General features: G+C 58.8%; 102 protein-coding genes and 1 pseudogene (2 of these 103 cut by a window edge). 69 read left to right on the forward strand and 34 right to left on the reverse strand.

The annotated features are described in order from the left end of the window. Window positions 1-904, forward strand: the 3' portion of a protein-coding gene (locus HDE72_RS14900; RefSeq protein WP_183742241.1) for an amino acid permease. It extends 563 nt beyond the left edge of the window; only the last 904 of its 1,467 coding nucleotides appear in the window; its start codon lies off the left edge, out of view; it ends in the stop codon at window positions 902-904. 62 nt (window positions 905-966) lie between these two features. Next, window positions 967-2,904, forward strand: a complete 1,938-nt coding sequence (locus HDE72_RS14905; protein ID WP_183742243.1) for a S9 family peptidase — start codon at window positions 967-969, stop codon at window positions 2,902-2,904. A 10-nt stretch (window positions 2,905-2,914) separates the two neighbouring features. On the opposite strand, the gene HDE72_RS14910 is transcribed toward HDE72_RS14905, so the two are convergent. Together HDE72_RS14910 and HDE72_RS14915 are read right to left on the reverse strand one after the other, a co-directional pair. Further along, entirely contained in the window at window positions 2,915-5,065 is a 2,151-nt protein-coding gene (locus HDE72_RS14910) for an FUSC family protein (protein WP_183742245.1), read from the reverse strand. An 84-nt stretch (window positions 5,066-5,149) separates the two neighbouring features. Beyond that, window positions 5,150-6,838, reverse strand: coding sequence for a M14 family zinc carboxypeptidase (locus HDE72_RS14915; RefSeq protein WP_183742247.1), 1,689 nt, complete (start codon window positions 6,836-6,838; stop codon window positions 5,150-5,152). A gap of 152 nt (window positions 6,839-6,990) precedes the next feature. Here HDE72_RS14915 and HDE72_RS14920 point away from each other — a divergent pair, with 152 nt between their 5' ends. Beyond that, window positions 6,991-7,536, forward strand: a complete 546-nt coding sequence (locus tag HDE72_RS14920) for a hypothetical protein (protein ID WP_183742249.1) — start codon at window positions 6,991-6,993, stop codon at window positions 7,534-7,536. Window positions 7,537-7,616: 80 nt separating this feature from the next. On the opposite strand, the gene HDE72_RS14925 is transcribed toward HDE72_RS14920, so the two are convergent. The 6 genes from HDE72_RS14925 to purB form a co-directional block, all read right to left on the reverse strand. Further along, the gene (locus HDE72_RS14925) at window positions 7,617-9,770 is read right to left on the reverse strand and encodes a S46 family peptidase (protein ID WP_183742251.1); all 2,154 of its coding nucleotides are present in this window, start codon (window positions 9,768-9,770) and stop codon (window positions 7,617-7,619) included. 298 nt (window positions 9,771-10,068) lie between these two features. Further along, window positions 10,069-10,338: a GlsB/YeaQ/YmgE family stress response membrane protein gene (locus HDE72_RS14930; protein ID WP_183681476.1), complete on the reverse strand. Its 270-nt coding sequence runs from the start codon at window positions 10,336-10,338 to the stop codon at window positions 10,069-10,071. Between the two features lie 152 nt (window positions 10,339-10,490). Next, window positions 10,491-11,063, reverse strand: coding sequence for a YceI family protein (locus HDE72_RS14935; protein ID WP_183742253.1), 573 nt, complete (start codon window positions 11,061-11,063; stop codon window positions 10,491-10,493). Window positions 11,064-11,109: 46 nt separating this feature from the next. After that, entirely contained in the window at window positions 11,110-11,664 is a 555-nt protein-coding gene (locus HDE72_RS14940; protein ID WP_183742255.1) for a YceI family protein, read from the reverse strand. A 53-nt stretch (window positions 11,665-11,717) separates the two neighbouring features. Then, on the reverse strand, window positions 11,718-12,242 hold the full coding sequence (locus HDE72_RS14945; RefSeq protein ID WP_183742257.1) for a cytochrome b: 525 nt from the start codon (window positions 12,240-12,242) through the stop codon (window positions 11,718-11,720). Between the two features lie 178 nt (window positions 12,243-12,420). After that, window positions 12,421-13,800, reverse strand: coding sequence for an adenylosuccinate lyase (gene purB, locus HDE72_RS14950; protein WP_183742259.1), 1,380 nt, complete (start codon window positions 13,798-13,800; stop codon window positions 12,421-12,423). A 220-nt stretch (window positions 13,801-14,020) separates the two neighbouring features. Between purB and HDE72_RS14955 the strand changes: the two genes are divergently transcribed. From HDE72_RS14955 to HDE72_RS14975, 5 genes are all read left to right on the forward strand, one after another. Further along, window positions 14,021-14,635 carry a glutathione S-transferase N-terminal domain-containing protein gene (locus HDE72_RS14955; RefSeq protein ID WP_183742261.1) on the forward strand — a complete coding sequence of 205 codons (615 nt, stop codon included), beginning with the start codon at window positions 14,021-14,023 and terminating at the stop codon, window positions 14,633-14,635. A 21-nt stretch (window positions 14,636-14,656) separates the two neighbouring features. Beyond that, window positions 14,657-15,691, forward strand: a complete 1,035-nt coding sequence (locus HDE72_RS14960; RefSeq protein ID WP_183742263.1) for a LacI family DNA-binding transcriptional regulator — start codon at window positions 14,657-14,659, stop codon at window positions 15,689-15,691. A 294-nt stretch (window positions 15,692-15,985) separates the two neighbouring features. Continuing rightward, window positions 15,986-18,313, forward strand: a complete 2,328-nt coding sequence (locus HDE72_RS14965; protein WP_183742265.1) for a TonB-dependent receptor domain-containing protein — start codon at window positions 15,986-15,988, stop codon at window positions 18,311-18,313. Between the two features lie 38 nt (window positions 18,314-18,351). Then, window positions 18,352-20,229: an alpha-amylase family protein gene (locus HDE72_RS14970; RefSeq protein ID WP_260176706.1), complete on the forward strand. Its 1,878-nt coding sequence runs from the start codon at window positions 18,352-18,354 to the stop codon at window positions 20,227-20,229. A 15-nt stretch (window positions 20,230-20,244) separates the two neighbouring features. Further along, window positions 20,245-21,582 (forward strand): MFS transporter, encoded by a 1,338-nt coding sequence (locus HDE72_RS14975; protein ID WP_183742267.1) that lies wholly within the window; start codon window positions 20,245-20,247, stop codon window positions 21,580-21,582. A 51-nt stretch (window positions 21,583-21,633) separates the two neighbouring features. Here the strand turns inward: HDE72_RS14975 and bfr are convergent, their stop codons facing one another. After that, window positions 21,634-22,110: a bacterioferritin gene (gene bfr, locus HDE72_RS14980; RefSeq protein ID WP_183681453.1), complete on the reverse strand. Its 477-nt coding sequence runs from the start codon at window positions 22,108-22,110 to the stop codon at window positions 21,634-21,636. A 407-nt stretch (window positions 22,111-22,517) separates the two neighbouring features. Here bfr and HDE72_RS14985 point away from each other — a divergent pair, with 407 nt between their 5' ends. Continuing rightward, window positions 22,518-23,198, forward strand: a complete 681-nt coding sequence (locus HDE72_RS14985) for a Fe2+-dependent dioxygenase (RefSeq protein ID WP_183742268.1) — start codon at window positions 22,518-22,520, stop codon at window positions 23,196-23,198. A gap of 187 nt (window positions 23,199-23,385) precedes the next feature. Here the strand turns inward: HDE72_RS14985 and HDE72_RS14990 are convergent, their stop codons facing one another. Together HDE72_RS14990 and HDE72_RS14995 are read right to left on the reverse strand one after the other, a co-directional pair. Next, window positions 23,386-24,096, reverse strand: coding sequence for an energy transducer TonB (locus tag HDE72_RS14990; RefSeq protein ID WP_260176707.1), 711 nt, complete (start codon window positions 24,094-24,096; stop codon window positions 23,386-23,388). An 11-nt stretch (window positions 24,097-24,107) separates the two neighbouring features. Further along, a complete protein-coding gene (locus HDE72_RS14995) occupies window positions 24,108-24,323 on the reverse strand; it encodes a (2Fe-2S)-binding protein (protein ID WP_183742270.1) in 216 nt (71 codons plus the stop codon). Between the two features lie 401 nt (window positions 24,324-24,724). Between HDE72_RS14995 and HDE72_RS15000 the strand changes: the two genes are divergently transcribed. From HDE72_RS15000 to HDE72_RS15015, 4 genes are all read left to right on the forward strand, one after another. After that, window positions 24,725-25,009 (forward strand): FeoA family protein, encoded by a 285-nt coding sequence (locus HDE72_RS15000; protein ID WP_183681445.1) that lies wholly within the window; start codon window positions 24,725-24,727, stop codon window positions 25,007-25,009. Between the two features lie 2 nt (window positions 25,010-25,011). Continuing rightward, window positions 25,012-26,913, forward strand: coding sequence for a ferrous iron transporter B (feoB, locus tag HDE72_RS15005; protein ID WP_183742272.1), 1,902 nt, complete (start codon window positions 25,012-25,014; stop codon window positions 26,911-26,913). Between the two features lie 9 nt (window positions 26,914-26,922). After that, window positions 26,923-27,198 carry a hypothetical protein gene (locus HDE72_RS15010; RefSeq protein WP_183742274.1) on the forward strand — a complete coding sequence of 92 codons (276 nt, stop codon included), beginning with the start codon at window positions 26,923-26,925 and terminating at the stop codon, window positions 27,196-27,198. 72 nt (window positions 27,199-27,270) lie between these two features. Further along, a complete protein-coding gene (locus HDE72_RS15015; protein ID WP_183742276.1) occupies window positions 27,271-27,432 on the forward strand; it encodes a hypothetical protein in 162 nt (53 codons plus the stop codon). Between the two features lie 66 nt (window positions 27,433-27,498). On the opposite strand, the gene nagZ is transcribed toward HDE72_RS15015, so the two are convergent. From nagZ to HDE72_RS15055, 8 genes are all read right to left on the reverse strand, one after another. Next, window positions 27,499-29,040, reverse strand: a complete 1,542-nt coding sequence (gene nagZ / locus HDE72_RS15020) for a beta-N-acetylhexosaminidase (protein WP_183742278.1) — start codon at window positions 29,038-29,040, stop codon at window positions 27,499-27,501. 52 nt (window positions 29,041-29,092) lie between these two features. Then, entirely contained in the window at window positions 29,093-30,055 is a 963-nt protein-coding gene (locus tag HDE72_RS15025; RefSeq protein ID WP_183742280.1) for a phytanoyl-CoA dioxygenase family protein, read from the reverse strand. Beyond that, window positions 30,052-30,657 (reverse strand): GNAT family N-acetyltransferase, encoded by a 606-nt coding sequence (locus HDE72_RS27980; protein ID WP_183742282.1) that lies wholly within the window; start codon window positions 30,655-30,657, stop codon window positions 30,052-30,054. The genes HDE72_RS15025 and HDE72_RS27980 overlap by 4 nt, the downstream gene beginning before the upstream one ends. After that, complete coding sequence (locus HDE72_RS15035; RefSeq protein ID WP_183742284.1) at window positions 30,654-32,093, reverse strand: glycosyltransferase; 1,440 nt, start codon at window positions 32,091-32,093, stop codon at window positions 30,654-30,656. The genes HDE72_RS27980 and HDE72_RS15035 overlap by 4 nt, the downstream gene beginning before the upstream one ends. A gap of 33 nt (window positions 32,094-32,126) precedes the next feature. After that, window positions 32,127-33,344, reverse strand: coding sequence for an MFS transporter (locus HDE72_RS15040; protein ID WP_183742286.1), 1,218 nt, complete (start codon window positions 33,342-33,344; stop codon window positions 32,127-32,129). Window positions 33,345-33,614: 270 nt separating this feature from the next. Next, window positions 33,615-35,225 carry an FMN-binding glutamate synthase family protein gene (locus tag HDE72_RS15045; RefSeq protein ID WP_183742288.1) on the reverse strand — a complete coding sequence of 537 codons (1,611 nt, stop codon included), beginning with the start codon at window positions 35,223-35,225 and terminating at the stop codon, window positions 33,615-33,617. Window positions 35,226-35,319: 94 nt separating this feature from the next. After that, window positions 35,320-36,315, reverse strand: a complete 996-nt coding sequence (locus HDE72_RS15050) for a M48 family metallopeptidase (RefSeq protein WP_183742290.1) — start codon at window positions 36,313-36,315, stop codon at window positions 35,320-35,322. A gap of 5 nt (window positions 36,316-36,320) precedes the next feature. Next, window positions 36,321-37,370: a YjgN family protein gene (locus HDE72_RS15055; protein ID WP_311735242.1), complete on the reverse strand. Its 1,050-nt coding sequence runs from the start codon at window positions 37,368-37,370 to the stop codon at window positions 36,321-36,323. A 162-nt stretch (window positions 37,371-37,532) separates the two neighbouring features. Here HDE72_RS15055 and HDE72_RS15060 point away from each other — a divergent pair, with 162 nt between their 5' ends. From HDE72_RS15060 to HDE72_RS15070, 3 genes are all read left to right on the forward strand, one after another. Beyond that, window positions 37,533-38,204, forward strand: a complete 672-nt coding sequence (locus HDE72_RS15060; protein ID WP_183742294.1) for a glutathione S-transferase — start codon at window positions 37,533-37,535, stop codon at window positions 38,202-38,204. Between the two features lie 62 nt (window positions 38,205-38,266). After that, window positions 38,267-39,040 (forward strand): 5'-3' exonuclease, encoded by a 774-nt coding sequence (locus tag HDE72_RS15065; protein ID WP_183742296.1) that lies wholly within the window; start codon window positions 38,267-38,269, stop codon window positions 39,038-39,040. Between the two features lie 44 nt (window positions 39,041-39,084). Then, entirely contained in the window at window positions 39,085-39,519 is a 435-nt protein-coding gene (locus HDE72_RS15070; RefSeq protein ID WP_183742443.1) for a response regulator, read from the forward strand. On the opposite strand, the gene mnmA is transcribed toward HDE72_RS15070, so the two are convergent. Together mnmA and HDE72_RS15080 are read right to left on the reverse strand one after the other, a co-directional pair. Further along, on the reverse strand, window positions 39,502-40,617 hold the full coding sequence (mnmA, locus tag HDE72_RS15075) for a tRNA 2-thiouridine(34) synthase MnmA (RefSeq protein ID WP_183742298.1): 1,116 nt from the start codon (window positions 40,615-40,617) through the stop codon (window positions 39,502-39,504). The two genes, HDE72_RS15070 and mnmA, sit on opposite strands and share 18 nt — an antisense overlap. A 43-nt stretch (window positions 40,618-40,660) precedes the next feature. Beyond that, window positions 40,661-41,140: an NUDIX hydrolase gene (locus tag HDE72_RS15080; RefSeq protein ID WP_183742300.1), complete on the reverse strand. Its 480-nt coding sequence runs from the start codon at window positions 41,138-41,140 to the stop codon at window positions 40,661-40,663. Between the two features lie 410 nt (window positions 41,141-41,550). Here HDE72_RS15080 and HDE72_RS15085 point away from each other — a divergent pair, with 410 nt between their 5' ends. From HDE72_RS15085 to HDE72_RS15095, 3 genes are read left to right on the forward strand one after another with little or no spacing between them, the layout of a single operon-like run. Then, window positions 41,551-42,663 carry a Re/Si-specific NAD(P)(+) transhydrogenase subunit alpha gene (locus HDE72_RS15085; protein ID WP_183742302.1) on the forward strand — a complete coding sequence of 371 codons (1,113 nt, stop codon included), beginning with the start codon at window positions 41,551-41,553 and terminating at the stop codon, window positions 42,661-42,663. A 35-nt stretch (window positions 42,664-42,698) separates the two neighbouring features. Next, window positions 42,699-43,013, forward strand: a complete 315-nt coding sequence (locus tag HDE72_RS15090) for an NAD(P) transhydrogenase subunit alpha part 2 (RefSeq protein ID WP_183681392.1) — start codon at window positions 42,699-42,701, stop codon at window positions 43,011-43,013. Between the two features lie 8 nt (window positions 43,014-43,021). Beyond that, the gene (locus HDE72_RS15095) at window positions 43,022-44,476 is read left to right on the forward strand and encodes an NAD(P)(+) transhydrogenase (Re/Si-specific) subunit beta (RefSeq protein ID WP_183742445.1); all 1,455 of its coding nucleotides are present in this window, start codon (window positions 43,022-43,024) and stop codon (window positions 44,474-44,476) included. Between the two features lie 53 nt (window positions 44,477-44,529). Here HDE72_RS15095 and HDE72_RS15100 read toward each other — a convergent pair whose 3' ends face one another. Genes HDE72_RS15100 through HDE72_RS15115 form a run of 4 tightly spaced genes read right to left on the reverse strand, consistent with a single transcriptional unit; the run spans window position 44,530 to window position 48,855 of the window. Continuing rightward, window positions 44,530-45,678: an FAD-dependent monooxygenase gene (locus HDE72_RS15100; RefSeq protein WP_183742304.1), complete on the reverse strand. Its 1,149-nt coding sequence runs from the start codon at window positions 45,676-45,678 to the stop codon at window positions 44,530-44,532. A gap of 1 nt (window position 45,679) precedes the next feature. Then, window positions 45,680-47,008, reverse strand: a complete 1,329-nt coding sequence (locus tag HDE72_RS15105; RefSeq protein WP_183742447.1) for an aminopeptidase P N-terminal domain-containing protein — start codon at window positions 47,006-47,008, stop codon at window positions 45,680-45,682. Then, window positions 47,008-47,727, reverse strand: a complete 720-nt coding sequence (gene murU, locus HDE72_RS15110; protein WP_183742306.1) for an N-acetylmuramate alpha-1-phosphate uridylyltransferase MurU — start codon at window positions 47,725-47,727, stop codon at window positions 47,008-47,010. Before murU ends, HDE72_RS15105 begins: the two co-directional genes overlap by 1 nt. A gap of 60 nt (window positions 47,728-47,787) precedes the next feature. After that, on the reverse strand, window positions 47,788-48,855 hold the full coding sequence (locus tag HDE72_RS15115) for an aminoglycoside phosphotransferase family protein (RefSeq protein ID WP_183742308.1): 1,068 nt from the start codon (window positions 48,853-48,855) through the stop codon (window positions 47,788-47,790). Between the two features lie 99 nt (window positions 48,856-48,954). On the opposite strand from HDE72_RS15115, the gene HDE72_RS15120 reads away from it, so the two are divergent. The 4 genes from HDE72_RS15120 to rsmA all read left to right on the forward strand — a co-directional run bounded on the left by HDE72_RS15120 (window position 48,955) and on the right by rsmA (window position 54,716). After that, a complete protein-coding gene (locus tag HDE72_RS15120; RefSeq protein WP_183742310.1) occupies window positions 48,955-51,228 on the forward strand; it encodes an LPS-assembly protein LptD in 2,274 nt (757 codons plus the stop codon). 103 nt (window positions 51,229-51,331) lie between these two features. Next, a complete protein-coding gene (locus tag HDE72_RS15125) occupies window positions 51,332-52,780 on the forward strand; it encodes a peptidylprolyl isomerase (protein ID WP_260176709.1) in 1,449 nt (482 codons plus the stop codon). 19 nt (window positions 52,781-52,799) lie between these two features. Next, on the forward strand, window positions 52,800-53,885 hold the full coding sequence (gene pdxA / locus HDE72_RS15130) for a 4-hydroxythreonine-4-phosphate dehydrogenase PdxA (RefSeq protein ID WP_311735243.1): 1,086 nt from the start codon (window positions 52,800-52,802) through the stop codon (window positions 53,883-53,885). Between the two features lie 51 nt (window positions 53,886-53,936). Next, window positions 53,937-54,716 (forward strand): 16S rRNA (adenine(1518)-N(6)/adenine(1519)-N(6))-dimethyltransferase RsmA, encoded by a 780-nt coding sequence (gene rsmA / locus HDE72_RS15135; protein ID WP_183742314.1) that lies wholly within the window; start codon window positions 53,937-53,939, stop codon window positions 54,714-54,716. A 104-nt stretch (window positions 54,717-54,820) separates the two neighbouring features. Here rsmA and HDE72_RS15140 read toward each other — a convergent pair whose 3' ends face one another. Further along, entirely contained in the window at window positions 54,821-55,738 is a 918-nt protein-coding gene (locus HDE72_RS15140; protein ID WP_183742316.1) for a LysR family transcriptional regulator, read from the reverse strand. Between the two features lie 233 nt (window positions 55,739-55,971). Between HDE72_RS15140 and HDE72_RS15145 the strand changes: the two genes are divergently transcribed. From HDE72_RS15145 to HDE72_RS15175, 7 genes are read left to right on the forward strand one after another with little or no spacing between them, the layout of a single operon-like run. Next, window positions 55,972-57,102, forward strand: a complete 1,131-nt coding sequence (locus HDE72_RS15145; protein ID WP_260176710.1) for a porin — start codon at window positions 55,972-55,974, stop codon at window positions 57,100-57,102. A gap of 57 nt (window positions 57,103-57,159) precedes the next feature. Continuing rightward, complete coding sequence (locus HDE72_RS15150) at window positions 57,160-58,182, forward strand: ABC transporter substrate-binding protein (protein ID WP_260176711.1); 1,023 nt, start codon at window positions 57,160-57,162, stop codon at window positions 58,180-58,182. 21 nt (window positions 58,183-58,203) lie between these two features. Next, window positions 58,204-59,043, forward strand: a complete 840-nt coding sequence (locus tag HDE72_RS15155; protein WP_183742318.1) for an ABC transporter permease — start codon at window positions 58,204-58,206, stop codon at window positions 59,041-59,043. Beyond that, window positions 59,040-59,819, forward strand: a complete 780-nt coding sequence (locus tag HDE72_RS15160; protein ID WP_183742320.1) for an ABC transporter permease — start codon at window positions 59,040-59,042, stop codon at window positions 59,817-59,819. The genes HDE72_RS15155 and HDE72_RS15160 overlap by 4 nt, the downstream gene beginning before the upstream one ends. Window positions 59,820-59,826: 7 nt before the next feature. Further along, window positions 59,827-60,858, forward strand: coding sequence for an ABC transporter ATP-binding protein (locus tag HDE72_RS15165; RefSeq protein WP_183742322.1), 1,032 nt, complete (start codon window positions 59,827-59,829; stop codon window positions 60,856-60,858). A gap of 28 nt (window positions 60,859-60,886) precedes the next feature. Then, window positions 60,887-61,831 carry a nucleoside hydrolase gene (locus tag HDE72_RS15170; protein ID WP_260176712.1) on the forward strand — a complete coding sequence of 315 codons (945 nt, stop codon included), beginning with the start codon at window positions 60,887-60,889 and terminating at the stop codon, window positions 61,829-61,831. A gap of 39 nt (window positions 61,832-61,870) precedes the next feature. Then, window positions 61,871-62,941 (forward strand): adenosine deaminase family protein, encoded by a 1,071-nt coding sequence (locus tag HDE72_RS15175; RefSeq protein WP_183742324.1) that lies wholly within the window; start codon window positions 61,871-61,873, stop codon window positions 62,939-62,941. Between the two features lies 1 nt (window position 62,942). On the opposite strand, the gene HDE72_RS15180 is transcribed toward HDE72_RS15175, so the two are convergent. Further along, window positions 62,943-64,325: a short-chain fatty acyl-CoA regulator family protein gene (locus tag HDE72_RS15180; protein WP_183742326.1), complete on the reverse strand. Its 1,383-nt coding sequence runs from the start codon at window positions 64,323-64,325 to the stop codon at window positions 62,943-62,945. 158 nt (window positions 64,326-64,483) lie between these two features. Between HDE72_RS15180 and HDE72_RS15185 the strand changes: the two genes are divergently transcribed. The 5 genes from HDE72_RS15185 to mmsB are packed head-to-tail and all read left to right on the forward strand — an operon-like array spanning window position 64,484 to window position 69,996. Next, window positions 64,484-65,992: a CoA-acylating methylmalonate-semialdehyde dehydrogenase gene (locus HDE72_RS15185; protein ID WP_183742328.1), complete on the forward strand. Its 1,509-nt coding sequence runs from the start codon at window positions 64,484-64,486 to the stop codon at window positions 65,990-65,992. Between the two features lie 9 nt (window positions 65,993-66,001). Further along, window positions 66,002-67,162: an acyl-CoA dehydrogenase family protein gene (locus tag HDE72_RS15190; protein WP_183742330.1), complete on the forward strand. Its 1,161-nt coding sequence runs from the start codon at window positions 66,002-66,004 to the stop codon at window positions 67,160-67,162. After that, on the forward strand, window positions 67,159-67,944 hold the full coding sequence (locus HDE72_RS15195; protein ID WP_183742332.1) for an enoyl-CoA hydratase: 786 nt from the start codon (window positions 67,159-67,161) through the stop codon (window positions 67,942-67,944). Before HDE72_RS15190 ends, HDE72_RS15195 begins: the two co-directional genes overlap by 4 nt. 4 nt (window positions 67,945-67,948) lie before the next feature. Beyond that, entirely contained in the window at window positions 67,949-69,076 is a 1,128-nt protein-coding gene (locus HDE72_RS15200; RefSeq protein WP_183742334.1) for an enoyl-CoA hydratase/isomerase family protein, read from the forward strand. A 20-nt stretch (window positions 69,077-69,096) separates the two neighbouring features. Beyond that, a complete protein-coding gene (gene mmsB / locus HDE72_RS15205) occupies window positions 69,097-69,996 on the forward strand; it encodes a 3-hydroxyisobutyrate dehydrogenase (RefSeq protein WP_183742336.1) in 900 nt (299 codons plus the stop codon). Window positions 69,997-70,180: 184 nt separating this feature from the next. On the opposite strand, the gene HDE72_RS15210 is transcribed toward mmsB, so the two are convergent. After that, entirely contained in the window at window positions 70,181-70,798 is a 618-nt protein-coding gene (locus HDE72_RS15210) for a hypothetical protein (RefSeq protein ID WP_183742338.1), read from the reverse strand. A gap of 37 nt (window positions 70,799-70,835) precedes the next feature. Then, on the reverse strand, window positions 70,836-71,414 hold the full coding sequence (locus HDE72_RS15215) for a hypothetical protein (protein WP_183742340.1): 579 nt from the start codon (window positions 71,412-71,414) through the stop codon (window positions 70,836-70,838). Window positions 71,415-71,671: 257 nt separating this feature from the next. Here HDE72_RS15215 and HDE72_RS15220 point away from each other — a divergent pair, with 257 nt between their 5' ends. Both HDE72_RS15220 and hrcA read left to right on the forward strand, forming a co-directional pair. Continuing rightward, window positions 71,672-72,397, forward strand: a complete 726-nt coding sequence (locus tag HDE72_RS15220) for an HAD family hydrolase (RefSeq protein WP_183742342.1) — start codon at window positions 71,672-71,674, stop codon at window positions 72,395-72,397. Between the two features lie 92 nt (window positions 72,398-72,489). Further along, entirely contained in the window at window positions 72,490-73,500 is a 1,011-nt protein-coding gene (gene hrcA, locus HDE72_RS15225) for a heat-inducible transcriptional repressor HrcA (protein WP_183742344.1), read from the forward strand. Between the two features lie 51 nt (window positions 73,501-73,551). Here the strand turns inward: hrcA and fur are convergent, their stop codons facing one another. Next, on the reverse strand, window positions 73,552-73,983 hold the full coding sequence (gene fur, locus HDE72_RS15230) for a ferric iron uptake transcriptional regulator (protein ID WP_183742346.1): 432 nt from the start codon (window positions 73,981-73,983) through the stop codon (window positions 73,552-73,554). A gap of 216 nt (window positions 73,984-74,199) precedes the next feature. Between fur and HDE72_RS15235 the strand changes: the two genes are divergently transcribed. From HDE72_RS15235 to HDE72_RS15255, 5 genes are read left to right on the forward strand one after another with little or no spacing between them, the layout of a single operon-like run. Continuing rightward, window positions 74,200-74,820, forward strand: coding sequence for an outer membrane protein assembly factor BamE domain-containing protein (locus HDE72_RS15235; RefSeq protein ID WP_260176714.1), 621 nt, complete (start codon window positions 74,200-74,202; stop codon window positions 74,818-74,820). A gap of 20 nt (window positions 74,821-74,840) precedes the next feature. Beyond that, complete coding sequence (dapB, locus tag HDE72_RS15240) at window positions 74,841-75,650, forward strand: 4-hydroxy-tetrahydrodipicolinate reductase (RefSeq protein ID WP_183742350.1); 810 nt, start codon at window positions 74,841-74,843, stop codon at window positions 75,648-75,650. Window positions 75,651-75,661: 11 nt separating this feature from the next. Continuing rightward, entirely contained in the window at window positions 75,662-76,330 is a 669-nt protein-coding gene (locus HDE72_RS15245; protein ID WP_183742352.1) for a MotA/TolQ/ExbB proton channel family protein, read from the forward strand. Then, a complete protein-coding gene (locus tag HDE72_RS15250) occupies window positions 76,327-76,770 on the forward strand; it encodes an ExbD/TolR family protein (protein WP_311735245.1) in 444 nt (147 codons plus the stop codon). The genes HDE72_RS15245 and HDE72_RS15250 overlap by 4 nt, the downstream gene beginning before the upstream one ends. Before the next feature lies 1 nt (window position 76,771). Then, entirely contained in the window at window positions 76,772-77,098 is a 327-nt protein-coding gene (locus HDE72_RS15255; protein ID WP_183742354.1) for a barstar family protein, read from the forward strand. A 36-nt stretch (window positions 77,099-77,134) separates the two neighbouring features. Here the strand turns inward: HDE72_RS15255 and HDE72_RS15260 are convergent, their stop codons facing one another. Beyond that, a complete protein-coding gene (locus HDE72_RS15260) occupies window positions 77,135-78,382 on the reverse strand; it encodes a CaiB/BaiF CoA transferase family protein (protein WP_183742356.1) in 1,248 nt (415 codons plus the stop codon). Further along, window positions 78,382-79,560 (reverse strand): acyl-CoA dehydrogenase, encoded by a 1,179-nt coding sequence (locus HDE72_RS15265; protein WP_183742358.1) that lies wholly within the window; start codon window positions 79,558-79,560, stop codon window positions 78,382-78,384. The genes HDE72_RS15260 and HDE72_RS15265 overlap by 1 nt, the downstream gene beginning before the upstream one ends. 160 nt (window positions 79,561-79,720) lie before the next feature. On the opposite strand from HDE72_RS15265, the gene HDE72_RS15270 reads away from it, so the two are divergent. Continuing rightward, window positions 79,721-80,617: a LysR substrate-binding domain-containing protein gene (locus HDE72_RS15270; protein ID WP_183742360.1), complete on the forward strand. Its 897-nt coding sequence runs from the start codon at window positions 79,721-79,723 to the stop codon at window positions 80,615-80,617. On the opposite strand, the gene HDE72_RS15275 is transcribed toward HDE72_RS15270, so the two are convergent. Both HDE72_RS15275 and HDE72_RS15280 read right to left on the reverse strand, forming a co-directional pair. Then, entirely contained in the window at window positions 80,614-80,979 is a 366-nt protein-coding gene (locus tag HDE72_RS15275; protein WP_183742363.1) for a VOC family protein, read from the reverse strand. The genes HDE72_RS15270 and HDE72_RS15275 overlap by 4 nt on opposite strands. A gap of 75 nt (window positions 80,980-81,054) precedes the next feature. After that, window positions 81,055-81,819, reverse strand: a complete 765-nt coding sequence (locus HDE72_RS15280; protein WP_221291280.1) for an AraC family transcriptional regulator — start codon at window positions 81,817-81,819, stop codon at window positions 81,055-81,057. A gap of 196 nt (window positions 81,820-82,015) precedes the next feature. On the opposite strand from HDE72_RS15280, the gene leuS reads away from it, so the two are divergent. The 26 genes and pseudogenes from leuS to HDE72_RS15410 form a co-directional block, all read left to right on the forward strand. Continuing rightward, on the forward strand, window positions 82,016-84,655 hold the full coding sequence (leuS, locus tag HDE72_RS15285) for a leucine--tRNA ligase (protein ID WP_183742365.1): 2,640 nt from the start codon (window positions 82,016-82,018) through the stop codon (window positions 84,653-84,655). 5 nt (window positions 84,656-84,660) lie between these two features. Then, window positions 84,661-85,302 carry an LPS-assembly lipoprotein LptE gene (locus tag HDE72_RS15290; RefSeq protein ID WP_183742367.1) on the forward strand — a complete coding sequence of 214 codons (642 nt, stop codon included), beginning with the start codon at window positions 84,661-84,663 and terminating at the stop codon, window positions 85,300-85,302. 16 nt (window positions 85,303-85,318) lie between these two features. Further along, the gene (gene holA, locus HDE72_RS15295) at window positions 85,319-86,335 is read left to right on the forward strand and encodes a DNA polymerase III subunit delta (RefSeq protein WP_183742369.1); all 1,017 of its coding nucleotides are present in this window, start codon (window positions 85,319-85,321) and stop codon (window positions 86,333-86,335) included. Window positions 86,336-86,351: 16 nt separating this feature from the next. Further along, window positions 86,352-87,617 (forward strand): glutamate-5-semialdehyde dehydrogenase, encoded by a 1,266-nt coding sequence (locus HDE72_RS15300; protein WP_183742370.1) that lies wholly within the window; start codon window positions 86,352-86,354, stop codon window positions 87,615-87,617. A gap of 75 nt (window positions 87,618-87,692) precedes the next feature. Next, a complete protein-coding gene (locus HDE72_RS15305; RefSeq protein WP_183742372.1) occupies window positions 87,693-88,130 on the forward strand; it encodes a CopD family protein in 438 nt (145 codons plus the stop codon). A 10-nt stretch (window positions 88,131-88,140) separates the two neighbouring features. Continuing rightward, the gene (locus HDE72_RS15310; RefSeq protein ID WP_183742374.1) at window positions 88,141-88,761 is read left to right on the forward strand and encodes a 2-hydroxychromene-2-carboxylate isomerase; all 621 of its coding nucleotides are present in this window, start codon (window positions 88,141-88,143) and stop codon (window positions 88,759-88,761) included. 95 nt (window positions 88,762-88,856) lie between these two features. Beyond that, window positions 88,857-90,059: a THUMP domain-containing class I SAM-dependent RNA methyltransferase gene (locus tag HDE72_RS15315; RefSeq protein ID WP_409254971.1), complete on the forward strand. Its 1,203-nt coding sequence runs from the start codon at window positions 88,857-88,859 to the stop codon at window positions 90,057-90,059. A 187-nt stretch (window positions 90,060-90,246) separates the two neighbouring features. Further along, the gene (locus tag HDE72_RS15320; RefSeq protein ID WP_221291281.1) at window positions 90,247-91,527 is read left to right on the forward strand and encodes a multidrug effflux MFS transporter; all 1,281 of its coding nucleotides are present in this window, start codon (window positions 90,247-90,249) and stop codon (window positions 91,525-91,527) included. A gap of 204 nt (window positions 91,528-91,731) precedes the next feature. After that, entirely contained in the window at window positions 91,732-93,885 is a 2,154-nt protein-coding gene (locus tag HDE72_RS15325) for an HDOD domain-containing protein (protein WP_183742376.1), read from the forward strand. 5 nt (window positions 93,886-93,890) lie between these two features. After that, a complete protein-coding gene (locus HDE72_RS15330) occupies window positions 93,891-96,095 on the forward strand; it encodes an EAL domain-containing response regulator (RefSeq protein ID WP_183742378.1) in 2,205 nt (734 codons plus the stop codon). 3 nt (window positions 96,096-96,098) lie between these two features. Continuing rightward, on the forward strand, window positions 96,099-97,658 hold the full coding sequence (locus HDE72_RS15335; protein WP_183742380.1) for an SEL1-like repeat protein: 1,560 nt from the start codon (window positions 96,099-96,101) through the stop codon (window positions 97,656-97,658). A gap of 229 nt (window positions 97,659-97,887) precedes the next feature. Then, on the forward strand, window positions 97,888-98,592 hold the full coding sequence (locus HDE72_RS15340) for a DUF4197 domain-containing protein (RefSeq protein ID WP_260176716.1): 705 nt from the start codon (window positions 97,888-97,890) through the stop codon (window positions 98,590-98,592). A gap of 375 nt (window positions 98,593-98,967) precedes the next feature. Next, on the forward strand, window positions 98,968-101,925 hold the full coding sequence (locus tag HDE72_RS15345; protein WP_183742382.1) for a YjbH domain-containing protein: 2,958 nt from the start codon (window positions 98,968-98,970) through the stop codon (window positions 101,923-101,925). Window positions 101,926-101,980: 55 nt separating this feature from the next. Beyond that, complete coding sequence (locus HDE72_RS15350) at window positions 101,981-103,897, forward strand: polysaccharide biosynthesis/export family protein (RefSeq protein ID WP_183742384.1); 1,917 nt, start codon at window positions 101,981-101,983, stop codon at window positions 103,895-103,897. 99 nt (window positions 103,898-103,996) lie between these two features. Continuing rightward, window positions 103,997-105,217 (forward strand): GumC family protein, encoded by a 1,221-nt coding sequence (locus HDE72_RS15355; protein WP_183742386.1) that lies wholly within the window; start codon window positions 103,997-103,999, stop codon window positions 105,215-105,217. 66 nt (window positions 105,218-105,283) lie between these two features. Further along, window positions 105,284-106,060 (forward strand): glucose-1-phosphate cytidylyltransferase, encoded by a 777-nt coding sequence (gene rfbF, locus HDE72_RS15360; protein ID WP_183742388.1) that lies wholly within the window; start codon window positions 105,284-105,286, stop codon window positions 106,058-106,060. 46 nt (window positions 106,061-106,106) lie between these two features. Continuing rightward, entirely contained in the window at window positions 106,107-107,351 is a 1,245-nt protein-coding gene (locus HDE72_RS15365) for an oligosaccharide flippase family protein (protein WP_183742391.1), read from the forward strand. Between the two features lie 4 nt (window positions 107,352-107,355). After that, the gene (rfbG, locus tag HDE72_RS15370) at window positions 107,356-108,456 is read left to right on the forward strand and encodes a CDP-glucose 4,6-dehydratase (RefSeq protein ID WP_183742393.1); all 1,101 of its coding nucleotides are present in this window, start codon (window positions 107,356-107,358) and stop codon (window positions 108,454-108,456) included. Beyond that, window positions 108,444-108,875, forward strand: a complete 432-nt coding sequence (locus HDE72_RS15375) for a dTDP-4-dehydrorhamnose 3,5-epimerase (RefSeq protein WP_183742395.1) — start codon at window positions 108,444-108,446, stop codon at window positions 108,873-108,875. The genes rfbG and HDE72_RS15375 overlap by 13 nt, the downstream gene beginning before the upstream one ends. Continuing rightward, the gene (locus tag HDE72_RS15380) at window positions 108,875-109,753 is read left to right on the forward strand and encodes an SDR family oxidoreductase (protein WP_183742397.1); all 879 of its coding nucleotides are present in this window, start codon (window positions 108,875-108,877) and stop codon (window positions 109,751-109,753) included. Before HDE72_RS15375 ends, HDE72_RS15380 begins: the two co-directional genes overlap by 1 nt. Further along, window positions 109,750-111,018: a protoporphyrinogen/coproporphyrinogen oxidase gene (locus HDE72_RS15385; RefSeq protein WP_221291283.1), complete on the forward strand. Its 1,269-nt coding sequence runs from the start codon at window positions 109,750-109,752 to the stop codon at window positions 111,016-111,018. Before HDE72_RS15380 ends, HDE72_RS15385 begins: the two co-directional genes overlap by 4 nt. Beyond that, window positions 111,015-111,977 carry a glycosyltransferase family 2 protein gene (locus tag HDE72_RS15390; protein ID WP_183742399.1) on the forward strand — a complete coding sequence of 321 codons (963 nt, stop codon included), beginning with the start codon at window positions 111,015-111,017 and terminating at the stop codon, window positions 111,975-111,977. Before HDE72_RS15385 ends, HDE72_RS15390 begins: the two co-directional genes overlap by 4 nt. Before the next feature lie 49 nt (window positions 111,978-112,026). Then, window positions 112,027-112,689, forward strand: coding sequence for a DapH/DapD/GlmU-related protein (locus HDE72_RS27985; RefSeq protein ID WP_183742401.1), 663 nt, complete (start codon window positions 112,027-112,029; stop codon window positions 112,687-112,689). A 71-nt stretch (window positions 112,690-112,760) separates the two neighbouring features. Beyond that, the gene (locus HDE72_RS15400) at window positions 112,761-113,996 is read left to right on the forward strand and encodes a glycosyltransferase family protein (RefSeq protein ID WP_183742403.1); all 1,236 of its coding nucleotides are present in this window, start codon (window positions 112,761-112,763) and stop codon (window positions 113,994-113,996) included. 34 nt (window positions 113,997-114,030) lie between these two features. Further along, window positions 114,031-115,020: a glycosyltransferase family 4 protein gene (locus HDE72_RS15405; RefSeq protein ID WP_183742405.1), complete on the forward strand. Its 990-nt coding sequence runs from the start codon at window positions 114,031-114,033 to the stop codon at window positions 115,018-115,020. Window positions 115,021-115,103: 83 nt separating this feature from the next. Then, window positions 115,104-115,343: pseudogene (locus HDE72_RS15410) on the forward strand (glycosyltransferase family 4 protein) (its annotated part continues 855 nt past the right edge of the window); the annotation flags it as partial.

The raw sequence follows: 115,343 nt of genomic DNA on the forward strand, positions 1-115,343 counted from the left end.
GCGCGGCGCCAAGGAATCGGCCCTGATGAATGCCATCATGGTCTTGATCAAGCTGGCCATCCTGATCTTTTTCATCGTGGTCGCGTTTTCCGGTTTTAACGCCGACAACTTCTTCCCATTTTTCAATGCCGACAATAGCAAGGGCTTTGCCGGCATGACGGGTGTGACGGCAGCGGCCGGCACCGTATTCTTCTCGTTTATCGGCTTGGATACGGTGGCCACGGCCGGTGATGAAGTGAAAAATCCCCGGCGCAATGTGCCACGCGGCATCCTTGGCGCCTTGCTGATCGTCACCGTGTTTTATCTGCTGGTGGCCGTGGCGGCGCTGGGCGCGCAACAGGCCAAACTGTTTGACGGCCAGGAAGCGGGCCTGGCAGTGATCTTGCAAAACGTCACCGGCAAGGCCTGGCCTGCGCTGGTATTGTCGGCCGGCGCCGTGATTTCCGTCTTCAGCGTGACGCTGGTGACGATATATGGCCAGACGCGCATCCTGTTTGCCATCAGCCGCGATGGCCTGATTCCGAAATCGTTCCAGAAAATCCATCCACGCACCCTGGTGCCGGTCAGCAATACCATCATGGTGTGCCTGGTGGTGGCCGTGGTGGCCGGCACGGTCGATGCTACTTATTTGTGGGATATGGTCAGCATCGGCACCTTGACTGCCTTCATGGTGGTGTCGATTGCCGTGCCGGTGCTGCGCCGCAAGCAGGGCAGCAACCGCATCGAAGGCTTCAGCGTGCCCTTCGGCCCGTATGTGATACCTGGCCTCAGTGTGATGGCCTGCCTGTACATCATGCGCGACTTGCCGCACACCACGTTTGTTGTCTTCGGCTACTGGATGGCCGTCACGATTGCCATCTACTTTCTTTACAGCATACGACACTCGCACCTGGGCAAGCAGTAAGCTATATTTTCAAAACCGCCGCGCCTGCCGGCGGTTTTTTTATTGATGATAGGAGTTAGAGGATGAAAATAAGAACTTTGGCTGTACTGGGTAGCGTGTTGCTGGGTACAGCCGCCCAGGCTGCACCTGCGCAGAGTCCGGTTTTGCGCGATTACCGCGCCGTGGCCTTGTCCGGTAATGGACAGCGCATCGCCGCCATTGAGGCAAACTCTCGTGGCGGCCAGCTGCAGCGCCCGCACGGCACCATCGTCGTGCGCGACGCGGCCAGCGGCGCCATCGTGCAGCAATTCGATCCTTGCGCCGCATGTTCCTACGATAAACCGAGCTGGTCGCCAGAAGGCAAGCGCCTGGCTTTTATCGGCTACGACAGCAAGGCAGGCAAGGCAAGCTTGTACCTGGCCAGCCTGGAGCAGGCCCAGCCCAAAGCATTGCTGAGCGTGCAAGGCGTGGCCAGCACGGCCCGCTGGTCGCCCGACGGCAAGCAACTGGCCTTGCTGGCCACCGTGGGGGCACGCAAGCTGGCCGGCGCGGTGGAAGCGGGCGCGCGCCAGGTGGGAGAAGTGGGCAGTGAAGACGATGCGCAGCGTATTGGCGTGGTGCCGGCCAGCGGTGGCGAGCTGCGCCTGCTGTCACCTGCCGACACCTATGTCTATGAATACAACTGGACGCCCGATGGCCATGGCTTCGTGGCGACTAGCGCGCAAGGCAATGGCGACAGCAACTGGTGGGTTGCCAAGCTCAGCCATATCGATGCAGCTACGGGTGCCTTGCGCGTGATCGCCGCGCCCGCCATGCAAATGAATCTGCCATCGGTGTCGCCGGACGGCAAGACGGTGGCCTTTATCGGCGGCCTGATGAGCGACTTTGGCTCGGTCGGCGGCGATATCTACACGGTGCCGCTGGCTGGTGGCACGCCGCGCAACCTAACGCCCGACTATCGCGGCACCTTCAATGGCGTCGTGTGGCGCGGCCAGGGTTTGCTGGCCACCGCCCTGATCGACTCGCAACTGGCGCTGGTGCCGCTCGATGCAGAAAAAGGCCCGGCTGAACCGCTCTTGCTGGGCCCTATCAGCAGTGGCGCCGCTGACGGCCGATTGTCGTTCAGCGCCGATGGCAAGCTGGCCGCTGCCGCGCAGGAAGATTTTCTGCATGCATCCTATCTGGTGGCTGGCCCGTGGCAGCAACTGAAAAAGATTACGCACGACAATGAACAGTTTGCGCCGCAAGTGAGCGTGCAGAATGTGGGCTGGAACAATGAAGGCTACAAGGTGCAGGGCTGGCTGCTGGGACCGGTGAAGGTCGAAGCGGGCAAGCAATATCCGATGATCGTCAATGTGCATGGCGGCCCCGGTGCTGCAGCCTCGCCACGTTATGTGGACGCCAGTTCGCAGATCCGCGAGTTCACTGATCAAGGCTATTTTGTCTTCCTGCCCAATCCACGCGGCAGCTTCGGTCAGGGCCAGGCATTTACGCGCGCCAATATGGCGGACTTTGGTGGGGGCGACTGGCGCGATATCCTGGCCGGTATTGACGCAGCGCAAAAAGTAGCGCCCATCGATGGCCAGCGCCTGGGACTCATCGGCCATTCCTATGGCGGCTTCATGACCATGTGGGGCGTCACGCATAGCGACCGCTTCAAGGCGGCGGTGGCAGGCGCGGGCGTGGCGAACTGGATCAGCTATTACGGCCAGAATGGCATCAACCAATGGATGATTCCTTTCTTTGGCGCTTCCGCCTATGACAATCCGGAAGTCTACCGCCGCGCTTCACCGATCGAATCGATCAAGGCGGCCAGGACGCCGACCCTGATCTATGTCGGCGAGCGCGACGTGGAAACCCCGGCCGCCCAGTCGCTGGAATTCTGGCATGGCTTGCGCGCCATGGGCGTGCCATCGTCGCTGTTCATCTACGATGGCGAAGGCCACGCTTTCCGCAAGCCCGAGCACCAGCGCGACTTGCGCCAGCGCACTCTCGCCTGGTTTGAGCGCTATCTGAAATAAACGTGCTGCTTTAGCGCGGCGAAGTAATATGCACGATCGCCGCGCTATGGATCACGATCTTGTCCGCATCTGCCTGCAACAAGCGGATGCGGCGCTGTACCAGAGGCCAGCCGGACCAGGCCCCATCGGCGTGGATCGGCGCCGGCTGGGTAGCCAGCGGCGTGCTGATGGCTGCCGTGTTGTCCAGCTGTTCCAGCGCGCGCGACAGGGTCAAACATACTTGCGTATGGCTGTGCGTCAAAAGCGCATTGACTTGCGTGCCGGGCAATTCATGCTCGTGGCGTCCCAGGATGGAGCGCAGCGCCGCCACGTGGGCCACCAGCAAGTAGTTTTGCACGATGAACAGGTTGATGTCTTCCACCGCCCGCTGCTTGCTGGCCGGTTCATCGAGCATGCGCACCAGCGCCGAGCTGAGCGCGGCCAGGCTATCCATCAGGCGCTTGCGCTCGATGCGGTAGGCAATATCATCGAACGTTCTTCCCTGCAATAACTCGAAACTGGCCTGCATATAAGACAGGTTGACGTTCAGCACCTGGCGCACCAGTCTTGGCAGGCTTTGATATTCCCAGCTGGCCAGCACGAAGCTGAAGATGGTCGCCACCACCGCGCCGATGAAGGTGTCGATCAGGCGTTCCGTCACCAGATGCGGGTTGGTCGGCGCCACCAGGTGCAGCTGCAATAAGATCATCAGGCTGACGGCAATCGCCGTATAGCGGTAGCGCAGGTAAATAAAGGTGGGCATGGCCACCACGGCCAGGAACAAGATCGCCATCAGCACCATGTCGCTGTGGACAAAGCGGATCACCAGGGCCGTGAGCACGCAGCCGATGATGGTGCCGATGATGCGGTCGGCCCGGCGCTGGCGTGTCATGCTGAAGGTGGGCCGCAAGATGATGACGATGGTCAACACGATCCAGTAGCTGTGGGCCGCGTACGGCAGCCAGTGGGCAATCGCCAGGCCCGCGCAAATGGCCATCGAGACGCGCAGCGCAAAGCGGAATACGGGTGACTCCATGCGCATGCTGGCAAACAAGGTGGTCAGTTCGTATTTTGGTTGCGACAAAAACGGCGCCATGTCGGCGCCGCGCCAGAAGGGCACGTGCTCGGACACTTTCTGGCTCGCCACATGCAAATCCGCAATCATTTTCAAGAGTGCGCGTATCTTGTTGCGCTGGGCGCGCAAGGTTGCCAGTGCTTCCTGCGCGCTCTCCCCCTTGGCTTGCAAGCGGGCAATTTCTGCTTCGATCTCGGCCCATTCCTGCTCATACTGGATTTGCGCATACGAGGCGCGCTTGCGCGTGACGGCGTAAGCCACCGATTCGATATCGCGCGCCGCCTTGTAGGCCAGGTCGTGCAGCGACTTCAACACATCGGAGTCGGCCAGGTGCTGGCGCAGCAGCGCGTAATCGGTGTGGGTGGACAAGATCAATTCGTACAAGTCCAGCATGCATACATGCACTTGCACCACGATGGCGTCCTTGCTGTTCTTGTGGCTGCGCAAGATCAAATCGCGCGACGCCTGCTGGCGGTCGGCCAATATGCTCTGGTGGCGCACCAGCTTGTTGAACTGTTCGGTCAGGTTGAAGCGCGTATCGTAGAAATCAGCCTTGATATCGATATACGTGGCCAGTTCGAACAGGGCTTCGGCCAGCACTTGCTGCTTGATGCGGTGGCGCAAGAACCAGGCCACAGCCATGGCGTAGGCCAGGTAAGCCAGGCCGCCGAGCATGAACAGGCCCGCATGGTGGAAGGCTTGCTGCCACGTCATTTGATGTTCCATCGACATGGTCATGATGAACAGGGCCGCCAGTTGCAAGGGCATCGATTTCTTGCCATACACCACCATCATGCTGGCGAAGAAACTGACGATCACCAGCACCGCCATCAGCAGCCACGGCACTTGCGCACACAGGCTGATCAGCAGGGTGACGGCGCTGCACAGCAGTACCGAGGACAGCATCTCATTGAATTTGTGGCGTAATGGACTGGGCATGTCCATCAGGGTGGTGCACAGGGCGCCGATGCAGACCGTCATGGCGGTATTGCTGTCGCTGATGGCCAAAGTCAGCAAGGTCAGGCCGATCAGGCCGAAGGCCACCCGCAAGCCCAGATAAAAATAGTGGCTGTAAATAAAGGTGCGTAGATTGAGTGCGTAGTGCATGGGTACCTTGTGGGCAGACCAAAAAGAAGCGCCGCACCGGGGTCTCCGGTGCAGCGCCGTGTTACCGCTCATCTGGCCCTGGTTTTACACTAGGGCAATGACCGGATAACGCCGCCATTCAGGCTCGGCGAAGCGCTGGCAATGCTCAAAGATGAAATCAAGCACGGCTTCCTGATTGCTCAGCAAGGCCGGGTTGGCCGCTTTCCACTCGGCGAATTTGGCTGCCAGCGCAGGTTCATCGCGCAGCAGTTCGGACGCCATGTCTTCAAACACATAATCGGAAAACGCTTCTTTTTTCTCCAGCACGCTGTTGAAGAAACCCCAGCGGAAGAAGCTGTCGTGCGCTTGCGGTTCCAGCGTTTCCACGGCGTAGCGGGCATTGTCCTGGTCCAGCGGGATCAGGTAGTCGCCAGCCTGCAAGATGAATTGCCCCGTGCGCGCTTCGACTTCCACCTGCTCGTGGAACATATGGCCTTCGTAGGCCGTGGCCCGCGTGCCGACGGAAGCGATATGGTAGTAGCGCGCCGTTACCGTCTGTTCTTCGATGATGCGGTGCATTTCGACGCCGTTCCAGCGCAGGCGTTCGATCACTTCGCGCCAGGCTTGCGGCACCACATACGATGTCGGCGCCGGCACCACCACATCGGTATCGAAGCGGTTGTAATAGGCGATATCGCGTTCCCACGGCTGCGAGCGGTCGTACGACAGGCGCTGGTAGTCGCCCAGTACGCTAGGCGTGTATTTGGCGGCATACCCCTTGAAGCGGAAGGTCGATGGTTGTTCCTCGTTCATCTTCCAGCTGACGGGCCAGGCCGCTTGCGTGCGGCCAGCCGCCTTGGCTTGCGCGCGCAATTGCTTTATCTGTTCGCCGTGCTGCACGGTAAACGCCATGGTGATGTCGAGCAAGGCGCGCATCGAGGCGTAGCGGTCGGCAAATGGTTTGAGCATATGCGTTTCCGGCATGAAACCGATGACGTTATGCAGGGCCGCAAAACCGGTCGAGAAGCGCGGTACTTCGAGGAATTCGGCGATGCCGTGGTCCGGGCTATCCTTGACGGGATTGACATACGGGCAAGTCGGCCAGCCAGCCTGTTCCATGTGCGCAAAGATATGCGGCAGCATGGTGTCTTGCAGGAAGGGGCCCAGGCCATTGCCGAGTTTATCCGTCTGCGTGTGGATCAGGGTCATGGTGTAGGGGTAGTCGGCGCCGTTCGACGTATGCGTGTCGACCATCACGTCCGGGTCCCAGTTCGTCAGCAGGCGATTGAATACTTGCGCGTTCAGGCTGTCGCACTTGATGAAATCGCGGTTCAAGTCCAGGTGGCGGCTATTGCCACGGAAACCGAATTGCTCCGGGCCTTCCTGGTTCACGCGCGAAGTATTGGCACGGTTCAGGCTGCCGTCGACGTTGTAGATCGGCACGAACAGCAAGACCGTCTTGCCCAGTGCGGCCAGGCGCGCCGGTTCCACGCACAGGTCGCGCACGATGGCCATGCAGGCATCGATGCCTTCCGGCTCGCCCGGGTGGATGCCGTTATTGTTGAAAAAGACGCTGCGGCCTTCGCGCTTGATTTGCTCGCGGTCGAAAACGCCGTCTGCGCTGACCACGCCAGCGTGGATGGGTACGCCCGAGTCGGACAAGCCGATCTGTTCGAAATGCAGCACTTGCGGGTAGCGTGCGGCGAGTTCTTTATAGAAAGTAATGCATTCCAGCCAGGTCGTGGTCTGGTTATGGTTACCGAGTTCGTATGTTGTGCGCAAATCTGATGGCATGGCGGTGTGATTCCGGAAGGCGTGAAAAGCGCGCTGGGTCAGCACGCCGGTAAGATGGTAATTGTAGCACCGGCCCCCGGCCTTGATGTGTGCTAGCGCTCTGTGCCCTGACTTGTGCTATGTATGGACAATATTGACTCTGGGGAGACATCATGTGGAGCAAAGCGGCAATGGTCATGTGCGCTGGCATGCTGGCAGCGGTAGCCAGCGCCGCGCCCGAGGGCGGCAGCGTGGTGGCGGTGGCGGACGGGGCTTTGATACGCTACCGGGGCTGGCTGCTGGCGCTCGACGGCGCGCAAGCCGCTACGGCCGCCGATGTGCGACTGCTGTCGGCCAGCGGCGCGCAGGCAGCCAGGCTCGTGACCGGTAAACTTCAGCGCGACTTGCCCGTGTGGACTGTCTTCGAGGCGGCCAAGGATGGCACGCGCTTGCGTATCACCGCGCTGCCGGGACTGGGCGCCAGCGGGCCGGCGGCTTTGCTGCTCGATTTTGGCGCCGGCGATTACCGCATTGTGATACCTGCCAGCAGCCTGGCGCGTCATGAACATGGCCTGCTGGCGCAACATTATCCTGGTGCCGACCTGGCCTTGCTGTTGCAAGACAGCAAGCGCGTGATGCTGCCGCTGGGTACTGCTGATACACAGGTGTTTGGCCAGGAGCAGGCGGCGCCCTATCTGTTCAGCAAAACAAAACGATAGGCAAAAAAAACCACTCCCGGGGGGAGTGGCTCAGCTTACAAGCACCCGTTGCCGGGCTTGTTGTTATTGTTGTCAGGCAATTACTCTACGCCCATTTCTTTCAGCAGGTTATCTGCATGATCGACGTGTTTCATGTTCCACAGGATGTAGCGCAGGTCGACCTGGATCGAACGCGTGTTGGCCTTGTTGTAATCCCAGTCGGAAATGATCGAGTCCAGCGTGCCGTCGAATGCCAGGCCGATGAATTCGCCTTTCGAGTTCAGGGCTGCCGAACCGGAATTGCCGCCGGTGATGTCCAGGGTTGCCAAGTAGTCGACTGGTACGGTTTTCAGTTTAGGATCGACGTATTTACCGAAGTCCTTCGCCTTGATCGCTGCCAGTTGTTTCGCTGGTGCATTGAACTCGCCTTCGCCAGTCGCTTTTGCCACGACGCCATTGACGGTGGTAAAGGCCGTCCAGGCCGTGCCATCCACGCCATGGTCGCGGCCGGCGACGCGGCCGAAGGTCACGCGCAAGGTGCTGTTGGCGTCAGGGTAGACCGCCTGGCCTTTGCTCTTCATGTAAGCGATTTTTGCTTTCATGTAGTTGGCATAGGTTTGCTGGATCTTGCCGGCCAGTTCTTCATCTTCCGCTTCGTTTTTCAGCGAATCTGGGTACAGGGCAACAGCAGCCTGGATGAAGGTGTCGTGGCTGGCCTGGAATTCAGCTGGTGTGCGTTTCAACCATGCTGCGCGCTCTTCCTTGTCGGCCAGTTTGCTGCCGGCATACAGTTTGTCCAGCGCAGCGGCCAGGTCGGCTTGCGACATGCCATCCTTGATGCCGATGGCGGCGTCGAAGCTGGCGCGGCGTTGTGCTGCTGGCTCGGCGGCGTACTTGGTCAGGCTGTTCAGTACCAGCGCCTTGTCGACTTTTTCATCGTAGGTGCGCTCAACCGAAGTGATGCTTGAGGTCAGGCGTGGCAGGTCGCGCGTCTGGTAGCCGGACTTGCGCTCGGTATCAGGCTTGGTGCTTTCATTGGCCAGACGGTACAGGCTGCGTGCCGTGCTCAGCAGGCGTGGCTGCGAGTAGCTCAGGAAGAAATCGCGCTTGGTGTCGGCATCGCGCTCGGCGATCAGCTTTTCCACTTGCTCGATATCGTTCGCGTATTCAGCCTTGCGTGCCGGATTGGCGTTGACCCAGGCTTTCAGCTCTTCATGTTCCTTGGTCTTGCGTGCCAGGAAGTCGCTGCCCGCGTAGGAATCGATCATGCCCTGGCGGTTTTTGTAGTAATTGTTCACGCCAGCAACTTGACCCGCGTATTTCAGGGCAACATCTTTGTTGTCCTTGGTTTCGCGCGCGATGATGGCCAGTGTTTCGCCCGATGCTTTCACGAAAGCCGGGTAGTTCCAGTCAAAGGTGTAAGCTACTTCCGATGGCAGGCGGTGACGGTTGGTGCGGCCTGGGTAGCCCAGCGCCATCACGAAGTCGCCTTCTTTCAAGCCATCTTTGGCCAGTTTCAACACGTGTTTCGGGTGATATGGAACGTTGTCCTTGCTGTAGTCGGCCGCTTTGCCGTCGCGGCTGACATAGGCGCGGTAGAAACCGTAGTCGCCCGTGTGGCGTGGCCACATCCAGTTATCGGTGTCGCCGCCGAATTTGCCCACGCCCGCTGGAGGCGCGTGCACCAGGCGCACGTCGCGGATTTCCAGTTGCTTGATCAGGTAGAACTCCAGGCCGCCGTAATAGGCCGACACGGTGCAGCGGAAACCGGCATCTTTTTCGCATTCTGCGACCAGGGATTTCTGGTTTTTCTCGATAGCGTCGATGCGTGCCTTGCCTTGCAGCTTGGCCACGTCGGCGGTGATGATCTTGTCGCTGACATTGGTCACGGCCGTGGTCACGAAGATGCGGCTGCCTGGGGCGGCCGGCAATTCTTCAGCATACGTTTTTGCCAGGAAACCATTGGCCAGGTAATCGTGTTCCTTGGTCGAATTGACGGCCACGCTGTTGTAGACGCAATGGTGGTTGGTGGCAACCAGGCCTTCAGGCGACACAAACGATGCCGAGCAGCCACCCAGGCTGACGATCGCGCCCATCGGGAACTCGGTCAGCTTGGTCAGGGTAGCCGGGTCCAGTTTCAGGCCGGCCGCTTTCAATTCCTTGGCTACTTGTGGCAGCTGTTGTGGCATCCACATGCCTTCATCGGCGTGTGCGAAGTTGCTCAGGATAGCGAGCGCAATCAGGGATTTTTTCATTCGAGTTCTGTTCTTTTACGTGTAGGGAAGTCGGAATCAGCGTGTTGCCCGGTGATAAAAGTCAGCGGGCGACATAGAGTATCCCCACCGAATCGTGACTAGTCAATCACATTTTCCGTATGGCATGGGAAATATTGGTATCAAATACATAATAACTATGCCTTTTTACTGGGCAGTAAGCCCGCGCAAAGCCGCATTTTTGCTTGTGATGGCTGTGGTATTGTCCAGACAACTTTCTTGCGTGCAATAAAAAAGCCGGGACTGCTTGCAGCCCGGCCTTGATGGGGAAGTTGGTGGCTTAACGAAGTTTGCCGCGGCGTAAAAGATTCACGATGCCCAGCAAGATGACGGCGCCCAGGAAAGACACCAGCAGCGAGGACAGGCTGAAATTGTCGCTATTGATGGTGCCGGTGCCAAACAATGGCGCCAATAGCCAGCCGCCCAAGAAGGCGCCGACGATGCCGACCACGATGTTGAGGAAGATGCCTTGTTGCGCATCGGTTTTCATGACCATGCTGGCCAGCCAGCCGATCACGCCGCCGATGACGATCCAGATAATGAAGTTCATATACTCCTCCGAGGGGTGGTGAAGATGATGACAATGCCGATGCTAGTCTGGTAGTGATTTGATATTGGTGCCGCACGATAGGAAAATTGGGCAAAAAAAGCCCGCCTGGCTGCGAACAGCGAGGCGGGCCTTGATCTGGAGGCGCGTAAAACTTAGTCTGCCTTGATGGCTTCCACCTGGATCGCCAGTTTGACTTCTGGCGAGAACGCCGGCAAACCGAAGTTCATGCCGAAGTCGCTGCGCTTGAACTGGGCTGTCGCATTGGCGCCGCACACTTCGCGCTTGTAGCGTGGGTTGACTGCGCATTTGAAGCGGTCGACCGTCAGGGTCACAGGCTTGGTGACGCCCAGCAAGGTCAGTTCGCCATCGACTTCGACCAGTTGATCGCCGTTAAATTTGAACGATTTGCTCTTGTAGCTGATTTCCGGGAATTTCTCCACGTTGAACAGTTCTGGCTTTTTCGCCTGCGCATTCATCGCTTCGAGGCCGAAATCGATGGAGCTGGCATCGATCACCAAGTCCACGCTGCCAGTCTTGGCGGCGCGGTCCAGGGTGATCGTACCTTTGCTCTTGTTGAGCTTGCCGCGCCAGAAAGACATGCCGCCGTGATCAGCTTCGAAGCTGGGGAAGGTGTGCGTTGGGTCGATGTTATACGTATCGGCGGCCATGGCCGAACCCGCGCTGGCGGCTGCCAGCATGGCGATCATCAAGTGCGAAAGTTTCATGGATATCCTAGGATTGAACAGTTTTTGGGTTGTTTTGAATCAAGTCTTACTGTGTTACCACATGGAACTTAATTGTGACCTCGTCTGCGACCATGCTGGTGTCTTTCCATTCGCCTTCACCGATGTTGTAGGTCAGGCGCTTGATCGGCAGCACGCCGTCAAAGGTGTATTTGCCGCCATCGGCTTTCACGCTCAGCGGGAACGTCACGTCGGTGGCTTTGCCCTTGATATTGAGCTTGCCCGTCACCGTCAGTTTGCCGGCGCCGGCAGCCTTGATGCTGCTCGATACAAAGGTGGCTTTCGGGAACTGGGCCGCGTTGAACCATTCCTTTTTAGCTACTTCCTTGTTGTATTCCGGATCGCCGATATCGATGCTGGCCGCGTCGATTTCTACCGTGGCCTTCGAGGCGTCCGGCGTGGCCGGGTTGTAATCGATGGAGGCAGTGAATTTCTTGAACTTCGCTTCTACCGGTACATTCATTTGCTTGAAGGTGGCCGATACGCTGCTCTTGGCAGTGTCGGCTTTCAGGACAGTGGCGGCGGTGGCGGCGAGGGACAGGCCCATCAGGGAGGCCAGTGCGACTTTGTGGGTGAGTTTCATCGTGAGTTTCCTGGGTAGTCAGTAAGCAAGGTAGGGGCTGGAAATGCTGAGGGTTACGGCAGCATGCGCTTGAGCACGCCGTCGCGGTCGATGAACTGGTGCTTGAGCGCTGCCAGTACGTGAGCGGCCACGGCAGCGGCCATCGTCATGTTAAGAACATAATGAATTTCTTTTAAAAGTGGCTTAAGTTCCGGGTTCGGGCCCATGAAGACGGGCAGCTGGAACAGACCCAGATACACCACGGGCACGCCGGCCGACAGCGTGTACAGGTAGCCAGAAACCGGCACGGCAAAGATCAGGATGTAGAGCAGTATGTGCATGCCATCGGCAGCTTTCTTTTGCCATGTAGCCATGCTGGCCGGATGCGGTGGCGGCACGTTAGCCTTGCGCCACAGCAAGCGGATGGCGGCAATCGCCAATACCGTTACGCCCAGCCATTTATGCCAGGAAAAGTATTTCAGTTTCGCCGGCGTCAAGCCAGGAATGTCGGTCATGACCAGGCCCAGCGTGAAGGCGCTGATGATGAGCAGGGCGGTCAGCCAGTGCAGGATGATGGCGGTGGTGGTGTAGCGTTGCATCGGTGGCTCTCTTGAAATAGTACGTGTTAGGACTAATTCGGCCTAATATACCAAAGAAAAGCAAATTGCGCTGCGTGCTGGAGATTCTACAAGAAAGACAGATAATAAACCGCCGGGCAACAATTTTTGTTGCCCGGCGGTATAAAACTACGTGGATATGAGGCGAGGAGGGTAGGGCTTAGATCGCCTTGGCCAGCTGGGCGGCGATACCAATATAGTTCGCTGGCGTCATCGTCAGCAGTACCTCTTTGGCGTCTTGCGGAATGGCCAGGCCGTTGACGAATTGCTGCAGCGCTTCTTTCGAAATACCCTTGCCGCGCGTCAGCTCTTTAAGCTGTTCGTAAGGATTTTCGATGCCGTAGCGGCGCATGACCGTCTGTACCGGCTCGGCCAGCACTTCCCAGGTCGCATCCAGGTCTTGTGCCAGGCGCGCGTGATTCACTTCCAGCTTGTTCAGGCCGCGCAGGCAGCTGTCGTAAGCCAGCAGGGTGTAACCGAGGCCCACGCCGATATTGCGCAGCACGGTCGAATCGGTCAGGTCGCGCTGCATGCGCGACACTGGCAGTTTTTCCGACAGGTGCTTCAGCACGGCGTTGGCCAGGCCCAGGTTGCCTTCCGAGTTTTCAAAGTCGATCGGGTTGACCTTGTGCGGCATGGTCGACGAGCCGATTTCGCCTGCTTTCAGTTTTTGCTTGAAGTAGCCCAGCGAGACATAGGTCCAGATATCGCGGTTCAAGTCCAGCAGGATGGTGTTGACGCGGGCAAACGCATCAAACAGCTCGGCCATGTAGTCGTGCGGTTCAATCTGGATCGTGTACGGATTGAATACCAGGCCCAGGCGCTGTTCGATGACGGCTTGCGAAAACGCTGGCCAGTCGAAATGCGGGTAGGCGGACAGATGCGCATTGTAGTTACCAACCGCGCCATTCATCTTGCCCAGGATTTCCACTTGGGCGATGCGTTTCACGGCGCGCTGCAGGCGGGCCACGACGTTGGCAAATTCCTTGCCCAGGGTAGTCGGGCTGGCCGTCTGGCCGTGGGTGCGCGACAGCATCGGCACGTCGGCGTTGTCATGGGCGATTTGCGTCAGCTTGGCGATCAGGCCTTGCAGGGCTGGCAGCATCACGCCATCGCGCGCGGCTTTGAGCATCATGCCGTGCGAAGTATTGTTGATATCTTCCGAGGTGCAGGCGAAATGGATGAATTCCGAGGCGGCCACCAGTTCCGGCACGTCCGCGACTTGTTCCTTGAGCCAGTACTCGACCGCCTTGACGTCATGGTTGGTGACCGCTTCGATGGCCTTGATGCGGGCCGCGTCAGCTTCCGAGAAGTCAGCCGCCATTTTGTCGAGCAGGGCGTTCGCTTCTGCCGAGAAGGGCTTGATTTCAGCGAAGCCGGCCAGTGACAGCGCTTGCAGCCAGGAGATTTCCACTTTCACGCGGTGGTGCATGAAGCCGGCTTCGGACAGGATCGGGCGCAGCAAATCGGTCTTGCTGGCGTAGCGGCCGTCGAGCGGAGACAGGGCCGACAGCGTGGAGTACGGAGTAGTAGAAGTCATGAGAGCGGACGCAAGTTAAAGAAACGGTTGGTCTGTGGTGCGCAGGGGAACGGATACAGCGATGCTGCGATTGGCGCCACGATAAAGCGAGATTTTACCACTGCTGGCAGGCTGCCAGCCTGCCGCCTGTGGCTTTTGCCCCCATCCGTGCCTGCCCCGGGCCAAAATGCCCGCGCCCCCGATGCTATACTGATAGTTGCTCCTTCATCATAAAGTCTCCATGAAACTGATCGGTTCCCTCGCCAGCCCCTATGTCCGCAAAGTCCGCATCGTGCTGGCAGAGAAAAAGCTCGACTATGTCTTTGAGCTGGAAAACGTCTGGGTGCCCGAAACGCGCATCGCCCTGGCCAATCCCTTGGGCAAAGTGCCCTGCCTGGTGATGGAAGATGGCAGTGCGCTCATCGATTCACGCGTCATCGTCGAATACCTCGACACGCTCACGCCGGTATGCAAGCTGCTGCCGGCCGGTGGCAATGGCCGCGAACGGGCCGAGATCAAGACCTGGGAAGCGCTGGCCGACGGCATCATGGACGCCGGCGTGCTGGTGCGCCTGGAGCGCACCTTGCGTGCGCCCGAACAGCAAAGCGCGGACTGGATAGCACGCCAGTTGAGCAAGGTCACCCTGGGCCTGGCGGCCATGGAGCAGCGCCTGGGCGCACACGCTTATTGCGCCGGCAAGAACTACACCCTGGGCGACGTGGCCGTGGGCTGCGCGCTGGGCTGGATCAGCTTCCGCTTTCCCGAGATCGACTGGCGCGCTGAACATCCGGGCCTGGCGCTGCTGTTCGACAAACTGTCCGAGCGCCCGTCGTTCAAGGACACGCTGCCGCAGTAAGCGCCAGCACACACGCACCCCATGCAAAAAAGCACCGATACCAAGGCGCAGCAGCGCCTGCAAATGGCCGATATCGCTCGCCTGGCCGGCGTGTCGACGTCGACCGTCTCGCGCGCCTTGAGCGGCAGCCCGCTGGTCAATCAAGAAACCCGCACGCGCGTGATGGAGCTGGCGCGTTCGCTCAATTACTCGATCAATATTGGAGCGCAAAACCTGCGCCTCAAGCAAAACCGCACGGTCGGCGTGGTGGTGCCGTATGACGCGGCCACGCGCCAGCATCTGTCCGATCCGTTTTTTCTCGGCATGCTGGGCAGCCTGGCCGATGCGCTGACCGAGCAGGGTTTCGACATGCTGGTGTCGCGCGTGGATGCGGAAACATTGGACGCGGCAGCCCTGTCTTTCGACAGCGGCCGCGTGATCGGCATCATCCTGATCGGCCAGTGGCGCCACCATGACCAGTTGAACCAGCTGGCGGCGCGCCAGGTACCGATTGTTGTCTGGGGCGCGCAGCTGCCGCAGCAGCTGTATTGCACGGTTGGCGGCGACAACGTGGCCGGTGGCCGTCTGGCCACCGAACATCTGCTGGACCAGGGCCGCCGCCGCATCGCTTTTTTTGGCGACATCAACCTGCCCGAAGTGGCGCAGCGCCATCAGGGGTATCTGGAAGCGCTGGCCGCGCGCGGTGTCGAGCGCGATGAGCACTTGTATGTGGCCGGTTCCTTTTTGCCGCAGGGTGGCGCGCTGGCAGTGCAGCAATTGGTCAAACGTGGCTTGAGCTTTGACGCCATCTTTGCCTGCAGCGATTTGCTGGCCATGAGCGCGATCAGCGCCTTGCGCCAGCATGGCTTGCCGGTGCCGGAACAGGTGGCCGTGGTCGGCTACGACGATATTGAACTGGCCGCCTATTTCCACCCGCCCTTGAGCACCGTGCGCCAGCCGATGCGCGCCGCCGGACGGGCGCTGGTGTCCTCCTTGCTGGCGCTGGTCGATGGTGCGCCGCTGGCGTCGCAGCAGTTGCCGACCGAACTCGTGGTGCGCGCATCGAGCACAAGATAGTCGCTGCAACCGATTGCAATAAATCTTAAATTCCCATCTATTTTCATGTTGCGCCGCAGCATGAAAGCCTTGCCATTTCCAGCAATATCCTGCATTTCTCCTAGATAAAGTTCCGTGCTTTTGCGTAAAAACAACGCAATTCGCATGTTGCGGCGCCTCGATGCAATCGATTGCAATAAATTCCCATTCGTTCAATAATGGCGTAACTGTTCAGCGTGTGCGCCCGGTGCGTAACGGACTGGACTGATAACAGAGGCCGCCACGATGCGGCCGCGCACAACAACGGAGACAAAGATGGACACACGTATTGCCAAACTTGGCTGCATGGCCGCGGCCGTCGCAGTCGCGATGCTGCAAATGGGCGCCGCACTGGCGCAGCAAACCACCGACACCTCATCAGCCGTCACACCCGCCGCCCCGGCCGCACCCGCCGATGGCCTGAACCTGGAGCGTGTGGTCGTCACCGGCACGGCCGTGGGCGCGTCGAAAATGAAGTCCAGTAATTCGGTCAGCACCATGGAACTCGACACTATCCTCAACAACGCCCCCACCAGCGCGGCGGAAGTCTTGCGCGCGGTGCCAGGCTTGCGCGCCGAGTCGTCGGGCGGCGAGGGCAATGCCAACATCACCGTGCGCGGCTTGCCGATTTCGGCTGGCGGTTCGCGCTACGTGCAAATGCAGGAAGACGGCTTACCGGTGCTGCAATTTGGCGACTTCAATTTCGCCACGCCAGACAGCTTCGTCAAGATCGATGGCACGCTCGATCACCTGGAAGTGGTGCGCGGCGGCGCTGCCTCGACCCTGGCCACCAACTCGCCGGGCGGCATCATCAACTTCATCAGCAAGAATGGCCAGGATAAAGGCGGCAGCATCGGCATCAGCCGTGGCGTGGGCTACGATGAAACACGCGTCGACTTCGATTACGGCGGCCAGATTTCCGACCGCACCCGCTACTTTATCGGCGGCTCCTACCGCACCGGCGAAGGCATACGCCACACGGGCGTGAACAGCGAAGACGGCGGCCAGGTTCGCGGCAATATCACGCATGAATTCGACAACGGTTTTGTGCGTGTCTCGTTCAAGCACCTGGACGACAAATCGCCGACCGCGCTGCCGGTACCGGTGCAGGTGACGAATGGCCAGATTTCCACCATCCCCGGCATCGATCCGCGCACGGCCAGCTTTTATTCGCCTTACTGGGTACCCGATGTGGTGCTGAACAAGGACAACGGCCATAGCGCCACCAATGTCAATGATGGCCTGCGCGTGCGCAGCGACTCCATCGGCCTGGAATCGTCGTTCAATCTGGGTAATGGCTGGAAGCTCAGCGAAAACTTCCGCACCTCGCAAAACTCGGGCCGCTTCACGGGCGTCTTCGCCGGTGATAACGGCCAGGTCGGCAACTACGTTTTCGCCAGCGGACCAACCGCAGGCCAGGCCTACAATGGCCGCGCGTTTTCCGCCGTGGTATTCAACACCTCGATCGACAAGGCCGGCAATACTCTGAGCGACACCAAGCTGGCCAAGACGTTTGACGTCAGCGGCGGCAAACTGACCACCACCGCCGGCCTGTATCTGTCGGACCAGAAGCTGGGCCTGACCTGGAACTTCAACCAGTATCTGATGCAGGCGACGGGCGACAAGCCGGCACTGCTGCAAACGGCCAGCGCCACGCCGGGCCTGATCGGTCCAGCGTTCGGCGCCTGCTGCTCGCGCGCCATCGATGTCGACTACAAGACCACCTCGCCATATCTGAACCTGGGCTGGGAAAGCGGCCCGCTGAACTTTGACGCCAGCGTGCGCCAGGACCGCCAGCGCGCCAGCGGCACGGCCAATATGGCCACCGCCAATGCGAGCGGCGCGCTGCAGTATCAGCCCGGCACGGTGGAGAAAGTCGACTATGCGCTCAACCACACTTCGTATTCGGTGGGCGGCAATTACCAGCTGCAGAAAAACCTGGCTGTATTTGCCCGCGTCAGCGAAGGCGTGGCCTTCAATGCCGACCGTATCCTGTTCGGCACGCCGCTCGATGGCACGGCGCCCGTCAACATCAACACCGTCAAGCAGATCGAAGGCGGCGTGAAATGGCGCCAGGGTCCGATCAGCGCTTTCGTGACCGTGTTCCAGGCGAAAACCAGGGAAAGCAATTACGAAGCGACCACCCAGATCACCACCGCCAACGATTACGACGCCAAGGGCGTGGAACTGGAAACGGCCTACAGCGCCGGCGCCTTCCACATCACGGGCGGCCTGACCTACACCCATGCGCGCATCACGGGCACCGCCCCTGGCGATGAATCGGTGATCGGCAACAGCCCACGCCGCCAGGCGCCGGTGGTCTACCAGTTGGCGCCGACCTATGAAATGGGCAACGCCACCTTTGGCGCCACCTATATCGGCACGGGTAAATCGTGGGGTGACGATGCGCATACCATCATCCTGCCTGCTTACCAGGTGCTGAACGCCTTCATCAATTACCAGATCACGCCGCAAACCCAGGTCTCGCTGAGCGCCAACAACCTGCTCGACAAGATCGGCTACACGGAAGTGGAAAGCGATGGCCATGCGGCGCGTTCGATCACGGGCCGTTCCGCCAAGGTCAGCCTCAAATACACGTTTTAAACGCTGTTTCAAACCCTGTTTTACACTGGATCGTACTTATGATGTCTGACCTGACGCCGCTTGAGCGTTTGCTGGAGCCCCTGCCCACCGCGTTGCGCGCCGAGGCGGCGCGCCGCTACGCGCGGCACGAAACCGTGCTGTTCGAGCGCCTGGCGCGGCTGTATGGTGGCCGCCGCGATTTCCTGCCCTGGTTTTGCGACCTGATGGAAAGCCTGGGCCGGCTGCATGCGGCCCGTCCGGCGGTGTTGCTGCAGCTCGATGCCGAACGGCTGCTCCAGCCAGACTGGTTTGCCAGCCAGTCCATGCTGGGCTACAGCACGTATGTGCAGCGCTTCGGCGGCAACCTGAATGGCGTGGCGGAGCGCATCCCGCACTTGCGCGAACTGGGCGTGACGTACCTGCATCTGCTGCCATTCCTGCGGCCGCGTGCCGGCGAAAGCGATGGCGGCTTTGCGGTGGCCAGTTTCGATGAAGTCGATCCTGAACTGGGCAGCAATGCGGACCTGGAGGCATTGACGGCGCAGTTGCGCGAGTCCGGCATCAGCCTGTGTTCAGACCTGATTTTGAACCACGTGGCTGATGACCATGCCTGGGCGCTGGGTGCAAAGCAGGGCGATCCGCTGCTGCGCGAATTCTTCCACACCTACCCGGACCGCGACATGCCGGACCGCTATGAAGCAACCCTGGGCCAGATATTCCCGCAGGCGGCGCCCGGCAATTTCACTTTCGATGGCTCGCTGCAGCGCTGGGTCTGGACCACGTTCTACCCATATCAATGGGATCTGAACTACGCCAACCCCGCCGTATTTACGGCCATGATATGCGCCATGCTGGGCCTGGCCAACCGGGGCGTGGAAGTATTTCGCCTCGATTCCACCGCCTTTTTGTGGAAGCGCGAGGGTACGGACTGCATGAACCAGCCGGAAGCGCATTGGCTGCTGCAAGCCATGCGCGCCATCGTCGATATCGTTGCGCCGGGCGTGTTGATGAAGGCCGAAGCCATCGTGGCCACGCCGAAACTGCCTGCGTATTTTGGCAGCGAGGGTAACGGTGGCGCGCCTGAATGCCATATCGCCTACCACAGCAGCCTGATGGCGGCCGGCTGGGGCGCGCTGGCCGAACAGAATACGGACTTGCTGCGCGCAGTGGTGCGTGCCACGCCAGCGCTGCCGCCCTCGGCATGCTGGCTCAGTTATGTGCGCTGCCACGACGACATCGGCTGGAACGTGCTCTTGAATGAAGCGGGAGAAAATGGCCCGGCGCGCCCGGCGCGCCTGGCGCGCATCGCCAGCTTTTTCGCGGGCGCCAATGGCAGTTATGCGCGCGGCGATGCCTTCCAGAGCAGCAGCTTGGATAAGGCGCATGGCAGCAATGGCATGGCCGCCTCGCTGACGGGGCTGGAAAGCGCAGCCGATACGCAGCAGACCGAATTCGCCCTGCGCCGTTTGCTGCTGCTGCATGGCCTGGCGCTCAGTTTTGGCGCCTTGCCGATGCTGTACATGGGCGATGAGCTGGGCATGACGAATGACTATTCCTATATCAAGCGGCCCGACCGCGCCATGGATAGCCGCTGGCTGCAGCGCCCGCCGTTTGACGACAGCCTGCTGGCTTTGCGCCACGACAGCGGCAGCGTCACGGGACGATTATTTTCAGGTCTGCGCCAACTGATCGCCTTGCGCAGCCGGCACGATGCGCTGGCTGCCGGTGCACCGCGCACCTTGCTGCCTTCCAGTGATGGCGCCGTGCTGGCATTGATGCGCGGGCCAGACTTCCTGAACCTGAGTAATTTCAGCGGCGACAGCGTGGCGTGCGACTTGCCTGAGGGCCGCTGGCGCGATGGCGTCAGTGGCGTGGAAGTCAGCGGTAAGGTGAGCTTGCCACCATGGGCTATGCTGTGGCTTGAGCGTACCGTTTAATCTATCGGGAACCATATGAGCGCCAAGGGATATACGACGACGCTGCACAAACCGCATCTGTCGTTCTGGCAGATCGTCAATATGAACATCGGATTCTTCGGCATCCAGTTCAGTTTTGGGCTGCAGCAAAGCAGCATGAGCCCGATCTATAACTACCTGGGCGCCGATGCGGCCAGCCTGCCCTATCTGTGGCTGGCCGGTCCCATGACGGGCTTGCTGGTGCAGCCGATTATCGGCGCCATGAGCGACCGTACCGTCACGCGCTGGGGCCGGCGCACGCCGTATTTCCTGATCGGCGCCATTCTGTGCAGCCTCGGCCTGCTTGCCATGCCCTTCAGCCCGACCCTGTGGATGGCGGCCAGCCTGCTGTGGATACTCGACGCGGCCAACAATGTGACGATGGAGCCGTACCGCGCTTTCGTCAGCGACAAGCTCGATAAAAAACAGCACTCGATCGGCTTTCTGACCCAGAGCGCCTTTACGGGACTGGGGCAGACGCTGGCCTATCTGACGCCATCGTTGCTGGTGGTGTTCGGCATGAACAAGGATGCCGTCAACAGCAGCCACATACCGCATATCGTGATCGTCGCCTTCATGATAGGCGCCTTCTTTTCGATCGCCTCGGTGTTGTGGACTTTGAAGACCACGCCGGAACACCCGTTGACGCCGGACGAACTGCAAGAGATACGCGCGCGGCCGCCGGGCTGGCGCCATATGCTGGGCGATATCGTGCTGGCCGTGCGTGAAATGCCACCGACCATGAAGCAGCTGGCAGTGGTGAAACTGTTCCAGTGGTATGCGCTGTTTTGCTATTGGCAGTACATCACGCTGTCGCTGTCGACCACCATGTTCCACACCACCGATCCCGCTTCGCAGGGCTTTCGCGACGCGGGTTTGCTGACAGGGCAGGTGGGGGCGTTTTATAACTTCATCGCCTTTATCGCGGCCTTTGCGCTGGTGCCGTTCACGCGCCGTTTCGGTCCGAAAATCATGCACAGCATCTGCCTGACGGCGGCCGGCATCGGCATGCTGTGTTTGCCGCTGATCCATAGCGAAGCGATGCTGCTGATACCGATGGTGGGTATCGGCCTGGCGTGGGCCAGCATCATGGGCAATCCCTACATCATGCTGGCCGGCAGCATACCGCCCGAGCGCACGGGCGTCTACATGGGCATCTTCAATATGTTCATCGTGATCCCGATGATCATCCAGATTTTTACGCTGCCGCTGTATTACCACAGCTGGCTGGGTGGCAATCCGGAAAACGTGATCCGCCTGGCGGGCGCCTTGCTGCTGTGCGCAGCGGTGGCCGTGTTGTTCGTCAAACTCAAGGCGACAAACAGGCGGGCGTAAAAAAACCGGCATAAAGCCGGTTTTTTCTGTACGTCTGACAAGCTGCGGGGATTATTCCTCGACAGCCATCTGGCTTTGCAGGTAGTTCTGGATGCCGACTTTGGCTATCAGGTCGATCTGCGTTTCCAGCCAGTCGATATGCTCTTCCGTATCTTCCAGGATCATCAGGAACAGGTCGCGCGAAACGTAGTCGCCGGCTTTTTCGCAGGTGGCGATGCCTTCCTTGACGGTGACGTGCGCGGCGCGTTCCAGTTTCAGATCGCATTCCAGGATTTCCGGCGTGTTTTCGCCGATTAGCAGCTTGTGCAGCGCTTGCAGGTTAGGCAGGCCGTCGAGCATCAGGATGCGGTCGATCAGCTTGTCGGCGTGTTTCATTTCGCCGATCGATTCTTCGTATTCTTTCTTGCCCAGTTTTTCCAGGCCCCAGTGCTTGTACATGCGTGCATGCAGGAAGTACTGGTTGATGGCGGACAGTTCGTTGGTGAGCTGTGCGTTGAGCAAGCGGATGACTTCTTTATCGCCCTTCATGGGAATTCCTTTGTTCTGTGCTGCGTTTGATGATGAAACCGGGCGCTGTGGCTGCCGCTGCTGGGTGGCGCATGGGCTGCCTGGCGGCGCATCGTGCACCGGTCTCGCTATGCCCGCATGATAACGCAAAATCTTGCGCGTTTTTGATCTGAAACGACGATTTTCCGTATTTTTAACGTAAATAACGTGCGAATAAAACCCATTCTCAAGTACTTCGCCGCATTTCACGAATTTAAATTTGTTAAAGAAAATGAAGGAAATTCTCATTTGCGTTTGCGCTAACTTTTTGGCAAGTATGAATGCGTAGCGTTCTCCGGTTTCTACTCTTTTCCTTGCCCTTTTCTCTGTTTGCTCCAGCCCTCGCGATGCGATAATCACAGGGGAATTTTTCTACAAAGGATAGCAAGATGATGCTGCATATTCCTGGCGTGCTCACGCCAGAGCAGGTGACGCAATTTCGCCAGCGCCTGGCGCAGACGGACTGGGTCGATGGCCGCGCCAGCGTGGGTGCGCAAGGTGCGCAGGTCAAGCGCAACCGCCAGTTGGCCGAAGGCTCGCCGCTGGCGCTGGAACTGGGCGATATCGTCAGCCGGGCCTTGCTGGCCCATCCTCTGTTCTTTGCCGCCGTGCTGCCGTTGCGCATACTGCCGCCGTTCTTCAACAGCTACGCGGGCGGCGAACATTATGGCTTGCATATCGATGGCGCCATCCGCACGCCGAAAGGCGGCATGCAGTCGATGCGCGCCGATGTCTCGTCTACCCTGTTCCTCAGCGAACCGGACGAATACGAGGGCGGCGAGCTGGTGGTGGTCGATTCCTATGGCACGCATGAAGTCAAGCTGCCGGCCGGCGACTTGATCGTCTACCCGTCGAGCAGCGTGCACAAGGTGCTGCCCGTCACCAGCGGTGAGCGTATCTGTTCTTTCCTGTGGACCCAAAGCATGGTGCGCGATGACTGGAAACGGTCGATGCTGTTTGAGCTGGACCAGAATATCCAGCAGGTGCGAGGCGCACATGGCGATTCGGAGGCGACGGTGGGACTGACCGGCCACTATCATAATCTCTTACGCATGTGGGCGGAATTGTAATAGCTTGGTGCAGCATCTGCTGCGAAAAAAAAAGTCTGCCTGGCCCGGGGATGTAGGCTGGCAGACTTGAAACAAGCAAATCGCTTGACGAAAACAGGGCGTAAAAAAGCAAGCAGGGCACGGAGGTGCAATGCTTGCGGGCTGGCTGGGCGATTGGGCCACCAGAACTGGTGGCGGCGCTTGCGGGCTAGCTGATCTGGAAGGTCAGGGGCAGCAGCACGTACACGGGCACGGCCTTGCCGTTTTCTATCATGGGCTTGAACAGCGCGCGTTGCGCAGCCTGGCGGCCCGCTTCATCGAGGTTGTTGTAGCCGGTCGATTTATGGATCAGTATTTGCTCGGGCAAGCCTTTTTCATTGATCAGCACGCGCAACACCACGGTGCCGCTCTCGCCCAGGCGGCGCGACAGATTCGGGTAGATCGGCTGTGGCGGCTTGATGTATTCCACGCTGCTGACGGTGCGCGGCGTGGATGGCGCAGGCGGCGAAGGCGCCGGTGTCGATGGCGCGGCCGGTGCAGTGGTGGCAACTGGCGCCGCTTCGGAGCGTGTCGGCTGCGGCAGCGTGATCGTCGGCTCGGTTGGCGCCACGGCGATCAGTGGCAGCGGCGGGATGACGGCCTGTGGCACCGGAGCGCTCAGCTCCACGGTTTTCGGTACGGCAGGTGCGGGCGGTGTCGGCGGCGCCGGTGGTGCAACGATGCTGACGGTGGTAATGGTGGGCATGGCTGCGCTCACCACGCGGCTCAGCAAACCGCTTTGAATCGCATAGAAGCCGGCGATATGCAGGGCGAGGATAGCCATCAGGGGCACCAGCTTGCTGCGCTTCTTGTCGAAGGTGGCAAATTGTTGCACAGCCTGCACCGTTACGGGTGGTGGCATCATCGTCATGGCGTTCATCGCTTTCTTGTTTAAGTGGTCAGGACGGCGCGCGAAATTACGGTTTCGCGCAGCACGGCAGTCGCATCCAGATGGTCTTTGAGCACTTCCCGCGCACAGGTATGGCATTTGCCACAGCAGGTGGCCACGCCCAAGTTACGCCGTAATTCGGCCATGGTGGACAGGCCAAGATCGACGGCTTGACGGATTTCACGATCAGATATGTTGTTGCAGACACATACAATCATTGATGCACCTTCTGGCTAGATTTGACTTAATTGCATTACGGGAAGAACTTAATGCTTTAAGGAACTGTTGCTATGGTTTTAATGAGAATCATTATCATTACGTTTCATTGTCTCGCAAAGAACAGAACTTTGCAAGCGATTTGATGCATTGCACGCTCAAAAACAGGGCCGGGGGATGGCATGGAATCGAGGGGGCGCGCCGCATGTTTGCAGGCTTGCAAGAGGTTTCTCCTATGAAATGGCGATCCTGCCCGTAAATAAAAACAATTCGCATTCATGTTTATAATGCTGGTATTGTTTTGCACGGTCGGTGCCTGCATACTTTGCGCTGGCCCGGTTGTCGGTATTCCACAACACCACAACAGGCGATGGAATACCCCTCTATATGAACGGAATGGCCCATGACTCAAGTCCCACCCCTGATGACGCTCGATGCACTGGCAGTCGGCCAGAGCGGCACCGTGTTGCATATCACGCCCGTCGCGGCAGACCAGATGGAGGGCGGGGTCGACCTGGCCCGGCGCTTGATGGAGCTGGGATTCGTTCCCGGCGAACATATCCGCATGCTCAAGCGCGGTATTCCCGGTGGCGATCCGCTCGCCATCAAGGTCGGTAATGCCACCTTCGCACTGCGCCGCTTCGAGGCCGCGCTGATTACGATTCAACCGTTGCTTCAACCGGAATAAATATGGGTGCCGTAGAAACTAGCATAGGATCAGGTGTACAGAAATCGCCGCAGCATCCACAAATCGCCCTGCTGGGCAATCCGAACTGCGGCAAGACTGCCCTGTTCAACCGTTTGACGGGCGCGCGCCAGAAAGTGGCGAACTACGCCGGCGTGACCATCGAACGCAAGGAAGGCCATTTCACCTCGCCCGCCGGCAAGCCGGTGCGCATACTCGACTTGCCAGGCGCTTACAGCCTGTCCGCCACCACTCCCGATGAAGCAATCACGCGCGACGTGGTCGGTGGTATGCGCAAGGGCGACCCCCGTCCCGACGCCATCATCTGCGTGGTCGACGCCACCAATTTGCGCCTGAACCTGCGCCTGGTACTGGAAGTACAGCGCCTGGGCCTGCCAATGCTGCTGTCGCTGAACATGACCGACGTGGCGCGCAAGCGCGGCATGGTTATTGACGCGGCCCGCCTGTCCGAGGAACTGGGCATGCCGGTAGTGGAAACGGTCGCGGTGCAGCACGATGGCGAAAAGACCCTGCTCGACGCGATCGACGCCATGCTGCCGCTGCCGCAGGTGGACGCCAAGCCGCTCTCGGCCATCGACACCGTTACGGTCGAAGAAACCCAGCGCGAAGTGCGCCGCATCCTGTCCATCGTCAGCAATGACGTGCGCGACAGCGGCAACCTGACGGAAAAAATCGACAACGTGGTGCTGCACCCGGTGCTCGGCCCCATCATCCTGGCGATATTGATGTTTCTGATCTTCCAGGCCGTATTCGCCTGGGCCGCCACGCCGATGGACATGATTACCGACGGCATGGCCCGCCTGGGCGCGCTGCTGACGGCGAACATGCCTGACGGTCATTTGAAGAGCTTGCTGGTGGAAGGCGTGATCGGCGGCGCCGGCAGCGTGCTGGTATTCCTGCCGCAGATTTTGATCCTGTTCTTCTTTATTCTCAGCCTCGAAGATTGCGGCTACCTGCCACGTGCGGCCTTTTTGCTGGACCGCATGATGGGCGGCGTGGGCTTGTCGGGCCGCGCCTTCATTCCGCTGCTGTCGAGCTTTGCCTGCGCGATTCCCGGCGTGATGGCGGCGCGCACCATCCAGAATCCGCGCGACCGCCTGGTCACCATCATGATCGCGCCCCTGATGACCTGTTCCGCGCGCCTGCCCGTGTATGCGCTGATCATCGCCGCCTTTATTCCCGAACGCGAAGTGTGGGGTTTCCTGAGCCTGCAAGGTCTGGTGCTGTTTACGCTGTACTTCGCCGGCATCGTGTCGGCCATGGCCGTGGCCTGGATCATGAAGCGCGGTATGGGCAGCAGCGGCAAGCAAGCGCTGTTGCTGGAGCTGCCCAGCTATCACTGGCCGCATCTGCGCAACCTGGCGGTCAGCCTGTGGGAACGCGCCAAGATTTTCCTGACGCGCGTCGGTACCATCATCCTGACGTTGATGATCATCCTGTGGTTCCTCAGCACCTTCCCTGGCGCGCCGGAGCACGCCACCCATCCGCCTATCTACTACAGCATGGCCGGCATCCTGGGCCGCGGCCTGGAAGTGATCTTCGCGCCTATCGGCTTCAACTGGCAAATCTGCATTGCGTTGGTGCCGGGCATGGCCGCGCGCGAAGTGGCGGTCGGCGCCCTGGGCACCGTGTATGCGCTGTCGCAAACGGGCGACTCGCTGGCCACCGCACTGAGCCCCTTGATTTCCCAATCGTGGCCACTGTCTACCGCCTTGTCGCTGCTGGCCTGGTATGTATTTGCGCCGCAGTGCCTGTCGACCTTGTCGGTGGTCAAGCGCGAAACGGGCGGCTGGCGCTATCCGCTGATCATGGCCGGCTATATGTTTGCGCTGGCCTACGGCGCGTCCTTCATTACCTACCGCGTCGCCCTCATGTTTGGAGCCTAGGAGCTAATTATGTGGCAAACCATTATTGTCGCCCTGATCGTCGCAGCCGCCTTGCTGCATTTTTCGACCAAGTATTTGCCGGCCGGCGTGCGCCGCGCCATCGTGCGTGGCCTGGTGCGCTGCGGCCTTGATGAGGCGAAGATGTCGAAGCTGTTCAAGGTCGCGCCAGGCTGTGGCAGCGGTTGCGGTTCCTGCGGTTCCTGCGATACGCCGGCGCCGCCGGCGAACACGCCGCCAGCCGATGGCGGCACCAAGCGCGTCATCATGATGCACGTGCAGCGTTAAATTGCCTTCAAGGGTAGCCACGGACGAGTCCGTGGGTTATTCTCGGTCTTTCAGTCCTGACAAGGAGTGGCAATGGCGATACTGTTGACGTTCATGTTTTTGTTTGCGATTGCTACCTGGCTGCTGGCCAAATGGCGCGGCCGGCACGGCGGCGTGTGGTTCGGCATCGGCCTGTTCCTGGGGCCGTTCGCCTTGCTGGCGGTGGCGGCCTTGCCGCCAGTACCGCAGCGCTAAATCCTGATCTGGCACGTAAAAAACCCGCAAGCTGCGGGTTTTTTTACGTCTGCAGGCAGGACGGGTTTATGCCTTGCCAGCCAGCTTCTCGACCACTGGCGCCAGCGCGGCCGGACGGCAGCCGAACGAGGCCAGACGGCCTTGCGCATCTGGCGCCAGGTCCAGGTCGTAAGGCAGGCGGCCTGCCACCAGCCACAGTGTGTCTTGCGGCAGGGCTGCCACCAGACGGCGCTGGCCGTCGACGAACATGGCGTTATACGTCTGCAGCACGATTTGCTGCGCACCTTGCGCGAAGGCGATGGCGGCGTCGACTTCATCGTCCAGCGCTTCGGCCGACAGCGCATATTCGCGCACGTCCAGTCCCGCTTCCAGCAGCGCCGGCAGCATGGAGCTGCGCGCTTCCTTGTTGCGGCCCAGCGCCACTTCGTCGATTTCGCTGCGCGAACGCACTTCCACCGTGATCAGGGTAACGGGCTTGCTGGCGTCGAGTGCGCGGAATTGGCCTGCCACGCGCAGCGCGGCTTTTTGCAGCTGGTGCGACAGGGCCATGGCTTCTGGCTGCATCAGCGCAGGCGGCGCCACCGGGCGTTCGCGCCAGCCGTGCACGGCCTGCACGCGTTTGAGTTCAGCCACGCGCGCCAGTGCTTCATCGATGCGGGCGATCTCGATCTCGCCCTTTTCCACCGCTTGCAGCACGGCCTCGATGGCGGCGTGCTGCTGTTCTTCACGGTGCGAGATGAGCACGATGTCGGCGCCTGCCTGCAAGGTGGCAATCGCGCCCTTGGGGATGCCGATGCCTTCCGAGATGGCGGCCATTTCCAGGCAGTCCGAGATCACCACGCCCTGGTAGCCCATTTCACCGCGCAGCAAGTCGGTCAGCACGGCTTTCGACAGGGTGGCCGGCACGCTGGTGTCGGCTTCGAAGGCGGGGAAAACCACGTGCGCCGTCATGATGGCATCGACCCCGCCGGCAATCGCCGCCCGGAATGGCGCCAGTTCCACCGCGTGCAAACGCGCTTTATCGTGCGGCACCAATGCCATCGCGTAGTGCGTATCGACGGCCGTGTCGCCGTGGCCAGGGAAGTGTTTGGCGGTGACGGCTATGCCGCTGGCGCGCTGGCCACGCATGGCGGCCGTGCCGTATTCGATGACGGTGTCGGCGTCTTCACCGTAGGCGCGTACGCCGATCACGGGATTGAGGCGGTTGTTGTTCACGTCGAGCACGGGCGCGAGCAGCATGTTGATGCCGATCTGGCGCATCTCGTCGCCGCTGACACGGTTCATGCGTTCACAGTCTGCGACCGAACCGGCAGCCTGGAAGGCCATCGCGGCCGGAATCGGCGTGACGCCCTGCTCGATGCGCATCACCATGCCGCCTTCCTGGTCGATGGAAATGAGCAGCGGCGTGTCGGACACTTCCGCATTGATTTCCTGCAGTTCGCGGCACAGCGCGGATACTTGCGCCGGCGTGTGCACATTGCGGCGGAACAGGATCACGCCGCCCACTTTTTTCTGCCGTATCAAGGCCTTGATATGGTCGTTCGCCTGCAAGGCATCGAAGCCCACCATGAATAACTGTCCTACTTTTTCCCGCAACCCCTGCTCCATTACTGCTCCTCCGTCTGTGTTTTATGCTGCCGATGATGAATGTGATGCTATGTCAGTCTTGCCAGTCGCGCAGGCCCAGCAATTGCTCGCCCAGCGCACTCAATTGCGCCATATGATACTTTTTTTGCTCCCACTGGCGGGGATCGCCGTGCAGGCTGTAGCCTTCGGGCGCCAGCCGCTCGCGCCACGCGCGGATGCGCCAGTCGCGCAGGGCCGTGTTGTCGGGCTGCGCGGGCATCATGGAAATGTATTGTGCCAGCCTGACCTTGTCCTTCGATGTATTTTGCCGTATGCCGTGGCATAGCTTGCTATTGAAGATCAGCAAATCGCCTTTCTGCAGCGGCACGCGGACTTTTTCCAGCTTTGCCACGTCGGGCCGGTACCAGTCCCAGTTTGCCGGCTGCTCGCGCCGCCATGTCTCGTAGTTGCGGAACAGTTCAGGGATGCAGATGAAACCGCCCACTTCCTCATCCGTCTGGTCGCTGATGGACAGCACGCCCTGCACATTTTGCGGGTCCGTATCGGGATCGTAATCCCAGTGCATGAAGCTCTTGAATTCAAAGCCCGGTTCCGGCGGCAGGTTGAAATTCATGCGGTCGATCGAGACCCACAGCTTGTGCGTGCCCCACACGTCGGCAAAGGCATCGTGGATGCGCTGCGTCTGGCGCGTGTCCCACAGATACTGGTGGTGGTACAGCTCTATCATGCCGGCGTTGAAACTGAGCTCATTTTTTTTCAACAGCGATTTGGCAGGCGGATACCAGGTCGATGGATCGGCCGGATCGAGCTCCTCGAATTCCCACATCAATTGCTCCAGGCGCGCGACCTTGTCCAGTTCCGCCGCCTGCCTGATGACCACATAACCATTGTGGCGCCAGAAGGCCCAGTCGGCTTCGGACAGCACGCGCAGGGGGGCACCATCTGCACGCGTATTCAGGCGAAACGCCTGTTTGGCCACCGTCGACAGGTTGCGCGTGGCGATGCTGTTCTTGTCGATGCTGTCGATAGTTTTCATGTCACGCTCCTCGGTGATGTCAGGTCATAGGCGAGAAAATGCAGGCGGTCGAAAAATACGGCATAGGCGTCGTCGTAGCGGCCCAATGCCACGAAACCCTGTTTCAGATAGATGGCCAGGGCGTCGCCCTGCTCCCACACGGCCAGCACGATGCGCCGGCTGTTTTTTTCCTGCGCCAGCGCGCGCAGGCGGGTCAACAGGGCATGGAACAGGCCCTGGCCCCGATACCCTTCCTCGATGGCCAGGCTGGCCACGAACAGGTCGTCGGGGCGGGCATGGGCGTCGATAAAGGCTTCGTACCCGGCGTCCATGGCGCGCATCTCATCGCGGTAATGCGAGACGGCCGGCAGCGCGGCGTAGTCGGCGATGGTGGCTGCGTTATAAAAGCCCGTGAAGCGCTCCTGTCCATCGATCATGGCTTCGATATGGCCCAGGTAGGGATCGATGTTCTGGCGCTGCTGCAGGGCCACCAGCGGCAGTCCCAGCTTGTTGGCGTACGAGCAGTACTCCAGGTAGCTGGTGGCAAATAGCAGGGCCGCCATGCGCGTGCGTTGCGCCGCGCTGGTGGCGCTGCCGGGGATAAAGTGGATTGGCGTTGTCACTGTTGCCTCGTTAGCTCTGTGGGCGCTTGGCCGCGTGTCTTGCGCCAGAAATTGCCACGTTCGATATGCTCGGCATTCTTGCTGATCAGGTAAGCGCCAAACAGGGCGTTCACGCGGTCCAGCTTTTCATCGTCGGACAGGAAGGAATAGTAGTGGCAGCTGGCCGGTTCCGCGCGCAGCTGCGGCGCATAAGCCATGCGCGGCACTTCCTCGCTGCGGCAGATCTGCACCAGCCGTTCCAGTTCCATCGCATCGTCGAGCTGCCAGCCGCGCGCTTCCAGCGCAGCGATGCAGGTTTCATAGCTGCGCCGCTCGTCCGGGTCCAGCGGCACGGGTGCATTGGTGAAAGCGTCGACCACCAGGCGCATGCCATGCACGCCGCTGATCATGGTTTCGGTGTGCGGCTCGTGCAGCACGGAATGGGCCTGGGCGATGGCGTCGTAGCTAATCAGACTCTCTCCCAGGCTTTCCTTCCAGACGCCGTAGGTGGCGTCATGCAGGGCCGTGGCGTAGCGGCGCGCCGGCTGCGGCTGCAGGCGCTTGTCGGGCACGTCCGATGGCATGGCCAGCAGCTTGCTGCACATCTGGCGCACGATGGCCCGCACGGAGGGGTCTTTCTTCTTGGCCACCAGCACGCCGTTTTCATCGTTGATCAGATTCATCCAGCTGACCACGCAGCGCCGCAGCTTGCCAGTGCGCACATCGCGCCGGAAATGCGTGTAGTCAGGCACCTCCGGCTTGGCCAAAAAGATGGTGGCCGACTTGTAGGGCATGGTATCGACGTCGATATAAATGCCGCCATATTCCTGCAGTATCAGCAGGCGGAAAAAGTCGGCCAGGTTGACGAAATAGCGCTGCGCATGCAAGCGGCGCAGCAAGGGCAGCTGCGCCGGCGCCAGGCGCGCGGCCAGCTTTTCCAGGTTGCAGACGCGGTGCACATGGCGGCCCGCTGCATAGTGGCCCAGTTGATAATCAACGCCAGTTCCCGCACCGTCGTCCGGCGTAAAAGCCGGGTCGTCACGCAGTTGCGCGCCATCCCAGACCCACAGCTTGAAGCCGTAATGGAAATCCTCGGCGGGCATCACGTCATCGATGGCGGCTTGCCATTGATTGACGGCTTGCGCAGCCACCGGCGGCAGGCTGCCGCCCATCCAGATGCGGTGGATGATGCGTTCGCCGTCCTCCATCTGCCGCGTGGGGATGCCCAGCAACGAAGACGTGCGCCGGGCGTCGAACAAATGAAAGTGCTGGCGCACCTGTTGCTGCAATTGGGCCAGGTGGACGCGGTAGCGCTCCTGCAGGGTGCGCAGCCAGGCATGGCCATTGTTCTGGCTGACGTACTGCAGGCCGCAATACAGTTCCCACTTTTTGCAGGCGAGGAAATCGGACTTCAGGTTCTTCATCAATACTTCGTACTCGAGATCGAAATGCGCCATGCATGCTCCTCTCTGTCGGCGTCAGTAAAAAAGTCAGGCTCCGGAAGCGGCATGGGCCAGGCGCGTCTGCTGCGCCTCGTGCCGGCGCACGAACAGCAGCAGGCCTAAATAAATGCACACGGCCAGCGGCACGTTGAACAGCGCGTAGGTGGAGATCGAATAGCCGTAGCGGTCGCACACCAGGTTGTACAGTTCCAGGCCGGCCGCGATATACACGCAATACAAGAGGCTCATGGCCGACGAGGTCAGGCTCATCGAGACACCGGTGGCCATCAGCGACAGGCGTATCAGCGAACCGTTGAACAGGCCGAAACCGGCGGAAAAGATGAACATGCAGGCGATAAACAAATGGCCGGAGTCGCGCAGCAAGCCGGCCCCCAGCAAGCCGATGATGGCCAGCGCGCCGCCCTGGCGTATCAGCCTCTCCAGCTGCAGCTTTTTGCCCAGGCGCTGGATCGCCACGCTGCTGACGATAAAGCCCGTGAAGATCACGCACTGGTAGACGATATAGGTGGTGTGGGACGCTTGCATATGCTCCATGACCAGCACGGGCGACAGGCCTATCCAGGCTGTCAGCGGCGTGATCGAGATGGCGGCAATGAAGATGCCGAACATGAACGTACGGTTGCGCACGATGGTCAGATAGCTGTCGCGCACCTTGGCCAGCTCGAATTTTCCTGGCGAGATCAGGCCCGTGGGCATGAACTTGTACAGGCCTATCCAGGCGATGGTCCCCAGCAGCAGCGAGACGCCGAAAATGGCTTGCCACGGCAGCACGTGGATGATGCCGCTGCCGATCACGGGGCCGATCAGCGGCGCAAACACGGTGGTGTTCGACAAAATGGCGGTCAGCTTGACAGCGTCGCTGTCGTCGAACAGTTCATGGATCATGGCGTAGCCGATGAAGATGAAGCAGGAACCCATGCCCTGGAAAAAACGCGCGATCAGGAACTGGTTGATATTGCTGACAAAAGGAATCGCCAGGGTGGCCAGCAGGAAGAGGGCATTACCGACCAGCATGACCTTGCGCTTGCCGACCTTGTCGGCGATGGGACCGAGGAAGATCTGCAGCATGCTGCCGCCCAGGATGTACAGGCTCAACGAAAAACTGATGTTGCGGTTGGAAGCGTTGAACTCTTTGACCACTTGCAGCATGGCCGGCATGATCATGTCGTTCGACAGATAGACGGTGAGCTCGTACAAGATGAAAAACATCGCGAAGTACAGCAAATGCTTTCTTTTTTCGAACATTTTTTTACCTGCAAGAGTAGTCCCAGCGATCGTCTCCCCTGCCGCACTACCCTGGAAGTGGTATTAAGGTGGCAGGTTATACCCTATATTTGGTATTTGATTGGATTCTATAATAACTCAAGTGGTTATTAGGTGGTATTAATTTTAAGCACGCGAAAACAGGCCGCCGTATGGGCAAAGCCAGCATCAGGCCAGAGGGGAAATAGGGAACGAGGGCGGGAAAATACAAGCTGGGCAGCGTGGCTGCCCAGCAACAGCAGAGAGAAATACTTAGGCTAATTGCTGGAACGACTCTGCCTGTGCTTTTGGCCAGTACAGGCCAAACACGGGCGGCAGTTGTGGCAGCTGGCTGGGATCGAGCAATTGGCCTGCTTCGAGGAAGGGCAGCAGGGCCGAAACCAGGCGTACCTGGTTGGGCGAGATGCGCCGCACCAGGTGGTGCGGGCGCAGGTCTTGCGGATGCTGCAGGCCGGCGGCGGCGATCAGTTCGGCCAGCGCCTTCATGGTGTTTTGATGGAAGTGGGCGACGCGCGTGATCTTGTCGTTCACTACCAGCGCGCGCTGGCGCTGCGGGTCTTGCGTGGCCACGCCCGTGGGGCAGCGGTCCGTGTGGCAGCTTTGCGACTGGATGCAGCCCAGCGCAAACATGAAGCCGCGCGCCGAATTGCACCAGTCGGCGCCCAGCGCCAGCAGGCGGGCGATGTCGAAGGCGGTAATGATCTTGCCCGAGCAGCCGATCTTGATCTTGTCGCGCAAGTTGGCGCCCACCAGCGTGTTATGCACCAGCACCAGCGCTTCCTGCAGCGGCGTGCCCACATGGTCGGTAAATTCCACAGGCGCGGCGCCCGTGCCGCCTTCGCTGCCGTCGACGACGATGAAGTCGGGCGTGATGCCGGTAGCCAGCATGGCTTTGACGATGCCGAAAAATTCCCACGGGTGGCCGATCGCCAGTTTGAAACCGGTCGGTTTGCCGCCCGACAGATTGCGCAGGCGCTCGATAAAATGCAGCATGGCCAAAGGCGTGGAAAACGCGCTGTGGGCCGCCGGCGAGACGCAATCCTCGCCCACCATCACGCCGCGTGTGGTGGCGATTTCGATGGTCACCTTCGGCCCTGGCAGCACGCCGCCATGACCGGGCTTGGCCCCCTGCGACATTTTGAGTTCGATCATTTTGACCTGGTCCGAGCTGGCGTTGGCGATGAAGCGCTCTTCGGAAAACGTGCCGTCCTGGTTGCGGCAGCCGAAGTAGCCGGAACCGATTTCCCAGACCAGGTCGCCGCCGTTTTCGCGGTGGTAGGGGCTGATGCTGCCTTCGCCCGTATCGTGCATGAAACCGCCGCTGCGCGCGCCGCCGTTCAGCGCCAGGATGGCATTGGCCGACAGGGCGCCAAAGCTCATCGCCGAGATATTGAAGACGCTGGCCGAATACGGTTTCGCGCGCGGGCAGTCCGGGTGGTTGCCGATCTCGATGCGGAAATTATGTTCCGTCACCTTGGCCGGGGCGATGGAATGGTTGATCCATTCATAGCCGGCCTCGTACACATTGAGCTGGGTGCCGAAAGGCTGCTTGTCGGTCTGCTCCTTGGCGCGCTGGTAGACGATGCTGCGCTGGCTGCGCGAAAACGGCGTCGCTTCCGTGTCGCTCTCAAGGAAGTACTGGCGGATTTCGGGGCGTATGCTCTCGAACAGGAAGCGGAAATGGGCGAGGATGGGATAGTTGCGGCGCAGCGCGCGGCGGGTTTGCAGCATGTCGCTGATGCCCAGCAGGGTCAGCGCACCGGCCAGTACCGGCAGCCAGTAATGATCGTAGAAAAACAGGGAAAGAACAAAGATGGCGGCCGTCGCAAAAAAGGTCAGGTAGCGAAATGATACAAGCTGCATGGGCACTCCGGTAAGGTCAGACTGATAATGCCGAGTGTACCGGTGATTTGCAATGTTTGCCGCCACAGCTGGTAAACAACCGTGGCGGACTTGCTTATTGCGCCGCGCGTATGCGTGCGATGCGTTCGGCACTGGCCGGATGGCTGGACAGATAGGGCGGCGCATCACCGAGCTTGCCCAGCGCGACAAACACTTGCGCCAGGTGTTCCAGTGCGATGCCGTTCTGGCGCAGCATGGCGATCGCGTAGTCATCGGCTTCGCGCTCGACGTCGCGCGAATACTTCAGGTCCAGCAGCAGCGGCGGCAGGGCTGCCACCACGGTCGACACGTCGCCGAACAATAGCGCTGCGCCGGCGCCGACGGCCGAGGTCTGGATGATGCGCCGCGTCAGATGACGTTTTTGCAAATGTCCCAGTTCATGCGCCAGCACGCCCATGACAGCGTCGTCATCGGGCATCAGTTCCACCATTTCATCGGTCAGCACGATGTCGCCGGAAGGCAGGGCAAACGCGTTCGGGCCGATTCTGCTTTTGCGGAAAACGATGCGGTGCTGCGGCATGTCGTCGCCTGGCACGGTCAGGCGGGCAAACCTGGCCCGCAAGGCTTGCTGGCGAGCCGCATCAAGTTCGCTGGGGGCGAATACGTGGCGGTCCAGCATGTCCAGCACGCCCTGGCCCAGTTGCCGTTCCACCGATTGGGGAACCGCGTACGCTGCCCCCTTGGCCACCAGCGGCAGCACATACAGATAGCTGAGCCACAGGGCCACGATGGTGGCGAATGTGGCCAGCAGGGCGCCGCGCCAGCTTTGCTGCAGCCGCACCACCCAGCCATCGCGGTGGCCGGTGTCGTGCAGCAGCTGGTTGAAAGCTGCCTGGTCGGCGATTTCCAGGTAGGCGCCATCGGGAAAGCTGACCTTGCGCACAGCGTGGCTGCTGCGCTCGGACACACGCAGCCCGTCCAGCGGACAACTGCGTTCGATGTCGCCCGCCAGCACCGCCACGCCATCGCGCACGCTCAGCGTTACCTGGTACAGGCGCGAGGTCTGGCCGTCGAAATAACGTGCCGGCACGGCCCCCGCGTCGTGCTCCATGGACGTCACAGCGACAGGTCGAAGTCCAGCAGGTCGACCATGCCTTCGCCAGTGGCGCTGACTTGCTCACCGGTGGCGGCGACAAAGTCGTCCAGGCTGCCGTGTGCCAGCAGGGAAGTCGCCTCCAGGCGGTATTTCAGCCAGCGCACGTGGGCGAAGGGCGTAAACAAGCCCAGGGTGATGACGATGCCCACCAGGTTGGTCAGCATGATGAAGGTGCTGCGGCCCCAGGTCAGGCGCGACTGGAACTGGTGCTGCTGCAGGCGCGTGTGGTTCCAGATCAGGTTCTGGATCATGGTCAGGAACAGCGGCAGCACGATAAAGGCCCATGCGTACAGGGCGGCGATGGCGCCAAAGATGCTGCCCGCCTTGCCTGCAGCACCTGCATTGCTGGCGAAAGCGGCAAACACGCTGGCAAACACAAAGCCGATCAGCACAATGAAGCCGGCCAGCAGCAGTGCAAAGAACAGCAGATAGGTTTTGTAGAAGCTGCCGACGCTGGCGTCAAAGCTGAAGTGGCTGGTGCCGAAACGGCTTTGCGTGTGCTGGAAGCGTTTTACGCGCTGGTGCAGGAAAGGCGTCAGCAAGCCGGCCGTGAAGGTATTCAGGATGGGCAGCCACAGGAAGTATTTATAGGCCTCCCTGGCCGTGCCGCCAAAGCCGAAGCGGATGCCGCGGTAGCTGGTGTTGTACAGCTTGAATTGCAGGCTTTTCCAGACCAGCCAGGGCAGCACGGCCATCATCAGCAGCAGCATGACGAAGCCGATCAAGGGGGAAATCTGGAAGGCGATGTTGTAGCCGGCGATCAGCACCAGCGCGGTGATGCGGCCCTTGAGGATGGCGACGGCATTGCCGTGGTACTCGAAGCTGCCACCGGCCAGGTGGGTGCTGGAATAGAAATAACGGTTGCGGCGCACCTTGGCCCAGGCGGAATAAATCCCCAGCGTGACGATGCTTAATAACAGGTTGACGATCCAGATACGGAAGTATTCGCTGCCGGTAGCGCTGAAGGTGATGGCTTCGCGCCTGGTATTGTTGTTGACATCGACATCCACGAGAGTTTCCTTACTTGTTGGAAACAAACAAGATAATCCAAACTTGAAAAGTTATCAATTGTAAACTCTCTTTTTGTCTCGATGGCCATGGCGCACTATGCCGCGCCACGCTCCGGCCGTCCCGGCTATACTGGCTTTCCACTTTTGCCTGAGGCCTGCGCCATGATCGTCGTCCACCATTTGAACAATTCGCGCTCGCAGCGCGTGCTGTGGCTGCTGGAAGAGCTGGGCCTGGAATACGAGATCAAGCGCTATCAGCGCGATCCCAAGACCATGCTGGCGCCCGCCTCGCTCAAAGCCGTGCACCCGCTGGGCAAGTCGCCGGTCATCACCGATGGTGTCAATACCATCGCCGAATCGGGCGCCATCATCGAATATCTGCTGGAGCGCTATGGCAAGGGTAGGCTGGTGCCGCCCGCCGGCACGCCAGAAAAGCTGCGCTGGACGTACTGGCTGCATTTCGCGGAAGGCTCGGCCATGCCGCCACTGCTGCTGAAACTGGTGTTCGACAAGGTGGAATCGTCGCCCATGCCCTTCTTCATCAAGCCGATCGCGCGCGGCATCGCGCAAAAGGTCAAGAGCAGCTTCATCCTGCCCAATATCAGCAGCCAACTGGCGTATATGGAAGCGGAACTGGATGCCAGCACCTGGTTTGCGGGAAATGAATTTAGCGCCGCCGATATCCAGATGAGCTTTCCGCTGGAAGCGGCCGCCTCGCGCGCGGGACTCGATGCGCGGCTGCCAAAACTGACGGCGTTTTTACAGCGCATCCATGCACGGCCTGCCTACCAGCGTGCGCTGGAAAGAGGCGGGCCTTATGACTTTGCCAAATAGCCTGGGCCTTATCGTGGGGCCATACGGTAAAATGCACGATTCAATCAGCATCACACTACCGCATGGCCCGACTCCTCGCTATCGACGGCTTGAATATCGTACGCCGCGTCTACGAAGCCAGTCCTGAACCCGATTCCGACCTGAAGGCGGAGATCGCGCTGCGCCATGCGCTGTCGTCGTTCCGTACCCTCATCAACGATCACGAACCGACGCATATCCTGCCCGCCTTCGATTTTGGCGGCCCTACCTGGCGCCACGCGCTGTATGCGGGCTACCGCGAAGGGCGCCAGCCCATGCCGCAAGTGCTGCGCGACGCCTTGCCCGGCTTTTATGACACCCTGAGCAGCTTCGGCCTGCATGTGGTCAGCATCCCTGAAGTCGAGGCCGACGACGTGATCGGCACGGCCGTCATGCGCTGGCTGCACCAAGGACGCGGCGCAGCCGTGATCGCCACCACCGACAAGGATTTGCACGGCTTGATCGCGCATGGCGCGCTGGTATGGGACCACTTCAAGGGTGTCTGGCACGACCATGCCTGGGTAGAGAAAAAATTCGGCGTACCGCCTGAGCTGCTGCCCGACTTGCTGGCGCTGATGGGCGACGTCACCGACAGCATCCCCGGCGTGGCCAAGATCGGCTTGAAAACAGGCGCCAAACTGTTGCGCGCCTACGGCAATATCGACGCCGTAATGGCTGGCGCAGGCATTTTGCCGGGCGCACTCGGTGAAAGCCTGCGGAATGAGCGCGAAATACTGTATCTTTCAAGAAAGTTAGTGGCGCTGAAAACGGACGTCACTTTAGGCGTGACCTGGAACAAGCTGGCCTGGGAAAAGTAGCGCTGCGCGGTAAGCCGTAATAGCAAACAAGGAAAGTAATCATGATGTTAAAGGCAGTCCTGATCGACAGCAGCGCCGTGGCGCGCGGCCTGCTCAATACGGTGCTGATCGATGGCGGCTACGATGTGTGCGGCCAGACGCATACCAGCGCGCTGGGGCTGGCGCTGCTGGTCAAGCATCGCCCGCACTTCGTCTGTATCGCGCGCGAACAGGTGGAAGATGGCAGCAATGTGGTGCAGGCCATCCGCGAGCAGTATCCGAAGACGCTCATTTTCATGGTGTCGGGCGGCATTGACGCCGCCTCGCTGCAGGCTGCCCACGCGATGGGCGTGTCTGGCTTTATCGTCAAGCCCTTCATGGCCGATACGGTCCTGAAAACCGTGCGCAATACCGTCATTGCGATGGTGCGCAAGCAGCAGGCGCTGGCCGCCGCACAGGCGGCAGCACAGCCATCACAGGAATCAGGCCAGGCCGGTTGAGCTGGCGATAATCCCGCCGCCCAGGCAGACGTCGCCGTCATACAGCACGGCCGACTGGCCAGGTGTGACGGCCCATTGCGCCTGGTCGAAGGCCAGGCTGAAGTGTTCCAGTCCCTCCGGCTGCAGCTGGCAAGCCACGTCGGCCTGGCGGTAGCGCGTCTTGGCGGACAGGATGCCCGCCTGCGGCGCGCCGCCTGCGATCCAGCTGGCCTGGTCGGCGCTGAGTGCGGGTGACAGCAGCCACGGATGGTCATGGCCCTGCACCACGTACAGGGTGTTGTTGACGATATCCTTGCGCGCCACATACCAGGCGTCGCTGCTGCCGTCGGCGTTCTGGTAGGACTTCACGCCGCCGATGCCGATGCCCTTGCGCTGGCCCAGGGTATAAAAACTCAGCCCCACGTGTTCGCCCACGGTCTTGCCGTCCGATGTTTTCATCGGGCCCGGCTTGTACGACAGGTAGCGGTTCAAAAATTCACGGAAAGGGCGCTCGCCGATGAAGCAGATGCCGGTCGAATCCTTTTTCTGCGCGTTCGGCAGGCCCAGTTTCTCGGCGATCTTGCGCACTTCCGTTTTCGGGATTTCACCAAGCGGGAACAAGGTCTTGGACAATTGCGCCTGGTTCAAACGGTGCAGGAAGTAGCTTTGATCCTTGCTGGCGTCGACGGCTTTCAGCAGTTCGTAGCGGCCCGCGTCCGTCGGCGACTGGCGCACGCGCGCATAGTGGCCAGTGGCGATCAGGTCGGCGCCCAGGGTCATGGCGTGGTCGAGAAAAGCCTTGAACTTGATTTCGGCGTTGCACAGCACATCGGGGTTCGGCGTGCGGCCAGCCTGGTATTCGCGCAGGAAGTCGGCGAACACGCGGTCCTTGTATTCGGCGGCAAAGTTGACCGCTTCGATATCGACGCCGAGCACGTCGGCCACGCTGGCCGCGTCGATCCAGTCCTGGCGCGTCGAGCAGTATTCGCTGTCGTCGTCGTCTTCCCAGTTTTTCATGAACAGGCCGATGACTTCATAGCCTTGTTCCTTCAGCATCCATGCCGCGACCGAGGAATCGACCCCGCCTGACATACCGATCACGACTTTCTTCTTGCTCATCTTGCTTTCCAGTGTACTTTAAATAATATTTCTATGCGCGGGTCTACGCACTATTGAAAACCGACGCATGCGTGTGCAGCAGCGCCAGCGGCGCGCGCCGGCCCGCCAGGTATTCATCCACGCACTGCAGCACCAGCGGGCTGCGATGGCGTTCCTGGCATGCGGCCAGTTCGTCGCGCGTCATCCACAGGGTACGGATGATGCCTTCGTCCAGCGGCCGGTCGTGCTGCGTGCCGGCCGTGCCGCAAAAGGTGAAGCGCAAATAAGTCACATCCTCGCCCGTGCGCAGCGAGCGGTAGCGCGACATATACATGCCAACCAGCGCCGTGGGGTGGAAATCGTAGGCCGCTTCTTCCAGCGTTTCGCGTATCACCGCCTGCTCGAGCGACTCGAACGGATCGAGGTGGCCGGCCGGTTGATTCAGCTTGATGCCTTCGCTGGTCTCTTCTTCGATCAGTAAAAACAGGCCATCTCGCTCGACGATAGCGGCGACGGTGACAGAGGGTTTCCAGATTCTCGGCATGATTCCATCCTTGAAAGAGCCGACATTTTATCTTGTTCTGCGCGCGCGGTTTGAACCCGGCCTTCAGTTGCGCGGACATATTGATAAATGACAACGTTTTAGCAAATAGCGGCGGGAGGCACTGACGGGCAGGCCGGTGCTTGCACTAGCATGTAGCAGCTGGCGGCAAGGCGCCCGCTGCGCCCGTCAATATAGGCGCTCCGCGTGGTCAAAACAAGCGTGCACGCACAGTAGGTTGTGGTGAAATTGACACAAATTTTCTTTGGCCGAAGCAGCCGGGTAGCTGCCAGAACAGATGAAGTGTTGATGGGAGAAATTAGTGCTAGATGTCTAGAAGTTGCTGGTTGATAAACGTTTTATGTACAGCTTTCCATGTTAGATTCTACTTACTTGTCACTAGCGGAGGCGTCATGAGGATAGGAATACCGGCTGAAACACGGCCAGGGGAGACGCGGGTGGCGGCAACGCCCGAGACAGTCAAGAAGTTGGCAGCCAAGCATCAGATCATCGTGCAAACGGGAGCGGGCTTGCATGCCTCGATCCCCGATGAAGCCTACCTCGCCGCCGGTGCGCAGATAGGCACTGCGGCCGACGCCTATGGCAGCGCCATCGTGCTCAAGGTGCGCGCACCCGACGCCGGGGAACGCGCGCTGATGGCCAGTGGCACGGTGTTGATCGGCATGCTGAACCCATTTGATGCCGACAATATCGCCGCCATGGCCACGGCCGGCCTGTCGGCCTTTGCGCTGGAAGCCGTGCCGCGCATCACGCGCGCCCAATCGATGGACGTGCTGTCCTCGCAAGCCAATATCGCCGGCTACAAGGCGGTGCTGGTGGCGGCCAATACCTACCAGCGCTTCATGCCGATGCTGATGACGGCGGCCGGCACCGTCAAGGCGGCGCGCGTGCTGATCATGGGCGTGGGCGTGGCCGGTTTGCAGGCGATTGCCACGGCCAAGCGCCTGGGCGCCGTGATCGAAGCATCCGACGTGCGCCCGCCCGTCAAGGAACAAGTGGAATCCTTGGGCGCCAAATTTCTCGACGTGCCCTTCCTCACCGACGAAGAAAAGGAAATCGCCAAGGGGAGCGGTGGTTATGCGCGCGCCATGCCGGCCGACTGGATGCGGCGCCAGGCCGAACTGGTGCACGAACGGGCCAAACTGGCCGACATCATCATCACCACCGCGCTGATCCCGGGCCGCGCCGCGCCGGTGCTCATTTCCGAAGAAACGGTGAAAGCCATGAAGCCGGGTTCCGTCATCGTCGACCTGGCCGTGGAGCAGGGCGGTAACTGCCCGCTGTCCGAACTGGGCAAGACGGTGCTGAAACATGGCGTCTACATCGTCGGCGAAGCTAACCTGGCGACCCTGGTAGCGGCCGATGCTTCGGCCCTGTACGCGCGCAATGTGCTCGATTTCCTCAAGCTGATCATCGACAAGGACGATCAACTGCTGATCGACCGCGAGGATGACATCATCAAGGCCAGCCTGGTGTGTGCTGATAACACGATTTTACGCAACTAAGTTACGAAAATAATGAGTACAGGGAGAAGCGCATCATGGAAATCAGTCACACCATCACCAATTTGATCATCTTCGTGCTGGCCATTTATGTGGGCTACCACGTCGTCTGGACCGTTACGCCAGCGCTGCATACGCCGCTGATGGCTGTCACCAACGCCATTTCCGCCATCATCATTGTCGGCGCCATGCTGGCGGCCGGCCTGACGGAAGGCTTGCTGGCGCAGGTGGCCGGCACCGTGGCCGTGGCGCTGGCCGCCGTCAATGTGTTTGGCGGCTTTTTGGTCACGCAGCGCATGCTGGAAATGTTCCGTAAAAAAGAGCCGAAGGCCAAGCAAGGAGACAAGGCATGAGCGATCCCATGAGCTTCATCAGCATGAATCTGGTGACGATGATGTATCTGATCGCTTCCGTGTGCTTCATCCAGGCCTTGAAAGGTTTGTCGTCGCCATCGACGGCGCGCCGTGGCAATGCCTTCGGCATGACGGGCATGGCGATTGCCGCCGTCACTACCGTGGCCCTGATCCTGAAACTGAAAGAACAGCAAACGGGCGGCCTGGGCTTGCCGCTGGTCGTGCTCGGCATCGTGGTGGGCGGCGTGATCGGCACCTATCTTGCGAAGACAGTTGAAATGACCAAGATGCCGGAACTGGTGGCGGCCATGCATTCGCTGATTGGCTTAGCCGCTGTCTGCATCGCCGTGGCAGCCGTGTCCGAACCGTGGGCCTTCAATATTGCCAAACATGGCGAGGCGCTGCCGCTGGGTAACCGCTTCGAACTGTTCATCGGCACTTTTGTGGGCGCCATCACGTTCTCTGGTTCCGTGATCGCCTTCGGCAAGCTGTCGGGCAAATACAAGTTCCGCCTGTTCCAGGGCGCGCCTGTCAGCTTCAAGGGCCAGCACATGCTCAATCTGGTGCTGGCGCTGGTGATGGTCGCGCTGGGCCTGGTGTTCTGCTTCGCCGATGGTGCGCAGCCTGCGTGGACGCCATTCATCATCATGGCCCTGATCGCCTTTGCGCTGGGCGTGCTGATCATCATCCCGATCGGCGGCGCCGACATGCCGGTGGTGGTGTCGATGCTGAACAGTTATTCGGGCTGGGCGGCGGCCGGCATCGGCTTTTCGCTGAATAACTCGATGCTGATCATCGCCGGCTCGCTGGTGGGTTCTTCCGGTGCGATCCTGTCCTACATCATGTGCAAGGCCATGAACCGCTCGTTCTTCAATGTGATTCTGGGCGGCTTCGGCGGCGATGCGCCGCAAGCGGGCAGTGGCGCGGCGCAGGAACAGCGCCCTGTGAAAGCCGGTTCTGCCGATGATGCCGCCTTCATCATGGGCAATGCGGAAACCGTCATCATCGTGCCCGGCTACGGCCTGGCCGTGGCGCGCGCCCAGCATTCGCTCAAGGAACTGGTGGAAAAACTCACCCACAAGGGCGTCACCGTCAAGTATGCGATCCACCCGGTGGCGGGCCGCATGCCGGGCCATATGAACGTGCTGCTGGCCGAAGCCGAAGTGCCATACGACCAGGTGTTCGAGATGGAAGACATCAACGGCGAATTCGGCCAGACCGACGTGGTGCTGGTGCTGGGCGCGAACGACGTCGTCAACCCGGCCGCCAAAGACCCGAAATCGCCGATTGCCGGCATGCCGATTTTGGAAGCCTACAAAGCCAAGAGCATCATCGTCAACAAGCGCTCGATGGCGTCCGGTTATGCGGGTCTGGACAATGAGCTGTTCTACCAGCCGAACACCATGATGGTGTTTGGCGACGCGAAGAAGGTGATCGAAGATATGCTCAAGGCCGTCGAGTAAACGGTTCTTTTTCACCGGTCGGCCCGCCATTGCGCGGGCCATTTTTTATACCTTCAGCGCCGGCCGTACATCATCAATTCCGCCAGCGTCTTGCGTGCCGGGCTGACGATATCGAGCAGTCCCAGCGACAAGCCCAGCAGCCCTTGCGCGGGTGCTGCGCCCGTGAAGATGCGGGCCATGGTATCGGTGATGCGCACGGTCGTGCCGCGGTCGGCCTGGCGCAAGCCGGCGTAGCGTGACAAGCCTGCCGGGCTGCTGTCCTGCACCAGCACGCGCGCCAGCACGGCGGCGTCGCGCAGGCCCAGGTTCAGGCCCTGGCCAGCGACCGGGTGCAGGGTTTGCGCCGCATTGCCGATGGCGGCCGTGCGCGCCGTGCCGCCTGCCTGCGCGTTCAGACCCAGCCGATACGCCAGGCGCGGCGTTGCGTGCATAAAGCGTCCCATGCGGCTGCCGAAGGCGGTGTCCAGGCGGGCCAGAAAGGCCGCGTCGTCGAGGGCCAGCAATTGTTCGGCGCGCGCCGGTGGCACGCACCAGACCAGCGCATAGCCATCGTCTTGCGGCAGCAGGGCCAGCGGGCCTTCATCGGTGAAGCGTTCGTAGGCGCGATGGGCGATGGGGCTGCTGACGCGCACGTGGGCGATGATGGCGCTCTGGCCGTAGTCGCGGGTGAGGCGGCGCTCTTGCTGCTGGCCAAACAGGCCGCCCTCGGCCTGCACCAGCAGCTTCGTACGCAAGCTTGACGCGGCGCCATCCTGGTCGATAGCGATGCTGACGCCATCCGCATCTTCTGCATTCCCTGTCACCAGCGCCGGGCGTACGCTGGCGATGCCCAGCCTTTCGCACACGTCGGCCAGCACGCTGACCACGGCGCCATAACGCGCCACGTAGCCGAGTGCTTCCACCGTGTGTTCGCTGCGGTCCAGCAGGCTGCGGCCGAAATGGCCGCGGCGCGAAACGTGGATCTGGTGGATCGGCGTCGCTTCGACGGGCCAGGCGCCTGCCGCTTCCAGGATCTGGCGGCTGCCATGCGACAGCGCGATGGTGCGCGGGTCGCGTCTGGCTTGCGCTATGGATTTGGCGTCGAGCAGGGCGATGCCGCCGGCATGTGATCCGCCTTGCACCAGCAGCGCGGCCAGCGCCATGCCGACCGGGCCGGCGCCGCAGATAGCGAGATCGTAATCGTAAGAGGGCGGTGTATGCATGCTACGGCTTTGTGTGTGACATCAGTTGTTCGATTTCAGCGACGCTTTTGGGCGCCGTGCTGAAAATTTCATGGCCTTGCGGCGTGACCAGCACATCATCCTCGATGCGGATGCCGGTATGCCAGAACCGCTCGGGCACGCCGGGGCCGGGGCGCACATAGATGCCCGGTTCCACCGTCAGCACCATGCCTGGCGCCAAAGCGCGCCACGGCTTGCCGGCTGCACCGGTATCGCGGTAGGCGCCCACGTCATGCACGTCCATGCCCAGCCAGTGGCTGGTGCCGTGCATATAGAACGGCAGATAGCTTTTATCGGCGATGACGTCCTGCACGCTGCCATGCTGTTGCCGATCCAGCAGGTGCAGGTCCAGCATGCCCTGCGCCAGCACCTGCACGGCGGCTTCGTGGATGGCGCTTTGCGCACTGCCGGGGCGTATCACATCGAACGCCGCCTGCTGCGCCGCCAGCACCAGTTCATACAAGGCCTTTTGCGGCCCGCTGAAACGGCCGTTGACGGGATAAGTACGCGTGATGTCGGAGGCGTAGCCATCGAGTTCGCAGCCGGCGTCGATCAGCAGCAGGTCGCCATCGTTCAATACGGCGTTGTTGGCGCTGTAGTGCAGGATGCAGGCGTTGGCGCCACCGGCCACGATGGACGAATAGGCGGGGAACTGCGCGCCGTTGCGGCGAAATTCGTACAGCAGTTCCGCCTCGATCGCATATTCATGCAGGCCGGGGCGCGTGGCCCGCATGGCGCGCGCGTGGGCTGCGCTTGAAATATCTGCGGCGCGCCGCATCAGGACTTGTTCTTCGGCGTCCTTGAACAAACGCATGGCGTCGAGCATGCCGCTGATGTCATGTGCGCTGTTTGGTGCCGTGATGCCGCTGCGGGCTTTTTGCCGCACCTGCTGTAGCCACAGTTTGACTTGGGTATCCAGGCTGCCGCCCAGCGCGTAATACAGGGCTGGCGCATCGGCCAGCAGGTGCGCCATTTCCACGTCCAGTTCCTCGATGGGGAAGGCGGCATCGAAGCCAAAAGTGAGACGTGCCGCTTCTGGCCCATGGCGGAAGCCATCCCAGATTTCACGTTCGGTATTCTTGGCGCGGCAAAACAGGATGGCCCGCGCGGGCGCCGTGGCGCTGGCGGCGACCAGCGCCAGCGCGCTGTGCGGTTCCGTATAACCGCTGAGGTAATAGAAATAGCTGTCGTGGCGATACGGGTAATCGCAATCGCTGTTGCGCGCTACTTCGGGCGCCGTGGCGATGATGGCCACGCTGCCCGGCAGCATTTGCGCCATCAGCGCCGCGCGCCGTGCCGCGTAGTTGGCCATCATGCTGCGCTGGCCTTGCCAGTGATGCCGTTGAGCGCGTCCAGCTGTTTCGGCGTGCCCACATTGGTCCATTCGCCTGGATAGATTTCGCCGCCTATGCGGCCCAGGTCTGCATATTTGCGCAGCAGATCGCCGAGTCCCGCGTGGCTGCCTGGCGTAATGCCGTCGAACATTTCGGGACGGTAGACACCGATGTTGCCGAACGTCCATTTTGGCGTGTCCGTATTGTTGATTGAATACAAGGTCAAACCGAAGTCGCCCTTGCGATGATGCTCGGGATTGGGTACCAGGTAAGTCCAGGCGATGTCGCGCTGGTCGGCCGGGTAGGGCGTGCCCAGCACATCCTTGTCGGCCAGCACGTCGAGCACTTGCCTGAAGTCGAAATAGGGGCAATAGATATCGCCGGAAATGGCCAGGAATGGCTCTTCGCCCAGCAAGTGGCGCGCCTGGGCGATGCCGCCGGCCGTTTCCAGCGGCGTGGTCTCGGGCGAATACGCGATGCGCGCGCCAAACTGGCTGCCGTCGCCCAGCGTTGCTTCGATCAGATGGCCCAGGTGCGAGTGATTGATGACGATCTCGGTGATGCCGGCACGCACCAGGTTCAGCACATGCCAGACGATCAATGGACGCCCGCGCACTTTCAGCAGCGGTTTTGGGCAGGTATCGGTGAGCGGACGCATCCGTTCACCACGGCCTGCGGCGAAGATCATGGCTTTCATGGTGGTACTCGTTTCTGATTCGTTCGGTGAATGAGGCGCGGCTTGTGCCGCGCGGTCTGTTTAGAAGGTATAACCGACTTGCGGCGTTTTGTTCTCTAATGCATCGAGCAGGCGCACCAGCGGCTTGAGTTCCGTGTAGCGGTTGGCCGTCTTGCGCACGTAGTCGAGCACGGTCGGCAGGTCGGCCATATAGATATCCTTGCCATCGCGGTAGTTCAGGCGCGCGAACAGGCCCAGGATTTTCAGATGGCGCTGCAGGGCCGTGAATTCGAAATCGCGGTAGAAGGCGTCGATATCGGGATTCACCGGCAGGCCCAGCTGTTTGGCGCGCTGCCAGTAGCGTATCACCCAGTCGAGCACCAGCTCTTCATCCCACTGGATATAGGCGTCGCGCAGCAGCGAGGCGATATCGTAGGTGATCGGGCCAAACACGGCGTCCTGGAAATCGAGGATGCCGGGATTCGGGATGGAACCGTCGTTAATATGCATCAAATTGCGCGAATGATAATCGCGATGCATGAAAACTTGCTGCTGCGACAAGATATTCCCCGTGATGGCTTCAAACACCTTGTTCAGCTGGGTTTCCTGCACGTCCGTCAGGGTGGCGCCCAGGTGTTTGCCGATAAACCATTCGGGGAACAGATTCATTTCGCGCAAGATAAAGGCGCGGTCGAATTCAGGCAGCAGGCCCGGTTCGCTGGCTTGCTGGATTTTCATCAGGGATTCCAGCGCTTCGGCGTACAGCACGGCGGCATTGTCGTGGTTCAGTGCATCCAGATAGGTGGTCGTTCCCAGGTCGGAGAGCAGCAGGAAACCGTTGTCCAGATCTTGCGCGATGATCTCGGGCACGGAGACGCCGGCCTTTTTCAGCAGGCCGGCCACCTTCACGAAGGTGGGCACGTTTTCGCGCTCGGGCGGCGCATCCATGGCAATCAGTGTATTTCCTGGCAAGTTCGTGGCGCCGGGCAAGACGTCCAGACGGAAGTAGCGGCGGAAGCTGGCATCGCTGGAAGCGGGGCGGGCGGAATCGGGCGAGACGAGGTTAAGCGAGGTCAACCAGGCTTTCAACAGGGTCAGGCGAGCGTCGGTCTGGGCCGGCGCGGCAGGGGAATTGGAAGAGAATGACATTAAGCGGCCTGTGGAATCGGGTTGATGATGCAGATTCCCATATAATAAGGGATTCAAATCAAAAAATCGCCTGTCAATGGTGCTTACCCCGTCCAATTCATGAGCTGGTTTTCGGCCTCCCCCCCCTCGCAGCGCTGGGCTTTCGCCATCAGCGCGCTCGTCGCTGCTACGGCGGTGCCTGCTTACGCCCAGAAAGCCCAGCGCCCGGCGGTTCAACGCCCGGTGCATGTGGAAGACCCGAATGCGCCCACCGTCATGACGGCGGAAAGCATGGATGGCCGCCCGGAACGGGAGATCAATCTTGACAGCGATGTCGTGATTGAGCGGGGAAACACCACAAAATTGACCTCGGATACAGCTTGTTACAAACAAGTTGAAGATCAGTTCGATGCGGCAGGCAATGTCAAGCTCAAGCGTTTCGGCGACTCTTACACAGGCGATGTGCTGAAGCTGAACATGGAAACGGGCAAGGGTTTTCTGCTCAATCCGACTTACCGCTTTGAAGTGGGCCATGGCCAGGGCAAGGCTGAGCGCGTCGACTTTATCAATCCCGATGAAGCCAATATCATCAATGGTACTTACAGTACCTGCGAAGGACCGAATCCGGACTGGTATCTGCAGTCGAGCACCCTGAACCTGGACACGGGCCGCGATGTGGGCACGGGTAGCCAGACCATCATTTATTTCAAGGGTGTACCCATCCTCGGCACGCCGGGCATTTCGTTTTCGCTGTCGGGCGCGCGCCGTTCGGGCTGGCTGGCGCCTACGCCAGGTTTTGCCTCGAAGAATGGTTTTGAACTGACGGTACCGTATTACCTGAATATCGCGCCGAACCGCGACTTGACCCTGTATCCGAAGTACATACAGCGGCGCGGCATCCAGCTGGGCGCCGATGCGCGCTACATGGGCGAGACCGATGACGGTTTAAAGTATCACGGCGAAACCTATGTCGAGTACTTGCATAACGACAAGCAGACCAAGACCGACCGCTACATGATCCGTTCCACGCATGAGCAGGATCTGGCGACCGGCTGGACGTATGGCTGGACCTTCCGCGATGCGTCGGATAATAATTACCCCAACGATTTCTCGAAAAACGTGGCCTCCGCCACCGAGCGCCAGTTGCTGCGCGAGTTGCGCACCGATTACCGCACCGAGGACTGGAGCCTGACGGTGCGCGCGCAGAATTACCAGGTCTTGCAAGACCCTGCCGCTGCCACTGACCCCACCGCGTCTGTCGCACGCCCGTATGATCGCTTGCCATCGATCAACTTCCACGCTGGTAAATATGATGTATGGGGTGGTTTCGACTGGTCGTTTGACAGTGAAGTGACGCGTTTTGCGCACCCGACGCTGGTGCAGGGTACGCGCGTGGTTGCCGTGCCGCAAGTGAGTTTCCCCATCGTTCGCCCTGGTTATTTCATCACGCCCAAGCTGATGTTCAATGCCAGCGCATATCAGATTGACAATAATCCCAATTCGACGGTGCAGTACGCGCAGACTTCGCTGACGCGCACGGTGCCGACGGTGTCGGTCGATAGCGGCCTGGTGTTTGAACGCGACACCAATCTGTTTGGCACCAAGGGTGGCACGCAGACGCTGGAGCCACGTTTGTTCTACGTCTACACGCCGTACCGCGACCAATCGCAAATTCCGACTTTCGATACGGCCAATGGCACTTTCGACCTGACGCAGATATTTTCCGAAAACCGCTTCGTCGGCAGCGACCGTATCGGTGACGCCAACCAGGTGACGGCGGCGCTCGTTTCACGCTTTTTGCAGCCCGATGGCGCCGAGCGCCTGCGTCTGACATTTGGCCAGCGTTTCTACTTTGCCGACCAGCGCGTGCAGCTCACTTCGACCACGCCAGTCAACCAGACGCGTTCGGATATCTTGCTGGCGGCAACCGGCCGCGTGTCGGAGACTTGGACCGTCGACAGCCTGGTGCAGTACAATCCGTCCGAGCACCAGTTGACCAGCTCAACGTACTCCTTGCAATATCAGCCGGCCCCGAAAAAGGTGTTGAATATTGCCAATCGTTATCAGAGCGGCCCTGGCGGTTTCCGTAATACGGATGTGTCGACCCAATGGCCGCTGACGAATCGTTTGTATGCCGTGGGCCGCATCAGTTACTCGCTGCTGAACCGCCGCATGCTGGAAAGTCTGATTGCCCTCGAATACAAGGGTGATTGCTGGGTGTTCCGCATGGGGGCGCAGCGTTTCGTGACCTCGTCCAATAATTCATCGACACCTATTTTCTTCCAGCTGGAATTGACGGGCTTGTCGAATGGCCTGGGGCTGGGTGCGAATGGCCTGGAAACATTTACCAAAACCATACCTGGCTATCAGCCATTGAACCCGCCTATCCGTTAAGATGGGCATTGTGGCCGCCGCCAGTGCCCCTGGCGCTGGCGCAAGCCGGTTTTTTTATTCACCTGAACTCATGAGCGCTCTACACATTATGCGTAATGCCAGTATGCACCAACTCAAAATTGCAGCGGTTTTGTTGTGCGCCGTTTCCGGCGCGACGACCAGTAGTGTCTGGGCGCAAGAGGCTGCAACTCCTGCCACACCGGCTGCGCCTGCTGCTCCCGTAGCGGCGGCTGCCACCACGCCTGCTGCGCCGGCACCAGCGGCGCCAGCGGCTGCAGCACCCGTCAAGGGTTTCACGCCGCCGGCATCAAGCACCGGTAAAACCATCGATTCCATCGCTGTCGTCGTCAATGACGAAGTGATCACGCGCAATGAAGTGGCCGCGCGCATCAAGAGCGTGGAACAGCGCATGAAGGCGCAGAACGTGCCGCTGCCCGACCCTGCCGACCTGCGCCGTCAATTGCTGGAACGCATGATTGTTGAGCGCGCGCAAATGCAGCTGGCCAAGGAAATGGGTGTGCGCGTGGATGACATCACGCTGGACCGCGCCATCGGTCGTATTGCTGAACAGCAAAAAATGACGGTGCAGGACTTGCGTAACCAGATGGAAAAAGAAGGCACGCCATTCGCCACGTTCCGCGAAGAAATCCGTGATGAAATCATCATGCAGCGTTTGCGCGAACATGAAGTCGATGCCAAGATCCAGATTTCCGACGCCGAAGTGGACAATTTCCTGGCTGGTGAAAAAGCCGCTGCCAGCGAACAGATCGAGCTGAACCTGTCGCAGATTCTGGTACGCATCCCTGAAAACTCCAGCCCGGAACAGATCGCCGCACGCCGCTCGCGCGCCGAAGAAGTCAGCCGTCAATTGCGCACGGGTGCCGATTTCGCCAAGATGGCCGCCACCTATTCCGACGCCAGCGATGCCTTGAGCGGCGGCGAGGTCGGCTGGCGCAATAGCGACCGTCTGCCGCCTTTGTTCACGGAACAGTTGTTGAAATTGAAGCCAGGCCAGATCACGCCCATCATCAAGAGCAACACCGGTTTCCATATCCTGAAACTGGTGGACCGCCGCACCGCGGCCGAAGCGCAAGCCGTGGATGCCGTGCAGCAGACGCATGCGCGCCACATCTTGCTGAAAGTCACGCCAACCATGTCGGCCGCCGATGCCAAGCGCAAGCTGGCGGACTTCAAGGAACGCATCGAGAACAAAACGGCCACGTTTGAAGACCTGGCCCGCCAGTTCTCGAACGATAGCTCGGCCAGCAAGGGCGGCGACGTGGGCTGGTTGTCGCCAGGCGACACCACGCCGGAATTTGAAGCAGCGATGAATACCCTGAAACCAGGCCAGATCAGTGATCCGGTGGAATCGAGCTTTGGTTATCACTTGATCGAAGTGCTGGAACGCAAGAGCGACGACGTCTCGAAAGAGAAAGAACGCAATGCCGCCCGTAATGCCTTGCGCGAGCGCAAGCTGGAAGAAGCAACGGAAGACTGGGCCCGCGAAGTGCGCGACCGCGCCTACGTTGAAATTCGTCCTGACGACCAGTAACCGATAGAAAGAACCGCGCGTGAGTGCCCAGCATCCATCATCTCCTGTGGCGCCCAGCGCGGCAGGTCGTTCAGCCGTGCGTCCGGCGATTGCCATTACCTGTGGCGAGCCGGCCGGCGTCGGCCCTGAAATTTCAATCCGCGCCGCCTGGGCCATGCGCCATGAAGTCAACTGCATCTTGCTGGGCGACGCGGCCTTCCTGGCGCTGACGGCCAGCCTGATCGATCCGGAAATACGCCTGGCGGCGCTGTCGCTGCAAGCCGTGCGCAACAGCGGCTTGCCGCATTTTGGTCCCGGCCGCCTGGCCGTGATCGATATTCCTACCGTCAATAATGTCATTCCTGGCGTGCTCGACAAGGACAATGGCCGTTCCGTGCTGGCCACCCTGGATGCCGCCGTCGAAGGCATACAGGCGGGCTGGTTTGGCGCCATGGTCACCGCGCCCTTGCAAAAAAGCACCATCAATGACGCCGGCGTGGCTTTTTCGGGCCACACGGAATACCTGGCTGAAAAAACAGGCACCAAGCAAGTGGTGATGATGCTGGCCGGTGAACCGGGACATGGTCAGCCGGTCTTGCGCGTGGCGCTGGCGACCACGCACCTGCCCCTGAAAGATGTAGCGGCCGCCATGACGGCGGACAGCCTGGCCGTTACCCTGGACATCATCCACGCTGATTTACAGCAAAAATTCGGCATCGCCGCGCCGCGCATCCTGGTCACCGGCCTGAACCCGCATGCGGGCGAGGGCGGTTATCTGGGACGCGAGGAAATCGAGGTGATTGCTCCGGCAATTGCCGCGGCGCAGGCGCGCGGCATCGATGCGCGCGGGCCGTATCCGGCCGACACCTTGTTCCAGCAGAAATATCTGGCGGACGCCGATTGCGTGCTGGCCATGTACCATGACCAGGGCTTGCCGGTATTGAAATACGCCACCTTCGGGCGCGGCATCAATATCACCCTGGGCTTGCCGCTGATACGCACTTCGGTCGATCACGGCACGGCGCTGGACCTGGCCGCGCAAGGGCTGGGCCTGGCCGATTGCCACAGCATGCAGCAAGCCTTGACGACGGCGCTGCAAATGTTGCAAGCAAGTTCACGTACCTGATCCTTCCGCTTTGTTACACCCCGCCTTAGCGCATTTATAGAAAAACAGCATATGAAACACGTAGCCCGCAAACGCTTTGGCCAGAACTTCCTGCATGACCGCTTCGTCCTCGACGACATCACGGCCGCCATCGCGCCGCAAGCAGACGATGCCATGGTCGAGATCGGTCCTGGCCTGGGCGCCATGACGGAACAGTTGCTGCGCCACTTGAAGCAGATGCATGTGGTCGAGCTGGACCGCGATCTGATCGTGCGCCTGGAGAAAACCTTCAATCCGGCCAAGCTGACCATCCATTCGGGCGATGCGCTGAAATTCGACTTTGCAAAGATACCCGTGCCGGCCGGCCAGAAGCTGCGCATCGTGGGCAACTTGCCATATAACATCTCCAGCCCCCTGCTATTCCACCTGGCGGACTTTGCGCCGCTGGTGCTGGACCAGCATTTCATGCTGCAAAAGGAAGTGGTCGAGCGCATGGTCGCCGAGCCGGGCAGCAAGGCCTATGGCCGCTTGTCCGTGATGCTGCAATGGCGCTACAACATGTCGCTGCTGTTCATCGTGCCGCCGACCGCTTTTGACCCGCCGCCGAAAGTGGAATCGGCCATCGTGCGCATGATCCCGGTGGCCAAGCGCCTGCCATGCGACCAGGAAACCTTGGAAGCGGTCGTCATGAAAGCCTTCTCGCAGCGCCGCAAGGTGATCCGCAATTGCCTGGCAGGCATGTTCACGGAAGAGCAGATCATCGCCGCCGGCATCGATCCTACTTTACGTCCGGAAACCGTGGGCCTGGAGCAATATGTGGCGCTGGCCAATCTGCTCAAAGCGCCTGCCTGATTAAGAGCGTCCAGAGAAATGTTCAGGGCTAGGCGCATTGCCGAAGACAGTACGAATGTACGGCGAGGCGATGCAACAACGCAATGGACGTTTTAGTGGGCGCGCTAAAACCAGTGGTCGACTTGCTGCAAATCCTGGCGTAGTGCTAAAAAGCAATCATCGACATGGTGGTTGCGGCTGATTTCATTGCGCCGCATCAGGGCGATCTTGCGCTTGCAGGTGGGTTGGCGCAGCGGCGCCACGTGCAAGTCTTCGTCGTTGAGGAAGGTGGTGTACAGGCTGGGCATGATGCCGACGGCGATGCCGGCGCGCACCACGCCGTACAGCGATTCGCTGTGCACCATCTGATACAGGGTGGTGGGGTTCAAACCGTGCTGGTGCAGGGCGCTGGAAGCGAATTCCCAGATACTGCCCTTGGTAAACACCACGATTTCCTGGCCCGCCAGCTGTTCCCAGCGGATTTCCTTGTGCGAGGCGAGCGCATGCCGGCCTGCGGTCACCAGCACCAGTTCATCCTCGAACAGGCCCACCGTTTCCAGTGACGCCGAACCAGGTACTTCGATACCCACGCAAAAATCCAGCTGGCCCGAGTGCAGCGCATGCAGCAAGCCATCGTTGGGCATGTCCGACAGGACGATTTCCACTTCATCGCCATGCTGTTCGTTGTAGCGCGCCACCACTACCGCCGTCATCGCCATGGCCGAGGGAATCGCGCCGATGCGGATGCGGTGCCGTCCGCTGCCGATGGCGCGCTGGATATCGGCAAAGGTATTGCTGGCCGTATTGAGCAAATGCGTGGTGTAGTCCAGCGCCAGCTTGCCTTCGCGCGTCAATTCCAGCTGATGCGTTGTGCGATTAAACAACTTCTTGCCCAGCTGATTTTCCAACAGTTTGATCGACGCGCTCAGCGCCGGCTGGGTCACGCACAATTCTTGTGCAGCCTTGCTGAAGCTGTTTACACGGGCCAGCGTGGAGAAAGCTTGTAAATGTCGTAATGAAATTTTCTTGCTTAGTTCATGCATGGCGTTGCTTATTAAAAAAAGTAATGGATTTATAAAAATAAACAAATTTTCTTATCCCGCAATTTACCATATTCTGGACTGGTCCTTACTTATCATGAAAGCAACAATTTTCTGACCAGTGCTTGAAATGCTGCGCCGTCACCGTCGGCAGCGGTGGTTTCAAGGGATGCAATCATTAAAAAATCAAAAAAACTTAAAAAAATTCAGCGGATAAACTCTCAAGGGCGGCGGCGATGAACAAATGGATGACTGGAACGATGGTGGTGGGTGGCTTGCTGGCGGCGCAGGGTGCTGCGCAGGCGCAGGAGCAAGGCAGTAGCAGTGTACAAATGTATGGTTTGCTGTCGGCCGGTATCGGCTACACCTCGGACGAAGGCGGTCATGCCTTGACGCATGCCATCAGTGGCAGCAACCAGAATCCCCGCATCGGTTTCCGTGGCCAGGAAGACCTGGGTGACGGTTTGAAGGCTTTATTTGTGCTGGAAAACGGTTTCAACGTGATGACGGGGACGTCAGCGCAGAGCGGCCGCCTGTTTGGCCGCCAGTCATATGTGGGCTTGTCGAGCAGCGACAAGGGTACGTTGACCCTGGGCCGCCAGTATGAAGCCGTCAAGGATTACCTGGGCCCGGTGGTGATCGCCAGTAACGGCGTGCATATCGGCGACAATGACAATGGCTATAACAATCTGCGCGTGCAGAACGCCATCAAGTATGTCAGCCCGACCATCCGCAATCTGTCGTTCACGGGCCTGTATGGCTACAGCGAGAATGCAGAAAATTCCAGCCAGAACCGCGCCTACAGTGTGGGTACCGGCTACAAAGTCGATGACTTCAGCTGGGCCTTGGCCTACACCAAATTTGACTACCCGAATAATCCCGCTGCACCGGATGGCGCACTGGGCAACGATTACGCCAGCCCTTTGCTGATTTTCAACAAGAGCGCACTGAAGGGCGCGGCCGGCGTACGCAGCCAGGCCATCGCCGGCACGGGAGGCTTTTATAATGTGGGCAGGACCAAGTTTGGCTTGCTGTACACCAATGTGCGCTACCACTACCTGGACCAGAGCAGCCTGACCTTGCAAAACGTGGACTTGAACATGAACCACAAGCTGACGGAAGCGCTGAACCTGGGCGCCTCGTATTTCTTTACTACCGGTAAATACGACGTGATCAACAAGTCGCCGAAATGGCATCAGGTCAACTTCCAGGCGGACTACTTCCTCTCCAAGCGCACGGACGTGGCGGTCACCTGGAGCTACCAGAAGGCCGCCGGCGACGCGACCTTTGCGCGTGTGTTCGGTTTTGGCGCATCGCAAGGCAAGACGCAGAGCGTGTTGATTGTCGGCATGCGACATTATTTCTGATATCGATTCATCTTTACAGGCGCTGTCTTCTAGCGCCGCCCCCTGAAAGGACGCACCTTGAAAAAGCAACTTTTGCTGGCCTTGAGCCTAGGCCTGCTGGCGAACGCCGCCTACGCGGAAAAACGCGAGCTGGTCATTTCGGCCTATCCGATTGCCCAGCCCTTGTTCATGAAATATGTGTACGAGCCGTTCAAGGCCAAGTGCGGTTGCGAGATCAAGGTGGAAACGGGTAACAACGCCGACCGCATCGCCAAGCTGGTCGCCCACCGCAACAATCCGGTGATCGACCTGGTGCTGCTGTCCGATTCCGGCATGCTGGAAGCGGCGCAAAAAGGTTTGATACAGCCGATGGATTACGCAAAGCTGAGCAACTACGGCCAGCTCTACGATGTGGCGAAAAACCCGATCGGCGGCAATTTCGCCGTCGGTTACACCCTGTATTCGGTGGGCCTGGTGTACCGCAGCGACAAGATCGCCCCGCTGACCTCATGGAAAGACCTGTGGCGCCCTGAACTGAAGGGCCGCGTGGCCTTCCCTGACGTCAGCACCACCCAGGGCCCGTTGATGCTGCGCATGGCCGACGCGGCCTGGGGCGGCAAGACCGACGACTACGCCACCGGCTTTGCCAAGATCGCCGGCATGAAGGGCAATGTCGTCACGTTCTCGAAAAACAGCGCGCAACTGGCGGCGCTGTTCGCCCAGGAAGAAATCTGGGCCGCACCGGTCGCCCGCTTCACCTGGTCGCAAATGCTCAAGACGGGCCTGCCCCTGAAATGGGCGATTCCTGCCGAAGGCCAGGCCGCTGGCATGAACGTGATGGGCATCGTCGCCAAATCGAAAAATGCCGACCTGGCGTACCAGCTGATGGATTTCTGGCTGTCCAAGGAAGTGCAGACGCAGCTGGCGACCAACCTGGTCGACTCGCCCGTCAACAAGGAAGTGCGTCTGTCGGTCGCGGCCGCGCAATTCAATACCTATGGTCCTGATCAAATCAGCTCGCTCAAGTTCGTCAAGCCTGACGTCATCCTGAAGCAGCGTTCGAACTGGATGGAGAAGTGGAACAAGGCCATGAGCAAATAGTGGTGAGGAAGAGAGAACCGCATGTTTGCTGATCCTAAAAAACGCCTGGGCCTGCTGCTGGTCCTGCCGGCGCTGATCTTTATCGTCGTCTGCTTCCTGCTGCCCGTGCTGGCGCTGCTGGTCGACGCCTTCCGTGTCGGCGACGGCATGCAATGGGGCTTAGACCGCTTTATCGCCTTCTTTTCGGAAGAGTTCAACCGCACCATCTTCTGGCGCACCCTGCGCATCGCCGCGCTGGTGACACTGGCGTCCGTGATCCTGGGCTATCCGGCCGCGCAGGCGATCGCCAAGGTCTCGCCACGCTGGCGCGGCATGGTGGTCGGCATGATGATTTTGCCTTTGATGGTCTCGCCGATTGCCCGTACCTATGCCTGGATCGTGCTGCTGGGCCGTAACGGCGCCGTCAACGCGGCGCTGGTCAGCATGGGTTTTACCGATGAACCGCTGCGGCTGCTGTTCAGCGAATTTGCCGTGTTTGTCGGCTTGCTGCAACTGCTGCTGCCGCTGATGCTGATGTCGCTGTCCGGCGCGCTGGAAAACCTGCCGCGCGACGTGGAGCCGGCTGCCGCCACCCTGGGCGCCAATCCCTGGCAAGTATTTTGCAAGGTCACCCTGCCGCTGACGCAGGAAGGCCTGGTCGTCGGCGGCACCCTGGTATTTACGGGCTGCGTTACCGCCTATGTCACGCCGGCCCTGCTGGGCGGCACCAAGGTGCTGATGCTGGAAACCCTGCTGTATCAAAAGGTCAGCGTGGAGAGCGATTTTGGCGCTGCCAACGTGATCGCCGTCATCCTGGTTTGCATGACCCTGCTGGTGAATGCGGTCCTCAAACGTATCTCGTCTAGCCGGAGTTCTGTATGAAGCAAAGTCTGTTATCGCGTTTGATGCTGTGGCTGGTATTTTTGTTCCTGCTGGGGCCATTCGCCATCGTGGTGCTGGCCGGTTTTTCCGGCGGCGAAACCATGGTGTTTCCGCCGCCATCGTATTCGCTGCGCTGGATCTTTGAAGTCTGGGCCGCGCCGGAATTTCGCCGCGCCTTCCAGACCAGCCTGGAAATCGGCCTGATCGCCACCGTGGTCGCGCTGGCGCTGGGCATCCCGGTCGCGTATGCGTTTTCGCGCATGCCGCCGCCGGGCATAGGCGTGATCCGCCAGGTGCTGACCTCGCCACTGATCATCCCCGCTATTCTGGTCGGCCTGGGCCTGTTGAATCACCTGGTGCTGACGATTAATGCGCCTGTCTACCTGGGCCTGTTGATCGGCCATATCGCGCTGCTGATTCCCTATGCGGTACGGGTGGTGTACGCCAGCCTGGTCAACCTGCGGGTCGATATCGAAGATGCAGCCATCACCCTGGGCGCGTCGCGCCTGCGCACCTTCGCCATGATCGTGCTGCCCAATATACGCAACGCCGTGATCGCCGCCTTCTTCCTGGCCTTTGTCACCTCGTTCAACCAGGTGCCCGTCTCGCTGTTCCTGACGGGCCCCGGCATCAGCACCTTGCCGATCGAGATGCTGGGCCATATGGAAAACAGCTTCGATCCGTCGATCGCCGCCATCTCCACCTTGCTGGTCCTGTTCACCATGGCTTTCGTGCTGGTGACCGAGAAGGTGCTGGGCATTTCAAAATACATGTAAGGACACCATGAGTTATCTGGAACTGCACAAGCTGAACCTCGGCTACGCAAAGAACACCACCTCGGTGAAAGACCTGGACCTGCACGTGGAGCAGGGCGAACTGATCTCGCTGCTGGGCCCCAGCGGCTGCGGCAAGACCACCACCATGCGCGCCGTTGCCGGCCTGATGCCGCTGCAGTCGGGCAGCATCATTTTGAATGGCCGCGACATCGGCAAGCTGCCGCCAAATAAACGCAATATCGGTATGGTGTTCCAGTCGTACGCGCTGTTCCCGCACCTGAATGTGTACGACAACGTGGCTTTCGGTTTGCGCCTGCGCAAGGTGCCGGCCGCCGAACTGAAGACCCGTGTCGAAGCGGTGATCGCCGCCGTGGGCCTGGCCGGTTTCGAGACCCGTTTGCCGGCGCAGATGTCCGGTGGCCAGCAGCAGCGCGTGGCGCTGGCGCGCGCCATCGTGGTCGAACCTGCCTTGCTGCTGCTCGATGAACCATTGTCTAACCTGGACGCCAAGCTGCGCGTGCAGATGCGCGCCGAGCTGCGCCGCATCCAGCGCGAACTGGGCATCACCATGCTGTACGTGACGCATGACCAGGAAGAAGCGCTGGCTTTGTCCGACCGTATCGTGGTCATGAATGGCGGCCGCATCGAGCAGTTGGATGTGCCGGAAGCCGTGTTCAATACGCCATCGTCGCGTTTCGTGGCCAACTTTATGGGCGTGGAAAACCTGTTCGATTACCGTGACGGCGCACTATGCCACGGCGATACGCGCCTGCCGTATGCCACGCCGGTGCCAGCTGGCACCACGGTGCTGGGCTGGCGCCCGGACAAGGTGCGCGTGTGCGCCGCCGACGATGCGGCTGGCCAGTATCCGGGCACGGTGCTGGCGCGCGGCTTCCTGGGCGATACGGTGGAATACCTGCTCGACACGCCGCTGGGCAACGTCAAGGGCATCAGCACTGCCGCCTCCGCCGCCTGGCGCGAAGGCACGGCGGTCAGCTTTGCGCTGCCTGCCGATAGCGCCCTGAGCCTGCAGGCCTGATTTTTCTTTTGATGCGACTGGACACTCCATGGACAAGACCCTGAAAAAGATTTGGCTCGATACCGATCCCGGTTTTGACGACTGGCTGACGATGCTGCTATTGGGTAGCAATCCCGATATCGAATGGCTGGGCGTGAGCGTGGCGACCGGTAATGCGCCAGTCGCCATCACCTATGACAACGCCTTGCGCATCAAGGCCAATGACGGTTTGACGGTACCGATCTACCGCGGTTGCGAGCAGCCGCTGGTGGGCGAGATCGAAACGGCGCAGCGCATCCTGGGCGACACCGGCATGCCGACCACCGGCACGCCCTTGCCGCCCGGCGCGGCCAGCGATGCGCCCGGCCACGCCGTCGATGCGCTGATAGAGGCGGTACGCGCTAATGCGGGCCAGATCACGATACTGGCGATCGCACCGATGACCAATCTGGCCACGGCGCTGAGCAAGGCGCCTGATATCGCCGGCAAGATCGTGGAAATCATTTTGATGGGCGGCTCGACCGACCAGGGCAACCATACGGCGGCCGCCGAATTCAATATTTATTCCGACCCGGAAGCGGCCGCGCAAGTCTTCCAGGCCGGTATTCCGCTGCGCATGTTCGGTTTGAATTTGTGCCGCCAGCTGCTGGTGACGAAAGTGGAAGTGGAGCGCCTGCGCACCATCGCCACGCCGCGTGCCTTGACGCTGGCCGGCTACCTGGAAGCCTATGTGCGCATCCGCAGTGCCGACGGTTCCGTGCCCATGCCCATGTACGACCCGGTGGTAGCCCTGTACCTGGAAGCGCCGCAGCTGTTCCAGTTCCAGCCGGCCCACGTGGCCGTCGAATTGCAGGGCGAGCTGACACGCGGCATGACGGTGTGTGAATTCCGCGTGCCGCGCCGCGCGCCCATCAATACGCAGGTGGCGATGCTGGCCGATGGGCCGCAAGCCATCGAGCGATTGATGCGCCGCCTGACGGCGATCTTGCTGTGATCCTGCTGTACGCCCTTTACTCTTAACGAATCGAGTTTCATGAGCACCGACATTTTGCCTGCCACTTCCTTGACTATCGAAGAGTTTGTCCACGCCATGCCCAAGGTGGAGCTGCATTGCCACCTGTTCGGCACGGTGCGCCAGGCCACCTTCCGCGCGCTGGCCGCGAAGAGCGGCAACGTCGTCACGCCTGAAGAAATCGACGCTTTTTATACCCGTGGCGACAAACCGGTTGGCGTGCTGCGCGTGCTGCGGGCGCTCGATGCACACCTGATCATCTCGCCAACCGACCTGTATTGCCTGGCCTATGAATACCTGGAAGACGCGCACAGCCACAATGTGCGTTATGCCGAGTTTTTCTGGAACCCCACCGGCACCGTGCGCGTATCGGGCATACGCTACGAATCGGCGCAAGACGCCATCGTGGCGGCCATCCGGGATGCGCAGCGCGATTTCGGCGTGGTTGGCCGTTTGATCCCCAGCATCGACCGTGAAGCCAGTCCGGCCGAAGCGGTGCAGATGGTGGAGTGGATGAAGGCCTACCGCGCGCCCGAAGTGATCGGCATCGGCATCGATTACCGTGAAAACGACCGCCCGCCAGAATTGTTTGCCGATGCTTACCGCCTCGCGCGCGAAGCCGGTTTCAAATGCACGGCGCATGCGGGTGAATTCGGCATGCCGTGGATGAATGTGGAAACAGCGGTCGACCTGTTGCAGGTGGACCGTATGGACCATGGCTACACCATCGTCGACAATCCGGCACTGGCGCAGCGCTGCGTGGAAAAGGACCTGATATTTACGGTCGTGCCGACCAATTCCTATTATCTGCGCACCCTGGCGCCGGAACGCTGGGCGCTCGATCACCCGATCCGTGCCATGGCCAAGCTGGGTCTGCGCTTGCATCCGAATTCGGACGATCCGACCCTGCACCACGTGACGCCAACGGGCGCCTGGCTGATGATGCGCGAATTCGGTTTTGGCCTGGACGACATGCGCGGCTTCATGCTCAACGGCCTGGACGCAGCCTGGATCGACGACAGCACGCGGCGCGACTGGCGCGCTGACTTCACGCGTGAATTCGACGCACTGCGCGCGCGGGTCGCCAGGTAATTCAGGCTGATATGGGCGGCGGCAGCAGCAGCGATGGAAACGCCCGCTGCGGGCAAGCCTGCCGCTCGCACACCTTGCAGCCCGTGCCGATCGGTGTGGCGCCAGCCGGGTCGTGCAGATCGAGTCCCTTCGAATAAATCAGCCGGTGCGCCTGTGAGATATCGCAGCCCAGCGCCACGGCGAAGGTTTTTCCCGGCGCCCGGAAACCCGGCGAGGCCGTGCTGACCTGGCGCGCAATCCACAAATGGGTGCAGCCGTCGGGCATGCTGGCCACCTGCGTCAGCACCTGGCCCGGATGGCTGAAGGCGTCATAGACGATCCACAGCGGGCAGGTGCCGCCCACTCTTGAAAAGTGAAAATCGGTGGCCGACTGGCGTTTCGAGACATTGCCTGCGCGGTCCACGCGCACGAAAAAGAAGGGCAAGCCCGCTGCTTCGGGGCGCTGCATGGTGCTCAGGCGATGGCAGACCGCTTCAAAACCCACGCCAAACTGGTGCGCCAGGCGTTCGATATCGTAGGCGCGGCTTTCGGCCGCCTGCAAAAAGCGCTGGTAGGGCATCAAGAGGGCGCCCGCGAAATAATTCGACAGGGCCAGCCGCGCGCTGGTTTGTGCGCCAGCGCCGGAAAAGCCGGCCGCCAGCACCAGCGCGTCGATCAATGCGCTGTGTTCCAGCAGGCTGATTTGCGCCGCCATCTGGAAGGCGCGCTGGCCGCCCGTCAGGCTGTCGGGCAGCCACAATATATGTTGTTGGGCGTCGTAGCGGTGCTTGCGCACCATGCCGGCGTCGCCATCGGACCATTGCACGCGAATGCCGTGGCGTTCCAGCAAACGCGCTTGCAGCGCATCGTGGGTGCGCTGGCCGCCAGGCAGCTCTTCGGCCACGGCTTCGGCTGCCCGGTCCAGCTCATCGATGTAGTTTTGCCGCCGGTTCAGGTATTCGCGCACCTCTTCGTCCGTCGATGGCGTGGCCGAACTGGCGCCGCGGCTGCCATCGTCCAGGCGTGCGGCCAGGGTATCTGCCCGTTCGGCCATGACCCGGTAGCGCCGCTGTAGCAGCAAGATCGAGCGCGCCAGCTCGGGCATGTTTTCCACCAGCATTTTGAGTTCCGCCATCGAGGTGGGCGGCGCGTCGGGCAATTCGCCGAAAACGTCGCGCACGTCGGCCACCAGGCTGGCGCTGTCGTGTTCCGAGAAGATTTGTGGATCGACCCCCAGCACGCTGCCGATGCGCAGCAAGATGGGCACCGTCAGCGGTCGCTGGTTGCGTTCCATCTGGTTCAGATAGCTGGGTGAAATGCCCAGGGCCTTGGCCAGCGCCACCTGCGTCATGCGCCGTTCTTCGCGCAGCCGCTGCAGGCGCACGCCCATGAAAACCTTTGCCATTACTGTCCCTCTTCCTCGGCTTGTGGAATCTGCAAATTTACAATATTTGCAGATTAACAGATTCAGCTTTGCATTATCTCGCATTTTCACGCCTTGTTCGCACGGGGTAATGTGCGAATAATGCAAACAGACCTATCCTTAAAACCAGGAGACACAGAGTGACCACGCAAAACACTATCCCGACCGTTCCCTTATTGATCAATGGCGAGTGGGTGGAATCAAAAACCACCGTCTGGCGCGATGTCGTCAACCCGGCCACCCAGGAGGTATTGGCCAAGGTACCGTTCGCCACGCCCGATGAAGTCAACGCGGCCATCGCCTCGGCGCAGCGCGCCTTTAAAACCTGGCGCAAGACGCCGATCGGCGCGCGCGCCCGCATCTTTTTGAAGCTGCAGCAACTGATACGTGAAAACATGGCCGACCTGGCCGCGACCCTGACCATGGAACAGGGCAAGACCCTGCTCGACGCGGAAGGCGACGTGTTCCGCGGCCTGGAAGTGGTCGAGCACGCGGCCAATATCGGCACCCTGCAAATGGGCGAATATGCGCAAAACGTGGCTGGCGGCGTCGATACGTATAGCGTGCTGCAGCCGCTGGGCGTGTGCGCCGGCATCACGCCCTTCAATTTCCCGGCCATGATACCGCTGTGGATGTTCCCGATGGCAATTGCCTGTGGCAATACTTTCGTGCTGAAACCCTCCGAGCAAGATCCGCTGGTGACGGAAAAACTGGTGCGCCTGGCCTTGCAGGCGGGGATTCCGGCCGGCGTGCTGAACGTGATACACGGTGGCGAAGACGTGGTCAACGCCCTGTGCGACCATCCGGACATCAAGGCGATCTCGTTTGTCGGTTCCAGCAAGGTGGGCACGCATGTCTACCAGCGCGCCAGCCTGAACGGCAAGCGCGCGCAATGCATGATGGGCGCCAAGAACCACGCGGTGGTCTTGCCAGACGCCAACAAAGAACAGACCCTGAACCAGCTGCTGGGCGCCGGCTTTGGCGCGGCGGGCCAGCGCTGCATGGCCGCTTCCGTGGCTGTGCTGGTGGGCGAGGCGCGCGACTGGCTGCCGGAGCTGGCGACCAAGGCGCAAACCCTGACGGTGGGCGCGGGCAAGGATAATCCTGACCTGGGCCCGGTGATTTCCTGTGCCGCCAAAGAGCGCGTATTCGGCCTGATCGCCAAGGGCGTGGAGCAGGGCGCAACCTTGACTCTCGATGGCCGCGACGTGCAAGTGGCGGGTTATCCGAACGGCAACTTCGTCGGCCCGACCATTCTGTCTGGCGTAAAACCCGGCATGGCCGTGTATGACCAGGAAATCTTTGGCCCCGTATTGATCGTGGTCGAAGTCGATACCCTCGACGAAGCAATCGCCCTGGTCAATGCCAATCCGAACGGCAATGGCACAGCCTTGTTTACGCAAAGCGGCGCGGCGGCGCGCTATTTCCAGGAAGAAATCGACGTGGGCCAGGTCGGCATCAACGTACCTATCCCTGTGCCGGTGCCCCTGTTCAGCTTTACCGGTTCGCGCGGCTCGAAACTGGGCGACCTGGGCCCGTTCGGCAAGCAAGTGGTGTTGTTCTACACGCAGACGCAAACGGTCACGCAGCGCTGGTTTACGGATGCGGCTTCGGTGGGCAAGGTCAATACCACCATCAGCCTCAAGTAAGGAGGGGGTATGGACTTTGAACTGAGCGACGAGCAGCGCGAGTTCCAGCAGGCGGCGCGCGCGTTTGCCGAAGGCGAGCTGGCGCCGCATGCGGCGCACTGGGATGCGGAGTCGATTTTCCCGGTCGAAACCATCGCCAAGGCCGGCGAAATGGGTTTTTGCGGCCTGTACACGCCGCAGCGCTGGGGCGGGCTGGGGCTGTCGCGCCAGGATGCGGCCATCGTCTTTGAAGAGCTGGCCGGTGGTTGCACTTCGACCACGGCCTACATCACCATCCACAATATGGCCACCTGGATGCTGTCGCGCTGGGGCCAGGAAGCCCTGTGCGACGAGTGGGTGCCGGCCCTGGCGGCGGGCCAGAAACTGGCCAGCTATTGTTTGACGGAACCGCAATCAGGGTCCGACGCAGCCTCCCTGCGTACCAAGGCTGTCAAGGATGGTGATTTTTACGTGCTGGACGGCACGAAAGCCTTTATTTCCGGCGCAGGCCAGACCGATATGCTGATCGTCATGGCGCGCACCGGCGGTGAAGGTGCGGCCGGTATTTCCGCGTTTGCCGTGCCGGCCAATTTGCCCGGCATCGTGTATGGCAAGAAAGAAGAGAAAATGGGCTGGAATAGCCAGCCCACGCGCATCATCAGTTTTGACCAGGTGAGAGTGCCGGTCGCCAACTTGCTGGGCGCGGAGGGCGAAGGGTTTGCGATTGCCATGAAGGGCATCGATGGCGGGCGCATCAATATCGCCGTGTGTTCGGTGGGCACGGCGCAAGCCGCCCTGACGCGCGCGCAAGCCTATATGAAGGAGCGCACGCAGTTTGGCCGTGAGCTGGCCCAGTTCCAGGCCCTGCAATTCAAGCTGGCCGACATGCTGACGGACCTGGTGGCGGCGCGCCAGATGGTGCGCCTGGCGGCCTGGAAGCTGGACCAGGAAAGCCCGGACGCCACCGCGTATTGCGCCATGGCCAAGCGTTTCGCTACCGATGTCGGTTTCAATGTGGCCAACGATGCGCTGCAATTGCACGGGGGCTACGGCTATATCCGCGAGTATCCGCTGGAGCGCCATGTGCGCGACACGCGTGTACATCAGATCCTGGAAGGGACCAATGAAATCATGCGCCTGATCGTCGCGCGAGCGATCTTGAAAGACGGCGCCACGGAGACCTTACGATGACTAAAACTTATAGCAATCTGCTGCTGGAGCGGCGCGAACACACGGCCCTCGTCACGCTGGCCAATCCGCCGGCCCATACCTGGACCCTGGACAGCCTGCGTGCCTTGAAGGAACTGGTCACCGACCTGAACGCTGACCCGGACGTGTATGCACTGGTGATCACGGGCGGTGGCGCCAAGTTCTTTTCGGCCGGCGCCGACCTGAAAGTCTTCGCTGACGGCGACAAAACCATGGCTTTCGACATGGCGGCCGCGTTTGGCGAGGCATTCGAGACATTGAGCGCGTTTCGTGGCGTCAGCATCGCGGCCATCAATGGCTACGCCATGGGCGGCGGGCTGGAATGCGCGCTCGCCTGCGATATCCGTATTGCCGAAGAGCATGCGCAAATGGCCTTGCCGGAAGCCTCGGTCGGTTTGCTGCCCTGTGCGGGTGGCACGCAACACCTGGCCTGGCTGGTCGGTGAAGGCTGGGCCAAGCGCATGATCTTGTGCGGCGAGCGGGTCGACGCGGCCAAGGCGCTGTCGATTGGCCTGGTGGAAGAAGTGGTGGCCACCGGCCAGGGTTTAACGGCCGCGCTGGCGCTGGCGGCCAAGGTGGCGCGCCAGAGTCCTGGCAGCGTGACGGCGTGCAAGTCCTTGATCCAGGGCGCGCGCAGCAAGCCACTGGTGCAATCCTTGCCCGACGAGCGCAGCCTGTTCCTGGGCCTGTTTGAGACGCAAGACCAGAAAGAAGGCGTGTTGGCCTTCCTGGAAAAACGCCAGGCGGAGTGGAAGAATGGATAAATCCATGGTTGATACCCTACTCGATACCGTCAACGTCGAAGAACGCGCTTGTCCGGGCGGCATGAAGCTGGGCGTCATCACGCTCGATGCGCCGAAATCGCTGCACGCCCTGAGCCTGGACATGATACGCGCCATCGACGGTGCGCTGCTGCGCTGGGCCGGTGACGAGGCCATCGCCTGCGTGGTGCTGCAATCGTCCACCGACAAGGCCTTTTGCGCAGGCGGCGATGTGCGCAGCCTGCGCGCGGCCGTGGTGGAACAGCCCGGTGTCGTGCCGAACCCGCTGGCGCTGGCTTTCTTTGAGGAAGAATACCGGCTCGACCACCGCATCCATACCTATGCAAAACCGCTGCTGGTCTGGGGCGGCGGCATCGTCATGGGCGGCGGCCTGGGCTTGCTGGCAGGCGCCAGCCACCGCGTGGTGACGGAAAGCACGCGCATCGCCATGCCGGAAATTACCATCGGCCTGTTCCCCGACGTGGGCGGCAGCTGGTTCCTGGGCCGCATGCCGGGCCGCAGCGGCTTGTTCCTGGGCTTGACGGGCGCTCCCATGAACGCGGCCGACGCCTTGTTTGCAGGGCTCGGTGATTATTTCCTGCAACAGGAAGAGCGGGCCATGGTGCTCGAGGCGCTAACCCTGGCCCAGTGGCAAGCCACGCCGCAAGCGAATCACCAGCAGCTGGACCGTTTGCTGCGGGGCTTCTCGGCGCCAGCCTCCTTGCTGCCTGTGTCCGAAGTGCGCACCAACTTCGACGCCATTGCCGCGCTGACGCAAGCGCCGACCTTGCCCGAAGTGGTGGCGGCGATTGCCGCCTACGATGGCGATGTGGCCTGGCTGCAAAAGGCTGCCCATTCGCTGGCCAAGGGCGCGCCCACCTCGGCTGCGCTGGTGTGGGCCATGCGCGAGCGCACCCGTCATTTGAGCCTGGCGCAAGTGTTCCAGCTGGAACTGATCGTGGCCGTGCAATGCTGCGCCCACCCTGATTTCGCGGAAGGCGTGCGCGCCTTGCTGATCGACAAGGACAACGCGCCTCACTGGTTGCCTGCCAGCCTGGAAGCTATCAGCGCAACGTATCTGGACGACTATTTTGCCGCGCCGTGGACACAGCATCCGCTGGCCGACCTACATTAAAAGAATCGAGGAGACTTAATATGCAACATATCGCTTTTATCGGCTTGGGCAATATGGGCGCGCCGATGGCCCGCAACCTGGTGGCCGCCGGCTTCCATGTTTCCGTGTTCGACCTGGCGCCGGCCGCCGTGAGCTCGCTGGTCGAGGCGGGCGCCACCGCTGCTGCATCGGCCAGTGCGGCCGTGCAGACGGCCGACGCTGTCATCACCATGTTGCCAGCCAACAAGCACGTGCAAGAGCTGTATCTGGCCGAAGGCGGCGTGCTCGATAGCGCCAGGCCTGGTACTTTATTGATCGATTGCAGCACCATCGCTGCCGATGTGGCGCGCCAGGTGTCGGAAGCGGCTGCCAAGCGGGGTTTTGCCATGCTCGATGCGCCCGTGTCGGGTGGCACGGCGGGTGCGGCGGCCGGCACCCTGACGTTTATCGTCGGCGGACCGGAAGCAGCCTTGCAGCAGGCGCGGCCTTTGCTGGAAAAAATGGGCAAGAATATTTTCCACGCGGGCGAGGCCGGTGCAGGCCAGGTCGCGAAGATTTGCAACAACATGCTGCTGGGAATTTTGATGGCGGGCACGGCCGAAGCCTTGAACCTGGGCGTGGCGCATGGCCTGGACCCGAAAGTGTTGTCTGACATCATGGCCAAGAGTTCGGGCCGCAACTGGACCCTGGAAGTGTACAACCCCTGGCCTGGCGTGATGGATGGTACGCCCGCCTCGCGCAATTACAGCGGCGGCTTTGGCACGGCCTTGATGCTGAAAGACCTGGGACTGGCCCAGCAGTCGGCCCTGTCCGTCAGCGCCCCGACGCCGCTGGGCGGCCTGGTGCGCCAGCTGTATCAGATGCATGCCCAGTCCGGCCACGCGCAGCAAGATTTTTCCAGCATCGTGCAAATGCTCAAGTCTGATCTGAACAAGTCCTGATTATTTCAGGCAAAAAAAAGCCCGCTGGTGAAAGCGGGCTAAATCCAATTCTTGGAAGAGTTGGAGGAGACAGATGCATTATGTTGCATTGCCACATATAACTCCAATTTATCTTCCAAATATCAGTTATCTATATTGGTGATGTGGCGGGCAGCGACCATGCGCTGCCCGCCTGAGCGGCCTCTTATGCCGGGTTGCAGGCAATCTTGACGGAAGTGACTGCTGCCGCACCCATGATGCCCACGCCGGTCGACAAGCCGGTGCCTGGATCCGGCAATACGGAGCAGGACAGGCCGGGTGGGCTGGTGGTGACGCTGACGCCGAACGATGTACCATCGGGCACTGCGGTTGGCATGGTAAAGACCAGCGGATCGGCGCCTGGATTTTTCAAGATGGTCAGAGGGGTGCTATTGCTGCCGTTGGACAGTACCAGGCCATCGACGGTCAGGCCGGTAATCGTACCACCCACCGTGTAGACATTTTGCTGGCAGCTGACATTGGCCTGGATGCTGACGTAGTGGCCAGCCGTGTCCGAACCGCCAGAGACGCTGCAATTCATGTGCGCAGGCGGGGTTTGCACCAGGATGTTATAGGTTGCGCCGTAATCGATCTTGTTGGCAAAGGTGAAGGTGGTGGCGCCGGCAGGCACGCTGAGCGTATCGCTGCCGTTGGACAGCACCAGACCGCTATTGCTCAAGCCGGTAACCGTACCGCTGACGTCGTAGGTGGCTTTGCCACCGCAAGCGGCGAGGCCCACGGTAATGAGCAGCGCAATGTAAGGGCGCAGGCTGAATGACTTCATGTATTTCTCCAATTAAATAAGGATGCCAGTGCCAGGCTTAGTTCGGCGCGCAGCCAACGACGAGACTGGTGTTATTGCTTGAGCCCATGGTGCCCACTGGGTTGCTGATGGTGCAAGTCAGTCCCGGCGGATTGGTCAGCACGTTCACATTGTATGGGGCGCCATCGCCGACGGTGCTGCCAAAGACAAAGGTGGTGCTGCCGGCCAGCGGGCTGCTCTTGCCGGAGCCGTTGACCAGTACCAGGCCATCGGTGGTCAGGCCGGTGATGCTGCCGCCCAGGGTGTATTGGTTGGTGAGGCAACTGATGCTGGCCAGGCCTACGCTATAGGCCGATGCCTTGCCGCTGCCATCGATGACCGTGCAAACGGCGCCCGTAGGCTGCTGTTTGATGGTGATGTTATAGCTGTCATCGGTATTGAGCAGGGTCGTAAAGGTGAAGGAGGTGGCGCCCGATGTAATCGGCAGTGCTTCGCTGCCATTCTGGAGAATCAGTCCATCTTTTGCCAAGCCGCTGACAGCGCCGGTCAGATACAGATTGCCGCCGCCGCCGCCGCAGGCTGCCAGTGTGACGGCGCAAGCCGCCGCCAGCATCGAGCGCAGGTACAAGTTTTTCATACATTCTCCAAAACGAATTAAGTAGGGTAGCGCAACACGGACGCTGGCGCCGCATTGGAATGGCGCCTATTTTAGTCTATCTGGCAAGCTGATTGATCTCGCCTTGTATCTCCCTGTAACAATTTTTCGCGTCAAATCGTGTGTGGGCGCCGATTTCATCCCCATTTGTCGAGGACGCAGGCATGCCTTCGGCCCCGATCAATGCGACAATTACCATCAGCTGCGCAGTTGCGCGCGGCACTTTTGTGAATGATCCGATGTCTGTTACTAATAAGAAACCTATTGTGCCGCCCAAAGCCATCCTGTTCGACCTCGATGATACGCTGTGGCCCATCGCTCCCGTGATCGCGGCGGCGGAAGTGTTGCTGCATGATTGGTTGACTACCCACGCGCCCAGGGTGGCGCAGCAATTTTCCATCGAAAGCATGCGCCAGCAGCGGCTGGTTCTGCTGGAGGCACAACCGCATCTGCATGGTAATCTGATCGAGGTGCGGCGCGCTGGCTTGCGCTCGGCCTTCGCGGCGGCCGGTGAAGACCCGGCGCTGATCGATGCAGCGCTGCGGCATTTCATGGCTGCGCGCAACCAGGTCACGCCCTATGACGATGTGTTGCCTGGCCTGGCCTGGCTGCAACAGCGCTTGCTGGTCGGTTCCATCTCGAATGGCAATGCCGATCTTGACATTATCGGCCTGGCGCAGCATTTCAAGATATCGATCGCTGCCGCCGACTTTGGCGTGGCCAAGCCCGACGCGACGATCTTCCTGGCGGGCTGCGAAGCGCTGGGCGTGGCGCCGCACGAGGCGGTGTATGTGGGCGACGATCTGTATTTCGACGTGACCGGTGCGCAAAATGCAGGCATGCGCGCGGTCTGGATGAATCGCCGCGGCAGCGACGCCCACCTGGCTGCAGGCGTGCAGCCCGACGCGATTTGCGCCAACTTTGATGAATTGCTGCTCTGGCTACAGGGGCAACTGGAAGATTGATGACCGCAAGGCGGGCGAACGTGCATAATAGCTACTTCAGGGCCCGCCAGGCTGCCCTTGCGTACCAGAACATTGTTTAGATAAACAACACCATGCAACTCGATAATCGTGCCCAAACACTGCTGAAAGCCCTGGTCGAGCGATATATCGCCGACGGCCTGCCGGTCGGTTCGCGTGCCTTGTCGAAGATTTCTGGCCTGGACCTGTCGCCAGCAACCATCCGCAACATCATGGCGGATCTGGAAGAGCTCGGTTATGTGTCCAGCCCGCATACCTCGGCCGGCCGCATCCCCACGCCGCGCGGCTATCGCATCTTTGTCGACACCTTGCTGACCGTCAAGCACCTCGACGAGCATCTGGTGGAATCGCGTCTGCAGCTGCAGACGCCGCAAAAAACCATCGCCAATGCAGCCCAGATGCTGTCGTCGCTGTCGCAATTTGCCGGCGTGGTGCTCAGTCCTCGGCGTGAATCGGTGTTTCAGCAGATAGAATTCCTGCGCCTGTCCGAAAAACGCATCCTGCTCGTCATCGTCGGGCCGGGTGGCGATGTGCAAAACCGCTTGCTGTTGACGGAGGCTGACTATACGCCGGCGCAACTGGTGCAGTCAGCCAACTATATCAACCAGAATTATGGCGGCCTGTCCTTCGACATGGTGCGCGTGCGCCTGCAAAGCGAGTTGCGCCAGTTGCGTGACGACATGGGCTGCCTGATGCAGGCGGCCGTCGAGGCGGGCAGTGAAGTGATGGCCGACCATAGCGATGACATGGTGATCTCGGGCGAGCGCAATTTGCTCAGCGTGAGCGATCTGTCATCGAATATGCATTCGCTGCGCCAGATGTTTGATATGTTCGAGCAAAAGACGGGTTTGATGCAGTTGCTTGACGTATCGAGCAAGGCGACAGGCGTGCAGATTTTCATCGGTGGCGAATCGAATCTGGTGCCGATGGATGAAATGAGCGTGGTAACGGCGCCGTATGAAGTCAACGGCAAGATCGTGGGCACCTTGGGCGTGATCGGTCCGACGCGCATGGCGTATGAGCGGGTGATACCGATTGTCGATATCACGGCCAAGCTGTTATCGAACGCATTGAGCCATCACTGATCTGTATCAGCACTGCGCCAGCCGCCCCCTTGCAGGAACGGCCGGCATGCGTCAGGCTGCTTTATGCGGGCAAGCCGTCTTGATGCAGTTGCCGTAAATGGCCAAAGCGTGTTCGGCGATTTTGAAACCGCGCTCTTCGGCGACTTTTTGCTGGCGGATTTCGATGTCTTCGTCGAAGAATTCTTCGACGCGGCCACAGTCCAGGCAGACCAGGTGGTCGTGGTGGGAACCTTCGTTGAGCTCGAAAATTGCCTTGCCTGTTTCAAAATGGTTGCGGTTAAGCAAGCCAGCCTGTTCGAACTGCGTCAGGACACGGTAGACAGTTGCCAAGCCGACATCCATATTGTCGGCCAGCAGAATTTTGTAGACGTCTTCTGCTGTCAGGTGGCGTACCGGGCTACTCTGGAAGATATCGAGTATCTTCAGCCTTGGCAGGGTCGCTTTCAGGCCGCTTGCCTTGAGATCACTAGGATTGTTACTCATGTTTGTTGCTCGTATGTGGGTCAGGTGCTTTATCATATAGCGTTTTAGCGGGGAGTGCCAAAATATGCATTTTTTGGCGGGCCGGTCACTCCTGGCGTTTTGTTCATCAAATTGAGGTCATTTATGCGCGTAACACCGGCTGTATTGCCATCTCCCTGGCACCGTATTTCATTTCGAGCACCAGTCGTGGCAGGCATGGTCTGTGTTGCATTGACAATGTCTGGCTGTGCCAGCCGTGGCATTCTGGGCGAAAAGCCTGCTGTGACCCTCAAGGAAGGCAAGGAAGTCGTGCCCGACAGTGGCGCGCAAACAACCACCGTGACACCGTTGCAGAAATTCATGTGGTTTTTCTCGCCTTATCGCCCAATGATTCAACAGGGCAACTTTGTTTCTGAAGAAATGCTGGCGCAACTGAAGGTGGGCATGACGCGCGACCAGGTCCGCTTCATCCTCGGCACCTCCCTGTTGACCGATATTTTCCATGCGGACCGCTGGGATTATCCTTTCCGCCTGGCCAGAGGCAATGGCGAAACCACCAGCAGCCGCGTGGTCGTGTACTTTGACAAGGATGGCAAGGTAGCGCGCTTTGAAGGCGGCAATTTGCCGACCGAGAAAGAATATATTGACCGCATCGCTGGCCCGTCGCCATTCGCCAAGATCGCCAAGGTCGATGCGCCTGCCGCCGCCGTGCCATCGCCGGTGGCGCCTAGCGCCGTGCCGGTGCCGGCCGATGCTGCCCCAGCTATTCCAGTGAGCAAGCCTGAAGCCGTGCCTGCCCCAGCGCCGGTGCCGGAAGCCGCCCCTGCGCCTGCACCGGTTGCTGAACCCACCAAATAAGTAGCCGCAAGAGAAACAACATGACTCAACTGAAAATTGCAATCGCCGGCGCCAGTGGCCGCATGGGCCATATCCTGATCGAAGCGGTCGGCAATGCGCCCGACGCCGTGCTGGCTGGCGCCCTCGATATCGCCGCCTCGCCTGCCATCGGCCAGGATGCCGCCGCCTTTTTGGGCAAACCCGCTGGCGTGCTGATCGAATCGGAGCTGGCCAAGGGCCTGGCGAATGCCGACTACCTGATCGATTTCACGCGTCCGGAAGGCACTTTGCAGCATCTGGCTTATTGCGCCGAACACGGCGTCAAGATGATCATCGGCACCACCGGTTTCGATGCGGCAGGCAAGGCAGCGATAGCCGCCGCCGCCGAGAAAACCGCCATCATGTTCGCGCCGAACATGAGCGTGGGCGTGAACGTCACCCTGAAGCTGCTGGAACTGGCCGCAAAAAGCTTGTCTGAAGGCTACGATATTGAAATCGTCGAAGCCCATCACCGCCACAAGGTCGATGCGCCGTCGGGCACCGCCCTGCAAATGGGCGAAGTGGTGGCTGGCGCGCTGGGACGCGACCTGAAGCAATGCGCCGTCTACGGCCGCGAAGGCGTGACCGGCGAGCGCGATCCATCGACCATCGGCTTTGCCACCATCCGTGGCGGCGATATCGTGGGCGACCATACCGTGTTGTTTGCCGGCATAGGCGAGCGCATCGAGATCAGCCATAAATCGAGCAGCCGCGTTACCTACGCCCATGGCGCCCTGCGCGCCGCGCGCTTCCTGGCTGACAAGCCGACTGGCTTGTTCGACATGCAAGATGTGCTGGCGCTGAAAAGCTAGGATTAACGATCATGGCGCCAGGCACAGTGAATCACTTGAGCCTGGCGCAATACTGGAACCAGGGCGACGCTGCCAGTCACGCTGTTGCTTACGTGCTGCTGGCCATGTCCCTGCTGAGCTGGTATCTGATGCTGAGCAAGGGTGTGGCTGCCTGGCATGTACGGCGCGGCGCCCGCCGTCTGCCTGATTTTTGGGCAGCTCCCAGCTTTGACGATGGCCTGGCCGTGCTGGCGCTGGGCGATACCGAGCGAATTTATCTACCCTTGGCACAAGTCCAGGCCGGGCAAGGCAGAGCATCGCTGGACGCCACGCTGCCGCTTGCCGATCAATTGACGCGCTTGTTGCGCGATGCGATACAGCATGCCACCGTGCGCCTGGAATGGGGGTTGACCACCCTGGCGTCGATAGGCGCGACGGCGCCGTTTGTCGGTTTGCTGGGAACGGTCTGGGGCATTTACCATGCACTGGCTGCCGTGTCGCAAGGCGGTGCTGTGCGGGTCGAACAATTGGCGGGGCCGGTCGGTGTAGCCTTGATCATGACGGCGGCCGGCTTGCTGGTGGCGATTCCCGCTGTGCTCGCCTACAACGGCTTGAACCGGATCAACCGCCTGACCCTGGCCGAACTCGATGCTTTTGCGCATGATCTGCATGCGTATGCGCTCGTGCACCGGGAAACATGATGGCTTTCGGCGCCTTCCAGCAAGGTAGACACCAGAATGCCGCGATGGCGGACATCAATGTCACGCCCATGGTCGACGTGATGCTGGTCTTGCTGGTGATTTTTATCCTGGCCGCGCCCGTGTTTACGCAAGCGCTGCCGCTGGAATTGCCGCAAGTCAAGGTCAATGCTGCAGCGGCGCCTGGCGAAACAGTCACCGTGGCGCTCGATGCAGACGGGCGATTGTTCTGGAATAATCAGGCTGTGACTCCAACGATGCTGGAGGTCCGCCTGGCGCAGGCGGCGCAGCAAGCCACTCCGCCGCAGCTGCAATTGCGCATCGATAAGCATACCCCTTATGAGGCGGTGGCCCAGTTGATGGCCGCCGCCCAATCCCACGGGCTGCGACGGCTAGGATTTATCACCGATCCGGCGCCGCCCTATTTGATAGAAAAGAATTGATATGCCTACAGCTGTACTGAATGGAAAAGACATCACCGACGAAGCCAGCTTTCACGCGCAATGCGTGCAGGTCCTGGGTTTCCCCGAGTTCTATGGCAACAATATCGACGCCTGGGTCGATTGCCTCAGCTATCTGCGCGACGACGAAAACATGACGAAGTTTCGTCTGAAACCCAATGAAGTGCTGGAAATCGTGCTGCAGGATGCGGAAGCCATGAAGACGCAGCTGCCTGATTTGCTGGAAGAAATCACCTTTTGCGTGGCCGGCATCAATGAGCGCTATGAAGACTACGGCGAAAAGCCGGCGCTGAAACTGGTGCTGAAATAAAAAACGCGGAACAGTTTTACTGTTCCGCGTTTTGTCTTAAACGATCTTGCGTCCCCGCAAGCCGTCAATTTCATGAATATCCAGCCCCAGCCATTGTTGCAGTACCTCGTCCGTATGCTGGCCCAGCAGCGGTGGCGGCCGCTGGTATTGCACTGGTGACGCGGACAGGCGCACCGGGTTGGCCACCAGCGCCACCGTGCCCGCCGTCGGATGCGGCATTTCCACTTTCAAGCCGCGCGCGATCACTTGCGGGTCGGCAAACACCTGGTCGATGCGGTTGACGGGGCCGCAAGGCACGGCCGCCGCTTCAAACGCAGCGATCCATTCCGCCGTGGTGCGCATCACCGTGGTCTGGCGCAACAGCGGTATCAATATTGCCCGGTGCGCCACGCGCTGCGGATTGGTGGCGAAACGTTCGTCCAGCGCCCATTCCGGGTGGCCGGCGATGGCGCAAAAGCGCGAAAACTGGCCATCGTTGCCGATTGCCAAAATCATGTCGCCGTCGGCTGTCGGAAAATCCTGGTAAGGCACGATATTCGGGTGCGCATTGCCCATGCGTTGCGGCACCTTGCCGCCGCACAGGAAGTTGGCGGCCTGATTGCCCAGGGCCGCCACTTGCACGTCGAGCAAGGCCAGGTCGATATGCTGGCCCAGGCCCGAGCGTTCGCGTTCGGCCAGCGCTGCCTGCACGGCCACCGTGGCGTACAGACCCGTCATGATGTCGGTTTGCGCCACGCCGACTTTTTGCGGACCTGCGCCCGGCTCACCATCGGGCACGCCCGTGATGCTCATCAAGCCGCCCATGCCCTGGATCAAAAAGTCATAGCCGGCGCGCGCCGCGTACGGTCCATCCTGGCCGAAACCGGTGATCGAGCAATACACCAGGCGCGGGTTCAGCTCCAGCAAACTGGCTGCGTCCAGGCCATATTGCTTCAAGCCGCCCAGCTTGAAATTTTCCAGCAGCACATCGGCTTCTTGCGCCAGTTTGCGCACCAGCGCCTGGCCTTCGGGCGCAGCCAGGTCGATGCACAGCGAGCGCTTGTTGCGGTTGGCGCACTGGAAATAGGCGGCCTCGGCGGTGTCGCGGCCGTCTTCATCCTTCAGGTAGGGCGGACCCCAGGTGCGCGTATCGTCGCCGCGGCCCGGTTGCTCGACTTTCACGACATCGGCGCCCAGGTCGGCCAGCAATTGTCCGGCCCACGGTCCGGCCAGCACGCGCGACAGGTCCAGCACGCGCAAGCCGGTCAAGGGCGCGGGCCGCAGGGTGGAAGCGAGGCTGGTCATCAGTTGAAGGCGGCGATGCCGGTGATGGCGCGGCCGATGATCAGCGCGTGCACGTCGTGCGTGCCTTCATAGGTGTTGACCACTTCCAGGTTGACCAGGTGGCGGATCACGCCGAATTCGTCGGAGATGCCATTGCCGCCCATCATGTCGCGCGCCATGCGGGCAATATCGAGCGCCTTGCCGCAGCTATTGCGTTTCATGATGGAAGTGATTTCCACGGCGGCCGAGCCTTCATCCTTCATGCGGCCCAGGCGCAAGCAGCCTTGCAAGCCCATGGTGATTTCGGTCAGCATGTCGGCCAGTTTCTTTTGAATTAATTGATTGGCGGCCAGCGGGCGGCCGAATTGCTGGCGGTCCATGGTGTACTGGCGTGCCTTGACGTAGCAGTCTTCTGCCGCACCCAGTGCGCCCCAGGCGATGCCGTAGCGGGCGCTGTTCAGGCAAGTAAACGGGCCTTTCAAGCCGCGCACGTCGGGGAAGGCGTTTTCTTCAGGGCAAAATACTTCATCCATCACGATTTCGCCGGTAATGCTGGTACGCAAGCCGACCTTGCCGTGGATTTCAGGTGCGCTCAAGCCTTTCCAGCCTTTTTCCAGCACGAAGCCGCGGATCGCGCCTTCATCATCCTTGGCCCAGACCACGAACACGTCGGCGATCGGGCTGTTGGTGATCCACATCTTGGCGCCCGACAGGCTGTAGCCGCCCGGCACCTTGCGCGCACGCGTGACCATGCTGCCCGGATCGGAGCCGTGGTTGGGTTCCGTCAAGCCGAAACAGCCGATGAATTCGCCGGTCGCCAGCTTCGGCAGGTATTTCTGCTTTGTTTCTTCATTGCCGAAGGCATTGATGGGCACCATCACCAGGGACGATTGCACGCTCATCATCGAGCGGTAGCCCGAATCGACGCGTTCGACTTCGCGCGCGGCCAGGCCGTAGCAGACATAGTTCAGGCCGGCGCCGCCGTATTGTTCGGGTATCGTGGTGCCCAGCAAGCCCAGCGCGCCCATTTCGCGGAAGATGGCGGCGTCGGTGCGGCCGTGGCGGAACGATTCAAGCACGCGCGGGGCCAGGCTGCCCTGGCAATAGTCACGCGCAGCATCGTGCACGGCGCGCTCGTCGCTCGTCAGTTGTTCGTCCAGCAGCAGGGGGGAATTCCAGTCGAATACAGCTTTGCTCATCACAGGCCTCGCAGGTGAGCGCCGAGGAAGGCCGGCGCAAGATTGAATGTGGCTCATGGTAGATTTTCATCGTGCCCGAGGCAAACGATTTTTTTGCACCCAGACATGCGTGTGACGCATATCTTGCGGCATACTGGCGTTTTCTTTTGCCATCACCGCCATGTCGCGCAAAATTCCCATGCTGCAAGCCTTGCATTGTTTCGAGGCCGCCGCCCGCCACCAGAGCTATACCCATGCGGCGCGCGAACTGTCGCTGACGCAAAGCGCCGTCTCGCGCCAGATTTCATCGCTGGAAAGTTTTTTGGGCGTGCAATTGTTCCAGCGCACGCGCCACGGCGTGCTGCTCACGCCGGCGGGCGCCAGCTATGCGCGTCAGATCGCCGCCCGCCTCGACGGACTGGAGCGCGATACCCTGGACACCATGGCGCGCCAGGGCGGCGGTGGCGCCTTGCAGCTGGCGTCGGTGCCGACCTTTGCCACCCGCTGGCTGATGCCGCGCCTGCCCGGCCTGGCCGCGCAGCAGCCCGACATCATCGTGCATATCGATGCCTATACGAAACCGTTCATGTTTGCCGATACGGAATACGATGCGGCCCTGTATGCGGGCACGCCCGAGCAACTGGCGCGCTGGCCCGGCACGCGCGCCACCTTGCTGATGCATGAAGATATCGTGCCGGTGGCCAGCCCTCGCTTGCTGGCGCAGCGCAGCAGCTGGCAGCCGCAGGACTTGCTGGAACTGACCTTGTTGCAGCAAAGCACGCGGCCCGGCGCCTGGCGCCAGTGGTTTGACGCGATGCAAGTCGATGGCGCGCTGGCCCGCTACGGCGCCCGTTATGAATTGTTTTCCATGCTGTCGATGGCCGCCGCGCAAGGCCAGGGTGTGGCCTTGCTGCCACGCATGCTGGTGGAAACGGAGCTGGCGCGCGGCGAGTTGCTGATCGTCTGCGACCGTCCGCTGCGCGGCAAGCGCGCCTATTATTTGATCACGCCGGAAGCGGCACATGAAAAGCTGGCCTTGCAGCAATTTCGCCTGTGGCTGCAAGGCGAGGCTGCTTAAATGACTTTGGACGTATCGAAATGCGGGTTGTCGATCAGGCCGATCTGGTTGCCGAACGGGTCGAGCAACTCTACCGTGCGGATGCCGTCGCCCACATCCGTGAGCGGGTGGTGCAGGGTAGCGCCCAGGCCCACCAGTCGTTCGACTTCGACCTCGATGCCTTCCACGCCCCAGTAAGTCACGCTGCCCTGGGTGCCAGGTGTGCCGCCCGGCAGCAGGCCCAGCTCGAAACCGGCGATGGCAAAGCCCACGTAAAACGGCTGGTCGAAATACGGCTGTTTGTTAAAGGCCTGGCTGTACCAGGCTTTGCCCTGCTCCAGATCGGGGACGGGATAGGTGACGGTGCGCAAGCCCTTGATCATGTTCTGCTCCTGTGTGTGTGAATGACGCCATCATGCCACCGGTGCGTGGGGGATGATTGTAAAAATGGAAGGTAGTCAAAGTTGCTTGCCGGCCAGCCAGGTTTCGGGCGAGCTGTGCGCGAAGTCCTGGAAGTCGTGGATCAAGTGCGACTGGTCGAAATAACCATGTTCCAGGGCAAGCTGCGCCCAGTCCGGCGCCCCTTGTACGCGCTGCAAGGCAGCGTTGGCCGCCCGAAAGCGGCAGATGCGGGCAAACAGCTTGGGGCTGATGCCGACCTTGTGCCGGAATTGCAGGGCCAGATGCTGGCGTGACACATTCAATTGTTCCGCCAGGCTATCGACGCGCAGCCTGCCCTGGGTGCGCTCGATCAGTGCAATGGCGTGGCCCGTCAGGCCCGGTGCAGACGGCGGCGCTCCCGTGCGCAGGCGCAGCAGCAGGTGGTCTTGCAAAATAGCAATTCGTTGCTCATTTTCCAGGGGATCGCTCCACAGCGCGTCGGCCAAGCGCGCCGCCAGGTCGCGGCCCCACAGCGTCTGGATATCGGTGCGGCCATCGTTCAGCTCGCACAGTGGCAATCGAAAGAAGCTTGCCGCCGCGCCCGGCTTGAAGCGGGCCGCCACCGTCTGCACCAGGCCCTGGCTGACCACGCTGATCGGCGCCGTCATCATGCCGACGGCAAAGCTGGAGTCCTGCTGGTCCTGGCACAGGATGTCGATACAATTATCGGGCAAGACCTGGTGCGTGAGGACGCTATTGCCCGCCTGCACGCGGCAGGTCCAGACGCAGGCCAGCCATGGCCGCAAGGCGGGAAGCGGGGCATATTCCTGGTAGACGATCATGGCCGGGCTTGGTGCAAAGAATAAGATTGCTGCATATTACACACTGCAGGCCAGGGGTGGCACATGGTGTTTATTGACGCCTGCAAAAATATGCCAGGCCGGGCAGGCGCCGCGCCGCGCTATCGGGCGGCGACAACCAGTATAATGCTCGGTTCATATTCACTATTGGCTGGGCCACGCTGGTCCCACATACATCATGCAAGATAAATATAGTCCCGCCGACGTCGAACAAGCCGCTCAATCGCACTGGAAGGCGATCGATGCCTATAAAGCCGTCGAACACGATCCGCGTTTTCCAAAAGGCAAGTACTTTGCCTGCTCGATGCTGCCTTACCCTTCGGGCAAGCTGCACATGGGTCACGTGCGCAACTATACGATCAATGATGTGATGTACCGCTACCTGCGCATGAATGGCTACAACGTGCTCATGCCGATGGGCTGGGATGCGTTCGGCATGCCGGCGGAAAACGCGGCCATGGCCAATAATGTGCCGCCTGCACAATGGACGTATTCGAATATCGCCCACATGAAGCAGCAGATGGAATCGATGGGCCTGGCCATCGACTGGTCGCGCGAAATGACCGCCTGCAAGCCGGAATACTACAAGTGGAACCAGTGGATGTTCCTCAAGATGCTGGAAAAAGGCATCATCTACAAAAAAACCGGCACCGTGAACTGGGACCCTATCGACCAGACCGTGCTGGCCAACGAGCAAGTGGTCGACGGCAAGGGCTGGCGTTCGGGCGCGCTGATCGAAAAGCGCGAAATCCCGATGTACTACGCGCGCATCACCGATTACGCGGAAGAGCTGCTGGCCTATGTCGATGACAAGCTGCCGGGCTGGCCCGAGCGCGTGCGCACCATGCAGACCAACTGGATCGGCAAGTCGACCGGCGTGCGCTTCGCCTTCCCGCACCAGATCAAGGATGCCGCTGGCTCGCTGATCGGCGACGGCAAGCTGTATGTGTTTACCACCCGTCCAGACACCGTGATGGGCGTGACTTTCTGCGCCGTGGCGGCCGAGCACCCGCTGGCGATCCACGCCGCGCAAACCAATCCTGCATTGGCAGCTTTTAACGCCGAATGCAAGCTCGGTTCCGTGATCGAAGCGGACATGGCAACGATGGAGAAGAAGGGCATGCCGACCGGCCTGTTCGTCACCCATCCGTTGACGGGCGCGCAAGTGGAAGTCTGGGTCGGCAATTACGTGCTGATCACCTACGGCGACGGCGCCGTGATGGGCGTGCCGGCGCATGATGAACGCGATTTCGGCTTCGCCAAAAAATACGATCTGCCGATCAAGCAAGTGATCGAGATCAAGGGCAAGGAATTCTCGACGGACGCCTGGCAGGAATGGTATGGCGAGAAGGATGGCGTGTGCATCGCTTCCGGAAAATACAACGACCTGCATTTCGCGTCCGCGGTCGATGCGGTGGCCGCCGACCTGGCAGAACTGGGCCTGGGCGAAAAGAAAACCACCTTCCGCCTGCGCGACTGGGGCATTTCGCGCCAGCGTTACTGGGGCACGCCGATCCCGATGATCCATTGTGCCGATTGCGGCGTGGTGCCGGTGCCTGAAAAAGACTTGCCGGTGGTGCTGCCGGAAGACTGCGTGCCGGACGGCACGGGCAACCCGCTGAACAAATACGAAGCCTTTTTGCAGTGCGACTGCCCGCAGTGCGGCAAGCCTGCACGCCGCGAAACCGACACCATGGATACTTTTGTCGATTCGTCGTGGTACTACATGCGCTATACCTCGCCAGGCGCGAACGAGTCCATGGTCGACGAGCGCAATGATTACTGGATGCCGATGGACCAGTACATCGGCGGCATCGAACACGCCGTCATGCACTTGCTGTACGCACGCTTCTGGACCAAGATCATGCGCGATTTCGGCCTGGTCAAGTTCGACGAACCTTTCGTCAACCTGCTGACGCAAGGCATGGTGCTGAACGAAACCTACTTCCGCAAGGATGCAGTTGGCAAGACCACCTGGTTCAACCCGGACGACGTGCGCCTGGCCCTGGATGACAAGGGCCGTCCGCAAAGCGCGATCCTGGTGGCTGATGGCGAGCCGGTGGAAATCGGCGGCACGGAAAAAATGTCGAAGTCGAAAAACAATGGCATCGACCCGCAAGCGCAGATCGAACAGTATGGCGCCGACACGGCCCGTCTGTTCACCATGTTCGCTTCGCCGCCGGAACAGACGCTGGAATGGTCGGGCAGCGGCGTCGAAGGCGCCAACCGCTTCCTGCGCCGCGTGTGGAACTTCGGCTATGCCAAGTCGGCCACGATCCACGCAGCGCTGGCCGCCGGCCCTGCGGCCGCGACGGGCGAGGCGCAGAAAAACCTGCGCCGCGAATTGCACAAAATCCTGCAGCAAGCCGATTACGACTTGAAGCGCATCCAGTACAACACCGTGGTGTCAGCCTGCATGAAGATGCTCAATACGCTGGAATCGGCCAAGCTGGACGACAGCGCACAGTCGAACGCGCTGATCGCCGAAGGTTATTCCATCTTCCTGCGCCTGCTGAATCCTGTCGCGCCGCACATCACCCACGTGCTGTGGCAAGAACTGGGTTACGCTGGCGTACACGGAGATCTGCTCAACGCTTCCTGGCCGCAAGTGGACCCGCAAGCGCTGGAGCAGGCCGAGATCGAAATGATGATACAGGTGAACGGCAAGCTGCGTGGCTCCATCACGGTAGCCAAGGATGCGGATAAAGCCAGCATCGAAGCGGCCGCGCTGGCATGTGAAAGTGTGCAGAAGTACATCGAGACCACGCCGAAGAAAGTGATCGTCGTGCCTGGCAAGTTAATCAGCATCGTGGTGTAAAACTTATGGCGACTTCTTTTTCCGTATCGTTGTTGGGTGGGCGTACATGGCGCGCCATGCTGGCGCTGGGCCTGGCTGTCCTGCTGTCGGCTTGCGGTTTTCATCTGCGCGGCACGAATGGCAGCTTCATGCTGCCGTTCGCGACGATGCATATCTCGCTGCCTGCTTCGTCGCCGCTGGCGATCGACTTGAAGCGCTATATCCGCGCCATTGGCAGCACGGAAATCGTCGAGACCAGGGACGAGGCCGACGCCGTGTTCGACGTGATCAGCGATCCGGAGAAGAATCGTACGAAAACCATTTTGATCCTGAACAGCAATGGCCAGGTAGGCCAGTACCAGCTGGGCTATTCGATCGTCTTCCGCGTGATCGACAAGGCGGGTAACCAGCTGCTGGGACCTACGACCATCAGCCTGAATCGTCCGATCACCTTCGACTCGACGCAGCTGCTGGCCAAGGAAACGGAAGAAGCGGGCCTGTACCGCGACATGCGCAACGATTTGGTGCAGCAGATCATGCGCCGCCTGGCCGCGATCAAGCCGGTGCTGCCGGCCATGTCGGTAGCGCCTGTCGCACCAGTGACGCCAGTGACGCCAGTGACACCGGTGCCGCCTGCCGTGCCGGCCGTGCCGGCCGTGCAGAAGTAAGCGGAACGGGCACAACATGCAATTGCGGATAGACGCGCTGGACGGGCATGTAAGCAAGCCGCTGGCGCAACTGTATGTGATCACCAGCGACGAACATCTGCTGGCGCTGGAAGCTGCCGACAAGATCCGCCGCGCCGCGCGCGCGCAAGGTTATTCCGAACGCGACGTGCTGACGGTGGAGCGCAGCTTCAAATGGGGCGAGCTGCTGGCCGCCAACCAGGAACTGTCTTTGTTTGGCGACAAGAAGCTGATTGAGTTGCGCATCCCCACCGGCAAGCCTGGCAAGGATGGCGGCGCGGCGCTGCAAAGCTATGCGAAAAATCTCAGTCCCGACAACCTCACCCTGATTACCCTGCCCAAGCTGGACTGGGCAACGCAAAAGGCGGCCTGGGTGGCCAGCCTGCAGCAGGCTGCCGTCTACATCGACATTCCCAATGTGGAAAGGGCGCAGCTGCCGGCCTGGATAGGCCAGCGGCTGGCGGCGCAAGGGCAGAGCGCCGAACGCGCCAGCATCGATTTCATCGCCGACCGGGTAGAAGGCAATCTGCTGGCGGCGCACCAGGAAATCCAGAAATTGGGCTTGCTGCACGAAGCGGGCAAGCTGACGTATGAACAAGTGCAGGACGCGGTGCTGAACGTGGCCCGCTATGACGTCTTCAAGTTGTCCGAAGCCATGCTGGCTGGAGATACGGCGCGTTTGGTGCGCATGCTCGAAGGCTTGAAGGGCGAGGGCGAGGCGCTGCCGCTGGTCTTGTGGGCCGTCTCCGAAGAAATCCGCACGCTGTTAAAATTGAAGGCTGGTATGGCGCAAGGGCGGCCACTGGGCGCGTTGCTGAAAGAGTACCGCATCTGGGGACCGCGTGAGCGGATGATGGAGCCGGCACTGCGGCGCATTTCGCTGCCCGTGCTCGACGCGGCGCTGCAGGAAGCGGCGCAGGTAGACAAGATGATCAAGGGCTTGCGCGCCAGGGGGCACGCGGGCGACGCCTGGGACGCCATGCTGCAACTGGGCCTGAAGATCGCCAGAGGGTAATTTTATGGATAAGAGCATGGATATCACTGAATATATGCAGGACGTCGGCACGCGCGCCCGCACCGCTTCGCGCGCCATGGCCCGCGCCGACAGCGCCACGCGCAACCGCGCCCTGAGCCTGATCGCCGCCGCCATCGTGCGCGATGCGGGCCTGCTGCGCGCGGCCAACCAGCGCGACCTCGATGCCGCCGCCGCCGCCGGCCTGGCGCCGGCCATGCTGGACCGCCTGACCCTGTCCGACGCGGCGATTGCCACCATGGTCGAAGGCTTGACGCAGATCGCTGCGCTGGCTGACCCGATCGGCGAAATCTCGAACATGAAATACCGGCCGACGGGCATCCAGGTGGGCCAGATGCGCGTGCCGCTGGGTGTCATCGGCATCATCTATGAAGCGCGTCCCAATGTGACGGTGGATGCGGCCGGCCTGTGCATCAAGAGCGGCAACGCGACCATTTTGCGCGGCGGTTCGGAAGCCATCCATTGCAACCGCGCCCTGGCCAAACTGGTGCAGGAAGGCCTGCTGGGAGCTGGCCTGCCGGCCGATGCGGTGCAAGTGATCGATACTACCGACCGCGCCGCCGTTGGCGCCTTGATCACCATGCCGCAATACGTGGACGTCATCGTGCCGCGTGGCGGCAAGGGCCTGATCGCGCGCCTGATGCAGGAGGCGACCGTGCCGATGATCAAACACCTCGATGGTATTTGCCACGTCTACATCGACGCCAAGGCCGATATCAAGAAAGCGCTCGATATCGGCTTTAACGCCAAGTGCCACCGCTATGGCACCTGCAACACCATGGAAACCCTGCTGGTGGCGCGGAGCATCGCGCCGCAAGTGCTGCCGCAACTGGCCGAACTGTATTTGACCAAGCAGGTCGAGCTGCGCGCCGATCCGGAAAGCTACGCGATTCTGGCGGGCTACCCGCATCTGGTGGCCGCCACCGAGGAAGACTGGTCTACCGAATACCTGGCGGCGATCTTGTCGGTGAAGGTCGTCGACGGCATCGATGAAGCCATGGACCATATCAACCAGTATTCGTCCAGGCACACGGAAGCCATCATCACGGAAGACTACAGCGATGCGCTGCGTTTCCTGCGTGAAGTCGATTCGGCTTCCGTGATGGTGAATGCCTCCACGCGCTTTGCAGACGGATTCGAATATGGCCTGGGCGCCGAAATTGGCATCTCGAACGACAAGCTGCATGCGCGCGGCCCGGTCGGACTGGAAGGCCTGACCTCGCTCAAATACGTGGTCTTCGGCCACGGTGAAGTGCGCAAATAAAGTACGCAAACAAGTTCCCCAGACGGGTCAGCAGGCCCGTTTTACTCCTTCGTTACCTCTGACACTGGAAGCACCATGCTCTTTCTCTGGATTAAAGCTCTGCACATCATTTTCGTGATGTCCTGGTTCGCCGGCCTGTTTTATCTGCCGCGTATCTTCGTGAACCTGGCGATGGAAACGGAAACGGTAGCCACCGAACGCCTGCTGCTGATGGCGCGCAAACTGTACCGCTTCATGTCTTTGCTGATGCTGCCGGCGATGGTATTTGGCCTGATCCTGCTGTGGATGCAGTACGGCGGTGGCGGGGGCAGCTTCAAGATGCCGGGCTGGATGCACGCCAAGCTGACCTTCGTGGTGCTGTTGATTGGCTATCACCACGCTTGCGGCGCCATCCTGCGCAAGTTTGAAAAAGGCCTTAATAAACGCAGCCATACCTGGTTCCGCTACTTCAACGAGGTGCCGGTGGTGATGCTGCTGGCCGTGGTCGTGCTGGTCGTGGTCAAGCCTTTTTAAGAGAGACAATATGAGCAACAGCCAAAACAAGACAGTCCAGTATTTTTTTGCGCCCCATTCGCCGTGGACCTATCTGGGCCATGCGCGTCTGATCGAAACCGCCGCCAGAACCGGCGCGCAGATCGACGTGCGTCCCTTCGACCTGGGCAAGGTCTTCAGCGTATCGGGCGGCTTGCCGCTGGCCAAGCGCGCGCCGCAGCGACAGGCATACCGCCTGACCGAACTGGCACGCTGGTCGGCATTTTTGCAAGTGCCCCTGAATGTGCAGCCGAAGTTTTTCCCTGTCTCGCCGGAAGCGTCGGCCAAGCTGATCATCGCCACGCGCCTGGCGCATGGCGTGGACGCCTCTTTGACGCTGGCGCACGCCATCATGCGCGGCCTGTGGGCCGAGGAGCGCAATATCGGCGATGAAGAAACCCTGGTGCAGATCGCCACGGATGCGGGCTTTGACGGCCGCCAGTTGCTGAAAACCTCGGAGACCGCCAGCGTGCAGGCAGAGTACGACGCCAACACCGAAGCGGCCACCGCCGCCAGCGTGTTTGGTTCGCCGTGGTATATCGTCGATGGCGAAGGCTACTGGGGCCAGGACCGCCTCGATTTTGTCGAGCGCGCGCTGGCAGACAGTAAATAAGAGCAGTTTTTTTAATTTAGTATTTTTTTTAACGTAGTAAGCAGCGCCTGTAATCTAGCGGGCGCTCAACACAATGGATAAAGGGTACACCAACCATGGCTTCATATTTTTGCCCATGCCCGCGCGGCATGGAAGCGGCGCTGGCCGAGGAACTGGGCGAGATCGCCCAGGACAGCACGACCCTGAAGGTACACAATCAGGTACCGGGCGGCGTGCATTGCTCGGGCGATCTGCTCGACGCCTACCGCATCAACCTGCACTCGCGTATCGCTTCGCGCGTGCTGATGCGCATGGCCCATTCCGGCTACAAGACGGAAAACGATATTTATGACCTGACCCTGGCGCAGCCTTGGGAAGACTGGTTCGGCGTGCATCACACCATCCGCGTCGATGTTACCGCCGTCAAATCGCCGCTGCGCAGCCTGGAATTTACCACCCTGAAGATCAAGGATGCGATCTGCGACCGCTTCCGCGACCAGTTCAACGAGCGTCCATCGGTCAACACCAAGACGCCGGACATGCGCATCGTCGGTTTCCTCGACGCGCACACCTTTACCGTTTACCTCGACACCTCGGGCGAAGCGCTGTTCAAGCGCGGCTGGCGTGAAGAGACAGGCGACGCGCCGCTGCGTGAAAACCTGGCGGCCGGCCTGCTGCGCGTGTCAGGCTGGAAGCCGGGCATGGTGCTGTTCGATCCGATGTGCGGTTCCGGCACCATCCTGGCCGAAGCGGCGCAAATGGTGCAGGGCATTCCACCGGGCGCCTCGCGCCAGTTCGCCTTTGAAAATTTCCACGACTTCGATCCGGCGCCGTGGAACGCCATGAAGAACGCCATCAAGGCCAATCCCCTGCCTCTGGAGCCGACAATTTTCGGCAGCGATATCTCGGGCGACATGGTCGCCATGACGCGCCACAACCTGCGTTGCGCCGGTGTGCGTTTCGAGGTGCCGCTCAAGCAGATCGAAGCGCAGGAAGTCAAGCCGCCTAGCGATGTGGCTGGCATCATGCTGACCAACCCGCCGTACGGCGAGCGTATCGGCGTGCGTGGCGACAGCACCATCCCGGAAGATGAGTTGTCGACTTCGTTCTACTCGGCCATGGGCACCACCCTCAAGCAGCGCTTCGCCGGCTGGACCGTGTTCCTGTTCACCGCCGACCTGGGCTTGCCCAAGCTGCTGCGTTTGAAGGAAGCGCGCAAGACGCCATTCTTCAACGGCGCGCTGGAATGCCGTTTGTTCCGCTTCGATATGGTGGCCGGATACAACCGCCGCGAAGAAGCCAAACCAAAAAATAGCTGATTAAACCTGCTGCGCGTCGGGATAGGCAGTCTGCGATGCTCACCGTACTAGTGTACGGTTGCGCTTCTCGGCTACCTCTCCCTTCCGCTCGCTACGGTTTTCTCAGCTATTTTGGAGTCTGTAGAAGTTCATGGTAATGCATTAAACCGCAGACCGATTCCGGTCTGCGCGTCACTTTGGATAGTTCATGTTTCCCACCCCGCCGGCCAATGTGCCGCCAGATCCGGTCACGCCGGTGCCGCCTCCGACTCCCAGCCATATGGCGCCGCTGAGCCGGGGGGCGCTGGCGACGATGCTGGCCGGCCTGTCGATGCTGGGGCCGCTGTCGATCGATACCTATCTGCCCGCGTTCAGCAATATCCAGACGACCTTGCAGGCGTCGCCGCTGGAAGTGCAGCAGTCGCTGACGTTTTACATGCTGGCCTTCGCCGGCATGGTGCTGTGGCATGGCGCGATCTCCGACGCCTTCGGCCGGCGCAACGTGATCCTCGTGTCGCTGCTGATGTTTGCTATCGGTTCGCTCGGTTGCGCTTCGGCCCATACCGTGCACTACCTGTGGTTCTTCCGTATTTTGCAGGGTGTGTCGGCCGGTGCCGGCGTGGTGATCAGCCGCGCCATCATCCGCGACCTGTATTCCGATACGGCGGCGGCGCGTTTGCTGTCGCTGGTGACCATGATCTTTTCCATTGCCCCGGCCGTCGCGCCCGTGCTGGGTGGCTGGATCGTGGTCTGGTTCGACTGGCGCACGATTTTCCTGTTCCTGGCGGGCTACACGGTGATCCTGCTGGCGTTCTGCTACTGGCGCCTGCCCGAGACGCTGCCGCTGGAAAAACGCCAGCCCTTCAATCCGCGTTTCCTGGCGTCGAGCTACGGCGAGATCCTGCGCTCGCCCCTGTTTCACATCAAGGCTGGCATCGTGGCCCTCAATTTCGCCGGCCTGTTCCTGTTCATCACGGCCGCGCCGGAAATGCTGCCCAAGCAGCTGAACCTGGCGCCGCCGCAATTCGGCTGGATGTTCATTCCCTGCGTGAGCGGGATTTTCCTGGGGGCGCTGGCGGCCAACCGCATCGCCGGCAAGATCACGTTCGCGCGCCAGATCGGCATCGGCTTTGCCTTCCTGCTGTGCGCTTCCAGCGTCAACGTGGCCTACCATTTGTTCTTGCCGCCAGCCTTGCCATGGACGGTGCTGCCGCTGTTCTTCTACACCTTTGGCATGTCGCTGGTGGGGCCGGGCGCGACCTTGCTGGCGCTCGACCTGTTCCCGCATATCCGCGGCACGGTGGCGTCGTGCCAGTCGTTTGCCAGCACCTTGCTGGGCGCGATCGTCGCCGGTGTCATTTCGCCGCTGTTGTCGGGCTCCGTGTTGTGGCTGGCGTCGGGCCAGCTGGCGTTTACGGGGCTGGCCCTGGTGCTGTGGCTGATTTCGCGCCGCTTCCGCCACCGCTTGCTGGGCTCCGTCAAACGATAAAGGTACTGTTGGATAAAGGTGGATTTATTTCAACTTGGTTTTCTCTATTGCAAGTAATATCGGGCGCTTAATGATACTATGACTTTTTTATGGCATCCTCTCGGGCGGTATATTTTTGGCATGCAGGAGTGGAGGATTCCTCTGAACGTGGCCGCGCTTCGCAGCTGAGCGCTCTTCCTTTTTGAACCGGCAATGCCTGATACGATGCATCAATCCGATCAAGATATACGCAATCGCTTGCTGATTGCCCGTCTGCCGGCCATGCCGCAGATCCTCATCAAACTGATCGCCCACCTGCAAGCCGACGATGCCGGCATGCCTGAACTGGCCGCCCTGATCGCCAAGGACGCGGGCATGACCAGCAAGATACTGGGCGTGGCCAACAGTTCGGCCTATCACCGCCATGGCCGGGACATCAGCCTGGAACAATCGCTGGTGTCGCTGGGCACGGACATGATCAAGACCCTGGTCATCAGCGAATCGGTGTTCCAGACCTTTAACAGCTTCCCCCATTCCGGCAGTACCGATCTGCGCGCTTTCTGGAAAAGCTCGCTCTCGGCCGCCGTCATGGCGCGCGCGATTGCCAAGGCCATGGCCTACCCGCAGGCCGAGGAAGCCTATCTGGCTGGCCTGCTGCACAATGTGGGCCGGTTGGCCCTGCTGGCCACGGCGCCCAAGGAATATGCCTACAATTTCACGGCGCGCGACGATGCAGCCCTGTGCGCGGTGGAGCAGCGCACCTTGCAAATTACGCATGCCGAAGCGGGTGCCTGGCTGATTGAACGCTGGCGCCTCGATTCCTTTTTGGCCGACAGCGTGCTGTATCACCATGAACCGCTGGCGCGCCTGGAGGCCAGCCATCCCTTGATACGCATCGTGCGCCTGGCGCATCTGTTGTGCTGCCACGCCGGCGATACCGAGGCGATCGCGCAGGCGCGCCAGTTGTGCGCAATCGAGGAAGAGGTGCTCGATGCGATTGCCAGCAGCGCCGCGCGCCAGGTGGAACAGGCGGCGCAGCACCTGGGGATAGACCTGGCCGGCGCCGACGATATCGTCACGCCGCCCGCCTACGCGCCGCCGCCCGTCGACCCGGTGCAGCAGCGCCTGTCCGAAGACGTGCGCAATATGGTGCTGGTGTCCGAGGTGGGCCAGACCTTCGCCCGCCAGCAGGGAGAAACCAGCCTGTTCGAGGCGATCACGCGCTCGGCGCGTATCCTGTTCGATTTCGAGACCACCGTCATCCTGCTGGAAAACGCTAGCGGCCATGCGCTGATGGGCGTGGCGGCCGGCGAACAGCAGCAGCGCCTGGCCGGTTTTTCAGTGCCGCTGGCGCACGGCGGACCGCTGGCCGCGTCGGCGCTGGAATGCCGCTTGACCTTTTTGAAGCGCGATATGCCGGGGCTGGGCATCGTCGAAGAACAGCTGTTCCGCATCCTGGGCACCGACAGCCTGGTGTGCCTGCCCCTGGTGTCGGGCCAGCGCAGCCTGGGTGTCTTGATCGGCGGCGTGGCCGCGTGGCAGATTCCCGCCAGCCAGAAACGCGAAGGTTTTTTGCGCGCCTATGGCAACCAGGCGGCCAGTGCGCTGGAAGCGGCCGTCAGTGCGCGCGGCCATGCGCGGCGCCAGCTCGATCACGTGGCCGAGGAATACCGCGAAGCGTCGCGCCGCGTGGTACATGAAGTCAATAACCCGCTGTCCATCATCAAGAACTACCTCGGTGTGCTCGATAACAAGCTGGCAAGGCAGGAGCCGGTGGTGGGCGAGATGGCGATCCTGAATGAAGAAATCGACAGGGTCGGCCATTTGATCCACGGCCTGGCCGATCTGCAGCCCGTGGTCGCTAGCGGCGTAAGCAATTGCGCGCGCGTGGTCGACGACGTGCTGCGCCTGTTCCGCGCTACCGACTTCCTGCCGGCGAAAATCGAGATCGTGACCCATATGCACGATGCCTCGTGCGACGTCGAGGCGGACGCCGATACCCTCAAGCAGATTTTGCTCAACCTGCTCAAGAATGCCATCGAGGCGCTGCCCGATGGCGGACGCATCGAGGTGCGCAACCGTGGCCACGTCAACCGTGACCGGCGCCTGTACCTGGAGCTGAGCGTGAGCGATAACGGCACCGGCCTGGCGCCCGAAGTACTGGCCAATCTGTTTTCTCCCGTGCGCAGCCACAAGGAAGGCGCACACCATGGCCTGGGTTTGTCTATCGTGCATGAACTGCTCACCCGCCTGCATGGCGTGATCGGCTGCCGCAGCAGCAAGTCCGGCACCTCGTTTGAAATCCTGCTGCCGCTGGCGCAGAGCGTCGCCGCTTCCGCTCCCGTGCCGGTACTCGGTAACACCGCCCTGTTTTCGTAACGTCCATGAACTCCTCCGCTACCCCGTTCGACCTTGAGAATTGCCCGCGTATCCTGCTGGTCGACGATGAGCCCCGCTTGCTCGCGTCCCTGTACGAATTGCTGAAGGACCGTGCTTATCAGCTGCACACGGCCACTTGCGGCAGCGAGGCGCTGGCGCAGCTGTCGAAACTGCGCTTTGACCTGATCCTGCTGGACTTGCGCCTGCCCGACATGAGTGGTCATGAAATCATGGACCATATCAACCGGCGCGGTATCGAGGGTGATGTGATCGTGATGAGCGGCGACGTCGGCATCGAAGCGGCCATCGGTGCCCTGAAGCGGGGGGCTTATGATTATCTGCGCAAGCCGTACAGCCACGAAGAACTGCTGAAAACGGTGGAGAACGCGCTGCAAAAGCGCAAGCTGGCGCTGGAAAATGAACGTATCGCCTCGCAGCTGGAAACCTCGGAAAAGATGTACCGCTACCTGGTCGACAGCTCGCCCGACATCATTTATACCCTGAACCACGAAGGGCGCATTACCTTCATCAATGACCGGGTGCAGCAGATCCTGGGCTTTAGCCGTGAAGAGCTGATCGGCAGTCATTATTCGATCCTGGTGCATGATGAAGACCAGGAGCGTGCGCGCTACGCCTTCAATGAGCGGCGCCTGGACGACCGCGCCTCGCGCAATGTGGAACTGCGCCTGAAGTGCCATAGCGGCGGTGGCAGCGACCGCACCTTCAACAATACCCTGATGACGATACCGCTGACCTCGATCGGCGTGCATAGCGCCGATCACGAGACGCGCAAGCAGGAGTATTTCGGCACTTATGGCGTGGCGCGCGACATCACCGACCGCAAGCGCGCCGAAGAAGTCATTTCTTATCAGGCTTACCACGATATCCTGACCGACCTGCCGAACCGCATGCTGTTCAAGGACCGCCTGGGCCTGGCCGTGATACAGGCACGCCGCAAGCTGACGGAACTGGCCGTGATGTTCATCGATCTGGACCGCTTCAAGCTGGTCAACGATACCCTGGGCCACGTGAAAGGCGACGAATTGCTGCAGCAGGTTGCCCTGAGACTCAAGGATTGTTTGCGCCGTGGCGACACCCTGGCGCGCCAGGGCGGCGACGAGTTCACCATCGTGCTGCCCGAATTGCGCGACCGCCAGGATGCGCGCACCATCGCCGACAAATTCCTCGAATGCCTGCACCAGCCTTTCGATCTCGATGGCAACCAGGTGCATATCTCGGCCTCGATCGGCATCGCCATCTATCCGGGCGATGGCGAAACCATCGATGAACTGCTGCGCCATGCCGACATCGCCATGTACCAGGTCAAGGCGCTGGGCAAGAATGGCCACAGTTTTTATCATGAGTCCATGCTCGATGTGTCGCACCAGAAGATCGCGCTGGAACAAAGCCTGCGCAAGGCGCTGGAGCTGAACCAGCTGGAAATGTATTACCAGCCGCAGGTGGATGTGACGACGGGCCGTATCGTGGGCGCGGAAGGCTTGATGCGCTGGAACCATCCGCAGCGTGGCTTGCTGACGGCCGGCGAATTCCTGCCATTTGCCGAAGACAATGGCTTGATGCTGCCGATCTCGGACTGGATGCTGGGCGCCCTGTGCCGCGACCTGTTGCAGTGGAACGCGGCCGGTGGCGAAGCGGTGCGCCTGTCCCTGAACCTCTCGCCGCAATACCTGGACCGCGGCGACTTTTTCGAGAAGATGCGCGGCGCTTTGATACGTTATGGCATTGCGCCGGAAAAGATCGAAGTGGAAATCACGGAAAACATCTGCATCCGCAATCCGCAGTATGCGATCGAACAGTTGAACAAGCTGTGCCAGCTGGGCGTGTCGGTGGCCATCGACGATTTCGGCACCGGTTATTCTTCGCTGTCCTACCTGCACCGCTTCCCCATCCACACCATCAAGATCGACCAGTCGTTTGTGAAGGAAATCCACGACGAGAACGGGCACTATCCCGTCATCCTGGCCATCATCTCGATCGCGCGCGGGCTGGGCCTGCACCTGATTGCCGAAGGCGTGGAAACGGAAGGCCAGGCGCGCTATCTGCAGGACAAGGGCTGCACCACGATGCAGGGGTATTTGTACCACCGGCCGATTTCGCTATCGAGTTTCATCGCCGTGCTGGAAGAACAGAACCGATTGATCGCCGACGCGGCCAGCCCTGCGCCGCGGCCGCTGGCCATCGAAGCCTGACGCATGGACGCAGCTGAAGCTTCCTATACGGCGGATTATCTGCGCCTGAAAGGTTTGGCCGGGAAGGGCCATGCGAATGCCCAGCACAGCCTGGGCTTCATGTATTTCAATGGCCAGGGCATCGCGCAAAGTTATGCGCAGGCGCTGCACTGGTATGGCCTGGCGGCCGCGCAAGGGCTGGAACACGCGCAATACAACCTGGGCGTGATGTGCCAGAAGGGCCAGGGCGTGGCGCAGGATTTCACGCAGGCCGCACACTGGTATCTGAAGGCGGCCGAGCAGGGGTATGCGGCGGCCCAGTACAACCTGGGCTGGCTGTATGCCAAGGGCCAGGGCGTGGCGCAAGATAGCAGCCAGGCCATGCTCTGGTTCAGCCGCGCGGCCGAGCAGGGCGACGCGGGCGCGCAAAACAATCTCGGCATGATGTACGACAATGGCAAGGGCGTGCCGCAGGATTTTGTGCAAGCCATCAATTGGTACCGCAAGGCGGCCGAGCAGGGGTATGCGCGGGCCCAGTTCAACCTGGGCCTGCGCTACGACAATGGCCAGGGCGTGCCGCAAGACCGGCAACAGGCCAATGGCTGGTTGCGCAAGGCGGCCGAGCAGGGGTACGCGCCAGCCCAGTTCAACCTGGCGCTGCGCCATGAAAATGGCGAGGTGCTGCCGCAAGACTACCGGCTGGCCATCGCATGGTACCGGCGCGCTGCCGAGCAGGGCCACGCCAGTTCGCAATTCAACCTGGGCCTGATCTACGACAATGGCCGGGGTGTCCCTGGCGACAAGCAGGCGGCACTCAGCTGGTACGCCAAGGCGGCAGGCCAGGGCCATGCCGCCGCGCAGCACAATCTGGGACTGCATCACGAACATGCCACCCAGGATTACGCGCGGGCGCTGATGTTTTACCGCCAGGCGGCCGAACAGGGTTTTCCGGCGGCCCAATACCAGCTGGCCCACTTGCATGCGCAGGGGCAGGGCGTGCCCGCCAATGAGCCCGAGGCCGTGTTCTGGTATCGCAAGGCAGCTGACCAGGGCCATGTCCGCGCACAGTTCGACCTGGGCCTGCGCTATGAGCATGGTCAGGGCGTGCCGCAGGACGTGGGCCTGGCGCTGGAATGGTACCGGCGCGCGGCCGAACAGGACTATGCGCCGGCGCAGTATATGCAAGGCGTGCTGCACGACCGTGACGATGGCCCCGCGCCAGACAGCGTGCAGGCGTGCGCCTGTTATCGCCGGGCCGCGGCGCAAGGCCACAGCATGGCGCAGTTCGTGCTGGGCCTGCGGCATGACAATGGCCAGGATGTGCCGCAGGATTATGTCGCCGCCTGCGCCTGGTATGCGCTGGCCGCGCAGCAGGGCCATGCGCGCGCCCAGTTCAACCTGGGGTTGATGGCCGCCAGCGGCCAGGGTGCGCCGCTCGATTTGCAGCAGGCCTATCTGTGGCTGTCGATGGCCGCCGCTGCCGGCGTGGCCGGCGCAGAAAAAGCCGTGCTGCAGACAGCGGCGCGCATGCGTGATGCAGACTTGGCACAGGCGCGCCAGCGGCTGGCGGCCTTGAGCGCCTAAGATCCCGCGAAAACGTTGCCGCGCATGCAAGTCTTGCGCCGGATTCTTTCGTGCGTGAATACAACAGAGTTTGTTGTATATTCCATTCCCCGTACCCGTGCGGCTTGTCCTTGGGTCTGGCACCGAAGAAAATGCTGCAGTACGGAAGTTTTGATGTGCTAATGTTTCAGGCGAAGAAGATTTGTCTGTTCAATCGCTACCTGTTCCACCACCTCAACAAAGGAAGAATATGCGCCCGAACTCTCGCCTTGGTCTGCTTGCGCCCTTGTCATGCGTGCTGATTTTGTGTGCCGTGCCTGCCATCGCCGCCAATCCCCTGGCCGCTTTGAGCAACCAGGACGCCAGCAATGGCCTGAAGGCGGCGCTGGATGCCGGCTCGGCCGCCGCGGTTGCCAAATTGGGCGTGGAAAATGGTTTTTTGAATAATGACAAGGTCAAGATCAAATTGCCAGGCGTGCTGGAACAGGCCAAGCCCTTGTTGAAAATGACAGGGCGCGGGCAGCAGTTGGATGATCTGGTGGTGTCGATGAACCGTGCCGCCGAGTCGGCCATACCGATGGCCAAGCCCTTGCTGATCGACGCGGTCAAGTCGATGAGCGTCACCGACGCCAAGAATATCCTGTCTGGCGGCGACACTTCGGTGACCGACTTTTTCCGGCAAAAGACGGCCGCGCCGCTGGCCGTCAAATTCCTGCCCATCGTCAAATCGGTGACCGACAAGTCTGGCCTGTCCAGCAAATACAACAGCACCATGAGCCAGATCGGCAAGACCGGGCTGGTGCCGCAGCAGCAATCGACGGTAGAGGGCTATGTCACCGACCGCGCGCTCGACGGCCTGTATTTGATGATAGGCGAAGAAGAAAAAGCCATCCGCCGCGATCCCCTGTCGTATGGCAGCAAGATTATTGGCAAGGTGTTTGGCAGTTTGAAATAATTTATTATAAAATATATAATTTTCTCGATTGAAATGCGTCTTGTTTGGTGTTTGTAGTGTTTGGGAAACAAGTTACGTATTTGTCATAAGAGAAGAATGTTAAAATTCTGCGACATAAAATTTTGAAAGTGTGGTTGACCGGATTTAGCCGACTAAACATGTCAGATTTCTAGTGGCGAACCGAAGCGCGGCAATGTTGGATGCCGCCAGGTTGGCCTTTTCCGTTTTTCAGCTTCCCTTGCGCTGGTTGTTTTCTAGGCATCATCAGGAATTCCAGGTACAAGATATTTTAGGTAGTCAGATTTGTTAAGCGTACTCAGAAAATCAATTAAAACTACCTGGTATGGATGTCTGATCCTTGGAGTTCCTGGTGCCATGGCGGCTACGCCCAACCAGGGTGGGCAATCTGGCTATATCAATATGCCCAGCGCCGTGGTGGAAACTGATGGCACATTCAGCGTGGGTTATAGCTATAACAGTCCGTATGGTCAGACCTGGGTAACGTCGAGTATTCTGCCTTTCTTGCAGGTAACGGGACGGTATGTGTCGATTACGGGTATTCCTGCATTCGGTATTAACGATACTGGCTATGGCAAAGGCTATGGCCGCTATAAGGATAAAGTACTCGATGTAAAGTTGCGCTTGTGGACGGAAGGCGACTGGATGCCTTCCGTTGCCATTGGTGAAACAGACGTATTTGGCACAGAATTATTCAATGGGCAGTATATCGTTGCCACCAAGACTTTTGGCGCGAGCAAGAATGTCGAAGCGAGCCTGGGTTATGCCCGCAAGCGCCCGGACGGCCTGTTTGCCGGTGCACGCTGGACGCCAGCGAGTTTGCCGCGCTGGTCGATGGTTGCGGAATATGACACAACCAATTACTCCAGAGATTATCTGGCCAGTGGTTCGGGAGCTGCCTTGCGTCACAAGGGCCCTTCCCTGGGCCTGGAATATCGCTGGGGCTGGCTTGCGCTGCAAGCAGCGCGCAGCCGTGACCAATTCAGCATTAATGCCTCGGTCAGTATCCCGTTTGGTGAACGTGAATTTATTCCCAAGCTGTTTGAGCCGGCTTACTTTGTCGATGACAAAAATCCACCCCCACTGCCCAGCAAGGAAGAGTGGCACCGAGATCCTGGCTATGGCGCCGATCTGGTCAATGCCTTGGTGAAACAGGATTACAAGAATATCCGCGTTGAGCAAGAGGGCAATGTTCTTAGCCTGAGCCTCACCAATAGCCGTATTTCAAATCTGGGACGTGCCGTGGGCCGTGCTGCGCGCACTGCTGTCGCTTTCACGCCACAGGGCGTAACGACTCTGCGTATCACTTACACCAAGCTGGACCAGCCGATCGCCACTTACGAGTTTTTTGATTTGCCGAAACTGAACGATTATTTGGCAGGCAAAATCGACCGCCAGGCGTTTCTCGATGTCGTACTGTTGCGTTATCCGGAAAAGAGCGATGTCATCCGCGACGAACAGCAAACTTGGCTGCAAGAGTTTCTCGATAAGCCAGCGGTGTCAAAGCCTGTCGTTGCTACTGCGCCCGCTGCGGCGCCAGTTGTCACGGCGGCAGTTCATGTATCGCCGGTGCTGGCGGCAGCGCCGGCCAGTCAAGTCCTTGAGATACCTGTGCCAGCGGTGGTCAAGGCAGGCGATGCGGTGAATACGGCGAACAATGATGGCAAGCTGGCCGTTGGCCTCGGTGTGGACGGTGATGTGGTCCAGGTCAAATCGCTGGACCGCGAGGCGAACCGTTTCAAGATCGCACCCAAGGTTGGATTTTTCTTCAACGACCCTAGCGGCGCTTTCCGTTATTCGATTTCTGCCGTGGCTAATTATGACCGCCGTCTTGGTGATGGCTGGTACTTCAACAGCGCAGCCAGCCTGCAGTTGATGGAAACCGTGTCGGGCGTCAAGCAGCCTTCCAATAGCGAGTTGCCACACGTACGCAGCGATGTGGCCGACTATTTGCGCGGTAGCCGTTTCTCGCTGAGTCGTATTTTGTTGAACAAATATGATAATCCTGCCGAACGCGTGTACACACGTTTATCGGCGGGTTTATATGAAGAGATGTTCCGTGGTGCAGGCGGCCAGGTCCTGTACCTGCCGAAAGACAGCCGCTGGGCTGCCGACCTGGCCGTCGACGCCTTGCAGCAGCGTGGCTTCAAGGGTTTGCTCGATTCGCGTGACTACAAGACGGTGACGGCGATAGGTTCCCTGCATTATCGCTTGCCGCACGATATTACCGTCACAGCCCGTGCCGGCCGTTTCCTGGCAAAAGACACCGGTGTGCGCATGGAGTTCAAGCGCCGCTTCCAGTCTGGCATCGAAGTGGGCGCCTGGTACTCGCATACGAATGGCAACGACATCACGAGTCCGGGTACGCCAGCCCAGCCGTATCAGGACCGCGGCGTCTTCTTGTCGATACCGTTGAACAGCATGTTGCCGATGGATACGCAATCGACGGCCGGCTTCGCGCTTTCGCCATGGACGCGCGACGTGGGCCAGATGGTGGCTTCGCCTGGCGACCTGTATGACATGGTCGAGCGCCCGCGCGCCGACATGCATAGCTACGATGGCCTAGGTAATTTTGCCGAACGCCCTGACGAACAAAACCTGCCTGCCGTCAATCCTCCAGATCGTCCCTTTGTCAGCCCATGGCCGGCCATGCGCGCGCGCCTGGAGCAATCGTCCTCGGCGATGCCGACACCTCCTGAATGGCTCAAGGCGACGGCGCTGATCGGCGGCGTGGCGGTGTCATCGGCGCTGCTTGACAAGCCAGTCGACCGTTTCGTCAAGAAACACGAAAATTCCACTGCGTTCCGCAACTGGGACAAACTCGGTAAAGCTATGCCGTATGCACTGGTGGGTGCGGCCGGGGCCGCCCTCGCGTTTGGTGACGACAGGATGCAAAATACCGGCTTGATTTCCATGCAGTCGGTGGCTGCGGCAACGGGCCTGGCTCTGGCGGGCAAATATGCGATTGGACGGGCTCGTCCCGATGAGGAGCGCGGTCCATGGAGCAGTGTCGGTAGCGGAACATCGCGCTCGGATGCTTCTTTCCCCTCGACCCATTCGGCGGTTGCCTTTGCTGCCGTGACACCTTTTGCCAAAGAGTATGATGCACCGTGGTTGTATGGCGTGGCGGCAGTCGGTTCTGCCGGCCGTATAGCTGGCCGCAAGCATTGGGTGTCCGATACGGTCGCCGGTGGTCTTGTGGGCTATGCAATGGGTAGCTGGTTGTGGAATGCACAGCGGGACCAGAGCAAGTCAGGCCTGTCGATCAATCCAGGGCCGAAGGAAGTCAGCGTGACCTGGCAAAGCAAATACTAGGCGCGCATGGCGTGCCCTTCACTCATACAAATTCATTGATTCGGACAAAAACAGCATGAAAAAGCAATTCCGTACTTCCCCGGCTCTCGTGAAACACGTGATCTTCTCGGCGTGCCTGTTGGGCGCCGGTTCTTCCTTTGCAGTGGAGCAGGACTTTGGCGCGAATGACACCCCTCGCGCGGACTTGTCCCGGGCACAGGCAAGCGAACTGGGCGGCGGGAGCTTGCCCAGCATCCGTAGCGGCCGCAGTGAGCAGCGCCAGGCAAAACCTTTATCATCCAATGCCACCAGCAAACGTAGCGTTGCTGATGCTGATGCGCCCGTTGGCGCTTTCGAAGAGTATGTCGATGGTGTGACAGGTAAAAAACTGAGCATCTTCGGCAAGGATCTGTTCAGCGATGTGCCGTCCACCTTTGCTCCGCTTGATGGCGTGCAGGTGAATCAGGAATATGTGATCGGCACTGGCGACGAATTGCAGGTGCGCGGCTGGGGTATGGTCGATATCGACGTCAGCGCGACAGTTGACCGCAGCGGTGCAATTTTCATTCCCCGCGTCGGCTCCATCAAGGTCAGCGGCGTGCAGTACAAGGACTTGCAGGGCTATTTGAAGAAGGCGATCAGCAAAATCTACACCAACTTTGATCTGACTGCCAGCATCGCGCAAACGCGCGCGGTACAAGTGTATGTGGTTGGCCATGCGGTACGCCCTGGCACGTATACCCTCAATTCCATGAGTACCTTACTCAATGCCCTGTTTACTTCAGGTGGTCCAGACGCCACTGGTAGCATGCGCAGTATCCAGCTCAAGCGTGGCAAGGATACGGTGACCACGTTCGACCTGTATGACATGCTGGTAAAAGGCGACAAGAGCCGTGACATTACACTGCGTGACGGCGACGTGATCTACATCCCCGAAGTTGGCCCATTGGTAGCACTGACCGGCAGCGTGAAGCAGCCCGCCATTTTTGAATTGAAAGGCAAGGCCAGCCTGGCTGATGTGGTGAACTGGTCCGGGGGGTTTGATTCGGCAGCGGAAACCAAGCAGGTGATTGTTGAAAAGAGCGTAGACAATCAATATAAAACGGTGCTTGACCTGGTGGCCGATGGCGGTATTTCCAGCAGCAAATTGGCCGGTATCGCCGTCAATCCTACCGATATTCTGCGGGTATTTGCACCAGGTGCGGTACCCGTCCAGGCACAGATCCAGAATGAATACGTGCGCGTGGCCGGCGAGGCAAAACAAAGCGGTATTTTCTTGCTGAAAAAAGGCGAAACCCTGCGCGAGCTGATCGCGCGTGTCGGCGGCGCCAATGACAATGGCTACCTGTACGCCACCCAGTTGACGCGTGAATCTGTACGCCGTGCGCAGCAAATCAAATTAGATCAGGTGGCCGATCGTTTTGAGCGCGATCTGGATTCGAACGCGACTCAGCGCATGGCCGCCACCGGTGACAAAGACAGCGCGGCCAAAACCGCGGCTGAGGTGGAACAGCAGCGCCGCATCGTGCAAAAAATGCGGAATATCAAGGCAGAAGGCCGCATTGTGCTTGATTTGCCTGGCGTCGATACGCAAGTGAAAAACTTGCCTGATATACCGCTGCAAGATGGTGATTCCGTCCTGATTCCGCGCCGTCCGGGTACCGTCGATGTACTGGGTTCGGTCTTCCAGCAAAACGCCTTTGTTTACCGCCCACAGCGTACGGTCAACGATTATGTGCAGCAAGCTGGCGGTATTACCTCCACTGCTGACAAATCCGAAATGTATGTGATTCGTGCCGATGGCACAGCCCAGAGTGGACAAGGGACGGGTTGGTTCAGCGGTCTCGGTGGCACGGCATTGAATCCTGGTGATACGGTCGTAGTTCCTGAAAAAATTGAGCGTAGTACGTTTATGCAGAGTTTGAAAGATTGGACCGCGATTTTTTATCAGTTCGGTCTTGGCGCAGCGGGTCTAAAAGTGCTGAAGGATTAATGATCTGCTGACCGCTCAGGTAGGTTGATTGCGGCTGATAGAATACGAATAATCTTGGGGGCGTATCAAATATGATGGCTTACCACTTGAAAGAAAAAGATGTCTGAGGAATTGAAAATTAAAGGGCAGCCTTTGTCGGCAAGCGAAAGTAATGATGATATTCATTTATTGGACATCTTGACCGCACTTGCACGGCAAAAAAAAATATTATTCACAGTACCACTGATTGCGGGGGCTTTAGCAATTGCGGCTGCGTTTCTAATCAAGCCGACATTTTCATCAACGGCAGTATTACTCCCGCCACAGCAGCAAAGTTCCAGCGTGGCTGCCATGTTAGGACAGCTAGGTGGATTGGCCAGTGCTGCAGGCAGCCTGACAAGCTTAAAAAATCCAAATGATCTATATGTTGCCATGTTGCAGAGTCGGACCATTGCCGACCAACTGATCAAGCGTTTTGATTTGAAAAATCGTCTCAAGGCTGAAACACAGGACGACGCACGTAGTAAGTTGGCTGGAATTGTCTCGATAGCCAATGATAAGGCAGGCACCATCTCCGTATTGGTGGAAGACAAAGATCCAAAGTTTGCGGCAGAACTTGCTAATGCCTATGTCAGCGAATTGACAAACCTGACAAAGACGATGGCGATCAGCGATGCTGCGCAGCGCCGTCTTTTTTTTGAGAAACAGCTAGTTTCCGTCAAAGATGATTTGGCAAATGCTGAAATTGCATTGCGCAAGACCCAGGAAAATACGGGGATGCTGGAGCTTGAGGGACAGGTCAAGGGAATTATCAGCAATGTAGCGCAACTCGAAGGCACGATCGCGGCTAAAGAGGTTCAACTCAACGCAATGCGTAGTTTTGCCACGAATAATAATCCAGAATTACAACGTTTGCAGAGTGAAATTCAGGGCTATCGTACGCAACTTGAGAAATTGAAAAATGGGAAAAGTAGCAAGGATGGCGATTTAATGGTGCCGACAGGAAAAATTCCTGAGATTGGTGTTGAATATATTCGCAAGTTGCGTAACGTAAAGTATCAAGAAACTATTTTTGAATTGATGGCGAAGCAATATGAACTGGCAAAATTTGATGAGGCAAAAGAATCATCAACTATCCAGATACTGGATAATGCGGTTCCTGCAGAAAAAAAATCCAAGCCCAAGAAATTGATTATCATTCTGCTGGGATTCTTTGGTGGCGGAATGCTGGCATTATTCCTTGCTTTGATACGCGATGCTTATCAGAAATCTATCCGGGATGAGGAGAGTAAATATCGATGGGCTCTCTTGGCAGATACTTGGAAGAATAGAAATATTTGATTTATATTGATTGGCAAGCGTAATGTTGTGCAGTTTGTCAACTCAACTCGATGAGTAGGAAGAAAAATGAAAGCAGTTATTCTGGCAGGTGGACTGGGAACGCGTATTAGTGAGGAAACTTCTACAAAGCCAAAGCCGATGGTGGAAGTTGGGGGGAAACCTATTTTATGGCATATCATGAAATCGTATTCCGCTCATGGTGTGAATGATTTTGTCATATGCTGTGGTTACAAGGGTTATGTTATCAAAGAATATTTTGCCAACTATTTTCTGCATACTTCGGACGTCACTTTTGATATGCAGAATAACCAAATGGAAGTCCATGCACGTAATGCGGAACCATGGAAGGTGACGCTGGTCGATACCGGTGACGAAACCCTGACCGGTGGACGATTGAAGCGCGTCAAACAGTATGTGCAAGATGAGGAAAGTTTTTGTTTCACCTATGGTGACGGTGTGAGCGATGTCAATATTACAGAATTGATTGAGTTTCATAAGTCTCATGGCAAGTTGGCGACATTAACTGCCACTCAGCCACCGGGCCGTTTTGGCGCCATTAACTTCGATGGCGTCAAAGTGAATAGTTTCCAAGAAAAACCGCAAGGTGACGGTGCGTGGATCAATGGTGGTTTTTTTGTACTTTCGCCAAAGGCAATCGACTATATCGATGACGATACGACGACATGGGAAAAGAAGCCGATGGAGCAATTGGCGAAAGATGGTCAGTTGAATGCCTACTTTCATAAAGGTTTCTGGCAACCGATGGATACCCTGCGTGACAAAGTCCATCTGGAAGAATTGTGGCAAACGGGAAAAGCCCCATGGAAAATGGACTTGAAATAATTTTTTCTGGCAAAGTATCGCTGGAATTTTGTGATTAGAGTAAATTTTGCTTTTAAGAAATATATTCATACTCAGCCTGGTACACATTGTCAGGTTAGTTCTTCCTCTGCTGCTGATTCCTGTGCTGACAAAAAGAATCGCGGCAGATGACTTTGGTGTATACATGTACACCATATCTTTTGCAGCGTGGTTAGCGATTTTTATCGAGTATGGATTCAATATATCTTCGACGCGTGAAATCGCCTGTGCCAAGGATGAAGGACAAGTTACCTCGATTGTTGCCGGAACACAGGCTGCAAAACTATTGCTAGTAGTGGCCACGATTCCGTTTTTATTTTTCGCAGCTTACCTGATTCCAGTTTTTGATGGGCATATTTTTTGGGCTGTGGTTGCCTGGTTATTGGGCGTATTAACAGCTTTTTCTCCTATTTATTATTTTCAGGGCCGTGAAAAATTAAAAGTCGTCGGATATGCCGAAGTGCTGAGCGGTGCCATAATGCTCGGTGCTGTATATTTGATAATACATAGTAGTCAGGATTTTTATCTGCTGGCTCTTATTATCCTAGCGGCTCGCATGTTCAGTCTATCGATTCTGAACTGGAGAATGTATAGAGGAAAATATATAGGATTGAAAGACCTGTTTAATTTTGTAGAAGGCATTGATAAACTTAAAAGCGGATTTAATATTTTCATTTTTCAAGCGGCGGTCAGCCTCTACACATCGTTTAACGTAGTTTTTCTGGGATTCTTCTGTTCGCCGGTGCAAGTCGGTATTTATGCTTCTGCCGAGCGACTGATGAGGGCTGGTATTGGCTTCATGGGCCAATTTTCGAACGCGATATTTCCGAGATTGAATGCCATGAACGCTGATAATCCCTTAAAAATGGAAAAGCTGCGTACCAGGGTACTGATTGGTTTTTCGATACTTGGTGTGTGTGGGATGTTGTTGACGTGGATGATTGCACCCGTAATTGTGCATTATATGTTTGCAGAGCATGCAGCTGAAGTTCAGAAAATTATAGAAATTCTTGCATTAATTGTTCCTGCGATTGCTTTGAGCAATGTACTTGGTTTTCAGTATTTATTGGTGGATCGACGAGAAAAAGTTTTTAATGTCATTATTTCATGTGCCGCACTGATTAATGTCGTGATGGCTTATTTTTTGATAAAGAATTATCAGATCAAAGGAATGGCAATATCGTGGATAACCATAGAGTGGTTGATCACTATCGTTATCGGAGTGACGGTCTTTACCTTGTCGCGCAATAGAAATTTAATTACAACAGGTTGAAATTATGTTCGGTGATATTTATAACGGAAAAAAAGTGTTGGTAACCGGGCATACCGGCTTCAAAGGTACATGGCTTTCAACCTGGTTGTTGAAAATGGGAGCCAATGTAGGCGGTTTTTCTGATTGCATTCCTACCCAACCATCTATTTTTGAAGAAACCGGCTTGGCTGAGAAAATAGAACATCATTTCGGCGATATCCGGAATCTGGATGCGGTTAAAGCTGTCATTGAGCAGTTCAAGCCTGATTTTATATTTCATCTGGCAGCACAACCTATTGTTTCTGTCTCTTATAGTCATCCTATCGATACCATTACTACGAATGTGATCGGTACTGCGAATGTTCTGGAAGCGTTGCGTTTGCTCAATCCGGACTGCGTTGCGGTCATGATCACTTCTGATAAATGCTACGAAAACGTCGAATGGCTTTGGGGGTATAAGGAAACCGATCACTTGGGCGGCCGCGATATTTATAGTGGTTCCAAAGGTGCAGCGGAAGTCATTATCCACTCCTACTATTATTCCTTCTTCAAAAATGCCGATTGCAAGGTGAAGCTGGCGACTGGCCGTGCCGGTAATGTGATCGGTGGCGGAGACTGGGCCAAAGATCGCATTGTCGTCGATTGCATGCGCAATTGGTCTGAAGGCAAGACCGTTGAAATCCGCAGTCCATCTGCCACGCGACCATGGCAACACGTGCTTGAGCCATTGAGTGGCTATTTGACACTGGGCGCCGCTTTGTATGCCAACGGTGATCTCGCCGGTGAGTCCTTTAACTTTGGTCCCCGTTCTGAACAGAGCCGTACTGTACTTGAATTGTTAAGCGATTTGAGCAAACACTGGAACTTTACCAAGGCGGAAAGTGCATATAGCGTAACGGGTAACATCCCGTTTCATGAGGCGGGCTTGCTGAAGCTAAATTGCGACAAGGCTCTGTTCGAATTGCGTTGGGAAGCCAACCTCGGCTATGACGATTGTGTGCGCCTGGTAAGTGACTGGTACTACCAGTATTACAAGGAGTCGGCCGATATGTATGCATTGACGATGGCGCAGATTGAAGAGTACGAGAACAAGGCAAGTCAGCGGGGACTGGTATGGACCAAGTGAATACGGGAGCAGTCCCCTATCTGACGCCGCTCAAGCAGATATTTCATCCCAAAGGTGATGTTTTTCATGCAATTAAAGCATCTGATGAAGGTTTTGCAGGTTTCGGCGAGGCCTATTTCACGACCGTCCATCATGGTGTCATCAAGGGATGGAAACGCCATTCGCGCATGCAAATGAATCTGGTGGTTCCCGTGGGTTCCGTATGCTTTTACGTGCATGATGAGGCGAGCGGCAAGACCACCCGGTTTGTGCTGGGGGCAGAAAATTATGCGCGCTTGACCGTACCTGCTGGTTACTGGATGGCTTTTCAAGGAATGGGAGCTGACCTTAATCTTGTGTGCAATCTTGCGAGCATCGAGCATGACCCGGAAGAAGCGCGCAACGCCCCTCTGGAAACCTACCCGCTGGAAACTATTTAATGAAAATTTTGCTGACTGGCGCCACCGGCCTGCTGGGAAGCGCCATTGTCGAAGCTGCACACCAGCGCAGTCTGGTCTGTAACGCCTTGCCACGTCCTTCCCTCTCTTTGCATACCTTGTCTGCGCTGGCAAACGCCCTGCAGGGCTATGATGTGTTGATACATGCTGCTGCGAATACCAATGTCGAGCAATGTGAAGTTGCTCCCGACGACTGTTATCGTGACAATTTTTTGCTGACAGAATTGATTGCGATTGCGGCTGCCATTGCAAAAGTGAAGATGGTATTTATCTCAAGTACCGGTATTTATGGTGAAGGACAGGAAATACCATATCGTGAATATGATAGCGTGCATCCACCAACCCATCATCACCGAAGCAAAATGATGGCCGAACAGGCTGTCATCAGCCAGAATCCGTGCAACCTGGTTATACGCACAGGCTGGTTATTCGGTGGTGCTGCGGCCAATCCAAAGAATTTTGTCGCACGTCGTATCGATGAAGCGCGAGAGGCCATGAAAGCCAAGGGATACATTGAATCCAATACCGAGCAGCGGGGTGTACCTTGTTTCAATCAGGATATTGCGACACGCATACTGAACCTGACCAGCGCAAACTGGAGCGGTGTATTTAATTGCGTCAATACCGGTAGCGCGTCGCGTTTTGAGTATGTCAGAGCTGTTATCGAGCTTGCTGGTTTGCCGCTGGAAGTCAGGCCATCGAATGCAGCCGCCTTCCAACGCAAGGCAAAGGTGTCGAACAACGAGATGGCCGTCAATTGGAAAATGGATACATTAGGTCTGCCAGAGATGCCCGCATGGCGGACTAGCCTCGAGCACTACATCAAGAATGCCCTGCTGGCTGAAGGAGTGCAACAATGAGCATTGAAATGATTGATACCGTCATTCTTGGTGCCGGCGTCGCCGGTCTGGGAGCCGCCTTGAAAGCGCGTGAACTAGGACGCCAGGCAGTGATTTTCGAGGCGCGCCGCGCCACAGGTGGCTTGCTGGATAATTTCACGATCGATGGCTTCCGTTTCGACCATGCGGTGCATCTGAGCTTTGCGACCGAGGAAAAAGTCAGACATATTTTTGATCAGACGCCTTACCATACGCACCCTGCCGAATCGTTCTGTTTTGACCAGGACCGTTGGTTGAAACATCCAATCCAGAATAATCTGTCCCCACTGCCGGCAGCAGACAAGGTCCAATTGATTAAGTCCTTCCTGTCTCGGCCTGAGCATCAGGAGGAGGACAATTACGAAAGCTGGTTAAGGCATCAGTATGGGGATGGCATCGCACAGCGCTATCCGATACGCTACACGCAAAAATACTGGGCGACGCCGGCAAAAGAGTTGTCGACGAGCTGGATCGGCAACCGTATGCGTCGCGCCGAACTCGATGAAATACTGTATGGCGCTTTTTCTGCCGAGACGCCCAATACGTATTACACCAAAGAAATGCGTTATCCCAAAATCGGTGGTTATAAGGCATTTATTCAGCCGCTGATCGATGCTGCCGAGATTCGCCTTGAACATCGGGCCGTCCGTGTTGATCTGCATCAGAAAACCATCACTTTTGCCAATGGCACGCAGGTGAGATACCGGCAGTTGGTCAGCAGCTTGCCTCTGCCTGTCATGGCAAACATTCTGCTGAACACACCGCAAGATGTGCTCGATGCAGCCGGCCGGCTCAAAGCGACGTCGATTGATCTGATTTCGGTAGCGTTCAACAAATCCCTGATCAAGGATTTGTGGTTCTACATTTACGATGAAGATATCCTGGCAAGCAGGGCATATTCACCCTCGGCCAAGGCAGCGGAAAACGCTCCAGATGGTTGCAGTTCACTGCAGTTCGAAATCTATAACCGGGGTACATCTTCGCGCTTTGATACGCAGCAATTGAAGGACAATACGCTCCATGCCTTGAAAAAGATGGGGATTGCCGACGAGCAAGACATTATTTTCATGGACCATCGTTTTCTTGAGTATGGAAATGTTATTTTCGACAAGAATATGGAAAAAGATAGAAAAACAGTGCTTGCATGGCTGGAGCAAGGCAGTATTGCAAGCTGTGGCCGGTTTGGTGAATGGGATTACTTGTGGAGTAATCAGTCGTTGTTGAGTGGATATGAGGCATTGAAATGAAATTGAGTATATGTATCCCGACATACAACCGTTCCGCCTACCTGAAGCGGTTTTTGGAAAAACTGTATGCTGAAATAGATAAGTTCTCCCTGCAAAAGCAGGTGGAAGTGATTGTTTCGGATAATTCATCGGCTGACGATACGCCAGAGATCGTACAGAGCTTTGTAAAAAAAGGTCTGATTTATAGCCGAAATGAAAATAATATCGGGCCAGATGCGAATTTCCTGAAGTTGTTTGAAATGAGCACGGGGGAATATATCTGGTTACCTGGTGATGATGACTTGTTTGCAGACGACTTTTTGCCCTATCTTCTCCAAACGGCAGAAAAAGAAAAATTTGATTATTTTTATTTACGAACAGTAGGTGAGCCCGCTTCGCCAGGCCGAAGAAGTTATGTTGCTGTTAGCAATACGGAATTATTTTCGCGTACTACAATTTTTACCACATTCATGACGTCGCAGGTAATTCGTTCGAAGCTGGTCAAACCTTATATTACTGAAGCCAGGAAGTACCTTGGTGGCTTCATGGCTTACTATTTTATTTTTGCCAAGGCTTTGGAGGAATCGAAAATTTGTCTCATCAGCGATCAAAAAGAAATATTCATGACGGTGGAAAATACCGGGGGGTATAGCTTCTACAAGGTATGGGGTGATGCTGTCTTTACTTCGCTGTATGATACCGGTTTTGTAAATGATCGGAAATTAATTTCCAGATTCAGAATGGATATGTTTGTCATTTTGATCTTGTCAGTTACCTATAATCTGCGCAAAGGCGGTAGCAGTAATAAATTTACTGCTGGAAATGGAGAATTCAATATTCGCAAATTTTTCGGTATGGGATTATATCCGCTGATTTTCAGGGTCTATGAAAAGGCTCCTCTTTTTCCTCTCGGCCTGTTACATTTTTTTATACGCGGACTCAATAAATCAAGAAGAATTTTCTTGAAGGCTGTTTGCTGATATTTTATTTTTACTGGTCGATTAATGTTTGATTTTATGAGTATTTAATGTGGGAATTTTTTTTAATAGAAGCAAAGATCGAATAAATTCGGCTTTTTGCAGGGAAGGCTTTAACCTGTTTGCAGTGGTCTACTCCGGTTTGAAAATCAAGATTCGCCGCTTTTATTACAAAAAACTATTTGGTTGGGATGTCAGGTCCATCTTGGGACCCGCCTATATTCGTGGCAAGTCGCATATTACGATAGGCCAGAACTTCAGCTGCAGGACTAATTTATGGCTGGAGGCGGTGACTACTTTTAATCAGCAGAATTTTTCCCCCAGAATTAATATAGGAAATAACGTTGGCGCTAGCGATTTTTTGCATATTGCGGCAACAAATTCCATTCGAATTGGTAATAATGTGCTGATTGGTAGCAAAGTACTGATCACTGATCATTTACATGGCGATTATCGCGGCCTCCATCCATCGAGTCCGGAGATCTCTCCACACGATCGTCCTCTTTCCAGTGACTTGGCAGTTACCATCGAAGATAATGTATTGATTGGTGATAATGTTAGCGTCTTGCCTGGAGTAAACATTGGTTTTGGTGCTGTCATTGGAGCAAATTCCGTAGTGACATCTGATATTCCTGCATGGACAATTGCTGCAGGGGTACCTGCCAAAGTATTGAAAAAATTTGACAGCATTGAAAAAAAATGGATGACTGTCTGATTCACTTTCTTGAAGTATATTTCATATGTACGTATGAAAATGTAAAAAATTAGAACTGGATTGTAAATAAAATGACTGAATTGAATTTAACTAAAACCAGCCAGCTTGACACTTTTGCTGCTTGTACAATTGTATCGAAAAATTATTTTTCTTATGCTTTGACGCTCAGGTCCAGTTTTCTGAAAAATAATCCTGGTGGAGATTTTTATATTCTTATAGTCGATGCCAAGGATCCTGCCTTCAAGGCGGACGATGGATGTAATATCGTTTGGGTGGAAGACCTTGATATTCCCAATTTTACGTCGTATGCCATGCGTTACGATATTCTGGAACTGAATACCAATGTCAAGCCGACTTTCCTTCTTTCTTTATTGAAAAAATATCAAAAAGTTACCTATATCGATCCTGATATCAAGGTTTACCGCTCGTTGGATATTATATTCAATCGTTTGAGTGATTATTCCATTGTCTTAACTCCACATATTGTCAGTCCGATGATGGATGATATGAAACCAGGTGAAGTAGACTTCCTTATTAATGGACAGTTCAACTTGGGTTTCATTGGAGTCAGCAATACCGAGAGTGCTATAAAAATGCTTGAATGGTGGCAGGCGCGTTGCCTGGAGCAAGGCTATAATGAGCCTTCCCAAGGAATTTTCGTCGACCAAAAATGGATCAATCTGGTTCCATGCATTTTTTCCGGTGTTTATATTGAAAAATCTTTTGGCTGTAACATGGCCTACTGGAATTTGCATGAACGAATGCTTGGGAAAAATAAAGAGGAGTGGCTAGTTAATAAAGATGAACCTCTATATTTTTTTCATTTTAGCGGATTGCTGTTAAATGATGAAAATGATATTTCAAAATATCAGAACCGGTTCAATCTGATTCAACGCCCAGACCTGAAAGAAATTTTTTCTGCCTACCGCCAGGAATTACGTGATAACGGCCACTTGAATTATCAGATTATAAAATATGGTTTTTCTACATTTGATGACGGAAAATTAATTTCTTCTATTGCCCGCCGTTTGTATACAATTGAGGAATACCCAGTCAATAGCATAAGTCCATTTTCTGTTGGCAGCAAGTTTTATGAATTTTGCCAAAGAAATAACTTATTTTCCACGCCAGGTGGTGCCAAATCATATAACACCTACAATACCAATCATAATGATGTGCGTCTTAAAATAATTCGTGGTGGTATGAAGCTGGCATATCGCCTGCTTGGTGTGGATAAATACCCATTATTGTTGAAGTATATGATTTACATCGCCTCTGTACGCAATCAGCGCAACATTTTCAAGTAAATATTTTGAATAGCCGTAATAGGGCCGTGCAGTAATGAAAATATACATAGATGAGCGTTGGATCGGTGAGCATGGCATTGGACGCTTTGCTAACGTTCTAGCGAGCAAGATTAATTTTACGGCAATGAATATGGTGGGATCGCCCTCTTCCCCATTGGATGCGCTACGTTTTTTTTTTCGTACGCTAGGTTTTTCTAAGAAAGATCTTGTTTTTAGTCCGGGATATAATGCGCCTGTTTTTATCCGCTGTCCCTTCGTATTTACCATTCACGATCTGAATCATATCGACCGTAATGAAAATAGCAGTTTCTTGAAACGGCTTTATTACAAATGGATCATGCGCAGGGCATGCCGTCATGCGCAAGCAGTACTGACGGTATCCGAATTTTCGAAGCGCCGCATTGTGGATTGGTCGGGGATCCCTGCCGAGCGGGTCATCAATGTTGGAAATGGTGTGGGCGAGGAGTACGCCCCGTCGGCTTCTGCATACAAGCCTGGCTATCCTTATGTGCTGAGCGTCAGCAATCGGAAAGCGCACAAAAACGAGCCACGCCTGATCGAAGCCTTTTCACAGGCCAATATTTCCGATGACGTGAGATTGCTGTTCACAGGAGAGCCGACACCAGCAGTGCTGGAGACGATTCAACAATATAAGCTGCAGGGACGCGTGACCTTTGTCGGACGTGTTGCCGAAGCTGATCTTCCTGGCTTATATCGTGGTGCCTTGGCTCTGGCCTTTCCATCGCTGTACGAGGGGTTTGGCCTGCCAGTTATCGAAGCCATGGCCTGTGGTTGTCCGGTCTTGACATCCAGCACAACTTCGCTGCCTGAGGTGGCGGGCGATGCCGCTGTGCTCGTAGATCCAACGTCAGTGAAGGCCATTGCCGAGGGGATTAGTTCCATTTGTGGCGATGAACTCCTACGTGTTGAAATGATACGTAAAGGCTATCTGCAAGCTGCCAGATTTTCATGGGATGAAGTCGTTCGCAAAGCCGATATTGCACTTTCTCGTGCGTGTGTCTGAATATCAGCGTGTGGCCGTCGCCTCGCGCTGCATTTAAATATAATCCCGCACTTAGTCGGGAGAAATGATATAAAAAAATGAAGAAAATTGCGTTAATGCACGAATGGTATACCACCCTGGCAGGGTCAGAAAAAGTGATGGAGCAATTGGCCAGAATGTATACACAGGCCGATCTGTTTGCTGTTTACGCCGATCCTGACTTTGTGCAAAAAACCGATTTCCTGCGTAATCGAAAGCTGACAACCACATTCATTCAAGATTTACCGCGTGCATCTAAATCTTTTCGTAGCTACTTGCCGCTGATGCCGCTTGCAGTGGAGCAG

This window comes from Janthinobacterium saanense, assembly GCF_014200675.1.
Classification (GTDB): domain Bacteria; phylum Pseudomonadota; class Gammaproteobacteria; order Burkholderiales; family Burkholderiaceae_D; genus Janthinobacterium.

What these genes read in the sequence shown, in the direction of transcription:
- HDE72_RS14905 (WP_183742243.1), top strand. Translation starts at nt 967, where the DNA reads ATGAAAATAAGAACTTTGGCTGTACTGGGTAGCGTGTTGCTGGGTACA.
- HDE72_RS14910 (WP_183742245.1), bottom strand. Translation starts at nt 5,065, where the DNA reads ATGCACTACGCACTCAATCTACGCACCTTTATTTACAGCCACTATTTT.
- HDE72_RS14915 (WP_183742247.1), bottom strand. Translation starts at nt 6,838, where the DNA reads ATGCCATCAGATTTGCGCACAACATACGAACTCGGTAACCATAACCAG.
- HDE72_RS14920 (WP_183742249.1), top strand. Translation starts at nt 6,991, where the DNA reads ATGTGGAGCAAAGCGGCAATGGTCATGTGCGCTGGCATGCTGGCAGCG.
- HDE72_RS14925 (WP_183742251.1), bottom strand. Translation starts at nt 9,770, where the DNA reads ATGAAAAAATCCCTGATTGCGCTCGCTATCCTGAGCAACTTCGCACAC.
- HDE72_RS14930 (WP_183681476.1), bottom strand. Translation starts at nt 10,338, where the DNA reads ATGAACTTCATTATCTGGATCGTCATCGGCGGCGTGATCGGCTGGCTG.
- HDE72_RS14935 (WP_183742253.1), bottom strand. Translation starts at nt 11,063, where the DNA reads ATGAAACTTTCGCACTTGATGATCGCCATGCTGGCAGCCGCCAGCGCG.
- HDE72_RS14940 (WP_183742255.1), bottom strand. Translation starts at nt 11,664, where the DNA reads ATGAAACTCACCCACAAAGTCGCACTGGCCTCCCTGATGGGCCTGTCC.
- HDE72_RS14945 (WP_183742257.1), bottom strand. Translation starts at nt 12,242, where the DNA reads ATGCAACGCTACACCACCACCGCCATCATCCTGCACTGGCTGACCGCC.
- purB (WP_183742259.1), bottom strand. Translation starts at nt 13,800, where the DNA reads ATGACTTCTACTACTCCGTACTCCACGCTGTCGGCCCTGTCTCCGCTC.
- HDE72_RS14955 (WP_183742261.1), top strand. Translation starts at nt 14,021, where the DNA reads ATGAAACTGATCGGTTCCCTCGCCAGCCCCTATGTCCGCAAAGTCCGC.
- HDE72_RS14960 (WP_183742263.1), top strand. Translation starts at nt 14,657, where the DNA reads ATGCAAAAAAGCACCGATACCAAGGCGCAGCAGCGCCTGCAAATGGCC.
- HDE72_RS14965 (WP_183742265.1), top strand. Translation starts at nt 15,986, where the DNA reads ATGGACACACGTATTGCCAAACTTGGCTGCATGGCCGCGGCCGTCGCA.
- HDE72_RS14970 (WP_260176706.1), top strand. Translation starts at nt 18,352, where the DNA reads ATGATGTCTGACCTGACGCCGCTTGAGCGTTTGCTGGAGCCCCTGCCC.
- HDE72_RS14975 (WP_183742267.1), top strand. Translation starts at nt 20,245, where the DNA reads ATGAGCGCCAAGGGATATACGACGACGCTGCACAAACCGCATCTGTCG.
- bfr (WP_183681453.1), bottom strand. Translation starts at nt 22,110, where the DNA reads ATGAAGGGCGATAAAGAAGTCATCCGCTTGCTCAACGCACAGCTCACC.
- HDE72_RS14985 (WP_183742268.1), top strand. Translation starts at nt 22,518, where the DNA reads ATGATGCTGCATATTCCTGGCGTGCTCACGCCAGAGCAGGTGACGCAA.
- HDE72_RS14990 (WP_260176707.1), bottom strand. Translation starts at nt 24,096, where the DNA reads ATGAACGCCATGACGATGATGCCACCACCCGTAACGGTGCAGGCTGTG.
- HDE72_RS14995 (WP_183742270.1), bottom strand. Translation starts at nt 24,323, where the DNA reads ATGATTGTATGTGTCTGCAACAACATATCTGATCGTGAAATCCGTCAA.
- HDE72_RS15000 (WP_183681445.1), top strand. Translation starts at nt 24,725, where the DNA reads ATGACTCAAGTCCCACCCCTGATGACGCTCGATGCACTGGCAGTCGGC.
- feoB (WP_183742272.1), top strand. Translation starts at nt 25,012, where the DNA reads ATGGGTGCCGTAGAAACTAGCATAGGATCAGGTGTACAGAAATCGCCG.
- HDE72_RS15010 (WP_183742274.1), top strand. Translation starts at nt 26,923, where the DNA reads ATGTGGCAAACCATTATTGTCGCCCTGATCGTCGCAGCCGCCTTGCTG.
- HDE72_RS15015 (WP_183742276.1), top strand. Translation starts at nt 27,271, where the DNA reads ATGGCGATACTGTTGACGTTCATGTTTTTGTTTGCGATTGCTACCTGG.
- nagZ (WP_183742278.1), bottom strand. Translation starts at nt 29,040, where the DNA reads ATGGAGCAGGGGTTGCGGGAAAAAGTAGGACAGTTATTCATGGTGGGC.
- HDE72_RS15025 (WP_183742280.1), bottom strand. Translation starts at nt 30,055, where the DNA reads ATGAAAACTATCGACAGCATCGACAAGAACAGCATCGCCACGCGCAAC.
- HDE72_RS15035 (WP_183742284.1), bottom strand. Translation starts at nt 32,093, where the DNA reads ATGGCGCATTTCGATCTCGAGTACGAAGTATTGATGAAGAACCTGAAG.
- HDE72_RS15040 (WP_183742286.1), bottom strand. Translation starts at nt 33,344, where the DNA reads ATGTTCGAAAAAAGAAAGCATTTGCTGTACTTCGCGATGTTTTTCATC.
- HDE72_RS15045 (WP_183742288.1), bottom strand. Translation starts at nt 35,225, where the DNA reads ATGCAGCTTGTATCATTTCGCTACCTGACCTTTTTTGCGACGGCCGCC.
- HDE72_RS15050 (WP_183742290.1), bottom strand. Translation starts at nt 36,315, where the DNA reads ATGGAGCACGACGCGGGGGCCGTGCCGGCACGTTATTTCGACGGCCAG.
- HDE72_RS15060 (WP_183742294.1), top strand. Translation starts at nt 37,533, where the DNA reads ATGATCGTCGTCCACCATTTGAACAATTCGCGCTCGCAGCGCGTGCTG.
- HDE72_RS15065 (WP_183742296.1), top strand. Translation starts at nt 38,267, where the DNA reads ATGGCCCGACTCCTCGCTATCGACGGCTTGAATATCGTACGCCGCGTC.
- HDE72_RS15070 (WP_183742443.1), top strand. Translation starts at nt 39,085, where the DNA reads ATGTTAAAGGCAGTCCTGATCGACAGCAGCGCCGTGGCGCGCGGCCTG.
- mnmA (WP_183742298.1), bottom strand. Translation starts at nt 40,617, where the DNA reads ATGAGCAAGAAGAAAGTCGTGATCGGTATGTCAGGCGGGGTCGATTCC.
- HDE72_RS15080 (WP_183742300.1), bottom strand. Translation starts at nt 41,140, where the DNA reads ATGCCGAGAATCTGGAAACCCTCTGTCACCGTCGCCGCTATCGTCGAG.
- HDE72_RS15085 (WP_183742302.1), top strand. Translation starts at nt 41,551, where the DNA reads ATGAGGATAGGAATACCGGCTGAAACACGGCCAGGGGAGACGCGGGTG.
- HDE72_RS15090 (WP_183681392.1), top strand. Translation starts at nt 42,699, where the DNA reads ATGGAAATCAGTCACACCATCACCAATTTGATCATCTTCGTGCTGGCC.
- HDE72_RS15095 (WP_183742445.1), top strand. Translation starts at nt 43,022, where the DNA reads ATGAGCTTCATCAGCATGAATCTGGTGACGATGATGTATCTGATCGCT.
- HDE72_RS15100 (WP_183742304.1), bottom strand. Translation starts at nt 45,678, where the DNA reads ATGCATACACCGCCCTCTTACGATTACGATCTCGCTATCTGCGGCGCC.
- HDE72_RS15105 (WP_183742447.1), bottom strand. Translation starts at nt 47,008, where the DNA reads ATGGCCAACTACGCGGCACGGCGCGCGGCGCTGATGGCGCAAATGCTG.
- murU (WP_183742306.1), bottom strand. Translation starts at nt 47,727, where the DNA reads ATGAAAGCCATGATCTTCGCCGCAGGCCGTGGTGAACGGATGCGTCCG.
- HDE72_RS15115 (WP_183742308.1), bottom strand. Translation starts at nt 48,855, where the DNA reads ATGTCATTCTCTTCCAATTCCCCTGCCGCGCCGGCCCAGACCGACGCT.
- HDE72_RS15120 (WP_183742310.1), top strand. Translation starts at nt 48,955, where the DNA reads ATGAGCTGGTTTTCGGCCTCCCCCCCCTCGCAGCGCTGGGCTTTCGCC.
- HDE72_RS15125 (WP_260176709.1), top strand. Translation starts at nt 51,332, where the DNA reads ATGCACCAACTCAAAATTGCAGCGGTTTTGTTGTGCGCCGTTTCCGGC.
- rsmA (WP_183742314.1), top strand. Translation starts at nt 53,937, where the DNA reads ATGAAACACGTAGCCCGCAAACGCTTTGGCCAGAACTTCCTGCATGAC.
- HDE72_RS15140 (WP_183742316.1), bottom strand. Translation starts at nt 55,738, where the DNA reads ATGCATGAACTAAGCAAGAAAATTTCATTACGACATTTACAAGCTTTC.
- HDE72_RS15145 (WP_260176710.1), top strand. Translation starts at nt 55,972, where the DNA reads ATGAACAAATGGATGACTGGAACGATGGTGGTGGGTGGCTTGCTGGCG.
- HDE72_RS15155 (WP_183742318.1), top strand. Translation starts at nt 58,204, where the DNA reads ATGTTTGCTGATCCTAAAAAACGCCTGGGCCTGCTGCTGGTCCTGCCG.
- HDE72_RS15160 (WP_183742320.1), top strand. Translation starts at nt 59,040, where the DNA reads ATGAAGCAAAGTCTGTTATCGCGTTTGATGCTGTGGCTGGTATTTTTG.
- HDE72_RS15165 (WP_183742322.1), top strand. Translation starts at nt 59,827, where the DNA reads ATGAGTTATCTGGAACTGCACAAGCTGAACCTCGGCTACGCAAAGAAC.
- HDE72_RS15170 (WP_260176712.1), top strand. Translation starts at nt 60,887, where the DNA reads ATGGACAAGACCCTGAAAAAGATTTGGCTCGATACCGATCCCGGTTTT.
- HDE72_RS15175 (WP_183742324.1), top strand. Translation starts at nt 61,871, where the DNA reads ATGAGCACCGACATTTTGCCTGCCACTTCCTTGACTATCGAAGAGTTT.
- HDE72_RS15180 (WP_183742326.1), bottom strand. Translation starts at nt 64,325, where the DNA reads ATGGCAAAGGTTTTCATGGGCGTGCGCCTGCAGCGGCTGCGCGAAGAA.
- HDE72_RS15190 (WP_183742330.1), top strand. Translation starts at nt 66,002, where the DNA reads ATGGACTTTGAACTGAGCGACGAGCAGCGCGAGTTCCAGCAGGCGGCG.
- HDE72_RS15195 (WP_183742332.1), top strand. Translation starts at nt 67,159, where the DNA reads ATGACTAAAACTTATAGCAATCTGCTGCTGGAGCGGCGCGAACACACG.
- HDE72_RS15200 (WP_183742334.1), top strand. Translation starts at nt 67,949, where the DNA reads ATGGTTGATACCCTACTCGATACCGTCAACGTCGAAGAACGCGCTTGT.
- mmsB (WP_183742336.1), top strand. Translation starts at nt 69,097, where the DNA reads ATGCAACATATCGCTTTTATCGGCTTGGGCAATATGGGCGCGCCGATG.
- HDE72_RS15210 (WP_183742338.1), bottom strand. Translation starts at nt 70,798, where the DNA reads ATGAAGTCATTCAGCCTGCGCCCTTACATTGCGCTGCTCATTACCGTG.
- HDE72_RS15215 (WP_183742340.1), bottom strand. Translation starts at nt 71,414, where the DNA reads ATGAAAAACTTGTACCTGCGCTCGATGCTGGCGGCGGCTTGCGCCGTC.
- HDE72_RS15220 (WP_183742342.1), top strand. Translation starts at nt 71,672, where the DNA reads ATGTCTGTTACTAATAAGAAACCTATTGTGCCGCCCAAAGCCATCCTG.
- hrcA (WP_183742344.1), top strand. Translation starts at nt 72,490, where the DNA reads ATGCAACTCGATAATCGTGCCCAAACACTGCTGAAAGCCCTGGTCGAG.
- fur (WP_183742346.1), bottom strand. Translation starts at nt 73,983, where the DNA reads ATGAGTAACAATCCTAGTGATCTCAAGGCAAGCGGCCTGAAAGCGACC.
- HDE72_RS15235 (WP_260176714.1), top strand. Translation starts at nt 74,200, where the DNA reads ATGTCTGGCTGTGCCAGCCGTGGCATTCTGGGCGAAAAGCCTGCTGTG.
- dapB (WP_183742350.1), top strand. Translation starts at nt 74,841, where the DNA reads ATGACTCAACTGAAAATTGCAATCGCCGGCGCCAGTGGCCGCATGGGC.
- HDE72_RS15245 (WP_183742352.1), top strand. Translation starts at nt 75,662, where the DNA reads ATGGCGCCAGGCACAGTGAATCACTTGAGCCTGGCGCAATACTGGAAC.
- HDE72_RS15250 (WP_311735245.1), top strand. Translation starts at nt 76,327, where the DNA reads ATGATGGCTTTCGGCGCCTTCCAGCAAGGTAGACACCAGAATGCCGCG.
- HDE72_RS15255 (WP_183742354.1), top strand. Translation starts at nt 76,772, where the DNA reads ATGCCTACAGCTGTACTGAATGGAAAAGACATCACCGACGAAGCCAGC.
- HDE72_RS15260 (WP_183742356.1), bottom strand. Translation starts at nt 78,382, where the DNA reads ATGACCAGCCTCGCTTCCACCCTGCGGCCCGCGCCCTTGACCGGCTTG.
- HDE72_RS15265 (WP_183742358.1), bottom strand. Translation starts at nt 79,560, where the DNA reads ATGAGCAAAGCTGTATTCGACTGGAATTCCCCCCTGCTGCTGGACGAA.
- HDE72_RS15270 (WP_183742360.1), top strand. Translation starts at nt 79,721, where the DNA reads ATGTCGCGCAAAATTCCCATGCTGCAAGCCTTGCATTGTTTCGAGGCC.
- HDE72_RS15275 (WP_183742363.1), bottom strand. Translation starts at nt 80,979, where the DNA reads ATGATCAAGGGCTTGCGCACCGTCACCTATCCCGTCCCCGATCTGGAG.
- HDE72_RS15280 (WP_221291280.1), bottom strand. Translation starts at nt 81,819, where the DNA reads ATGATCGTCTACCAGGAATATGCCCCGCTTCCCGCCTTGCGGCCATGG.
- leuS (WP_183742365.1), top strand. Translation starts at nt 82,016, where the DNA reads ATGCAAGATAAATATAGTCCCGCCGACGTCGAACAAGCCGCTCAATCG.
- HDE72_RS15290 (WP_183742367.1), top strand. Translation starts at nt 84,661, where the DNA reads ATGGCGACTTCTTTTTCCGTATCGTTGTTGGGTGGGCGTACATGGCGC.
- holA (WP_183742369.1), top strand. Translation starts at nt 85,319, where the DNA reads ATGCAATTGCGGATAGACGCGCTGGACGGGCATGTAAGCAAGCCGCTG.
- HDE72_RS15300 (WP_183742370.1), top strand. Translation starts at nt 86,352, where the DNA reads ATGGATATCACTGAATATATGCAGGACGTCGGCACGCGCGCCCGCACC.
- HDE72_RS15305 (WP_183742372.1), top strand. Translation starts at nt 87,693, where the DNA reads ATGCTCTTTCTCTGGATTAAAGCTCTGCACATCATTTTCGTGATGTCC.
- HDE72_RS15310 (WP_183742374.1), top strand. Translation starts at nt 88,141, where the DNA reads ATGAGCAACAGCCAAAACAAGACAGTCCAGTATTTTTTTGCGCCCCAT.
- HDE72_RS15315 (WP_409254971.1), top strand. Translation starts at nt 88,857, where the DNA reads ATGGCTTCATATTTTTGCCCATGCCCGCGCGGCATGGAAGCGGCGCTG.
- HDE72_RS15320 (WP_221291281.1), top strand. Translation starts at nt 90,247, where the DNA reads ATGTTTCCCACCCCGCCGGCCAATGTGCCGCCAGATCCGGTCACGCCG.
- HDE72_RS15325 (WP_183742376.1), top strand. Translation starts at nt 91,732, where the DNA reads ATGCATCAATCCGATCAAGATATACGCAATCGCTTGCTGATTGCCCGT.
- HDE72_RS15330 (WP_183742378.1), top strand. Translation starts at nt 93,891, where the DNA reads ATGAACTCCTCCGCTACCCCGTTCGACCTTGAGAATTGCCCGCGTATC.
- HDE72_RS15335 (WP_183742380.1), top strand. Translation starts at nt 96,099, where the DNA reads ATGGACGCAGCTGAAGCTTCCTATACGGCGGATTATCTGCGCCTGAAA.
- HDE72_RS15340 (WP_260176716.1), top strand. Translation starts at nt 97,888, where the DNA reads ATGCGCCCGAACTCTCGCCTTGGTCTGCTTGCGCCCTTGTCATGCGTG.
- HDE72_RS15345 (WP_183742382.1), top strand. Translation starts at nt 98,968, where the DNA reads ATGGCGGCTACGCCCAACCAGGGTGGGCAATCTGGCTATATCAATATG.
- HDE72_RS15350 (WP_183742384.1), top strand. Translation starts at nt 101,981, where the DNA reads ATGAAAAAGCAATTCCGTACTTCCCCGGCTCTCGTGAAACACGTGATC.
- HDE72_RS15355 (WP_183742386.1), top strand. Translation starts at nt 103,997, where the DNA reads ATGTCTGAGGAATTGAAAATTAAAGGGCAGCCTTTGTCGGCAAGCGAA.
- rfbF (WP_183742388.1), top strand. Translation starts at nt 105,284, where the DNA reads ATGAAAGCAGTTATTCTGGCAGGTGGACTGGGAACGCGTATTAGTGAG.
- rfbG (WP_183742393.1), top strand. Translation starts at nt 107,356, where the DNA reads ATGTTCGGTGATATTTATAACGGAAAAAAAGTGTTGGTAACCGGGCAT.
- HDE72_RS15375 (WP_183742395.1), top strand. Translation starts at nt 108,444, where the DNA reads ATGGACCAAGTGAATACGGGAGCAGTCCCCTATCTGACGCCGCTCAAG.
- HDE72_RS15380 (WP_183742397.1), top strand. Translation starts at nt 108,875, where the DNA reads ATGAAAATTTTGCTGACTGGCGCCACCGGCCTGCTGGGAAGCGCCATT.
- HDE72_RS15385 (WP_221291283.1), top strand. Translation starts at nt 109,750, where the DNA reads ATGAGCATTGAAATGATTGATACCGTCATTCTTGGTGCCGGCGTCGCC.
- HDE72_RS15390 (WP_183742399.1), top strand. Translation starts at nt 111,015, where the DNA reads ATGAAATTGAGTATATGTATCCCGACATACAACCGTTCCGCCTACCTG.
- HDE72_RS15400 (WP_183742403.1), top strand. Translation starts at nt 112,761, where the DNA reads ATGACTGAATTGAATTTAACTAAAACCAGCCAGCTTGACACTTTTGCT.
- HDE72_RS15405 (WP_183742405.1), top strand. Translation starts at nt 114,031, where the DNA reads ATGAAAATATACATAGATGAGCGTTGGATCGGTGAGCATGGCATTGGA.